The organism is Salmonella enterica subsp. diarizonae (assembly GCF_008692785.1).
Classification (GTDB): Bacteria; Pseudomonadota; Gammaproteobacteria; order Enterobacterales; family Enterobacteriaceae; genus Salmonella; species Salmonella diarizonae.
The window spans coordinates 1-86,900 of record NZ_VXJV01000015.1; the positions used below are offsets into that span (position 1 = coordinate 1).

Annotated in this window: 57 protein-coding genes, 1 rRNA gene and 3 pseudogenes; 19 read left to right on the plus strand and 42 right to left on the minus strand. The window is 50.7% G+C overall.

Annotated elements, in window-relative coordinates:
- The 6 genes from F4V72_RS24185 to ssb1 form a co-directional block, all read right to left on the minus strand.
- Positions 1 to 21,444 (minus strand): Ig-like domain-containing protein (locus F4V72_RS24185; RefSeq protein ID WP_349251680.1); only part of this gene is annotated, 21,444 nt, incomplete at its 3' end.
- A gap of 16 nt (positions 21,445 to 21,460) precedes the next feature.
- Complete coding sequence (locus tag F4V72_RS22320) at positions 21,461 to 22,738, minus strand: HlyD family type I secretion periplasmic adaptor subunit (RefSeq protein WP_024149523.1); 1,278 nt, start codon at positions 22,736 to 22,738, stop codon at positions 21,461 to 21,463.
- Complete coding sequence (locus F4V72_RS22325) at positions 22,735 to 24,054, minus strand: TolC family protein (RefSeq protein ID WP_023246300.1); 1,320 nt, start codon at positions 24,052 to 24,054, stop codon at positions 22,735 to 22,737. The genes F4V72_RS22320 and F4V72_RS22325 overlap by 4 nt, the downstream gene beginning before the upstream one ends.
- Complete coding sequence (locus tag F4V72_RS22330) at positions 24,044 to 25,435, minus strand: MotA/TolQ/ExbB proton channel family protein (protein ID WP_023246299.1); 1,392 nt, start codon at positions 25,433 to 25,435, stop codon at positions 24,044 to 24,046. Before F4V72_RS22330 ends, F4V72_RS22325 begins: the two co-directional genes overlap by 11 nt.
- The gene (locus F4V72_RS22335) at positions 25,432 to 26,079 is read right to left on the minus strand and encodes a hypothetical protein (RefSeq protein WP_023246298.1); all 648 of its coding nucleotides are present in this window, start codon (positions 26,077 to 26,079) and stop codon (positions 25,432 to 25,434) included. The genes F4V72_RS22330 and F4V72_RS22335 overlap by 4 nt, the downstream gene beginning before the upstream one ends.
- A gap of 1,501 nt (positions 26,080 to 27,580) precedes the next feature.
- The gene (ssb1, locus tag F4V72_RS22340) at positions 27,581 to 28,111 is read right to left on the minus strand and encodes a single-stranded DNA-binding protein SSB1 (RefSeq protein ID WP_023246297.1); all 531 of its coding nucleotides are present in this window, start codon (positions 28,109 to 28,111) and stop codon (positions 27,581 to 27,583) included.
- Between the two features lie 247 nt (positions 28,112 to 28,358).
- Between ssb1 and uvrA the strand changes: the two genes are divergently transcribed.
- From uvrA to F4V72_RS22355, 3 genes are all read left to right on the plus strand, one after another.
- Complete coding sequence (gene uvrA, locus F4V72_RS22345) at positions 28,359 to 31,184, plus strand: excinuclease ABC subunit UvrA (protein ID WP_000357725.1); 2,826 nt, start codon at positions 28,359 to 28,361, stop codon at positions 31,182 to 31,184.
- A 140-nt stretch (positions 31,185 to 31,324) separates the two neighbouring features.
- A complete protein-coding gene (locus tag F4V72_RS22350; protein ID WP_070804314.1) occupies positions 31,325 to 31,768 on the plus strand; it encodes a hypothetical protein in 444 nt (147 codons plus the stop codon).
- Complete coding sequence (locus F4V72_RS22355) at positions 31,755 to 32,093, plus strand: hypothetical protein (protein WP_053508380.1); 339 nt, start codon at positions 31,755 to 31,757, stop codon at positions 32,091 to 32,093. The genes F4V72_RS22350 and F4V72_RS22355 overlap by 14 nt, the downstream gene beginning before the upstream one ends.
- Here F4V72_RS22355 and F4V72_RS22360 read toward each other — a convergent pair whose 3' ends face one another.
- The 6 genes from F4V72_RS22360 to dnaB all read right to left on the minus strand — a co-directional run bounded on the left by F4V72_RS22360 (position 32,094) and on the right by dnaB (position 37,803).
- Positions 32,094 to 32,450, minus strand: a complete 357-nt coding sequence (locus tag F4V72_RS22360) for an MmcQ/YjbR family DNA-binding protein (RefSeq protein WP_000155666.1) — start codon at positions 32,448 to 32,450, stop codon at positions 32,094 to 32,096.
- A 2-nt stretch (positions 32,451 to 32,452) separates the two neighbouring features.
- Positions 32,453 to 32,869, minus strand: coding sequence for a secondary thiamine-phosphate synthase enzyme YjbQ (locus F4V72_RS22365; RefSeq protein ID WP_053508377.1), 417 nt, complete (start codon positions 32,867 to 32,869; stop codon positions 32,453 to 32,455).
- Between the two features lie 128 nt (positions 32,870 to 32,997).
- Complete coding sequence (gene aphA / locus F4V72_RS22370) at positions 32,998 to 33,711, minus strand: acid phosphatase AphA (RefSeq protein ID WP_053508376.1); 714 nt, start codon at positions 33,709 to 33,711, stop codon at positions 32,998 to 33,000.
- A gap of 186 nt (positions 33,712 to 33,897) precedes the next feature.
- Positions 33,898 to 35,091 (minus strand): aromatic amino acid transaminase, encoded by a 1,194-nt coding sequence (gene tyrB, locus F4V72_RS22375; protein WP_023246291.1) that lies wholly within the window; start codon positions 35,089 to 35,091, stop codon positions 33,898 to 33,900.
- 185 nt (positions 35,092 to 35,276) lie between these two features.
- On the minus strand, positions 35,277 to 36,356 hold the full coding sequence (gene alr / locus F4V72_RS22380) for an alanine racemase (RefSeq protein ID WP_085348031.1): 1,080 nt from the start codon (positions 36,354 to 36,356) through the stop codon (positions 35,277 to 35,279).
- Between the two features lie 31 nt (positions 36,357 to 36,387).
- Positions 36,388 to 37,803, minus strand: a complete 1,416-nt coding sequence (gene dnaB, locus F4V72_RS22385; RefSeq protein ID WP_000918353.1) for a replicative DNA helicase — start codon at positions 37,801 to 37,803, stop codon at positions 36,388 to 36,390.
- A gap of 64 nt (positions 37,804 to 37,867) precedes the next feature.
- Here dnaB and F4V72_RS22390 point away from each other — a divergent pair, with 64 nt between their 5' ends.
- Positions 37,868 to 38,851 carry a quinone oxidoreductase gene (locus F4V72_RS22390; protein ID WP_053508373.1) on the plus strand — a complete coding sequence of 328 codons (984 nt, stop codon included), beginning with the start codon at positions 37,868 to 37,870 and terminating at the stop codon, positions 38,849 to 38,851.
- A gap of 174 nt (positions 38,852 to 39,025) precedes the next feature.
- Here the strand turns inward: F4V72_RS22390 and pspG are convergent, their stop codons facing one another.
- Both pspG and dusA read right to left on the minus strand, forming a co-directional pair.
- Positions 39,026 to 39,268: an envelope stress response protein PspG gene (pspG, locus tag F4V72_RS22395; RefSeq protein ID WP_023246287.1), complete on the minus strand. Its 243-nt coding sequence runs from the start codon at positions 39,266 to 39,268 to the stop codon at positions 39,026 to 39,028.
- A 167-nt stretch (positions 39,269 to 39,435) separates the two neighbouring features.
- On the minus strand, positions 39,436 to 40,473 hold the full coding sequence (gene dusA / locus F4V72_RS22400) for a tRNA dihydrouridine(20/20a) synthase DusA (protein ID WP_136058559.1): 1,038 nt from the start codon (positions 40,471 to 40,473) through the stop codon (positions 39,436 to 39,438).
- A gap of 85 nt (positions 40,474 to 40,558) precedes the next feature.
- On the opposite strand from dusA, the pseudogene F4V72_RS24565 reads away from it, so the two are divergent.
- Positions 40,559 to 40,648, plus strand: a pseudogene (locus F4V72_RS24565) (integrase); the annotation flags it as partial.
- A gap of 207 nt (positions 40,649 to 40,855) precedes the next feature.
- Here F4V72_RS24565 and F4V72_RS22410 read toward each other — a convergent pair.
- Complete coding sequence (locus F4V72_RS22410) at positions 40,856 to 41,926, minus strand: zinc-dependent alcohol dehydrogenase family protein (RefSeq protein WP_136058560.1); 1,071 nt, start codon at positions 41,924 to 41,926, stop codon at positions 40,856 to 40,858.
- Between the two features lie 456 nt (positions 41,927 to 42,382).
- Positions 42,383 to 43,693 carry a conjugal transfer protein TraF gene (locus F4V72_RS22415; RefSeq protein ID WP_079836931.1) on the minus strand — a complete coding sequence of 437 codons (1,311 nt, stop codon included), beginning with the start codon at positions 43,691 to 43,693 and terminating at the stop codon, positions 42,383 to 42,385.
- 246 nt (positions 43,694 to 43,939) lie between these two features.
- On the opposite strand from F4V72_RS22415, the gene zur reads away from it, so the two are divergent.
- Positions 43,940 to 44,455: a zinc uptake transcriptional repressor Zur gene (gene zur / locus F4V72_RS22420; protein ID WP_023246283.1), complete on the plus strand. Its 516-nt coding sequence runs from the start codon at positions 43,940 to 43,942 to the stop codon at positions 44,453 to 44,455.
- Positions 44,456 to 44,553: 98 nt separating this feature from the next.
- On the opposite strand, the gene F4V72_RS22425 is transcribed toward zur, so the two are convergent.
- The 5 genes from F4V72_RS22425 to F4V72_RS22445 all read right to left on the minus strand — a co-directional run bounded on the left by F4V72_RS22425 (position 44,554) and on the right by F4V72_RS22445 (position 47,481).
- A complete protein-coding gene (locus F4V72_RS22425) occupies positions 44,554 to 44,763 on the minus strand; it encodes a CsbD family protein (RefSeq protein ID WP_001030592.1) in 210 nt (69 codons plus the stop codon).
- A gap of 21 nt (positions 44,764 to 44,784) precedes the next feature.
- Positions 44,785 to 44,898, minus strand: coding sequence for a hypothetical protein (locus F4V72_RS22430; protein ID WP_077918392.1), 114 nt, complete (start codon positions 44,896 to 44,898; stop codon positions 44,785 to 44,787).
- Positions 44,895 to 46,220: an MATE family efflux transporter DinF gene (gene dinF, locus F4V72_RS22435; protein WP_079796708.1), complete on the minus strand. Its 1,326-nt coding sequence runs from the start codon at positions 46,218 to 46,220 to the stop codon at positions 44,895 to 44,897. The genes F4V72_RS22430 and dinF overlap by 4 nt, the downstream gene beginning before the upstream one ends.
- A gap of 175 nt (positions 46,221 to 46,395) precedes the next feature.
- Entirely contained in the window at positions 46,396 to 47,004 is a 609-nt protein-coding gene (lexA, locus tag F4V72_RS22440) for a transcriptional repressor LexA (RefSeq protein ID WP_000646079.1), read from the minus strand.
- 108 nt (positions 47,005 to 47,112) lie between these two features.
- A complete protein-coding gene (locus F4V72_RS22445) occupies positions 47,113 to 47,481 on the minus strand; it encodes a diacylglycerol kinase (RefSeq protein WP_023246281.1) in 369 nt (122 codons plus the stop codon).
- A gap of 170 nt (positions 47,482 to 47,651) precedes the next feature.
- Here F4V72_RS22445 and plsB point away from each other — a divergent pair, with 170 nt between their 5' ends.
- On the plus strand, positions 47,652 to 50,072 hold the full coding sequence (plsB, locus tag F4V72_RS22450) for a glycerol-3-phosphate 1-O-acyltransferase PlsB (protein ID WP_023246280.1): 2,421 nt from the start codon (positions 47,652 to 47,654) through the stop codon (positions 50,070 to 50,072).
- Between the two features lie 110 nt (positions 50,073 to 50,182).
- Here plsB and ubiA read toward each other — a convergent pair whose 3' ends face one another.
- From ubiA to malK, 5 genes are all read right to left on the minus strand, one after another.
- Positions 50,183 to 51,055 (minus strand): 4-hydroxybenzoate octaprenyltransferase, encoded by an 873-nt coding sequence (gene ubiA / locus F4V72_RS22455; protein ID WP_000455245.1) that lies wholly within the window; start codon positions 51,053 to 51,055, stop codon positions 50,183 to 50,185.
- A gap of 13 nt (positions 51,056 to 51,068) precedes the next feature.
- The gene (ubiC, locus tag F4V72_RS22460; RefSeq protein ID WP_000019219.1) at positions 51,069 to 51,566 is read right to left on the minus strand and encodes a chorismate lyase; all 498 of its coding nucleotides are present in this window, start codon (positions 51,564 to 51,566) and stop codon (positions 51,069 to 51,071) included.
- Between the two features lie 180 nt (positions 51,567 to 51,746).
- Positions 51,747 to 52,664, minus strand: coding sequence for a maltose operon protein MalM (gene malM, locus F4V72_RS22465; RefSeq protein ID WP_000782497.1), 918 nt, complete (start codon positions 52,662 to 52,664; stop codon positions 51,747 to 51,749).
- A 163-nt stretch (positions 52,665 to 52,827) separates the two neighbouring features.
- A complete protein-coding gene (locus F4V72_RS22470) occupies positions 52,828 to 54,186 on the minus strand; it encodes a maltoporin (RefSeq protein WP_023246278.1) in 1,359 nt (452 codons plus the stop codon).
- 173 nt (positions 54,187 to 54,359) lie between these two features.
- Positions 54,360 to 55,469 (minus strand): maltose/maltodextrin ABC transporter ATP-binding protein MalK, encoded by a 1,110-nt coding sequence (gene malK, locus F4V72_RS22475; RefSeq protein WP_000179169.1) that lies wholly within the window; start codon positions 55,467 to 55,469, stop codon positions 54,360 to 54,362.
- 361 nt (positions 55,470 to 55,830) lie between these two features.
- On the opposite strand from malK, the gene malE reads away from it, so the two are divergent.
- The 4 genes from malE to xylE all read left to right on the plus strand — a co-directional run bounded on the left by malE (position 55,831) and on the right by xylE (position 61,475).
- On the plus strand, positions 55,831 to 57,021 hold the full coding sequence (malE, locus tag F4V72_RS22480) for a maltose/maltodextrin ABC transporter substrate-binding protein MalE (protein WP_053508361.1): 1,191 nt from the start codon (positions 55,831 to 55,833) through the stop codon (positions 57,019 to 57,021).
- Between the two features lie 186 nt (positions 57,022 to 57,207).
- Positions 57,208 to 58,752, plus strand: coding sequence for a maltose ABC transporter permease MalF (gene malF / locus F4V72_RS22485; RefSeq protein ID WP_023246276.1), 1,545 nt, complete (start codon positions 57,208 to 57,210; stop codon positions 58,750 to 58,752).
- Between the two features lie 14 nt (positions 58,753 to 58,766).
- Positions 58,767 to 59,657, plus strand: coding sequence for a maltose ABC transporter permease MalG (malG, locus tag F4V72_RS22490; protein WP_001252081.1), 891 nt, complete (start codon positions 58,767 to 58,769; stop codon positions 59,655 to 59,657).
- Positions 59,658 to 59,999: 342 nt separating this feature from the next.
- Positions 60,000 to 61,475, plus strand: a complete 1,476-nt coding sequence (gene xylE, locus F4V72_RS22495) for a D-xylose transporter XylE (protein WP_136058561.1) — start codon at positions 60,000 to 60,002, stop codon at positions 61,473 to 61,475.
- Between the two features lie 45 nt (positions 61,476 to 61,520).
- Here the strand turns inward: xylE and psiE are convergent, their stop codons facing one another.
- The 6 genes from psiE to pgi all read right to left on the minus strand — a co-directional run bounded on the left by psiE (position 61,521) and on the right by pgi (position 67,888).
- Positions 61,521 to 61,931: a phosphate-starvation-inducible protein PsiE gene (gene psiE, locus F4V72_RS22500; protein WP_023246274.1), complete on the minus strand. Its 411-nt coding sequence runs from the start codon at positions 61,929 to 61,931 to the stop codon at positions 61,521 to 61,523.
- A 141-nt stretch (positions 61,932 to 62,072) separates the two neighbouring features.
- Positions 62,073 to 64,169, minus strand: coding sequence for a YjbH domain-containing protein (locus F4V72_RS22505; protein ID WP_121768001.1), 2,097 nt, complete (start codon positions 64,167 to 64,169; stop codon positions 62,073 to 62,075).
- Positions 64,169 to 64,906 carry a capsule biosynthesis GfcC family protein gene (locus F4V72_RS22510; RefSeq protein ID WP_080071149.1) on the minus strand — a complete coding sequence of 246 codons (738 nt, stop codon included), beginning with the start codon at positions 64,904 to 64,906 and terminating at the stop codon, positions 64,169 to 64,171. The genes F4V72_RS22505 and F4V72_RS22510 overlap by 1 nt, the downstream gene beginning before the upstream one ends.
- Positions 64,903 to 65,541: a YjbF family lipoprotein gene (locus F4V72_RS22515; RefSeq protein ID WP_114049207.1), complete on the minus strand. Its 639-nt coding sequence runs from the start codon at positions 65,539 to 65,541 to the stop codon at positions 64,903 to 64,905. The genes F4V72_RS22510 and F4V72_RS22515 overlap by 4 nt, the downstream gene beginning before the upstream one ends.
- A 63-nt stretch (positions 65,542 to 65,604) precedes the next feature.
- Positions 65,605 to 65,847, minus strand: coding sequence for an exopolysaccharide production protein YjbE (gene yjbE / locus F4V72_RS22520; RefSeq protein ID WP_053529841.1), 243 nt, complete (start codon positions 65,845 to 65,847; stop codon positions 65,605 to 65,607).
- Between the two features lie 391 nt (positions 65,848 to 66,238).
- Entirely contained in the window at positions 66,239 to 67,888 is a 1,650-nt protein-coding gene (gene pgi / locus F4V72_RS22525; RefSeq protein WP_080071150.1) for a glucose-6-phosphate isomerase, read from the minus strand.
- A gap of 388 nt (positions 67,889 to 68,276) precedes the next feature.
- Here pgi and lysC point away from each other — a divergent pair, with 388 nt between their 5' ends.
- The 3 genes and pseudogenes from lysC to F4V72_RS22540 all read left to right on the plus strand — a co-directional run bounded on the left by lysC (position 68,277) and on the right by F4V72_RS22540 (position 70,397).
- Positions 68,277 to 69,626 (plus strand): lysine-sensitive aspartokinase 3, encoded by a 1,350-nt coding sequence (gene lysC, locus F4V72_RS22530; RefSeq protein WP_080071151.1) that lies wholly within the window; start codon positions 68,277 to 68,279, stop codon positions 69,624 to 69,626.
- Positions 69,627 to 69,743: 117 nt separating this feature from the next.
- Positions 69,744 to 69,987: pseudogene (locus F4V72_RS22535) on the plus strand (hypothetical protein); the annotation flags it as partial.
- Positions 69,988 to 70,124: 137 nt separating this feature from the next.
- Positions 70,125 to 70,397 (plus strand): DUF3811 domain-containing protein, encoded by a 273-nt coding sequence (locus F4V72_RS22540; RefSeq protein ID WP_001207628.1) that lies wholly within the window; start codon positions 70,125 to 70,127, stop codon positions 70,395 to 70,397.
- Here the strand turns inward: F4V72_RS22540 and rluF are convergent.
- From rluF to F4V72_RS22555, 3 genes and pseudogenes are all read right to left on the minus strand, one after another.
- Positions 70,394 to 71,263 carry a 23S rRNA pseudouridine(2604) synthase RluF gene (gene rluF, locus F4V72_RS22545; RefSeq protein WP_079836927.1) on the minus strand — a complete coding sequence of 290 codons (870 nt, stop codon included), beginning with the start codon at positions 71,261 to 71,263 and terminating at the stop codon, positions 70,394 to 70,396. The genes F4V72_RS22540 and rluF overlap by 4 nt on opposite strands.
- Positions 71,264 to 71,310: 47 nt before the next feature.
- The gene (locus F4V72_RS22550; protein WP_023246266.1) at positions 71,311 to 71,850 is read right to left on the minus strand and encodes a DUF2058 domain-containing protein; all 540 of its coding nucleotides are present in this window, start codon (positions 71,848 to 71,850) and stop codon (positions 71,311 to 71,313) included.
- A gap of 55 nt (positions 71,851 to 71,905) precedes the next feature.
- Positions 71,906 to 71,997: pseudogene (locus F4V72_RS22555) on the minus strand (hypothetical protein).
- A 71-nt stretch (positions 71,998 to 72,068) separates the two neighbouring features.
- On the opposite strand from F4V72_RS22555, the gene pepE reads away from it, so the two are divergent.
- On the plus strand, positions 72,069 to 72,758 hold the full coding sequence (gene pepE / locus F4V72_RS22560) for a dipeptidase PepE (RefSeq protein ID WP_136058563.1): 690 nt from the start codon (positions 72,069 to 72,071) through the stop codon (positions 72,756 to 72,758).
- Between the two features lie 89 nt (positions 72,759 to 72,847).
- Here the strand turns inward: pepE and F4V72_RS22565 are convergent, their stop codons facing one another.
- A complete protein-coding gene (locus F4V72_RS22565; protein ID WP_000956808.1) occupies positions 72,848 to 74,479 on the minus strand; it encodes a Na/Pi cotransporter family protein in 1,632 nt (543 codons plus the stop codon).
- A gap of 266 nt (positions 74,480 to 74,745) precedes the next feature.
- Positions 74,746 to 78,429, minus strand: a complete 3,684-nt coding sequence (gene metH / locus F4V72_RS22570) for a methionine synthase (RefSeq protein WP_136058564.1) — start codon at positions 78,427 to 78,429, stop codon at positions 74,746 to 74,748.
- Between the two features lie 48 nt (positions 78,430 to 78,477).
- On the opposite strand from metH, the gene F4V72_RS22575 reads away from it, so the two are divergent.
- Genes F4V72_RS22575 through F4V72_RS22585 form a run of 3 tightly spaced genes read left to right on the plus strand, consistent with a single transcriptional unit; the run spans position 78,478 to position 79,963 of the window.
- Positions 78,478 to 78,672, plus strand: coding sequence for a hypothetical protein (locus F4V72_RS22575; RefSeq protein WP_071790738.1), 195 nt, complete (start codon positions 78,478 to 78,480; stop codon positions 78,670 to 78,672).
- Positions 78,673 to 78,720: 48 nt separating this feature from the next.
- Positions 78,721 to 79,545, plus strand: coding sequence for a glyoxylate bypass operon transcriptional repressor IclR (gene iclR / locus F4V72_RS22580; RefSeq protein WP_053508341.1), 825 nt, complete (start codon positions 78,721 to 78,723; stop codon positions 79,543 to 79,545).
- 10 nt (positions 79,546 to 79,555) lie between these two features.
- Entirely contained in the window at positions 79,556 to 79,963 is a 408-nt protein-coding gene (locus tag F4V72_RS22585; protein WP_077918391.1) for an ASCH domain-containing protein, read from the plus strand.
- Here the strand turns inward: F4V72_RS22585 and aceK are convergent.
- The 4 genes from aceK to metA form a co-directional block, all read right to left on the minus strand.
- The gene (gene aceK, locus F4V72_RS22590) at positions 79,927 to 81,678 is read right to left on the minus strand and encodes a bifunctional isocitrate dehydrogenase kinase/phosphatase (protein ID WP_136058565.1); all 1,752 of its coding nucleotides are present in this window, start codon (positions 81,676 to 81,678) and stop codon (positions 79,927 to 79,929) included. The genes F4V72_RS22585 and aceK overlap by 37 nt on opposite strands.
- A 100-nt stretch (positions 81,679 to 81,778) precedes the next feature.
- A complete protein-coding gene (gene aceA, locus F4V72_RS22595; protein WP_000857887.1) occupies positions 81,779 to 83,083 on the minus strand; it encodes an isocitrate lyase in 1,305 nt (434 codons plus the stop codon).
- 31 nt (positions 83,084 to 83,114) lie between these two features.
- On the minus strand, positions 83,115 to 84,716 hold the full coding sequence (gene aceB / locus F4V72_RS22600) for a malate synthase A (protein WP_053529846.1): 1,602 nt from the start codon (positions 84,714 to 84,716) through the stop codon (positions 83,115 to 83,117).
- 268 nt (positions 84,717 to 84,984) lie between these two features.
- Positions 84,985 to 85,914 (minus strand): homoserine O-acetyltransferase MetA, encoded by a 930-nt coding sequence (gene metA, locus F4V72_RS22605; RefSeq protein WP_136058566.1) that lies wholly within the window; start codon positions 85,912 to 85,914, stop codon positions 84,985 to 84,987.
- Positions 85,915 to 86,070: 156 nt separating this feature from the next.
- Between metA and F4V72_RS22610 the strand changes: the two genes are divergently transcribed.
- A complete protein-coding gene (locus tag F4V72_RS22610) occupies positions 86,071 to 86,508 on the plus strand; it encodes an acetyltransferase (protein ID WP_070803075.1) in 438 nt (145 codons plus the stop codon).
- Positions 86,509 to 86,780: 272 nt separating this feature from the next.
- On the opposite strand, the gene rrf is transcribed toward F4V72_RS22610, so the two are convergent.
- Positions 86,781 to 86,896, minus strand: a 5S ribosomal RNA gene (gene rrf, locus F4V72_RS22615).
- Between the last annotated feature and the right edge of the window lie 4 nt (positions 86,897 to 86,900).

Sequence of the window (86,900 nt, forward strand, 5' to 3'; positions counted from 1 at the left end):
CGTCACCGTCAGCGATGATGACTGCTGCGTGTTCCCCGCACCGTCCACCACCGTCACACTCAGCGTGTAGCTACCATCACTCCAGGCTGCTGACGGACTGAAGCTCCAGCCATCATCCCCCTTCGTGGCCGGATAGGTGTCGGTGGTTCCGTTATGCGCCACGCTGACGGTCACTCCGGTCACATCCGCGTCAATATGCTGCAGAGTGAACTTCGGCTGGGTGTGATTTGTCACGTTATCGCTGCCTGACGCGCCGGTGTCCTCGCCTGCCGCCAGCGCGATCTCCGGCACCTTCAGCGTAGTGTCGATCGTGACAGTAATCGGTAACGAGTTTTTCTGATTACCCGCCGCGTCATTCGCAGTTACCGATATCGTATAGGTGCCATCAGCTAAAGCGGTATCTGGCGTAAAGAACCAGACGCCATCCGCTCTTTTTTCAGCATTATATGCCATCCCGTTAATATCTATTTGAACGTTAACGATATCACTTTCTAAATTTCCGATAATAAAGGTAGGTTGTTTATCATGCGTAATATTGTCATCTTTAGATCCACTGTTCGAATCTACCGCTAACGAAATAGTGGGTATCTCTTTTATTAAATCGACTGAGACAACATCACTGGTGTTACCAATTCGATCTGTACTCGATATAGTAAATTTCCCTTCTGATGGATAGGGAATAGCCATACTCCAGTTCCCGTTATCAGGAACGGTTAATGTATATATATTACCCTCGCTATCAGTTATCGTTAATTTTGATTTTGCTTCGCCCGTCCCTTTCATAATGACGAGATCATCGACAATGTCCGAATATGTTATAGCAGGTGCTACCGGTGCAGCGCGATCGATGAATATTTCACGGATCTCTTCCTTCCTGTTTCCAGCGTTGTCCTCAATACTCAAAGTGATATCGTATTTTCCTTCCGGAAGCTGATCGGTCGATAATGCCCATTGGCCATTAGCCGCAACGACTGTCGTTGCCAATGTGACACCTGCCAGCACTAGTGATACTGTCGCGCCAGCCTCCCCCAGACCTCTCATAGTGATAAGGGTATTATTACTCCACCAGTCATTTTGCGACGATGATTTATTGTCATCAAGTTCACTGGTAAAGTCCTCAATCATCGTATCCACCCAGATAGAATAACTTTTCTCGTTTACATTACCGCCACGGTCTGTAGATTTTATTTTTATCTCCAGAAGACCTTGAGAGAGATAAACAGAGTTGACTGGCATCTGCCACTCTCCTGTCTGACTAACCCAAACCTGGCCTACGTTTAGCCCATTGATAGTTAAATCCATTAAACTATCAGGCTCCGCACTTCCGCGAAAAATTATATTATGAGTAGTATCTGTTATATATATTTTACCATCACTGCCGGTCATCTCCGCTAGTGTATGTCCATCAATGGCCTCTATCACCACTGGAGTTTTATTCGATGTATCTATTGAAAAATCTAGTGTTTTAGATGTTGCAGTGTTACCTGCCTTATCGGTAATGACATAATAAATACTATGAGAACCGTCACCCAATGGAGCCACAGGTTGATAAACCTGGTTTCTGTCTGTCACAGTGACCGTATCGACTAGCTTACCATCAATGTAAATTTGGACACTCTGGTTAAACTCACCGTTGATACTAAACTGAGGTCTGGTTTGACTTGTTACGCCGTCGTTAATATACATACCATTATCAGATCCTGCTGTCAGCGTAGGAGGTTCAATGTATGTACTGGTATCTATCGTAACAATTAAGCGAGGTGATTCCGCCCTGTTACCAGCGGTATCTTCCGCAACAACACGAATGGAGTATTCACCATCTTTCAGAGAATTATCAAATTGATATGACCATCTTCCATCATCTTGAACGAGGATATTTGCCACAATTTTTTCATCAACATAAAAATGGATTGTAGCACCCGCTTCCGCAGTACCAACAAAGGATGGCGTATTATGATTAGTAATCAGATCGTCAACCAAACCTGAGTTACTCGAATCTTCAAGGGTTATTGTTGGAAATTCGGTTGATGAATCGACATCGACACTGAAATTTTTACTCGCCTGGGTGTTGCCAGCAATGTCAGTAATGCTGAAATGAATCTTAAACGTACCATCATCTTGCAGCAATATCGGAGCACGCCAGGAACCATCAGCCTCAACCATGACCACATTGACCAGCTTATTATCGACAAAGATGCTTACCTGAGCGCCTGCCTCACCTTGCCCAGCGACTGACAATGCCCGACTATTTGATATAGTCGGTAATGAACCTTCATCAATAGTAAACACAGCAATTTCAGAATCGATCGTCACTGTCGCAACAGCAGATTCAGTTCGGTTGCCGGCTATATCGGTAGCAACAAATTGCACATGATAGTTACCATCGGCGCTATTCGCTGGCATGGTATAACTAACATTACCTGCAGAATTAGCTTCTACCGTAGCTTGCAATACATCATTAATATAAACCTGTACTGTTGCTCCAGGTTCGGTCATTGCGACTAGCTCTGGCGATTTATCGTTGGTAATGAGATCATATTTATCACCACTATTACTATCTCGGCTTAAAGAAATAGCACTGATTTTGATCTGAGTGTCATATTCTACTAAAAGTTCTGTTTGTTGACTATTGCCCGCTTTATCTACTGACTCAACAACAAAGATATTATTACCGTTACTCAGATCTAACTCTGCACTCCAATGCCCATCATTTCCTACTTCAAAAGTAGTAACCACGACTCCTCCCTGAGTTTTAATAGTTAAGGTACTTCCTGCCTCCGCAGTACCATCTATATTTACATGTGATTTATTGGTGATCCAGTCTCCCAGTTTACCCGAATCATCAACTTCTCGCAGTGTAACTGTCAACGGAGCAATTACCGTATCTAACGTTATTTCTTGAGGACCAAACTCTTTAACATTTCCTGCAATGTCTTCAACTTTGAACGTTAATACGTAATTACCATCATTCCCTAAAGTAGGTAATATAACGCCCCAATGCCCGCCTGTAGTAGTATAAGCAGCAGCCTTTTCAACCCCATTAACAAAAACCGTAATTTTACTGTTTGGTTCGCTTGTGCCACTAATCTCCGGCGTTACAGTATTAATATATTTGTCTTCATGTATCCCAGATATATGCCATTCAAGGTCAGCGACCTGAGTATCAATAACGAGGCTAACGGCTGCTGAGCGAATTTCTTCATTGACGCGTGGATTTAATATACCAACTTCCACAACGTACGTCCCGTCAGGCTGTTCCTGCATCTGGAAGGCATATCGACCTGCGGTATCCGATGTTGCCTCGCCAACTTTCTTACCGTCGATATAAATGCTGACAATAGTATTGGGTAATGTGCTCCCAATAAGAGTCGGCGTTTTATCGTTAGTAATAAAATCCCCCAATGCCCCGCTATCACTATCATCACTTAGCTTAATCGTAGGAGGGGTTACATCAATAACAGGTATTACGACTGGAAAGTCGACTTGTGACGATTCATTACCCGCTTTATCTTTGGCAACGATACTAATGACATAAGAACCTGGTGTTAATATTGATGGGGGAGTCCAACTCCATTCGCCATTCGAATTCGCATTGGCTGAGCCGATAACTTTGCCATCCCACTGGATCATAATAGTTGAAAATGCTTCTGCGATACCCTTGAACTCAGGTCGCAGGCTGGTAGCTTCATGCATATCATCAATTGATGAATCCGTAAGCTGAATTGTTGGATCGGGCGTTACCGTATCGATAGTAAATCTATCTTGCGCCTCCGCCGTATTTCCTGCAACGTCTGTTGAGACAACTTTAATTGTGTAGATACCATCTGCCAGGGCATCTGGCGTCATACTCCAGTTACCATCAACACCAACCGTGACCAGTTTTTTCAGCACCTCATGACCTGATGTATCATCGATAATGGTAATAACAAGCTTTGCATCCGGTTCCGCAGTACCGCCGAATTTAGGACTTTTTCTGTTAGTGAGATTATCACTATTAGAACTTCCCGTATCTGATGTGGGATCCATTCGAACACTAACACTTGTTGCCGTATCAATGGTAAATGGTAGTTTCGTCTCGGATATATTACCTGCAAGATCTCTGAAGACGACAACCGCTTCGTAGACACCATCTTTTAGCGCCACAGGAACCTGGAATGTCCCGGTGTTACTGCCATCCAGAGTAATAGGATAAGAGACACCGTTAATTTTTATCGTAACAGTGTCAATATCGGTAGGAATATCACTAATAATGAAACGTGGTTTAGTGACATTGGTAATATTATCTACAGCGCTTTCACCGGAGTCATCGGCATCCAACAAATCGACATCAGGCACAGGTACAGTCGTATCTATAGTGAACGATATCTCCTGGTTAATAGTATTGCCAGCAATATCTTCAGCAGTGACCTCTAGTTTATAATGTCCATCAAGTAATGGTATTTCGGGAGTGTATATCCACTTATTACCCATCCCTTTGTTGAGAGTCGTGACGTTCCCATTTAACGTCACCGTTACAACCTGTAGCGATTCTCTGGCTGAGATTTCAAAACGCGGCGATGTAATATTGGTTATACGGTCTGCCGCGTCATTCCCTGTATCATCCAGCATGGTAATGTTAAGGCCATCAACATGTGTATCCACCGTAAATGCAAGACTGGAATTAGCCGTATTTCCTGCCCGATCCGTTGCCTGCACATGGAGTACATAATGACCTTCTAATAGAGCGCTACCCGCCGTAAAGTCCCACTGTCCGGCTGCATTCTTACTTGCCGGGCTCCAGTTAACACCGTCGAAAGAAACCAATACTTTGGTCACATCATCAGGTGTTACAATATTAAACGATGGACGAGCAACATTAGTGATTCTATCGCTATCATTAACACCACTATCGGTTGTTAATGAAACCCTGTCAATTTGTACCTGGGTATCTATTTCAACCTGCAGTTCAGCTGATGTTTTTGTATTACCCGCAATATCTGTCACTGTAACAGTAAGCGTATGATGACCATCTGTCAGCGGCTTATCTGGTGTAAATGTTAATTTAGCGCCATTATTTTCGATGATATAATCCCGACCATCAAGATGAATAACGATATGTGACACATCATTATCCACATTGCCAATAATAAATGTCGGCTTATTAATATTAGTAATATTGTCATTACTGTCATCGCCAGTATCCTGCGTAGGGTCAAGCACAATATTTGGCTCACGCAGCGTGGTATCAACCGTAAAATTAAGCGTTTGTTGTGCAACGTTACCGGCAACATCGACAACTTCCACTAATAGTGAATGTTGACCATCAGGTAATGCAGTTCCTACATTAAATTCCCAGTGTCCTTCAACACTCTGCGCTAAATCAATCCAATTACCCGTATTATCGATTTTAACGCGTACCTGTACAGTATCATTGGCAGCCACAATTTCAAACTGCGGCTTGTTTACGTTGGTTATATTATCTGAAGAGCTATCACCGCTATCTGTTAATAGCGTTACGCTATTAATTTCGGCTCTCGTATCTACCATTATAGATAACGGTTGAGATGTCGCTATATTCCCTGCTTTATCCTCAATAGTAACGCTCACATTATAAGAACCATCAGGAATCGCATTATCCGGTCTGAACTCCCATGTCCCCCCCACTTTAGTAGCGTTATAAGTATTGGTACCAATAGTTACCATTACCTTAATAACATCGGCATCAACATTGCCAATAACAAAAGTGGGCCGTGAAATATTCGTAATATGGTCGGAAGTATTCGCTCCAGTATCCTGTCCGGCCCCCAAAGCAATTGTCGGAATCTGTAAGTGAGTATCGATATTAAAGACTAAATCTTTGCTCGCAACGTTACCTGCTGTATCTGTAGCCTCGATACGAAGCGTATGTTGCCCATCAGTCAGATTATTTGTGCTTGCAAAAATCCACTGTCCATCCGCATTTCGCCGTATCGGAATCCAGGTTGTGCCGCCATCAAGAGTAGCGCGCATCTGGGCAACATCCGCAGGAACCTCAACTCTGAATGATGGTTTAGCGTTATTCGTTAATTGATCACCGAGAACGCCAGTGTCATTAAGCAACACGATATTGTTGATAGTGGTCGTAGTATCAATACGGACATCTAATTGCGCAGATTCTTTTACATTCCCCGCCCGATCTTCTACAACAACAGCTAATTGATATAAGCCATCCGCCCAACTCACAGAAGGACTGAAACTCCATTTACCATTGTTAAATACCGCCGCTTCCTCATGAGAGCTACCGTTATGAGTAACCCTGACCATAACGTGCAAGGCATCAGAATCAATATGGCTCAAGTCAAATACCGGATGATCGTGGTTAGTAAGCTGATCGCCAACCACGCCGCTGTCTTCGCCATTAGCCAACGCAATTACCGGGGTACTCAACGTACTATCTATCGTTACCGTTAAAGGAGCGGATGTCGTTTTGTTACCCGCCGTATCAGTTACCGTCACGGTCAATTTATAACTACCATCGTTTAATGCCGCGTCAGGTCGATAACGCCATCCATCAGCCGATTCGGTTAAAATAATGTTTTTAAATGTACCGTTATGCTCAATCTGTAATTCAACTCTTTGGACATCATTATCGATATGACCCAAAACAAAAACCGGCTGAGTTAAACTGGTCAGATTATCATTCTTACTTTGCCCGGTATCCTGATCTGGCGCTAATTCAATGGTTGGCGTTGACAGCGTGGTGTCGATGGTGAAGCCCAGCGTCCGCGTCGCCGTATTGCCCGCAATATCGGTCGCCTCCACCGTCAGCACGTGCGCGCCTTCGGTCACATCGGACGACCAGGCATAACTCCAGACGCCTGCCGATGCCTTCGTCGCATCCATCCACGTCTTACCCCCGTCCAGGCTCACCCGCACCCTGTTCACATCCTCCGGCACCGTCACCCGGAACTCCGGTCGCACATCGTTGGTCAGGTTATCTGCCGGCTCGCCGCTGTCATTCACCAGCTCAATACGGTCAATCGCCGTCTGTGTGTCCACCTTCACGTCCAGAGGCGCTGAATGACGGATATTGCCCGCTTCATCCTCCACCGTCACCTTCAGCGTGTAGCTCCCGTCCGTCCATGCCGCCGCCGGCGTGAAGATCCATCCGCCCGCGCCCTGTAACACGTCAAACGTCTCGGTCCTTCCTCCGTGCTCCACGCTCACTGTCACTCTCACCACATCGGCATCGATATCCTGCAGCGTGAACGACGGCTGCGCGCGGCTGGTCAGACCGTCTCCCGGCACGCCCGTGTCATCCGCGCTGTTCAGCGTGATGACCGGCTCCGACAGCCTCGTGTCAATCCTGAAGTCCAGGGTCTTCGTCGCCGTGTTGCCCGCCGCATCGGTCACCTCCACCGTCAGCACGTGCTTACCCTCGCCCACGTCTGACGGCCAGCTGTAGTTCCATTCCCCTTTCGTTGCTCCCGCCGTCGCGTTCACCCAGTCGCCGCTGCCGTCCAGGCTCAGGCGTACCACGGTCACATCCTCCGGCACCGTCACCCGGAACTGCGGGCGCATCTCGTTGGTCAGGTTGTCATCCGGGACGCCGTTGTCATTGACCAGCTCAATACGATTAATTGACGTATGTGTGTCCACCTTCACGTCCAGCGGCGTGGAATAACGGATATTTCCCGCATTGTCCTCCACTTTCACCGTCAGCGTGTAGCTCCCGTCCGTCCACGCGCTGTCCGGCGTAAAGTGCCACCGGCCACCGGTCTGGGTCAGCTCCACCTCCCGGCTGCTGCCGTCATGCGCGATCTGTACCGTCACCCGGTTCGCATCAGGATCGATATTTTCGATGGTAAAGCCCGGCGACCTGACGCTGGTGACGTTATCTCCCCTGTTGCCGCTGTCATCCGCGCTGTCCAGCGTGATGACCGGCACCGACAGGGTGGTGTCAATGGTAAACTCCAGCGTCCGCGTCGCCGTGTTGCCCGCCGCATCCGTCGCCTCCACCGTCAGCGTGTGTTTACCCTCGCCCACGTCGCCCGGCCAGTTGTATTCCCAGACCCCGGCGGCATTCTTCGTCGCGTTCACCCAGTTCGTATCGCCGTCCAGACTCAGACGAACCGTATTCACATCCCCCGGTGTCGTCACCCGGAACTCCGGGCGCATGGCGTTGGTCAGGTTATCGCCGGAAATTCCGTGGTCGTTCACCAGCTCGATGCCATCAATGGCCGTCTGCGTGTCCACCGTTACCGTCAGCGGCGCAGACTGGCGAATGTTCCCCGCCTCGTCTTCCACTTTTACCGTCAGCGTGTACTGACCGTCCGCCCAGTCGCCCGCCGGGGTGAAACTCCAGCGTCCGTTCGCACCCTGCGTCGCCTTCAGCACCTCCCTGGTGCTGCCATACTGAACTTCCACCGTGACATGACGCGCATCGTTATCAATGTTGTCCAGTAAGAACGTCGGCCTGTTCACCCGGGTCAGTTCATCCCCCCTGACGCCGCTGTCATCCGCGCTGTCCAGCGCAATGAGCGGTACTGACAGCGTGGTGTCGACGGTGAAGCTCATCGTCTCTTTTACCGTGTTGCCCGCCACATCGGTGGCCTCCACCGTCAGCGTGTGCGCCCCTTCGGTCACATCCGTCAGCCAGCTGTAGTCCCAGACGCCGGCGGAAGTTCTCTTCGCATCCACCCACGTCTTGCCACCGTCGATGCTCAGGCGTACCGCGTTCACATCATCCGGCACCGTCACCCGGAAGTGCGGGCGCACCGCATTGGTCAGGTTGTCGTCCGGAATGCCGGTGTCGTTAACCAGCGCAATACTGTTAATGGCTGTCTGCGTGTCCACCGTCACCGTCAGCGGGGCGGAATGGCTGACGTTCCCGGCTTTATCTTCCACCGTCACCGTCAGCGTGTAGCCGCCGTCACCCCACGGCGCTGTCGGCGTAAAGCTCCATCCGCTTGCGCCCTTAATCGCGTCAAATGTGCTTGTCACCCCTCCATGTTCCACGCTCACCATCACGGAGACAGCATCTACATCAATATGTTGTAGAATAAACTTAGGTTGGGTACGGTGGGTCAGCTCATCACCCTGAGTGCCGGTATCATCCTTACTATCTAACTCAATAGTCGGTATCGATAAGGTGGTATCGATAGTAAATTCCAGCATCTGCGTGATGGTGTTGCCCGCCTTGTCGGTCGCCTCCACCTGCAGCGTATATTTCCCATCCTTCACGTCATCTGGCCAGGTATAATCCCAGGTCCCTGCCGCGCCCTGCATTGCCTTAACCCATGTCGCGCCACCGTCGATGCTCAGGCGTACCGAATTCACATCTTCCGGCACCGTTACACGGAACTGCGGGTGGATGTCATTGGTCATATTATCGCCAACGACGCCGCTGTCATTAACCAGTTCGATCTTATTGATCGTGATGTCGGTATCGACTGTGACCGACAGTGGCGCAGAGTAGCGAATATTACCCGCCTCATCTTCCACTTTCACTGTCAGTGTATAGCGACCATCACCCCAGACGTTGTCCGGCGTGAAATGCCAGCGGCCATCCGTGCCTCGGGTTGCCGTCAATACCTCCTTGATGCTGCCATGCTGGATTTCTACCGTGACGAAGCGCGCATCTGAGTCAATATTGCCCAGTAAAAATGTCGGTTTATTAACGTTGGTCAGATCATCGCCTTTGGTTCCGCTGTCATCCGCGTTGTCCAGCGTGATGGTCGGGACCAACAGGGTGGTGTCAACGGTAAAGTCCAGCGTCCGTGTCGCCGTGTTGCCCGCCACGTCGGTGACTTTCACCGTCAGCGTGTGTACGCCGTCAGTGATGTCTGTTGTCCAGTTGTAATCCCAGACACCTGCCGACGTTTTATTCGCATCCACCCACGTCTTGCCGCCGTCAATGCTCAGACGTACCGCGTTCACATCTTCCGGCACCTCTATCCGGAACTCCGGACGCAGAGCGTTGGTCAGGTTGTCATCCGGCACGCCGGTATCATTGACCAGTACAATGTTGTTAATCTCCGTCTGCGTGTCGATGGTCACTGCCAGTGGCGCTGAGTGGCGGATATTCCCCGCGTCGTCTTCCACCGTCACTGTCAGCGTGTAGCGGCCATCCGTCCACGCACTGTCCGGCGTGAACGTCCATCCTCCTCCGTTTTTGGTCAGCGCCACCTCTTCACTTTTGCCATCATGCGTAACCGTCACCACCACCCGGCTCGCATCCGTATCAATGCCGTTGATAGTAAAACCAGGCGTTTTTTCGTTGGTGATATTGTCGCCAGCCACACCACTGTCATTCGCGGTATCCAGCGTGATGGTCGGTACCGACAGGGTCGTGTCAACGGTAAAGTTCAGCGTCCGCGTCGCCGTGTTCCCTGCGATATCGGTCGCTTCCACCGTCAGCGTGTGTACACCCTCAGTGATGTCTGTTGTCCAGCTATAATCCCAGACACCTGCCGACGTTTTCTTCGCATCCACCCACGTCTTGCCGCCGTCAATACTCAGGCGTACCGCATTCACATCTTCCGGCACCGTCACCCGGAACTCCGGACGCAGAGCGTTGGTCAGATTGTCATCCGGCATACCGGTATCATTGACCAGTACAAGGTTGTTAATCTCCGTCTGCGTGTCGATGGTCACTGCCAGTGGCGCGGACTGGCTGACGTTCCCGGCTCTGTCCTCAACTTTCACCGTCAGCGTGTAATTGCCATCCACCCAGTTACTGGCCGGCGTAAAGTGCCACTGCCCCCCGATCTGGGTCAGTTCCACCTCCTGGTTCGTGCCATTATGCGTAACCTGTACTGCCACCCGGATCGCATCCGCATCAATGCCGTTGATAGTAAAACCAGGTGTTTTTTCGTTGGTGATATTGTCGCCAGCCACACCACTGTCATTCGCGGTATCCAGCGTGATGGTCGGTACTGACAGGGTGGCGTCAACAATAAATTCAAGTGTCTGCGTCGCCTTATTGCCAGCAGCGTCGATCGCTTCCACCATCAGGGTATATTTACCGTCACCCACATCCGTGGGCCAGTTGTAATTCCAGATCCCTTTTACTGCACTCTGAGTAGCGTTACCCCATGTCGTGCCGCCATCGATGCTCAGGCGTACAACGTTGACATCTTCCGGCACTGTCACCCGGAAATGCGGATGAACATTGTTAGTCATCTTGTCACCGACAATACCGCTGTCATTGACCAGCACAATACTGCTAATAACAGTCTGTGTATCCACCGTTACCGTCAGCGGCGAGGATTGGCTCATATTTCCTGCCTTATCCTCAACTTTTACCGTCAGGGTGTAGTTGCCATCCGTCCAGTCACTGTCTGGTGTAAAGTGCCACCGACCGCTAACCTGGGTCAGCGCCAACTCCTTACTCTTACCGTTGTGTGTAACCACCACCATTACCTGACTCGCATCCGCGTCGATGCCGTTAATCGTAAAACCAGGCGTTTTTTCGTTGGTGATATTGTCGCCAGCCACACCACTGTCATCCACAGCATCCAGCGTGATGGTCGGCGTCGATAGTGTGGTGTCGATGATAAATTCAAGCATCTGCGTCGCTTTGTTTCCCGCGATATCGGTAGCTTCCACCGTCAGCGTATGCTTTCCTTCGGTTACATCGTCTGGCCAGATGTATTCCCAGTCCCCAGAGGCACTCTGAGTTGCATTGCCCCAGGTTTTACCGTCATTCAGGCTCAGACGGACAACATTAACATCCCCCGGCACCGTCACACGAAAATGCGGGCGAACCTCATTAGTCAGATTATCGCCAATAAAACTGCTATCATTGACCAAAACGATGCTGTCAATAGTGACGTGTGTATCCACATTCACCGTCAGCGGCGCTGAGTGGCTAACGTTTCCGGCCTTATCTGTCACCGTCACACTCAACGTATAAGCGCCATCCGTCCAGTCACTGGCCGGTGTAAAACGCCATCCGCCAGCTCCGTTGGTCGCTGCAAATGTGGTTGTCGTCCCACCATGATTCACACTTACCATTACTGAAGCAGCATCCGGGTCGACATCTTTCAGGATAAATGTCGGCTGAGAGCGATTAGTCAGGTTATCACCCTGTACGCCAGTATCATCCGGGCCATCCAGTTCAATGGTTGGCGTTGACAGCGTGGTGTCGATGGTGAAATCCAGCGTCCGCGTCGCCGTATTGCCCGCAATATCGGTCGCCTCCACCGTCAGCACGTGCGCGCCTTCGGTCACATCGGACGACCAGGTATAACTCCAGACGCCTGCCGATGCCTTCGTCGCATCCATCCACGTCTTACCCCCGTCCAGGCTCACCCGCACCCTGTTCACATCCTCCGGCACCGTCACCCGGAACTCCGGTCGCACATCGTTGGTCAGGTTATCTGCCGGCTCACCGCTGTCATTCACCAGCTCAATACGGTCAATCGCCGTCTGTGTGTCCACCTTCACGTCCAGAGGCGCTGAATGACGGATATTGCCCGCTTCGTCCTCCACCGTCACCTTCAGCGTGTAGCTCCCGTCCGTCCATGCCGCCGCCGGCGTGAAGATCCATCCGCCCGCGCCCTGTAACACGTCAAACGTCTCGGTCCTTCCTCCGTGCTCCACGCTCACTGTCACTCTCACCACATCGGCATCGATATCCTGCAGCGTGAACGACGGCTGCGCGCGGCTGGTCAGACCGTCTCCCGGCACGCCCGTGTCATCCGCGCTGTTCAGCGTGATGACCGGCTCCGACAGCCTCGTGTCAATCCTGAAGTCCAGGGTCTTCGTCGCCGTGTTGCCCGCCGCATCGGTCACCTCCACCGTCAGCACGTGCTTACCCTCGCCCACGTCTGACGGCCAGCTGTAGTTCCATTCCCCTTTCGTTGCTCCCGCCGTCGCGTTCACCCAGTCGCCGCTGCCGTCCAGGCTCAGGCGTACCACGGTCACATCCTCCGGCACCGTCACCCGGAACTGCGGGCGCATCTCGTTGGTCAGGTTGTCATCCGGGACGCCGTTGTCATTGACCAGCTCAATATGATTAATTGACGTATGTGTGTCCACCTTCACGTCCAGCGGCGTGGAATAACGGATATTTCCCGCATTGTCCTCCACTTTCACCGTCAGCGTGTAGCTCCCGTCCGTCCACGCGCTGTCCGGCGTAAAGTGCCACCGGCCACCGGTCTGGGTCAGCTCCACCTCCCGGCTGCTGCCGTCATGCGCGATCTGTACCGTCACCCGGTTCGCATCAGGATCGATATTTTCGATGGTAAAGCCCGGCGACCTGACGCTGGTGACGTTATCTCCCCTGTTGCCGCTGTCATCCGCACTGTCCAGCGTGATGACCGGCACCGACAGGGTGGTGTCAATGGTAAACTCCAGCGTCCGCGTCGCCGTGTTGCCCGCCGCATCCGTCGCCTCCACCGTCAGCGTGTGTTTACCCTCGCCCACGTCGCCCGGCCAGTTGTATTCCCAGACCCCGGCGGCATTCTTCGTCGCGTTCACCCAGTTCGTATCGCCGTCCAGACTCAGACGAACCGTATTCACATCCCCCGGTGTCGTCACCCGGAACTCCGGGCGCAGGGCGTTGGTCAGGTTATCGCCGGAAATTCCGTGGTCGTTCACCAGCTCGATGCCATCAATGGCCGTCTGCGTGTCCACCGTTACCGTCAGCGGCGCAGACTGGCGAATGTTCCCCGCCTCGTCTTCCACTTTTACCGTCAGCGTGTACTGACCGTCCGCCCAGTCGCCCGCCGGGGTGAAACTCCAGCGTCCGTTCGCACCCTGCGTCGCCTTCAGCACCTCCCTGGTGCTGCCATGCTGAACTTCCACCGTGACATGACGCGCATCGTTATCAATGTTGTCCAGTAAGAACGTCGGCCTGTTCACCCGGGTCAGTTCATCCCCCCTGACGCCGCTGTCATCCGCGCTGTCCAGCGCAATGAGCGGTACTGACAGCGTGGTGTCGACGGTGAAGCCCATCGTCTCTTTTACCGTGTTGCCCGCCACATCGGTGGCCTCCACCGTCAGCGTGTGCACCCCTTCGGTCACATCCGTCAGCCAGCTGTAGTCCCAGACGCCGGCAGAGGTTCTCTTCGCATCCACCCACGTCTTGCCGCCGTCGATACTCAGGCGTACCGCGTTCACATCATCCGGCACCGTCACCCGGAAGTGCGGGCGCACCGCATTGGTCAGGTTGTCGTCCGGAATGCCGGTGTCGTTAACCAGCGCAATACTGTTAATGGCTGTCTGCGTGTCCACCGTCACCGTCAGCGGGGCGGAATGGCTGACGTTCCCGGCTTTATCTTCCACCGTCACCGTCAGCGTGTAGCTGCCGTCACCCCACGGCGCTGTCGGCGTAAAGCTCCACTGCCCCCCGCTTTTGGTCAGCGCTACCTCTTCACTCTTGCCATCATGCGTTACTTGCACCACCACCCGGCTCGCATCGACATCAATATTACCGAGGATAAAGCCTGGCTTTTTCGCGTTGGTGAGATTATCGCCAGTAATACCACTGTCATCCTTATGGTCCAGTGCAATGGTCGGCGTTGTCAGCGTGGTATCAATGGTAAATTCCAGCATCCGCGTGATGGTGTTGCCTGCCTTGTCGGTCGCCTCCACCTGCAGGGTGTATTTCCCATCCTTCACGTCATCTGGCCAGGTATAATCCCAGATCCCTGCCGCGCCCTGCGTTGCCTTAACCCATGTCGCGCCACCGTCGATGCTCAGGCGTACCGAATTCACATCTTCCGGCACCGTTACACGGAACTGCGGGTGGATGTCATTGGTCATATTATCGCCAACGACGCCGCTGTCATTAATCAGCTCAACCTTACCAATTGAGATATGTGTATCCACTGTTACCGTCAGAGGGGTGGACTGACTTACGTTCCCGGCTTTATCCGTCACCGTCACACTCAGAGTGTAACTGCCGTCCGTCCAGTCGCGATCCGGCGTAAAACGCCACCCCCCAGCTTCCTGACTCGCATCAAATACACTTGTCGTACCATCATGCGTCACGCTTACCACAACGCTAGCGACGTCGGCATCAATATGTTGCAGGATAAAATTCGGCTGGGGACGGTTGGTCAGGTTATCACCCCGTTCACCGGTATCATCCGCGTTGTCCAGCGTGATGGTCGGGACCAACAGGGTGGTGTCAACGGTAAAGTCCAGCGTCCGCGTCGCCGTGTTCCCTGCGATATCGGTCGCTTCCACCGTCAGCGTGTATGTCCCTTCCGGCACATCAGTCAACCAACTGTAGTCCCAGACACCTGCCGCGCTCTTCGACGCATGCATCCACGTCTTGCCGCCGTCAATGCTCAGGCGTACCGCGTTCACATCTTCCGGCACCTCCACCCGGAAGTGCGGGCGCATTTCATTAGTCAGATTGTCGCCAGCAACACCGGAGTCATTCACCAGTTCAATACTATTAATGCCGGTCCGTGTGTCCACGGTTACCGCCAGTGGCGCTGAGTGGCGGATATTCCCCGCGTCGTCTTCCACCGTCACCGTCAGCGTGTAGCGGCCATCCGTCCACGCACTGTCCGGCGTGAACGTCCATCCTCCTCCGTTTTTGGTCAGCGCCACCTCTTCACTTTTGCCATCATGCGTAACCGTCACCACCACCCGGCTCGCATCCGTATCAATGCCGTTGATAGTAAAACCAGGCGTTTTTTCGTTGGTGATATTGTCGCCAGCCACACCACTGTCATTCGCGGTATCCAGCGTGATGGTCGGTACCGACAGGGTGGTGTCAACGGTAAAGTCCAGCGTCCGCGTCGCCGTGTTCCCTGCGATATCGGTCGCTTCCACCGTCAGCGTGTGTACGCCCTCAGTGATGTCTGTTGTCCAGCTATAATCCCAGACACCTGCCGACGTTTTCTTCGCATCCACCCACGTCTTGCCGCCGTCAATACTCAGGCGTACCGCATTCACATCTTCCGGCACCGTCACCCGGAACTCCGGACGCAGAGCGTTGGTCAGATTGTCATCCGGCATACCGGTATCATTGACCAGTACAATGTTGTTAATCTCCGTCTGCGTGTCGATGGTCACTGCCAGTGGCGCGGACTGGCTGACGTTCCCGGCTCTGTCCTCAACTTTCACCGTCAGCGTGTAATTGCCATCCACCCAGTTACTGGCCGGCGTAAAGTGCCACTGCCCCCCGATCTGGGTCAGTTCCACCTCCTGGTTCGTGCCATTATGCGTAACCTGTACTGCCACCCGGATCGCATCCGCATCAATGCCGTTGATAGTAAAACCAGGTGTTTTTTCGTTGGTGATATTGTCGCCAGCCACACCACTGTCATTCGCGGTATCCAGCGTGATGGTCGGTACCGACAGGGTGGTGTCAATGGTAAAACCGAGCGCCTGTGTCGCCTTGTTCCCAGCTATGTCGATAGCTTCCACGACAAGGGTATGTTTCCCCTCAGGTACCGCGTCCGGCCAGGTGTAATCCCAGATACCGGTAGAAGACGGTGTGGCGTTAATCCATGTCGTGCCGCCATCGATGCTCAGGCGTACAACGTTGACATCTTCCGGCACCGTCACACGGAAATGAGGATGTACCTCATTGGTTATATTATCGCTGGTGATACCGCTGTCATTGACCAGCACAATGCCGTCAATCGTGACCTGTGTATCCACTTTCACCGACAACGGTGCTGACTGGCGAGTATTCCCCGCCTCGTCGGTCACTTTTACCGTCAGGGTGTAATTGCCATCAGCCCACGCGCTGGTTGGTGTGAATACCCAGTTGCCGCTGGTCTGGGTCAGCTCCACCTCTTCACTCTTGCCATTGTGCGTGACCTGTACCACCACCCGGCTCGCATCGGCATCAATATTGCCGAGGGTAAAACCAGGCGTTTTTTCGTTGGTGATATTATCGCCAGCCACACCGCTGTCATTCGCGGTATCCAGCGTGATGGTTGGTACTGACAGTGTGGTGTCAACAGTAAAATCCAGCGTCCGTGTCGCCGTGTTTCCTGCAATATCGGTGGCTTCTACGATCAGCGTGTGTTTACCTTCGGGAACTTTCCCCAGCCATGTATAATCCCAACTCCCTTTTATTAAGCCTGGTGTGGCGTTAACCCACGTTTTACCGCCGTCGATACTCAGGCGTACCCTATCCACATCATCTGGTACCGTCACACGGAACTGCGGATGAATGTCGTTAGTCAGATTGTCGCCGACCATACCGGTGTCATTAATCAATTCGATATTGTCGATCGCAATTTGCGTATCCACTTTCACTGTTAACGGTGTGGACTGACGGATATTTCCCGCCTCATCTTCCACCGTCACTTGTAGCGTATAGCTGCCATCTGCCCAGTCGTGGTCTGGCGTAAATACCCAATTACCACCACTCTGCGTCAGCGCCACTACCTCGTTCTTGCCATTATGCGTGATTTGTAGCGCCACCCGAATCACATCGCCGTCAATATTGCTGAGGGTAAAGCCCGGCGTTTTGCTGTTAGTAATATTATCCCCGGTAACACCACTATCATCGGCGCTATCCAGAGCGATGGTCGGCACAGTCAACAAAGTGTCGATAGTAAAGTCGAGTGTCTGCGTTAACTTATTACCAGCAATATCGGTCGCTTCTACCGTCAGGATATGTGACCCTTCAGTTACATTCGTCGGCCAACTGTAATCCCAAATGCCTGCCGTATTTTTCGTCGCACTCCCCCATGTCTTGCCCCCGTCAATACTCAGACGTACCATATTTACGTCATTTGGCACTTCAACACGGAAGTGTGGACGCATATCGTTAGTTATATTGTCGTCAGCAATACCAGTGTCATTGATCAGTTCGATGCTATTAATCGCGATTTGCGTATCCACTTTCACTGTTAATGGTGTGGACTGGCGAATATTTCCCGCCTCATCTTCCACCGTCACTTGCAGTGTATAGCTGCCATCATCCCACGTGCTGGCAGGTGTAAATACCCAGTTACCGCCATCTTGAGTCAGTACAATCTGTTCATTCACGCCATTATGTGTCACCTGTACAACTACCCGGTGTGCATCAGAATCAATACCACTAATAATAAAGTCAGGCTTATTAATATTGGTAATATTATCATCCGCCACGCCAGTATCATCTTTTGCAATCAAAGAAATAACCGGAATGGAAAGTGTCGTATCTATAGTAAAATCAAATGTAGGACCAGTAACTTTATTGCCAGCGATATCTTCAGCTTTAACATATACCTGATGCAGGCCATCAATCAGATCTGAAGTAAAAGTATATGTCCATGTTCCATTAGATTGTTGGGTAGCAATACCTATCTGTGTATTAGAGATAGCATCCCATACCTGAACATTTCTAACATCTGAATCAATATTTCTAAGAATAAGAGTTGGTTTAGGTATATTCGTTAAATTATCATCTAAAATTCCGGACTCAGAATCAGGGCTTAGTGAAACTACCGGTATAGATATGGTAGTATCCACACTAAATAAAAAGGCGTCAGAATGTGCAATATTTCCAGCAATATCCTCTACTGTGGCGGTTATTTTATGATCACCATCAGCCAGACTTTGATCTGGTTTCAGAGTATAATCCCATACACCGTCTTTATTCGTCCTGACTTCAGCCACCAAAGCATTATCTATATATAATTTTACGATTGAATAAGGTGCAGCAGTCCCTGTCAGGGCAGGTCGTTTTTCATTAATGATATGATCTGTATTATCCAACCCTGTGTCATCGACTAACTCAATGGTTGGCTTTTGTGTATGCGTAAGGATTTGGAAGTTATAAATTGATGATGATGCTTTATTGCCAGCAATATCTTCCGCTTTTACCATCACTTCATGCATGCCATCAGGCAATATATTTGAAAATTGGAAGTTCCATACACCATCATCGCCAGCAATGGCCTCACCGCTTAAGATACCATCAACATAGATTGAGACTTTAGCATTAGGCTCTGCACTTCCGGTAAATAAAGGCGTATTAACTCTTGTAATCAGGTCTCCTTTAACCCCAGAGTCAGCACTATCATGCAACATAACAGCAGGGATTGGTGTAAAACTATCAATGGTAAGTTGATAATCAGCCGATGCAGTATTACCTAATGGGTCTACTGCCTCAACCGTCACTGTATAAACATCGTCAGACAAATTACGGGAAATATCAAAAGTCCAGTTCCCGTGTTCATCTGCTGTTGTCACTCCAATAGCTTTGCCATCAATAATAATATTTACGGTAGCAAATTTACCAGCAGTCCCGAGTAAAGTCAGAGCGTTATGCTTATTGGTAATCCAGTCCCCTTTCTCGCCAGAGTCATCAACCGCGTCAAGTTCGGCTTTTGGGATTACAACTTCAGTCTGGATAGTAAAAGAGTATTTAATTGCCGAGGATTTATTACCAGCTATGTCCTGAGAAACAATCTCAATGTCATATACCCCTTGCGGGAGTTTTTCATTAAATTGATAAATCCATGAGCCATTTGAGTCGACGTCAATGCTGGCATAAAATTTACCTTCTCGCAGAATTGATATTGTAGATTTAGGCTCTGCCGTACCGACCAATGCAGGTGTATCATCCCCTGATAAAATAATGCCGTTTGGTAATGTTACAAAATCATCCAGGGAAACTGTCGGGGCTGTCGGCGCTACTGTATCAATAACATAACTAAAATAAAAATCTTTCTGGTTACCCGCCACATCCTCAACAGTGAAAACCAGGTTGTTAACCCCTTCAGCGGAATCCGAAGTAAAAGCAAATTGCCACTCACCTTCAGCATTGGCTTTAAGAACAACTAATTCACCAGTTTCAGAGTTTTTAACATTTATCGTGGTATTTGGTTCACTTTTCCCGATAAAAGTAGGGCGGCTATTATTAGTGACATTATCGCCAACGATACCACTATCATCGGCAGGATCAAGCTCTGCACTAAAATAACTGATACGAGTATCAATGGTAAATGTAAGATCTGATGTTTCAGAGGTATGTCCGGCGATATCTGTAGCTGTCGCTGTTAAATGGTATTCGCCATCTTTCAGGGGCTCAGTAAGCGTATAACTCCACGAACCATCTTTAGCAGCAACAACATCCCCCAGGTGCTTAATTCCAATATAGATGGAAACCGTTGCCCCAGGCTCAGCCACACCTATAAATGTAGGTAATGTACTGTTAGTTATATTGTCATCTTTAACACCAGAATCACTATTAATATCCAGCTCAATTGTCGGCTTTTCCGGAGGAATGGTATCTATTGTAATTACATTTGAAATTTCACTTTGGTTGCCAGCCTTATCTACTGCAACAACCTTAATATTATTATCTCCTTCAATTAATTCTTTACCTTTAAATCCATAACTCCACTTACCATTTTTATCAACATCTACGCTAGTAATAAGTTTATCGTTAACGTAAATATTAACCTTTGCATTTTCTTCTGCGGTACCAATAATTGATGGTGTCAACGTAGCGGTTAAGCCTTGATGACCAGGAATACTGCTTTCTGGCGAAAGTTCAAAACTTGGTTTATCAATAACGGAGTCTATAGTAATGGCAAGCTTAGTGCTACCCATTGCGTTACTAGTTGTGGCTTCCGCTTCCAGATTGTATGTTCCATCGGCCAATTTCTCAGGAGCAGTAAAGGTAAAATTACCTAACTTATCGGCAACAACCTGACCGACAGAAATTCCGTTTATTTTAATAACCACTGTTGCATTTGGTGATGTGCTACCAATAAACTGTGGTTTAGTAAAATTAGTTATACTATCATCTTTGCTTCCACTATTGCTTTCTGCTGCAAGCTTAAAGGATATTTTTAGTTTCTCTTTAACAGGTTCAGCTTCAAATTGATTATCATAATTCTTACTACTATTACTTCTTCCACTGCCTGTATTTTTATTAAGAGGTTGAGGTGTTATTTTTTCGGCTTCATCCTGCTTAATATTTTGAGCTGCTTTGCTTAAAGTGTTTTGCTGTATGGCATTATCTTGTTGAGCCAAATTGTCTTTTGCTACATTATCTGACAAAAAATTCTGCAGCATTTCTTCTATTTGTTTTGAAGAATTTTGGATTTCGAAAGCTTCACTGATCGCTTTTTCTGCTGCTTCTTTAGCCTTTTCTGCTTCTTCCTTTGCTTTATCGGCCTCTTTTTTTGCGCCTTCAGCATCATCTAATTGCTTTTGTAGTTCTTCATCTTTCCTGGCATTTCTATTTTTACCGTTACCTTTCTTCTCCACCAGACCTGCATCAACTAAAGAACTATCAATTCGCTCAAGCTGAATATCTTTTAAATCCACACTCCCGATAACTTTGGAACCAGGGATACTCTTATCTTTAAACTTAATGATAAGATTGTTGCCTTTAATGCTTGAGTAAAGAGCTCCGTTGACAATGATGACTGAACCATGCGACGTGGTAATATTCATGTCCGGCCCAGCCAAAGAAACCTTAGCTCCTTTGGCATCTCCCAAAGAGGAAAGGTCAATCACAGAATTCTGATCAGCAAAAACTTTTTTTATATTCATGTTTTTCATAAACGTATCTTTATCTCTAAGAAAGATTTAATCTTTTAGTATTAACAGGTTCTGAAAAAGCTTTATCCACGCCTTTCATCAGTGGAGACAGGAGGTACTCCATAATGCTATGCTTTCCGGTAATTATACTGGCATCAACTGTCATGCCTGGTTTTAACCACCGCAAATCATCTTCATTTACGTCGAATGAAATAATTACCTTATAATATCGTTGAATAGTTCCTCCGGTGTTTTCTTCATAGGAGTCAGGGCTAATATTATCGATTGTCGCACTATATGACTTCATTTTTGGCTGGATAATTGATTGAACATCCAGTTTGACAGCTTCGTCTAAATATATTTGATCTCTGTACTTAGGTGGTATTTTTACGTCAGCCAACATAGTCTTCACCTTCGGTTTAATTTCAAAGAGTAAGTCAGCTGCCTGGATAACACCACCATGTGTAGTGGCACTTTTATTTATTTTATAAATAACCCCATCAACAGGTGAGTAAATATCCTCTTCATCTAATTGTTTTTCTATTACGTTTAGGGTTGAGTTAACGACTTCAAGCTCTTGCTGATTTTTAGATATGAGCTTAGATAATGAAAGCCTTAATTCATTATTCAGTGCCTTAATGTCATTACCAACCAACTCAATATCATCTTTTTTTAAAGTTATACTGCTCTCAATATCATTAATTTCAGATTTAACTTTAATATACACCTGTTTCTTATTTAGAAAATTAGTATACGGACTAATACCTTTTTTCACCAAAGGAGAGAGAATATTTATTTCTTCTGCGAGCAAAGCTAATTCTTTTTCTTTGGAATTTAATTTCTCCTGTAATCCATCAATCTCCGAATCAAGAGAATTTTTTTTTAATTCTTTAGTTCTTATCTGGCTATGAACCAGTTCAATATTAGCTTTTACCTCTTTGTTACTTAAAGAACTCACACCATCAAGTGAAATTAATCCATCTTCATTTCGTTTATCAAGAATGAATGATATTTCGTTTACATCTTTATCCAGATACCCCTTTTGAGTTTTATAACGTTGATATTCCTTTTGTAAATCAAGGTTAACTATCTTTGCAAGTAGCTCTCCTTTTTTTACAGTGTCTCCCTCTGTTACATAAATATCTTGTATCGTTCCACCTTTAGACAAAGATATTAGTTGAGCATTATCTTTGGTTGTAATAACACCCTGACCATGCACTACAGAATTTATCTTTACAAAATAGGTAAGAATGACAATCATAATTGTTAGCGTTATGATTATCATCATAAGACGATCACTCTGCTTCCTGTTCATTTTGTTATATTCAACTCACTAGCTGAATTTCCTTTCAGGTAATCAATTAAATGAAAAACTAAAGATAGTTGCTGTAGTTTCAGCATATATAAACTATATTTACTATCTACCATGCTTACATATGCCTGAAATGCTTCATTACGGCTAGAAATTAAATCAAGCAAACTTTTTTGTCCTAGCTGAAATTCTTGCTCATATAACCCAGTAAGTTGCAAAGCATTTTTATGAGAACGTTCAGCTACTAAATATGTTTCTTTTGCTGCACTGTACTTTGAAAGTTGGGAATCGATGTTATAACGCGTTTTCAGCAAAAAATCGTCAATTTGTAATTTTGCCTGAGAATAACTGGCTACCATTTTACTTTCTTGTGCTGAGTTTCTGAAGCCATTAAAAATATTTAAACTAACATTAACCCCTGTCTTAAATTCATTTTCGTAATCGCTTTTTTTGGCGCTGCCACTTGGATTATTCTGTACATAGCTAGACACTAAATCGACAGTTGGGAAATAGGAAGAGTTAGCAGCATTAATATCTTCTGAGGCCGCCTTGCGCGCGCTGACAAGCATTTTATAGTCATCATTGTACTTCATAACCATATTCATAAGCTTTTCAGGGCTATCCACAAAAATATATTTTTTAAATAAATCGAAATGTTCATCACTTTGGATTTGATCTGGCGATAACTGCATGCCAGTCATATTTTTCATCTTATACATTTCATCATCCAGCATTGATTGATACATAATACTTCTGGTATTCAATGCATCGATCGAAACCTGTACTTTTCTCAAGTCAGATTGCATAGCAACACCAGATGATACCAATAGCGAAAAGGTACCCAACATGTTTTTATAAAATTCTTTCTCTTTATTTATACCATCAATCATTTCACGATATTTACTGATATTATAATAAGTTGTTATAACCTCTTGAGCTACTGTGTTTTTTGTTTTTTCATAATCAATATCACTACTGTTTTTTTCATATTCAGATTTTCTGATATTTGCTCCTCTTACACCAAAATCAGTAATCCGATACGATAGTGAAATTTTATTTTCAATATTTCGTTCATCACCGGAAGACTCTTTTCTGTTATTATTAATACCAGACGATAGATCCAATGTAGGATAAAGCGAAGCCCTCGTAGCTTCTAAATCACTTTTTTTCTTTTCAGTTTCGTAATAGGAAATAGCAACAGATGGCTGATGTTTTAATGCAGCATCCACCAACTTACTTAATGGCAGTATTGCAAATTCACTAGCATGAGCACCTTGCATAATAAAAGCTGCCGTTAATAAAAAATGTTTAATCTTCATTTTTTACCTCATCATGTAATAAGCTCTGCTTTAATAATTTCTGATGCATCAACGTTATTTTTTCCATTAATGGGATATATGTTTCACGATAACTAACTATTTCAGCACCTATCATTTTTGTTCTATCAATAATTTTTTCATCTGCAGCAGATAAGTTGGATAACGCTGAATGAATATTATTACTATCCTCATCTATGGCAGCTTTCATCTCTGTGACAAGGTGAGTAACCTTTACGTTTTCGATAGCAATACTATCTATGGTTTTTCTTTGGGAAACAGATTCCTGATGACATCTATCAAGTGATGCAATTACTGTATCGTTCTTTTTATCTATAGAGTCTTGTGTATGGTTTAATTGAGCTAACATCACGTTATTTTCAGAAATTAAGGCATTACCTTTCGATAAATGTTCTGCCACATTATCCATGTTGTCAGAAATTTGGATGTAATGCTTATTACTAATATTTATATAATTATCAACCTGTTTAGAAAGCTGTTCTAATATCACAGTATTATCAGATAATTTATTCTGTAAGCTGGATAGGCCATCAGAAAAAACCGTCAGTTTTTTTTCTTCTGCTTGGGTGCGTGAAAGTTCAATGGATTTATAGTTGTCGAAAAACTCTCTAAATAGTTCCTTAAATTCGAAAAGTGTCTCTGATTCTATCCGTAAGCTTCGTTGTCGATTACTACTTGCCCGACTTCTTTTTACTTTTAATCTCTTAATTTCAGCAGAAATAAGAGCATAAGAACTACGAACAAAAACACTTTGGGATGTTAGAAGAATAGCACACACAACCCCATAGATAGATGAAACAAAAGCAGTATTCATTCCTTTCAATGGTTCAGAAAGCGATGCCACCATCGTAACAATCATATGTAAAGTATTACTGGAACTTTCTCCACCAACTCCTGATGGGGTGCTCAATAGATTGCCTATTGATCCAATAGTAATAGACAAGCCTGCAAATGTTCCTAATAAACCAATTAGAGTAGAGACATTACTACAACTCATAATAAATGATAATCGTTGATTACGAGCTGTCGACACACTATCATCTAACTCTATTAATAAATTGGAATCACACTTCATGAAATCATCAGCAAAAATGACCTGATTAAGACTGGAAAGTGTAGAGCTTTTTTTATTGGCATTATTGGTAGTTAAAATTTCTCTTGCATCGCAATTTTTAAATACGGTAAATAATGTGCATACAGATCCCATAATATAGATAGCGATAATAACACTGTTATAGATCGCAGATACCATGAAATTATCAAAAACGTAACCCCTAATCCCATCAAAAGACAAAGCAATAAAAGGAATTATTGCGATAAGGAAACAGGTAAAGAAATAGCGATACTTATTTATAGATTTCACTCTGACACCTTTTTATCGACAGTTGTAATAATGGCTTTGCCACCTACTCCTGAAGTTCCTGAATTAACACTCATATCAATATCTACCTCAGGGCAGATTATCTTAATTTCTTTCATTAAAATAATCCCTCGTTCGTAGCCCAAACGCAAAGAGTCCGAATAAGAAATATCCGACTGAGGAACAATCATTTCTATTAATAATTTATTATTTCCATGCTCTTTTAACCAAGCGGTTAATTTTTTTATATCCTCCTCTGAAAAGCTTCTTAACCTACCGTAATAGGTAATAATAAATTCCTTTTCTGTCGCGGTCATATCAACCCGTTGCCCATTAGCGATATCATAGATACCCTTTTCTTTCCCCGTTTTTTCAGTAGTGCCACTAAAGTTCCTTTCATCAATGGCTTTCGTTTTATCTATTTCATCTACTTTAGTAGATTCGTTTATAACTTCTTTTTCATCCTTAATTTCTTTAGCATTAGGATTGATATTTTCTGCATTACTTGTTTTATATACCTTAATTGAGTTATCGTACATAATAAGCATGTTGTTAAGTGCAAATACCAACATGAGAAATATGAATATACATAGCACTGTTGAAAATGTATCAACAAAACTAGGCCACGGATTACCTTCGTCTTCCATGTCAACTCCTGATATTACACAGCGGGTAAAAAGATATTTTAGGATATAGAGAAATAAAAGAGATTGAGACTTTGGGGGGATGGAACGCTACCGCCCTTGGCTTTCAGCTACCAATGTACTTTTAGACGTTATGATTTTCTGGCATTATTTGTCTTTATAAATATGGACATGATAATACCGTGTATGTATCAAAATTAAGGTGCGTTATTTTTTAACTAAATAACTTCACTTTTTCTTTGCTTATGCTGTTTTAGTTAAATAGTTTTCATCGAAAATTACCCTACCCACTCGACAAAAAATAGCTATTCCAGAATATAGATTTAAATTCTGTAAATAATATTATTAGCTAAATATTTAATATGGGAACGGTTTGCAAATCGCACCCCCATCAATATAAATCATATCGTATAGAAATAGGATCTCCTTATGTAAAATTAATGTTTCATTATTAAAGCATAAGAAAATAGGGACTTCAATATACGTAAAATTGCCAGTGCAAATCAGACCAGTGAGAGTAATAATTATTAACAATAAAAGAAAAGGCCAAAAACGGTCTTTTATTTATATAAAAATAGCCACAAACCACGATTTATGCTCCTTAACGTGGAGCATAACCATAAATAGGTATGCGATAATAGAAAGTCATTTACCCAAAAAGGATATTTATGTATCTATAACTTGTACGGTAAAAAAAATCTCACATATTAAAAACGTCTATTTTTTGCGAAAAAGTATTCATAAATTACATAATAATAACGTCGCTACACGAAACTATTCTGATTGTATTAAGATGATAAGAGCGCAAATCTATAGAAGGGGCATAAGTACTAAGTCTGAGGGGGTGCCAAATCTTCCAGGAAAAATTAGATCATTATGCAATGATGGCGGGTCATCGAGAGTGTTATGAAGGGGCGAGTAACTCACTTCCGGTACAGAAGTGTAACGGTATGCTCTGCCATCTCTCCATCCGAATATCATTCCTATATTTTCACCTCCTCCCTGTCATCTCATTTACTGACAAAACTACCTTATCCAGGAAAGAACTCAGTAAAGCATCAGTACGCCTTGTACTTAATATATTATCGCGTACAAAGGTAGCCGTAGTATCCATCTCTTACGGAGCACGAAAAATGGAGTAAAGCCAGCCGGTAATATTTTAATTGAATAATAAATCTGATTTTATCTTAATAATTTCAGATAGATAGATAAGTATGAATAATACTCAGTGATAATTTTTTACACCGGGAAAGAGAAGCAAAATGCGTCTTTTGAATTTATCGTTTGGAAACGTCAAACAGGAATTGACGATGGTACCTGTTCGATACATGAGAGGAGGGCTAGCACTCTTCGGATAGTGGTCGACGCACAGAAAAATCCATCTACAACTATCCTTTTTCTGACCAGTTGCCTTCCCGCCCAGAGATTCAAACCTAATTCTGAGCGAGAGGCAACCTGAGATTCTTTCAAAACATGAAAATAATGCTTTGATTTAAAAAGATAATCAGAATGGAATGTCGTCGTCAAAATCCATTGGCGGTTCGTTAGACGGCGCTGGCGCGGATTGCTGTGGACGCGACTGCGCGCCGCCGCTGAACTGGTTGCCGCCCTGCGGCTGCTGAGGTTGTTGCGGCTGGCCCCAACCGCTCTGCTGCTGACCGCCTGCCGGTGCGCCGCCGCCCTGGCGACCACCCAGCATCTGCATCACGCCGCCGATCTGCGGAACGTTAATTTCAGTCGTATAGCGTTCCTGACCACTCTGATCGGTCCATTTACGGGTACGCAGTTGACCTTCGATATACACCTGAGAACCTTTACGCAGATATTCGCCGGCCACTTCCGCCAGTTTGCCGAACATCACCACCCGGTGCCATTCCGTTTGCTCTTTCATTTCGCCGGTCTGCTTATCGCGCCAGGATTCAGAAGTAGCCAGCGTTAAGTTGGCGACAGCGCCGCCACTCGGCATATAGCGTACTTCCGGGTCCTGGCCCAGATTACCAACGAGAATCACCTTGTTTACGCCTCTGCTGGCCATGATTGAGTCTCCTGAATACGTTTCATAAATAGTGTAAACGCGTGAGTGTACCATTTCCACGTAGCATTTTAATAGCTGCGATGCAGGTTCCAGTTCACTCGCGCGAACCTCATATTGTTACATACTTTAGCTGAAGATGCATTCCAATACTGTATATTCAAACAGGTTAAATTGTGTCATAATTAGCCGTTTCTGCCGTTTGTCCTTCAAACAAACCAGGCATCCGAGTCTCTACCGGGAAAGGTGAATGGATAAGATCGAAGTTCGGGGCGCCCGCACCCATAATCTCAAAAATATTAACCTCGTCATCCCGCGCGACAAACTGATTGTCGTGACCGGGCTTTCGGGTTCAGGCAAATCCTCACTGGCTTTCGACACTCTGTATGCCGAAGGGCAGCGTCGTTACGTTGAATCGCTCTCCGCTTACGCGCGGCAGTTTTTGTCGCTTATGGAAAAACCGGATGTCGACCATATTGAGGGGCTGTCGCCTGCGATCTCAATTGAACAGAAATCGACATCTCACAACCCGCGCTCTACGGTGGGTACCATTACCGAGATCCACGACTACCTGCGCCTGCTGTTTGCCCGCGTGGGCGAGCCGCGTTGTCCGGATCATGACGTGCCGCTGGCGGCGCAAACCGTTAGCCAGATGGTCGATAACGTGCTGTCACAGCCGGAAGGCAAACGTCTGATGCTGCTGGCGCCGATTATTAAAGAGCGTAAAGGCGAACACACCAAAACGCTGGAAAATCTGGCAAGCCAGGGTTACATTCGCGCCCGTATTGACGGCGAAGTGTGCGATCTCTCCGATCCGCCGAAGCTGGAGCTGCAAAAGAAACACACCATTGAGGTGGTGATCGATCGCTTCAAAGTTCGTAACGATCTTTCCCAACGTTTGGCGGAGTCATTCGAAACGGCGCTGGAATTATCCGGCGGCACGGCGGTTGTTGCCGATATGGACGATGAGAAAGCGGAGGAGCTTCTGTTCTCCGCCAATTTTGCCTGTCCGATTTGCGGCTACAGTATGCGCGAACTGGAGCCGCGTCTGTTCTCGTTCAACAACCCGGCAGGCGCCTGCCCGACCTGTGACGGCCTCGGCGTTCAGCAATATTTCGATCCAGACCGCGTGATCCAGAATCCCGACCTGTCGCTGGCAGGCGGCGCGATTCGTGGTTGGGATCGTCGCAATTTTTACTACTTTCAGATGCTCAAGTCGCTGGCGGAGCACTATAAGTTCGATGTGGATGCGCCGTGGGCAAGCCTCAGCGCCAACGTACACAAAGTCGTGCTGTACGGTTCTGGCAAAGAGAACATCGAATTTAAATATATGAACGATCGCGGCGATACCTCCGTGCGCCGCCATCCATTCGAAGGCGTGCTGCATAATATGGAGCGCCGTTATAAAGAGACGGAATCCAGCGCGGTGCGCGAAGAGCTGGCGAAATTCATCAGTAATCGCCCCTGCGCCAGCTGTGAAGGAACGCGACTGAATCGCGAAGCGCGCCATGTATTTGTGGAAAATACGCCGCTGCCCGCTATTTCCGATATGAGCATCGGCCATGCGATGGATTTTTTCACTAATCTCAAGCTTTCCGGGCAACGGGCAAAAATCGCCGAAAAAGTGCTAAAAGAGATCGGCGATCGCCTCAAGTTTCTGGTAAACGTTGGTCTGAACTATCTCACGCTCTCCCGCTCGGCAGAGACGCTTTCCGGCGGCGAAGCCCAGCGTATTCGTCTGGCGAGCCAGATAGGCGCCGGGTTAGTCGGCGTGATGTATGTGCTGGATGAACCGTCCATCGGTCTGCACCAGCGCGATAATGAGCGGCTGCTGGGTACGCTGATTCATCTGCGCAATCTCGGCAATACCGTGATTGTGGTGGAACACGATGAAGACGCTATCCGCGCCGCCGACCATGTGATTGATATTGGCCCCGGCGCAGGCGTTCACGGCGGCGAGGTGGTGGCGGAAGGCCCGCTGGAAGCCATTATGGCGGTACCGGAATCGCTGACCGGCCAGTACATGAGCGGTAAACGCAAAATTGAAGTGCCGAAACAACGCGTGCCGGCAAATCCAGAAAAAGTGCTCAAACTCACCGGCGCGCGCGGCAACAACCTGAAAGATGTGACCCTTACGCTACCGGTAGGGCTGTTTACCTGTATCACTGGCGTCTCGGGTTCCGGTAAATCGACGCTGATTAACGACACACTGTTCCCCATCGCCCAGCGTCAGCTAAACGGGGCGACGATCGCGGAACCGGCACCGTATCGGGATATTCAGGGACTGGAGCATTTCGATAAAGTGATCGATATCGACCAGAGCCCGATCGGGCGCACCCCGCGTTCCAACCCGGCGACCTACACGGGCGTATTTACCCCGGTTCGCGAGCTGTTTGCTGGTGTGCCGGAGTCTCGCTCACGCGGCTATACCCCAGGACGATTCAGCTTCAACGTGCGCGGCGGTCGTTGCGAGGCGTGCCAGGGCGATGGCGTCATTAAAGTCGAAATGCACTTTCTGCCGGATATTTACGTGCCGTGCGACCAGTGCAAAGGCAAGCGCTATAACCGGGAAACGCTGGAGATTAAGTACAAAGGCAAGACCATCCATGAAGTGCTGGATATGACCATTGAAGAAGCGCGTGAGTTCTTTGATGCGGTTCCGGCGCTGGCGCGTAAGCTGCAAACACTAATGGACGTTGGCCTGACCTATATCCGTCTCGGCCAGTCGGCGACGACGCTTTCCGGCGGCGAGGCCCAGCGCGTGAAGCTGGCGCGCGAACTGTCGAAGCGCGGCACCGGGCAGACGCTGTATATTCTCGACGAGCCGACCACCGGCCTGCACTTTGCCGACATTCAGCAGTTGCTTGACGTTCTGCATCAGTTGCGCGATCAGGGCAACACCATCGTGGTGATCGAACACAACCTGGACGTCATTAAAACGGCTGACTGGATTGTCGACCTCGGCCCGGAAGGCGGCAGCGGCGGCGGCGAAATTCTCGTCTCCGGTACGCCGGAAACCGTGGCGGAGTGTGAGGCGTCGCATACCGCCCGCTTCCTTAAACCTATGCTCAAATAACCTCCACGCCGCTTTCCGAATAACCGGAAAGCGGCATCATTTGCCCCATTTCATCTCATTTTCCCTCATTGAGCATTTGTGATTTGCACGCCGCGTCGCTCAGGCATGTAATAGCGCAAACGGTCTGTTATGGAAACACCATGAAGTTACGCTACGCAATCACACTATTGCTGTGCCTTTTTTTATCCGCCTGTACGCTGCCTGACCGCTTTAGCGCCGTGGCTTTTCACCAATTGACGCTATTACAGGCGCACTCAACCCGCTTCCTGCAGGACGCGGCGCGAATATCGTGGCAAAAAGAGATACTACTCAAGGATGACCGCGATATCCGCCAGACATTTTTTCAGGCTGAGCGGGTCGCCCGTCAACGTGGGGATAAACGCCGGCTCGATAATCTGACTCTGCTGAAAAATCACTATTTGCGTCTCTATGCGCGGGTTATGCAACGTAAGCAACCACTTACTGACATTCAGGCAGAAAGATACCAACAGCAAAATAATCAGGTCTGGAAATTAGCCATACAGGGTGAGTGTCTGCGTTGGGGCGCTCGCTGCACTGAGGGAGATGAAAATGACGTCTATTAACGAAATGCGTAACCTGCTTACCGCCGACCGGGCCGAACATCCTATAGCATCCTCGGCGATTGCCGAATTTATCCAGACGTACAAGCAGGCAAGAGAAGACAGTGACGACGGTATCCGCGAGTCCGCCGCGTTTATCGCCCGCGCGCTTCAGGAACACGCTCGCGGCTGGCTGGACGACGACGATATTATCATTCTGCTGGAAGGACAGCGAGATCTCGCCCGGCTACGCGCTAATAATGCGCAAATCGCCCTCGGCAGCCGTATCCGCTCAACGGTCATCCGCCTCATTGATATCGCCCTGACGTCGTTAGTCGGCGCACTATAATCAGGACTGCGGCAGTTGTTTGCGTTTATCTTCCGACAACGCATTTACCGCCTGCTGATAAGAGGCATCGACCAGATAATAGAGTTGTGAATCCGGCAACGACCCGTCCAGATAGACCGTGCTCCAGTGCGCTTTATTAAGGTGCCGACTCGGTCGTACATCGCTGTGCTGCTGGCGTAACAACTCTGCCAGTTCCGGGCTGGTTTTAAGAGAGGCTGCCGGGCGCCCTTCAACTTCTTTCACCATCGCGAAAAGTACATCTTCCACTTTAATTTGCGTGGCTTTCCAGTCGCTGTGGACGCTCTGCTCTGCGCCAGGTTTTGCCATGCAGTATTGCAGTAATTCCGAAATGGTCATTATCATTCCCCTTGTAGTGTCGCGATGATTTTACGTGAACCGCCGTGAATACGGTGCTCTCCCAACCAGATACCTTGCCACGTTCCTAACTGTAAACGGCCCTGACGCACAGGCAGCAGCAACGATACGCCCAACACTGAGGACTTAATATGCGAAGGCATATCATCCGCCCCTTCGTAATCATGTTCATACGCAGCATTATCGGGAACGGTTTTCAGGAAATGGCGCTCCATATCAGCGCGCACGGTGGGATCGCAGTTTTCGTTTAATGTCAGCGAGGCCGAGGTGTGTAGCAACAACAGATGCAGCAAACCCGTTTCGACAGGCGGTAAGCCAGACAATTTATCGACAATTTCATCTGTTATCAGATGAAACCCGCGCGGCTTCTCGCTCAGTGTAATGGTGCGCTGATACCACATAGGCTGCTCCTTACTAAAAACAAACGTCTCCTGAATAGTGTGCAGCAAGTCCGGAAAAGGTAAAAGCTAGCGGGGCAAGTTTGTGCAAAAATCATGCAAAAAAGGAGAGCCTGTCGCTCTCCTGATTTTTAGTACTCCGAGTTGACAATGACTTCCTCGCCAAACGCTCCTGCCTGCGGCAGCGGTTTGTAGGTGGAGTTAGCAGCGCGCAGGATGCGAATACCGCGGATACCACAATCACGAGCCGCGGTAATATCGTTATCCGAATCGCCGTAGAAGATACGCATATTTTTCTCCTGTAGCCACTGGACTTTCGTATTTTGTCCCGGTTTATCGCCGGCGAAAATCACCGGATTCATATTCGCCGCCGGAATATGGAAGTTATCCGCCAGCGTTTTCGACACGGTTTCCGTTTTCGTCTGACTACGACCAGTGACAAAGTAAATACTGTCACCACGTCGAACATGCATATCAATGAGCTGCCGGGCCACTTCTTTTGGAATACTGAACTCATCCCAGCCGTTGTTCATTTTTTCCCAGAAGGCCGGATTTTTCAGATAATCTTCGCTGTCCGGGGAGTAAGTTTTCTTTCCACGCCAGAACCCGGGGCTGGAAAATAACACGGTATCGTCAATATCAAAGCCGACCGCCATCGGCGGGCGCCCGGTGAGACTGTTTTCAATCTGGGCAACAGAGACCCAATGAACGGGGACTTGTTCCGCGAGTTTTATAACGTTAGTGCCCGGATTGAGCGTCGAAGGAGAGGAAACCAATGCATTCGCGGAACTGTTTAGCGTAAATAATAAACAGACGGCACTCAGTGCCAGGGTCATCTTTTTCATATTTTTCCCTTAAAATTCAAAAAATTATAATTATTAAGCTGAGTCTTTGCTCAAAAAACTATCTGACCATAACGCCAGTAACGGTCGAAAGGAAGAATTATCTGCGGTTTTGTTAGGAAAAAAGAGAATGATCACAACAGCCATTGCCAGGCCGGAGAACGCTGTTAACGCCGTCCGGCCTGAAAATTACATGACAGCGGCAAACGCCTTCGCCACGCGTTGTACATTTGAAGAATTAAGCCCGGCGACGCACATGCGACCGCTGGCTATCAGGTAAACGCCAAACTCATCGCGCAACCGATCGACCTGCTCCGCGCTTAACCCGGTATAGCTGAACATACCGCGCTGCTGTAACAAGTAATCGAAATTGCGGTCAGGCATCTCCGCCTTCAGTACATTCACCAGCATCTGGCGCATTGACACAATGCGGGTACGCATCGCTTCGACTTCCGCCAGCCAACACGCTTTTAACGCCTCATCACCCAGGACCGTAGCGACCACCTGTGCGCCGAAATTCGGCGGACTGGAGTAAATTCGGCGCACAGTTGCTTTTAGCTGCCCCAGAACCCGCGCTGCGATTTCGGCATCTTCACACACCACGGACAGGCCACCAACGCGCTCGCCGTACAGCGAGAAAATCTTCGAAAAAGAGTTACTGACTAACGCAGGCAACCCGGCGCTGGCAATAGCGCGGATAGCGTAAGCATCCTCGTCCATGCCCAGGCCAAACCCCTGATAGGCAATATCAAGGAACGGAATCAGATCGCGCGCTTTCAATATCTCAATCACCGCATCCCATTGCGAAGGCGTTAAATCCGCCCCGGTCGGATTGTGACAACAGGGGTGCAGCAGCACGATACTGCGCGCTGGTAACGTATTCAGCGTGGCCAGCAAATCGTTAAAACGGATGCCGTTAGTCGCGTCGTCATACCAGGGGTAAGTACTTACTTCGAAGCCGGCCCCGGCAAATATCGCAATGTGGTTTTCCCAGGTGGGGTCGCTCACCCATACGCCAGCGTCAGGGAAATAACGTTTCAGGAAATCCGCGCCTACTTTCAGCGCGCCGGAACCGCCTAATGTCTGGATAGTGGCCACACGCTGTTGCTGAAGAACCGGGTGATCGGCGCCAAAGAGCAAAGGCGCGATAGTATGGCGATAAGTATTGAGTCCTTCCATCGGCAGGTACAGCGAGGCGCCATGCGGCTGCGCGTTAAGCCGGGCTTCAGCTTCGGCCACCGCCTTTAGCTGCGGGATAATCCCGCCTTCGTTATAATATAGGCCAATGCTCAGATTCACTTTGTCGTGACGGGAGTCGTCTTTAAAACGCTCCATCAGTGAAAGAATCGGATCGCCGGCATAGGCGTCAACTTTTTGAAACACGCGATGGTTCTCCAGGTTTACAGAGGGCAGGAAATAACACAATAAACCGGAAGGGCGAGAAGATCGAGAGGATGTTGCGGTGGATGCGAATATTGCCGGATGGTGGCGTGAACGTCTTAGCCGACCGACAGCCAATGCGCGATACAGGCCGGATAAACGCGAGCGCCATCCGGCACGCCGCGCATTTAATCAATATACTTCATGGCCACCCTTGAGGTCAGGCGCGTGATAAGTTCGTAAGCACTTACTTTTGTCATTTCAGCGATACGTTCAACCGGCAGACCTTCCCCCCATAAAACCACCGGATCGCCTGCTTTATCCTGCGCGTTTGGCCCCAAATCCACGCAAATCATATCCATCGCCACCCGTCCGACAATCGGGACTTCACGGCCGTTGACCAACACAGGCGTACCGGAAGGCGCCGCACGTGGGTAGCCATCGCCATAGCCCATCGCCACCACGCCCAGGCGCGTATCGCGCTCACTCACCCATGTCCCGCCGTAGCCCACCGGTTCGCCCGCTTTGTGGTCACGCGCCGCGATCAAACTGGAGGTTAAGGACATCACCGGCTGAAAACCAAAATCCGGCCCCCAGGGTTTGTGCTCCAGCGGCGATACGCCATACAAAATGATTCCCGGACGCGCCCAGTCAAAGTGAGACTGCGGCCACAGCAGAATACCGCCAGACGCGGCAATAGAGCGCTGACCGGGTTTGTCCTGACAGAAGGCGTTAAAAATGTCGAGCTGATGTTCGGTAGCGCCGCATTCCGGCTCATCTGCACGGGCAAAATGGCTGACGATATTCACCGGCTGGCGTACATTTTTACAATGCGTCAGACGCTGGTAGAACGCCTCCGCCTCTTCAGGACGCACACCGAGACGATGCATACCGGTATCCAGTTTCATCCAGACCGTCACTGGCTCCGCCAGCTCCACCGCCTCCAGAGCGGCAAGCTGCTCCTGATTATGGACGGCGGTATGCAGATGTTGCGCGGAAATGGTCGGCAGATCGGCGGCGTCGAAAAAACCCTCCAGCAGCAGGATAGGCTGCGTGATCCCGCCCGCTCGCAGACGTAGAGCCTCTTCAAGACGCGCCACGCCAAAAGCGTCAGCATCAGGGAGCGTTCGCGCGGTCTCCAGAAGACCGTGTCCATAAGCGTTCGCTTTCACCACCGCAACCAGCTTACTGGCAGGCGCCAGTTCACGCAGACGTTGCAGGTTGTGTCGCAGAGCGCGGCGGTTAATGACGACTGTTGCCGCTTGCATTTGAATTCCTTGTTAAAAGAATGACGGAGAGTTACTCATCATCGTATTGCGGTCCCGCATAGTTATCGAAGCGCGACCACTGACCGTTGAATGTCAGACGAACCGTACCGATAGGACCGTTACGTTGCTTACCAATAATAATTTCAGCAATGCCTTTTAAATCGCTGTTCTCGTGATAAACCTCATCACGGTAGATAAACATAATTAAGTCGGCATCCTGTTCAATAGAGCCGGATTCACGCAGGTCGGAGTTCACCGGACGTTTATCCGCGCGTTGTTCCAGAGAGCGGTTAAGCTGCGATAGCGCCACGACCGGCACCTGAAGTTCCTTCGCCAGCGCTTTCAACGAGCGAGAAATTTCGGCGATTTCCAGAGTACGGTTATCAGAAAGCGACGGCACGCGCATCAATTGCAGGTAGTCGATCATAATCAGACTTAACCCGCCATGTTCGCGGAAGATACGCCGCGCGCGCGAACGGACTTCTGTCGGCGTAAGACCCGAGGAGTCGTCAATATACATATTGCGTTTCTCCAGCAGAATGCCCATCGTGCCGGAGATTCGCGCCCAGTCTTCATCATCGAGTTGACCGGTACGAATACGTGTCTGATCGACGCGGGACAGCGAGGCCAGCATACGCATCATGATCTGTTCGCCGGGCATCTCCAGACTAAAGATCAGTACCGGTTTATCCTGCAACATCGCCGCATTTTCGCAAAGGTTCATCGCAAATGTGGTTTTACCCATTGAGGGACGCGCCGCGACGATGATCAAATCCGAACGCTGTAACCCTGCCGTCTTTTTATTGAGATCCTGATAGCCGGTATCCACGCCTGTAACGCCATCGTGCGGTTGCTGGAACAACTGCTCAATACGCGCCACGGTAGCGTCGAGAATTTGGTCGATGCTTTTCGGACCTTCGTCTTTGTTGGCGCGGTTTTCCGCGATCTGGAAAACGCGCGACTCCGCCAGATCCAGCAGTTCGTCGCTATTGCGCCCCTGTGGATCGTAACCGGCATCCGCAATTTCATGCGCCACCGCGATCATATCGCGGACCACGGCACGTTCGCGCACAATATCCGCATAAGCGCTGATATTCGCCGCGCTTGGCGTGTTTTTAGACAACTCCGCCAGATAGGCGAAGCCGCCGACGCTGTCCAGTTGGCCCTGCCGCTCCAGCGATTCCGCGAGCGTGATCAGGTCGATAGGACTGCCGCTTTCCTGCAAGCGCCCCATCTCCGTAAAGATATGGCGATGCGGACGGGTGTAAAAATCTTCCGCCACCACGCGCTCGGCCACATCGTCCCAGCGCTCGTTATCCAGCATTAAACCGCCCAACACCGACTGTTCCGCTTCAATCGAGTGCGGCGGCACTTTTATCCCGGCAACCTGCGGATCGCGGTCGCGGGCATCAGTCTGTGGTTTGTTGAAGGGTTTATTTCCTGCCATAGTGAATGGAGTTACCGAGATAGTGATTGGGTCGAAAGATTACCACATTTCTTTTGGAGGAAGCATGGCAACGCGTATTGAATTTCACAAGCATGGTGGTCCGGAAGTGCTTCAAGCCGTGGAGTTTACGCCAACGGAACCGGCGGAACACGAAATCCAGGTTGAGAACAAAGCTATTGGTATCAACTTCATCGACACCTATATCCGTAGCGGACTCTATCCGCCCCCGTCGTTGCCTGCGGGACTGGGAACCGAAGCCGCAGGAGTGGTCAGTAAAGTCGGCAACGGCGTGGAGCACATTCGCGTCGGCGATCGCGTCGTCTACGCGCAGTCAACGCTCGGCGCTTACAGTTCCGTCCATAACGTCCCCGCTGATAAAGCCGCGATTTTACCTGACGCAATTTCCTTCGAACAGGCGGCAGCCTCTTTTCTCAAGGGATTGACCGTTTTTTACCTGTTGCGCAAAACTTATGAAGTGAAACCCGACGAACCTTTCCTGTTTCATGCCGCTGCGGGCGGCGTCGGTCTGATCGCCTGCCAATGGGCAAAAGCGCTGGGCGCGAAGCTTATCGGTACCGTCGGTAGCGCGCAAAAAGCGCAGCGGGCGCTGGACGCTGGCGCCTGGCAGGTGATTAATTACCGTGAGGAGAGCATTGTAGAACGGGTAAAAGAGATCACCGGCGGCAAAAAAGTTCGCGTGGTCTATGACTCCGTGGGGAAAGATACCTGGGAAGCCTCGCTGGACTGCCTGCAACGTCGGGGACTGATGGTCAGTTTCGGCAATGCGTCCGGCCCCGTCACCGGCGTGAACTTAGGTATTCTGAATCAGAAAGGTTCCCTGTATGCCACACGTCCTTCACTACAGGGGTATATTACGACGCGTGAAGAACTGACCGAAGCCAGCAATGAATTGTTCTCATTGATTGCCAGCGGCGTGATTAAAGTCGATGTGGCTGAAAATCAACGTTATGCGTTAAAAGATGCCCGTCGCGCGCATGAAGTGCTGGAAAGTCGAGCCACACAGGGCTCAAGCCTGCTGATTCCGTAATAGCTCTGCAAAGAAATTGGGCTTCCACCTAGGAAGCCCTTTCTTTTTTTGCTCGGCCGTATGTAGGGTACAGCGCGATGAATTCGTTACCTGCGTAATCATGACAGATTTAATAATCGATTCCTATTTGCTTGTGAGGGCAAAGTTTCAGGTTGTGACGAACCGCTCAATACCTTAGTAAAACCGACGGTTATTGCGCTGATACTGTGGGATTTTTGGCCTTTTTACTGCTTTGATCACCCACACCACAGCTACCGCCAGCAGTAGCCACGGTAACAACTTGATCATCAAGGCGAACATCCCGCCCAGGAACATAACGGCAGTCGCCACGACCAGCGCGGCCAGAATGCCCAGCAAGGAGACGCCAGTCACCATTAGCATCAGAAAAAAGCCAAGCACAAAAAGTAGTTCCAGCATAGTCGCTCCCCATAAAGATGGAATTGCCCGGCGGCACGGCGCTTACCGGGTCTACTCAGGAAAATTAAAGCAAAAACCATGCCAATATTTATATTATTGATATATAAAGAAAACTCTCTGCAAATGGGTACAGATCGTGGTGAGATTGACTAATTTTTGGCGAACTTTTAACGCTTGTCTGCCACCAGTTTTAGCGCCTGTTCCAATACACCAACATCCGCGCCAGCTTTATGGGCGTTTTCGCTCAGGTAGCGACGCCATTGCCGCGCGCCTGGAATGCCCTGGAACAACCCCAGAATATGGCGAGTGATATGCCCCAGATACGTTCCCTGGCTCAATTCACGCTCAATATAGGGATATATAGCGCGAACCACCGCAACCGGGTCGGCATCAGTGGTATCGGCGCCAAAAATCTCCCGATCCACCGCGGTCAGTATACCCGGATTCTGGTAAGCTTCGCGGCCAACCATTACGCCATCCATATGGCGCAGGTGCTCCTTCGCCTCTTCCAGCGATTTGATGCCGCCGTTGATGGACATGGTCAAATGCGGAAAATCCCGCTTTAGCTGATATACACGCGGGTAATCCAGCGGCGGGATCTCACGATTTTCTTTCGGGCTTAAGCCAGAAAGCCAGGCTTTGCGCGCATGGATAATAAACATCTCGCATTCGCCCTGACCAGAAACCGTATCGATGAAATCACACAGAAAAGCATAACTGTCCTGATCGTCAATACCAATGCGGGTTTTCACCGTCACCGGAATCGAGACGACATCACGCATGGCTTTAACACAGTCTGCGACCAGTTGCGCATTGCCCATCAAACAGGCGCCAAACATACCATTTTGCACGCGATCGGAGGGGCACCCCACGTTGAGGTTAATTTCATCGTAGCCACGCGCTTCCGCCAGCTTTGCACAATGCGCAAGCTGAGCCGGATCGCTTCCACCAAGCTGTAAGGCGACCGGATGCTCTTCTTCGCTGTAAGCCAGATAGTCACCCTTACCGTGAATAATCGCGCCTGTGGTCACCATTTCGGTGTAGAGCAGCGTCTGGCGAGACAGTAAACGCAGGAAATAGCGGCAATGTCTGTCCGTCCAGTCGAGCATAGGAGCCACACTAAACCTGCCACTCCAGTGATTGTCAGTATTTTCAGATAGTGCGCTGGTTTGGCTGGTTTTTAGCATTTCAAGATTACCGTGCATTTTTTGACATTTACGTTTATTTCTCGTATCCGGTTTCTGCCCAAACGGTCATACGCATGGGAAACGGAAAGAGTGAGATACTGGAATGGCATACTATAACATAGAGAAACGACTGAAATCCGATGATGAGCCATGCTACCCCAGCACAGCGTTGCTCAAGGAGAAAAGCGTCATCATAACTGCTCACGATTTACCGCAAAAATATGCTGTTCAGCCCGGAGAATAACAGGCGTTTCGGGGTGAAAAAATCGTCACAGATATCCTTTCGGGTTAACTAACTGGAACCTACGGCTTTCCCGTTCTGCATCGAAATATCTCGAAGCCTCGTCACGTACCCTCTACCCCTTCCATTGGTATCACGAAGATTCCAGTAATATTTTGTTTAGAACTCAATGATTACCTTTATCGCTTTTTCATTAGCTGCATGTTTAAAAACATCATAGGCTTTCTCAATAGCGTTAAATTTAAAATGATGCGTTACCAGTTTTTCTGTCTGGAGCCTTCCTGAACAACAATTACTCATCAGTAAACCTATCGTATTGGTATTGACTAAACCCGTTGTGATCGTCATGTTTTTACTCCACAGTTTTTCTATAGAAAATTTAACAGGTTTTCCGTGAACACCAACATTAGCTAAATTGCCGCCTTCCTTAATAATACTTTGGCAAATATTCCAGGTTGGCTCAATACCTACAGCTTCAATGGCGCAGTCAACGCCACGCTGTTGGGTCAATGCCATAATATTATTAATAGCATCCTCCTTCTCTGGATTTATCGTATAATGAGCCCCCATTTCTTTAGCCATTGTTAAACGGTTATCATCTATATCTATCATTATTATATTAGAAGGAGAGTAAAGTTGTGAGGTTAACAGACAACTCATCCCTACAGGGCCAGCCCCAACTATAGCTACCGTATCGCCTGGTTTTATCTCTCCATTTAAAACGCCGATTTCATGCCCTGTTGGTAAGGCATCAGATAACAAAACACCGGTATCTTCATTAAGGTTTTCGGGCAATAAATATAATGAGTTATCTGCATAAGGGACACGGACATACTCCGCCTGCGTTCCATCAATCATATAACCCATGATCCACCCCCCTTCATTTTGACAGTGAGAATAAAGTTGTTTCTGGCAATTTTCACAAGAACCACACCGACTGATACAGGAAATAATAACTTTGTCTCCTTTTTTAAATTTTGTTACAGATGATCCGATCTCTTCTATAACACCCACACCCTCATGCCCCAGAATTCGACCATCAAACGTGCCGAACTTGTTCAGTGCGATCTCCTGAATCTCAGGGTTTTTTCCTTTAAGTATTCCAAGATCTGTCCCACAGATTGTGGTCTTAACCATCCGGATAATAACATCACCCGAATTAAGGAGCTGCGGCTTTTGACGCTCTTCAAAACGAATATCATGCTCGCCATAATAGACCATCGCTTTCATGGAAATACTCCTTTTGGTTGTTGCAAAATTGTACTGTAATGGTTAATTTATAAGACTTTTGTGGAAGCCCCCTAACTTTGAAAAAAATCTGTCGAAACTTATTCTATTTTTATAATCTGTTGATACTATGGGGAGTGTGGTTAGCGGGCATTTTTAAACGACAAGACAATCATTCAAGTAATGATAGCGTATAACTCATTAAATTATAAAGAATCCACTTCACCAGATAGCGCAACCTGAATGACAAAGAGATAATATTAACTATTCATTTGCTCATACTATGCAAGATGTGTTTCTTATTTTATAAGATAGAATTGTGCTGCATATTCGTCATGTTGAAGACAATAGTCCTTAATAGATACAGTAGCCACACGGCGAATAAAGATTATGCGGTGAAAAAAGCTCTGCTATGGCATAACGCTAAACCGGAGGCATTACACCTCCGGTGAAAACGCCTCAGAATGTCATCGTAAGCTGCACGCCCGCCCCCCAGGTTTCATCTTCGCCGTACAGCCCCATTAAATCGAGATGTACGCGGTTAAAGGGCGCAAAGCCAAGACCGCCAGTAACCACATTGCTATCATTATTTTTCACATCCGCACGATACCCTGCGCGCACTGCCAGCCATGATAACGGACGGACTTCAGCGCCAACGCCAACGTACTGTGAATTGTCTTCGCTCTTAAAGCCTTTCGTTTCCGTCAGATCGCCATCGGCGCTTACGGTCAGCAAATCGTTATGCCATGCGACGCCCGCAGTGACCAGGGGGCGGATTTGGTATGTATCTTTATAGTTGGTAGTTTCTCCCGTCATACCATTGGTAATATAAATATCTTTCGTATCGATATCGCGAGATACCAGATTTTGCCCGCTCAGCCCCAACGTCCAGTTTTCACCGACATCGGCAGCAAGCCCCGCATCAACGTTAAAGCCAGTATCGTCATTACGATAACGGCTGCTATTCCAGTCGCTACTGTCGTAGTTATAAATTGACATGGTGTAGTTATAGAGCCAGGTTTTTTGCAGTTTTGGCGTAACGCCAATGGAAACAGGCACGTCGCCCACCGCAAACTGCTTCGCCAGCGCAATACCGTAGTCAGACACAATCGCTACCCGCCCCGACGCGGTAGAGTTTAAATGCTTTGTAATTTCATCAGACCCCAGCAGGGCAGCGCGTCCTGCTTCACGAAGCGCGATACTTTCATCATGCTGGATATCGCGCAGGTACTGAATATCGTTCTGATCAATGGACGAACTCACGCGCCCATGCGCATAACCTTTGGCGATAAACGCCACGGAAAGCGTTTGTCCTGGAATACTTACCGCCAACCCGGCGCCGGCATTGGCACGGGCGGTTTTTCCGTTGAGATATTCCAGCTCATCGGCCAAATCGCGCGCGGCCCCCTGAAATTGATTCAGCACGCCGCGCGGATTGAGCAGAATTTGCCCCAGCGTAAGATTATCGACGACCTCATCGTAGTAATCCACTTTATCGCTGATATCATCAATTTCATCCTGGAGATTGTCTTTATCGGTAATCTGGACGCCGATTGCAGGAAGGACAACAGTGATATTGTCTTCCGGTTTGGCTTTTGCCAGTAATGCCGGGTTTAACAGTACTCCGCTGCCATAATTCGCGGACGCTACGCCCGTCCCGCCCATTGCGTCATTACGCGCTTCTGTCCAGGTATTGGCGGCGCTCGCCTGCTTTGCCATACAAAGCGAGACCGCGATAGCAATTAGTGAAAGTTTGACGTCTTTGTTCACAGTTAGCCCATTTTATTATCAGGTGAAGTAATCTCTCCGCCACGTCTTGCAGGGCAGAGGCGAACTATTGCTGTGAAATAGTGATATTAAAGCCTGTTGTTATAATATCGGCCCTCATTATGTATAGATGAGAATACTGATCCGGAAAAGCTTAGCAGGCGATATATTGTTGCGGGGTAATTTCAGAGTTTTAAGCAGCTCGTGGTAAAGTAGCAGATTAGACTTTCATGCCATTCGAGGTGCTACATGGAAAAGACCACAACGCAAGAGTTACTGGCGCAAGCTGAAAAACTCTGTGCGCAGCGCAACGTGCGCCTGACGCCTCAGCGCCTCGAAGTGCTGCGCCTGATGAGCCAACAGCAGGGCGCGATCAGCGCATACGATCTGCTCGATTTGCTGCGCGAAACGGAACCACAGGCCAAACCGCCCACCATCTACCGCGCGTTGGATTTTTTGCTTGAACAGGGGTTTGTCCATAAAGTGGAATCCACCAATAGTTACGTGGTTTGCCACCTGTTCGATCAGCCAACGCACAGCTCGGCCATGTTTATCTGCGATCGTTGCGGCGTGGTGAAGGAAGAGTGTGCAGAGGGCGTGGAAGACATCATGCATACGCTGGCGGCTAAAATGGGATTTGCGCTACGACATAACGTTATCGAGGCGCACGGCCTGTGCCCCGAGTGCGTAGAAGTGGAAGCGTGCCGCCATCCGGGTGAGTGCAGTCACGACCACTCGGTGCTGGTGAAGAAAAAACCGCGCTAGCCAAAACGGGAAACGGGCGACAATAGAGAGGGTGCCGCCCGCATTCATAAGCAAACAGTGGGAAGCACATCCATGTACTCCTGGTAGGGGAAAACGTATTACCAGCGATAGTTGTTACGGGTTTCCCAGTCAACAACCTCTTTTTCCGCCTGATCTTTCTGGTAACCGTAACGCTCCTGGATTTTACCTACCAGCTGATCGCGTTTACCTTCGATAACGGTCATATCGTCATCGGTCAGTTTGCCCCATTGTTCTTTCATTTTACCTTTAAACTGTTTCCAGTTACCGCCGGCTTCGTCTTTATTCATCATCTTGTCCTCATCATTCGGTTAGGAATAGCAAGTGTTATTCGCCCAAATGCACTGCAATTTCTGCTGGACGTGATAGTAATTGTAGGCAGGAATTCGGACTTCGGTTTTATATTCAGAATTTTTAACCGTCACGATCTGGCAAACCATGTACCCTCGCGCCAGTGACGACGCCAGATAAGGGCCAACGACAGACCGCGAAGCGCCAGAAACACGGTTAATGCCAGCCATAAACCATGATTTCCTAATACCGGCAGGGCGAAGAGCGTTAGCGCAAATCCTCCCGCAGCGACCGCCATGCTATTGCGCATTTCGGCGGCGCGCGTCGCGCCAATAAACATGCCGTCAAGCAGATAGCACCATACGCCCACCAGCGGTAATACCACCTGCCAGAGAAGATACCGATCCGCCAGTAGCTGTATTTGCGGCAATGAGGTCAGTAACGCGACAATATGTTCGCCTGCCAGGGCATAGACTGTGGAAAACAACAAGGCCACAATTCCTGACTGGCGACACGCCGCTCGCCAGACATCCAGTAGCTTGCTACCGTCACGCGCGCCGTAAGCCTGACCGGAGTGCGCTTCTACCGCATAAGCAAAGCCGTCCAGCGCATAGGCCGTAAAGGTGAGTAATGTCATCAGTACTGCATTTACTGCGATAATATCGCTGCCCAGCCGCGCGCCTGACACCGTGATTGCGCCAAAACAAAGCTGAAGGAGCAATGAGCGCAGCATGATATCGCGATTGAGCGCCAAAAGACGGCGCACGTTGCCGCGCCAGGCCTGTTTTAGCATATCCAGCGACACGCCGCGGAGATGGAGAACTTTACGCACCATCATGAAGCCGATCAGTAACGTGGCATATTCTGCGATGACCGTCGCCAGGGCGGCGCCCTGCACGCTCATATGAAGCCCCATCACCAGCCACAGGTCGAGCGTGATGTTGAGGATATTGCCCACGACCAACAAGATAACGGGTGCCCGCGCATACTGGACGCCTAACAGCCAACCGAGCAGCACCAGATTCGCCAGTGACGCGGGAGCGCTTAGCCAACGAATTTCAAGGAATTGTCTCGCCTGTACCAGGACAGCGTCGTTCCCGCCGACAATATGTAAAGCCAGCTCGATAAGCGGCGTGCGAAATAGCACAATCATCACGCCAGCGCCCAGCGCCAGTAACAACGGCTGAATGAGCGCCCGGGCTAACGCCAGTGGATTTTTGGCGCCAAATGCCTGCGCCGTTAGCCCGGTAGTACTCATACGTAGAAATAGCAGCAGCATGAAAAGAAAGCTGGTGGCAGTCGCGCCCACCGCCACACCGCCCAGGTAAACCGGGCTGTCCAGATGACCAATCACCGCCGTATCGACCAGTCCCAGTAAGGGAACGGTGATGTTAGAGAAAATCATCGGCAACGCAAGACGCCAGAGAGCTTTATCAGAAGAGGTAAAAAACGGCATGGAGAAAAGCCTGACAAGGAGTTAAACGAAACGTGCGCATTGCCGGATGGCAGCGTAACACCTTATCCGGCCTACAAATTAATCATTTCAGCAACTGCATTCCCGTAGGCCTGATAAGCACAGCGCCATCAGGCTACAAGATTGCCGGATGGCGGCGTACAAGGAGATTAAGAGATTACAACCATTCCCCGTTGCGAATAACACCTACCGCCAGCCCTTCAATCGTAAAGCTTTGCTCGCGCAGATCCACCACTATCGGTGTAAACTCGCTGTTTTCCGGCAGCAGCTCCACTTTATTGCCCTGCTTTTTCAGGCGTTTTACTGTCACTTCATCGTCAATGCGAGCGACAACCACCTGGCCATTGCGCACGTCCTGCGTTTTATGTACCGCCAGCAAATCCCCATCCATAATACCGATGTCTTTCATCGACATACCGCTCACGCGCAGCAGGAAATCGGCGCTGGGTTTGAATAAAGAAGGATCGACCTGATAATGGCCTTCAATATGCTGCTGCGCCAGAAGCGGCTCGCCCGCCGCGACACGCCCGACAAGCGGTAATCCGTCCTCTTCTTCCTGTAACAGACGGATGCCTCGCGATGCGCCGGAAACGATTTCAAGCACCCCTTTGCGCGCCAGCGCTTTAAGGTGTTCTTCCGCAGCGTTTGGGGAACGGAACCCCAAACGCTGCGCGATTTCCGCACGCGTCGGTGGCATACCTGTCTGGCTGATGTGATCCCGAATGAGATCAAACACCTCTTGTTGCCTGGCCGTTAACGCTTTCATTCCGCCCCCTGGGTGTATATACAGTCATGCTGTGAGTATATACAGTTAAAGGTGATTTTGGAACCACAAACGGCGCAAAAAACAAGAGATTTATAAAATTTGGAACCTTTATCGAAAATGTGACCATAACAGGATGCCCCAGGTCATCAGGGCAACGAAAATAGACAGCAGTACCGCAGCCGATCCCATATCTTTCGCGCGGCCGGAAAGCTCATGGTATTCAGAACCAATGCGATCAACGACCGCTTCAATAGCGCTGTTGAGGATTTCAACAATCATGATAAGTAAAACGGAACCTATCAATAACACACGGGTAATCGCATCCACATCCAGCCAGCAGGCGATGACGACGCCCAGCAATACCGCGAGGCTTTCCTGGCGAAACGCAGCTTCGTGAGTCCATGCGGCGCGAAATCCTTTCCAGGAATACCCTGCCGCTTTGATAATTCTGGTAAATCCAGTGGTATTATTGGCCATCAAAAGAACCTTTTTACATTATTAACGTCAATGACATTATACGGTTGCCCCGCACGATTTGGACTACCGTAACGCAGCGCGAAGTATGACGGGATACAACAGAAATTCGCTAAACTTTCTGATATCCTTGCAGCGCATTTGCATTATTAACCAGAGGCTTTACATCGTTTATGTCCGGCTGGCCACGAATTTACTACAAATTACTGAATTTACCATTAAGCATACTGGTAAAAAGCAAGTCTATTCCGGCGGAACCCGCTCAGGAATTGGGACTCGATACTTCTCGTCCCATTATGTATGTCTTGCCATACAACTCAAAAGCGGACTTACTGACGCTGCGCGCTCAATGTCTGGCGCACGATCTCCCGGATCCGCTGGAGCCGCTGGAGATCGACGGCGCGCTGTTGCCGCGCTATGTATTTATTCACGGCGGCCCGCGCGTCTTTACGTATTACACGCCAAAAGAAGAGTCGGTGAAACTTTTTCACGATTATCTCGATCTGCATCGTAGTAATCCGGCTTTGGACGTGCAGATGGTGCCCGTTTCCGTGATGTTTGGCCGCGCGCCGGGTCGTGAAAAGGGAGAAGAGAACCCGCCTCTACGTATGCTGAACGGCGTACAGAAATTTTTTGCCATCTCCTGGCTGGGTCGCGATAGCTTTGTCCGATTCTCGCCGTCCGTCTCATTACGTCGCATGGCTGATGAACACGGCACCGATAAAATCATCGCACAGAAACTGGCGCGCGTGGCGCGTATGCACTTTGCTCGCCAGCGCCTGGCGGCTGTTGGCCCACGCCTGCCCGCCCGTCAGGATCTATTTAACAAACTGCTGGCCTCGAAAGCTATCGCCCGCGCGGTAGAAGACGAAGCGCGCAGTAAGAAAATCTCTCATGAAAAAGCGCAGCAAAACGCCATTGCGCTGATGGAAGAGATCGCGGCGAACTTCTCTTACGAGATGATTCGTTTGACCGACAGGATTTTGGGGTTTACCTGGAACCGGCTTTACCAGGGGATTAACGTGCATAACGCCGAGCGCGTACGCCAACTGGCGCACGACGGGCATGAAATCGTCTATGTGCCCTGTCACCGCAGCCATATGGACTATTTGCTCCTTTCTTATGTGCTGTACCATCAGGGACTGGTTCCGCCGCATATTGCCGCCGGTATCAACCTTAACTTCTGGCCCGCTGGCCCGATTTTCCGCCGTCTGGGCGCGTTCTTTATTCGTCGCACCTTTAAGGGGAATAAACTCTATTCCACCGTCTTTCGCGAATATCTGGGCGAGCTGTTCAGCCGCGGCTACTCCGTAGAATATTTTGTCGAAGGAGGACGTTCGCGTACCGGACGTTTGTTAGATCCGAAAACCGGCACACTGTCGATGACTATCCAGGCGATGCTGCGCGGCGGTACCCGTCCAATTACGTTAGTGCCTATTTACATCGGCTATGAGCACGTCATGGAAGTGGGAACCTATGCTAAAGAACTGCGCGGCGCGACAAAAGAGAAAGAGAGTCTGCCGCAGATGCTGCGCGGTCTGAGCAAGCTGCGCAATCTGGGTCAGGGCTACGTTAACTTTGGCGAACCGATGCCGCTTATGACGTACCTGAATCAGCATGTGCCGGAGTGGCGCGAATCTATCGACCCTATAGAGGCAATACGCCCGGCCTGGCTGACGCCGACGGTAAATAGTATCGCCGCCGATCTGATGGTGCGTATTAACAACGCTGGCGCGGCAAACGCGATGAACCTGTGTTGTACCGCGCTGTTGGCGTCGCGTCAGCGCTCGCTCACCCGCGAGCAGCTTACCGAGCAGCTCGATTGTTATCTCGATCTGATGCGCAATGTCCCTTATTCTACGGACTCAACCGTTCCTGCCGCCAGCGCTGACGAGCTCATCGCTCACGCGCTGCAGATGAATAAGTTTGAGGTCGAGAAAGACACCATTGGCGATATCATCATCCTGCCGCGCGAGCAGGCAGTGTTGATGACCTACTATCGCAACAACATCGCGCATATGTTGATTATGCCTTCGCTGATGGCGGCGATTATCACCCAGCATCGCCGCATTTCGCGTGATGCGTTGCAGCAGCATGTTGAAGCGCTCTATCCGATGTTAAAAGCGGAGCTGTTCCTGCGCTGGGAGCGCGAGGAGTTAGCTGCGGTGATTGACGCACTGGCCAGTGAAATGCAGCGTCAGGGGCTGATTACCGTGCAGGACGACGAACTGCATATCAACCCGGCGCATTCCCGTACGCTGCAACTGCTGGCGGCGGGCGCGCGCGAAACGCTACAGCGTTATGCCATTACGTTCTGGCTGTTGAGCGCCAATCCGTCCATCAACCGCAGTACGCTGGAGAAAGAAAGCCGTACCGTGGCGCAACGTCTGTCTGTCCTGCACGGTATTAACGCGCCGGAGTTTTTCGACAAGGCGGTGTTCAGTTCATTAGTGCTAACGCTACGGGATGAGGGCTATATCAGTGATACCGGCGATGCCGAACCAGCAGAAACGATGAAGATATATCAGATGCTTGCCGATCTGATTACCTCTGATGTCCGTCTGACGATTGAAAGCGCGACGCAGGGCGAGTAAGCCAGCGCCTGAAATGCCCGATGACGCAAGCTTATCGGGCGACTGATATGACGTATTGAAAATTTTGGGTTTGCAGGCCGGGTAAGGCGTAGCCGCCGCCCGGCATGACATCAGAAGTGCCAGTAACTCATCGCCAGCCCTAAAAATAGCACCAGGCCAACGTAGTTATTGTTCATAAAGGCTTTAAAGCAGGCTTCGCGCTCACGGTTCGCAATCAGTTTTTGCTGGTATACAAACAGCGCGCCCGCCACCAGTACAGACCAGTAATATCCCCATCCCAGACCATTCAACCAGCCGATCAGCGCCATTAACGCCATTACGCCAAGCTGCAGAATTCCGATAATCAATTTGTCATAACGACCAAACAGAATCGCGGTCGATTTAATGCCTATCTTGATATCGTCATCTCTGTCGACCATCGCATATTGCGTATCGTAAGCCACCGCCCAGAGAATATTGGCGAGGAACATCAGCCAGCAGCTCAACGGCAGGGATTCGCTCACCGCGGCGAACGCCATGGGAATTGACCAGCCGAAAGCGGCTCCCAGCACTACCTGCGGCAGGTGGGTGTAGCGTTTCATAAAGGGATAAACCCAGGCCAACGCCAGCGCCGCCACGGAAAGCAGAATCGTCATGGCGTTCAGCGTCAGCACCAGCAGAAACGCCAGCAACACCAGTACCACAAACAGGTTGCGCGCTTCTTTCTCTGTCACGGCGCCGCTGGGTAAAGGCCGGTTTACAGTACGTTTTACATGTCCGTCAAATTTACGATCGGCATAATCATTCACCACGCAGCCTGCCGCGCGCATTAACCACACGCCGGCGACAAAAACCGCCAAAATCCACAGCTGAGGCATACCCGGCGTCGCCACCCATAACGCCCAAAGCGTCGGCCAGAGCAGCAGCAACGCGCCAATAGGCTTATCTGTACGCATCAAGCGGTGAAACGCCAGCAGCTTACTCTGCGTCAGGCTCCACTCCATCTTTATCTTCCTCTCAGTACAGCGGCGATGCAGGTAAAAAAAGCTCGGTAAGCAACAGCGGTTTTCCGCTCAACCGCAGGCGAGAGCGGCGCCCCCACAGCGTTGCATCGCGTCCAATTTCAATAAAATCGCGGGTCAGTGTCGATGATGTAAATAGATAACGTCCAAGCGGGGTTTTACCCAGATGTTGTAAGACCTGTTCAGGTCCGCACAGCGTGGATTCCGGTACGACGGTACGTCCGGCAAGCCAGGGCTCGCCGTCAGCGCAAAGAAGTATCTCACGTAGCCAGTAGCGGGATTCGGATGGCAGTAAACCTGACGCTTCCTCGACCTCACTTTGGCCGACAAACGCTTCCCGAATCAGCGTCACGCTTACTCGCTTTCCCTGCTGCTCAAAACGTTTGGTCATAGAATCTTCCAGCAATAGCCAGTCCAGCAAATGGGGCTCAAGCGCAGGAATCGCATCAAAATAGCGCAGCGCACGCAGTTGCGTTAACGCAGGGTGTGACATGCCTTACTCTCCGATTCATAACCTAAAGTCATTGTATCTCAGAAAAGGCATTACGGGGGGCGTAATCACAATTAAGTGATCTGTTGCGCAACAAAAAAATAACAATTCGCATAAAATGATAAAAAAAGGTGCGCCAGGAGACGCACCAGTTGCTGCAAAATCAGCACTGTGGGGAAACGATTACCCCTTGCCTTTTACACTGCTGATAAAGGTGGAACGGGCAGATGTCGATCCCAGACGTTCGGCCTCATCAAGCAGTTTCAGCGCTTTATCGACATCGCCTTTCGCTACGGCATCCTTAATCGCTTTATTAAAATAGCTTTCCGTATCGTTCAACATCGGTTCGCTTTTCTTCGGCGCGACTGGCGCTGGCGCAGCGACCGGCGCGGCGGTATTGCCTACCGTTACCGGCCCGGTACCGGACGAGCCAAACAACGGCCCGACCAATACGCTGGAGCTGCTGTTGGTTTTCACCTTCAGTTTCACTACGCCGTCAGTGGTATGGCGCGCAACCGGATCGGGAATATCCGGGATAGAGTTGCCGACGCCTTTGGCATAGGCTTTTGCCGGATCGAGCAGCGTGGTGGTTTGCTGAAGATCTTTTTCGGTCGTAAACACCAGAACATAGAGTTTCTGCTGCCCGAGCGCGGGGGTCAGGCGCATCACGCCTTCCAGCCGGTCTGCGCTCATGACACCCGGCTGCTGATAAGTAAAGTAACTGCTGGGGAAGAACGCCGAAGGCGTCATATTTTGGTCAAGAATCAACACGTTTGGTGCAAAAACGCTGGCTTGCTTATTGACCTCGCTGGTCAGAGTTAATGTCAGCTCGCCGATATTCGCCGGAACGCTATAAGCGGCGACCGGGCCGGTAATGCCGGCAACGTCAAGGCGCTGGCCGCCAGTCGCCAGTTGGGTAGACTGCGTTTTTGACTGGTCTACAGGCGTCCAGGTTAATTGCTGTAGCGCAGCAGCAGGAATAGCGGGCGCGGCGCTGGTATTTTGCGGTACATAGTTCACTTCCGCCAGGCTGATACCCGGTACGCTGGCGAACAGCCCTGCGGTTAAACAGAGGGCGACGAGACTTTTCTTCATTTTCATTATTATCACCTCAATAAGGCGGGTTCAGCGGTAGCCAGGCAATAGCGCGCCAACCCAAACATATCGCCGAATGGCGGCTGGCGCCTTATCCGGCTTACAGGCATCATCAGACCTGATGTTTCAGAGGGGCTTACGCCCCTCGTTACGTCAGATGACCGTCGTATTACCACCAGATTTCCATCTGGGCGCCGAAGGTCCACTCATCGCTATCGCCACGGCTGTTGGTGGAAATGCCGGAGTTAGTCGCTGCGGCATAACGGGAAATGTTATCGCCGTCTTTGATGTAGCCCCACTTCTCATCCCATTTCGCGTAGGTGGCGAAAATACGGATAGCCGGACGCGACCAGATGCTATCGCCCGCCTGCCACTGTTGCGCCAGAGTGATTTTATATTGATTGTTACGATCGCCGGTCTGCTGAGATTTCACGTTGTCGTAGCCAACTTCCAGCAGGGTACTCATGATTGGCGTCCACTTGTACATTGGACGTACGCCCACGGTCCACCACTCGGTACCCAGGTTATTATCCCAATCAATATTCTGGTACATACCGACGTACATCAGATCCCATTTGTCACCAAGCGAGATGGCGCCATGATCCAAAATACGCCACATATCGCCATTATTATTGATGACCTTATTGGCGTAATTAATTTTGGTTCCATCAGGTAATACTTCGGTGAAAGATGAAGAACCGTCAGAACCGCGCGCCTGGCCTTTACCCTGCGTGGTCATGGCATCGGTGGCATATTGCACGACAAACTTGTTATAGCCTTTCAACATGCTTTGCGTATGTTCGGCGGTGAACATCCAGCCGTCTTTCGATGCCCCATCCGCCAGCTTATAACCATCGGTCGTATTGGCGCGACCGTAATCAACGCCCAGCTCCAGTACGCCGTCCGGGTTCGTTTGCAGACCAGCCAGACGTACGTCAAATACGTCGTTAGCGGTATCTTTCACTTCATCATAAATATTCTGGCTGCTGAAGGTATAAGAACCACCCGCTTCAGTAGACCGGGTCGCCGCCAGTGAAAGCTTACCGAAGCCCAGATCGATATTTTCGATACCCGCGCCAGGACCCGAAATATCCCAGTAGTAGAAGTCGATCATGTGTACGTCATGACGCTGATAGAAGCGCTTACCGGCCCAGATAGTGGAACCCGGCAGCCATTCAATCAGGTTTTTACCCTGCACGTTCGCTTCGCGGAAGGCGGGATCGGTGCTTTCCCAGTCATTCTGCTGGTTAACCGAATAGGCGACGTTGGTGTCGAAATAGAAGCTCTTATCGCCCTCTTTCCACACTTCCTGACCCAGTTTCAGTTCCGCATAGGTTTCACATTCGTTACCGAGACGGTATTTACTTTGAGCGCCCGTTGCCTGAAAACATTGTTGTTCGCCGCCGCTTCCCGTCCAGCCGATACCGGAACGGGCGTAACCGTGGAAATCGACAGCCATTGCCTGAGCGGACATGACGCCCGCGGCGACAGCAACCGCCAGAGGAAGTTTGCGCAGAGTAATCATCATTCTATCTCCTGAGATCATTGCTTTTCTTTAAACGCGTCCCCCTTCGGTCTGCCTCTTTGTTGGCTGCGTTCCTTCACCCCGGTCACATACTATGTGTACGTTCCCGGGGATTCATTCACTTGCCGCCTCGATGCAGACTCGAATGACTTTGCGTTTCGTTTTTTATGGAGGCCTTAAACACCCGGCTCTTGATGCAGACGACGACATGCGCTGCCATCTTCACGGAACAGATGACAGCGCTCTGGCGGCAGGCCGATAGCGAATGTGGCGCCCTCTTCTACCAACACCACGTCATTCTGGCGATAAACCAGGTTTTGACGGATGGCGGGGATCTGGATATGAATTTGTGTTTCGTGCCCCAACTGCTCGACCACCTGGACTTCGCCTTCCAGGGTGACATCGGCGATATCGCTCGGCAGCAGGTGTTCCGGCCGAATGCCTAAAGACATATTGGCCCCGACCTGCACGCCGCGACTTTCGACCGGCAGCCAGATTTGCTGGCGATTCGGCAGTTCAACCTGGACTTGTTCAATCGCGGTGGCGGTCACTTTCACCGGCAGGAAGTTCATCTTCGGCGAACCGATAAAGCCCGCAACAAAGCGATCCGCCGGATAGTGGTATAACTCCAACGGCTTACCGACCTGCGCGACGCGACCGGCGTCCAGCACCACGATTTTGTCTGCCAGCGTCATCGCCTCGACCTGATCGTGGGTGACATAAATCATCGTGCGGCCCAGACGTTTATGCAGGCGAGAAATTTCAATGCGCATCTGCACGCGCAGCGCGGCGTCCAGGTTAGAGAGCGGTTCATCCAGCAAAAACACGCGCGGCTCCGCCACCAGCGTGCGGCCAATCGCCACGCGCTGACGCTGACCGCCGGAAAGCGCTTTTGGCTTACGTTCCAGCAGATGCGCCAGTTGCAACACTTCCGCCACCTGGTTGACGCGTTGATTCATCACCTCTTTTTTGGCGCCCGCCAGCTTGAGGCCGAAAGACATGTTTTCTGCAACGGAGAGATGGGGATAGAGCGCATAAGACTGGAACACCATGCCCACACCGCGCTCGGCAGGCGGAATATCATTCATACGGGTTTCCCCGATAAACAGATCTCCGCGAGTAATGGTTTCAAGGCCAGCGATCATACGCAGTAAGGTCGATTTACCACAGCCTGACGGTCCCACAAACACCACGAATTCCCCGTCATGGATATCGAGGTTAATATCTTTCGATACCACCACGTCACCCCAGGCTTTCGTTACATTTCGTAGCTGTACGCTCGCCATGCCCTTCTCCCTTCGTTACAACCTGTCATTGACAGCAACATTCATGATGGCCTGACTATGCGCGATCCCTGGCTGGGATAAATCCTCCACCCCCCGGCTTTTTTATGGGGGAGGAGGCGGGAGGATGAGGACACAGCGCCTGAGACCACGGACGTGGACAGAAAAGGAATTTCGTGATGCCGCCCGCAAAAATCGGCGTGTTTTTATGTGCGCCAGCACGCATTACTCACATTTATGTAACACAGATCACATAAAGCAGGGGTGGGGCGTAGGGGCGGGGAGGATGGAAAGAGGTTGTCGTATAAAGAAACTAGAGACCGTTAAACCACCTCTGTGTAAATCACCAAAAAGGATGGGAGATATGAAGATTAAAACTGGCGTAGGCATCCTCGCATTATCCGCACTCACAACGATGATGATTTCCGCCCCGGCTCTCGCCAAAATTGAAGAAGGTAAACTGGTTATCTGGATAAACGGCGACAAAGGCTATAACGGCCTGGCCGACGTAGGTAAGAAATTCGAGCAAGATACCGGCATTAAAGTGACCGTTGAGCACCCGGATAAGCTGGAAGAAAAGTTCCCGCAGGTGGCAGCGACCGGCGACGGCCCGGATATCATCTTCTGGGCGCACGATCGCTTTGGCGGCTATGCGCAATCGGGTCTGCTGGCGGAGATTACCCCGGATAAAGCGTTCCAGGACAAACTCTATCCGTTCACCTGGGATGCGGTACGTTACAACGGTAAGCTGATTGCCTACCCCATCGCCGTTGAAGCCCTCTCCCTGATTTACAACAAAGACCTCGTCCCGAACCCGCCGAAAACCTGGGAAGAGATCCCGGCGCTGGATAAGAAACTAAAAGCGAAAGGGAAATCGGCGATAATGTTTAATCTGCAAGAACCGTATTTCACCTGGCCTTTGATCGCCGCTGACGGCGGTTACGCATTCAAATTTGAAAACGGCAAGTATGACGTGAAAGACGTTGGCGTCGACAACGCCGGCGCGAAAGCGGGTCTGACTTTCCTGATCGATATGATCAAGAACAAAAATATGAGCGCCGATACCGATTACTCCATCGCTGAAGCGGCCTTCAATAAAGGCGAAACGGCAATGACCATCAACGGCCCGTGGGCATGGTCAAACATCGACAAGAGCAAAGTAAACTACGGCGTCACCCTGCTGCCGACCTTCAAAGGTAAACCCTCGAAACCGTTCGTGGGCGTGCTGAGCGCCGGGATTAACGCTGCCAGCCCGAATAAAGAACTGGCGAAAGAGTTCCTCGAAAACTACCTGCTGACCGATCAGGGTCTGGAGGCGGTGAACAAAGATAAACCGCTGGGCGCCGTGGCGCTGAAATCTTTCCAGGAGCAGTTAGCGAAAGACCCGCGTATCGCCGCCACCATGGATAACGCCCAGAAAGGCGAGATCATGCCGAATATTCCGCAGATGTCCGCCTTCTGGTATGCGGTACGTACGGCTGTGATCAACGCCGCCAGCGGCCGTCAAACCGTGGATGCCGCGCTGAAAGACGCACAAGGTCGTATCACCAAGTAATACGGTTTCCCTTATTTTTTAGGGAATCAGGTTTATTGAATACGTTGTTACGCGAAATCATTCGCGCTACATCGAGGCGGCAAGGAGGCAAATCCCCAGGAGCTTACATAAGTAAGTGACTGGGGTGAGCTTCCGCAGCCAACAAAGAGGTAGTGCGAAGGATAAAGCGTAAAGAGGAAGATCCCCATGGATGTCATTAAAAAGAAACACTGGTGGCAAAGCGACCCGCTTAAATGGTCAGTAATTGGTCTGCTGGGCCTGCTGGTGGGTTACCTTGTAGTTTTAATGTACGTACAAGGGGAGTATCTGTTCGCCATCATGACGCTGATTTTAAGCTCTGCTGGCCTGTATATTTTCGCAAATCGTAAAACCTACGCCTGGCGCTACGTTTACCCTGGCCTCGCCGGAATGGGGCTGTTTGTGCTATTCCCGCTGGTTTGCACCATCGCCATCGCCTTTACTAACTACAGCAGCACCAACCAACTCACCTTTGAACGCGCCCAGCAAGTGCTGATGGACCGTTCTTATCAGGCGGGAAAAACCTATAACTTTGGTCTTTACCCGGCCGGCGACGAGTGGCAACTGGCCCTCACCGACGGGGAAACGGGCAAAAATTACCTGTCTGATGCGTTTTCCTTCGGCGACGAACAAAAACTACAGCTAAAAGAGACCGATGCCCTGCCGGGCGGCGAACGCGCTAATCTACGAATAATCACCCAGAACCGTCTGGCGCTGAACCAGATAACCGCCGTCCTGCCGGATGAAAGTAAAGTGATTATGAGTTCGCTACGTCAGTTTTCCGGTACCCGTCCGCTTTACACACTGGCTGATGACGGCCTGCTTACCAATAACCAGAGCGGCGTAAAATACCGGCCAAATAACAATAGCGGTTATTATCAGTCGATCAACGCCGACGGAAGCTGGGGTGATGAAAAACTCAGTCCCGGTTATACCGTTACTATCGGCGCGAAAAACTTTACGCGCGTCTTTACCGACGAAGGGATCCAGAAGCCTTTTTTCGCTATCTTCGTCTGGACCGTGGTCTTTTCGGTCCTCACTGTGGCGTTAACCGTGGCGGTTGGGATGGTATTGGCCTGCCTCGTACAGTGGGAGGCGCTGAAAGGTAAAGCTATCTACCGCGTCCTACTGATTCTGCCCTACGCCGTACCGTCGTTTATCTCAATTCTGATTTTCAAAGGGTTATTCAACCAAAGCTTTGGCGAAATCAATATGATGCTGAGCGCGCTGTTCGGCATTAAACCTGCCTGGTTCAGCGACCCCAACACCGCGCGAGCAATGGTGATTATCGTGAATACCTGGCTGGGCTATCCATACATGATGATTCTGTGCATGGGGTTGCTAAAGGCGATTCCGGACGACCTGTACGAAGCCTCCGCAATGGACGGCGCCGGTCCGTTTCAGAATTTCTTTAAAATCACCTTACCGCTGCTGATTAAGCCGCTGACGCCGCTGATGATCGCCAGCTTCGCCTTTAACTTTAATAACTTTGTGCTGATTCAGCTATTGACCAACGGCGGGCCAGACCGTCTCGGCACCACTACGCCAGCCGGTTATACCGATCTGCTCGTCAGCTACACCTACCGTATCGCCTTTGAAGGCGGCGGCGGTCAGGACTTCGGACTGGCGGCGGCAATTGCCACGCTGATCTTCCTGTTGGTAGGCGCGTTGGCAATAGTGAACCTGAAAGCCACGCGTATGAAGTTTGATTAAGGGAGATAATAACAATGGCTATGGTCCAACCCAAATCTCAAAAATTACGTCTCTTCATCACGCACCTGGGACTGCTGATTTTTATCGCGGCGATCATGTTCCCGCTGCTGATGGTCATTGCTATCTCGCTACGTGAAGGGAACTTCGCCACCGGGAGCCTGATCCCGGATAAAATCTCCTGGGAACACTGGCGGCTGGCGCTGGGTTTCAGCGTGGAACATGCGGATGGCCGGGTAACGCCGCCTCCCTTCCCGGTATTGTTGTGGCTGTGGAACTCGGTGAAAATCGCCGGTATTACCGCCATCGGCATCGTGGCGCTCTCCACCACCTGCGCCTACGCTTTCGCACGAATGCGTTTTCCAGGTAAAGCAACACTGCTTAAAGGGATGCTGATTTTCCAGATGTTTCCAGCGGTATTGTCTCTGGTGGCGCTGTATGCGTTATTTGACCGACTGGGACAATACATTCCATTTATCGGTCTGAATACGCATGGCGGCGTGATCTTCGCCTATCTTGGCGGCATCGCGCTGCATGTCTGGACGATTAAAGGCTACTTCGAAACTATCGATAGCTCGCTGGAAGAGGCCGCAGCACTGGATGGCGCAACCCCGTGGCAGGCATTCCGTCTGGTGCTACTGCCGCTTTCCGTACCGATTCTGGCGGTGGTGTTTATTCTGTCGTTCATCGCGGCGATTACCGAAGTCCCGGTCGCCTCGTTGTTACTACGCGATGTGGACAGCTATACGCTGGCCGTTGGTATGCAGCAATATCTTAACCCGCAAAACTACCTGTGGGGCGACTTTGCCGCTGCCGCCGTACTTTCCGCTATTCCTATCACCCTGGTGTTCCTGTTGGCGCAGCGCTGGCTGGTCAACGGCCTGACGGCAGGGGGTGTAAAAGGCTAATCTTTGTTATACCTGCCCGGCAACGGGCAATGCCACTGCCCTCAACTTATGTTATCCCCACTAATGGTCGTATTTTAGCGCTCTTCGGAGCGCTTTTTTTATACGTTATGGATAGCGGCTGATTTTATGTTATTTGATAATGCCGTTATGATTATTTTCTTTTGTGCTTCTTATCACGGAAAATATACCATCCAATTCTTTTTCGACACATTAAACAGAATTAAGATCACAGAAAAGATATAACGTAATGGTAATGTAAAAAATGATAATTGTCTTCCCTGCCCGTTAAAACCACCATCATCCACACTGACAAAATGGCTGCATCATCTAAGGCAGGTCTGGATGAATACCCAATATAATTCCCGCTATATTTTTTCGATTACCTTAGTCGCAACATTAGGAGGGTTATTATTCGGCTATGATACCGCTGTTATTTCCGGTACCGTCGAGTCATTAAACACTGTTTTTGTCGCGCCGCAGCAGTTAAGCGAATCCGCCGCCAACTCACTGCTAGGCTTTTGCGTTGCCAGCGCGCTGATTGGCTGTATCATCGGCGGCGCGATTGGCGGCTACTGTAGTAACCGTTTTGGTCGTCGAGATTCTTTAAAAATCGCCGCCCTGTTATTTTTTATTTCCGGCGTAGGTTCCGCCTGGCCGGAGTTAGGATTTACCACCATTAACCCTGATAACGCCGTACCAGTTTATTTGGCTGGATACGTCCCCGAATTTGTCATTTATCGCATTATAGGCGGGATTGGCGTCGGCTTAGCTTCAATGCTATCACCCATGTATATTGCCGAACTGGCCCCTGCCCATATTCGTGGAAAACTGGTCTCATTTAACCAGTTCGCCATTATTTTTGGACAACTGCTGGTTTACTGTGTGAACTATTTTATTGCCAAATCCGGCGACGCCATCTGGCTGAATTCGAACGGCTGGCGATATATGTTTGCCTCAGAATGTATTCCGGCGCTGCTCTTTTTACTGTTGCTGTATACCGTACCGGAAAGCCCGCGTTGGTTGATGGCGCGCGGCAGAAATGAACAAGCAGAAGGCATCTTGCGCAAAATTATGGGGGCTTCACTGGCAAGCCAGGCGATGCAGGAAATCACTCATTCGCTGGAGAATGGTCGCAAAACAGGCGGACGCCTGCTGATGTTTGGCGCAGGCGTGATTGCGATTGGCGTCATGCTGTCCGTCTTCCAGCAATTTGTTGGCATCAACGTGGTGCTGTATTACGCACCGGAGGTCTTTAAAACTCTGGGCGCCAGTACCGATGTCGCGCTGTTACAGACGATTATTGTCGGCGTCATTAACCTGAACTTTACCGTTCTGGCCATCATGACGGTAGATAAATTTGGCCGCAAGCCGCTGCAAATTATCGGCGCGTTGGGTATGGCTTTAGGGATGTTTAGTCTCGGCACCGCCTTTTACACTCAGGCACCGGGCATCGTGGCGCTATTATCAATGCTGTTCTACGTCGCCGCATTCGCGATGTCCTGGGGACCGGTCTGCTGGGTATTGCTGGCGGAAATCTTCCCCAACGCCATTCGCGGCAAAGCGCTCGCCATTGCTGTCGCCGCGCAGTGGTTGGCGAACTACTTTGTCTCCTGGACCTTCCCAATGATGGATAAAAACTCATGGCTGGTCGCCCATTTCCACAACGGTTTCTCCTACTGGATCTACGGTGTGATGGGCGTTCTGGCGGCGCTATTCATGTGGAAGTTTGTACCGGAAACCAAAGGCAAAACGCTGGAAGAACTTGAGGAGTTATGGACGCCAGCAGAAGAGAAAACGCCGAAAACCGCCATACAATAAGCTGATTTATCGCCACGCCGTACGTCCGTTACGGTGTGGCGACGCCTATTCTCGCCGTAGTCGGTTCGAATTACATAACCACAACGTGATAACCAACAGTAGGATCGCCGCCGAATAGAGTAATACATCCATCGGCGTTTTATGATCGACAATGATCAGGCGCACAATTGCCGTGATCCCAATATACACGAAATAGCGCAAAGGAAAGTGAAAGCCAGACTTAAAGTACTTCACAATCAGCGCAATAAATTCGAAATAAAGAAAGTAGATCACCAGTCCTTCCACCAGTTCATATTTACTGGCTTGCTCAGGCACGAATAATGCGTCCGCCAGATGCACCGTCTCTTTACCGAGAAAAACGACCAGGATCAGGCCAAGGGTAAGCAGCCCCAAATTTAGTACGTTTTGTAAAATCGTGGCGATGAGCTCAAGATGTGAGCGAGATAATGACATCATAACAGCCCCTCTTTCTCTGTGGCGAGGTTTCTGTATAACGCACAAATGTGACGAACATCTATATTTTTTATTTATGTTTATATTTTGTTCAATAAGATGATTTGCCGGATAGCGCCGTGAACGCCTTATCCGGCTTGAGTATTAACGGAAATTTACGCTCCTGTCGCTGGTCATATCATACAGGCCAAACTTACGGCCAAGCTGTTGACCACCATCACGCGTCAGCGGTGTCCAGCCAATTGCCGCACGACTTCGGGTTGGGCCGGACGAGAAGAGATCCAGCGGCACGGAAACATATACGCCTTTGGTAAAATCCCCTTCCCCATATTCATCCGGCGACGCGTCGGTAATCGTCGCGTAACCGCCGACAACGACGCCGCTATCGAAGCGTTTGGCGATTTCCAGCGTACCGCCTTTATCGCCCGCCAGATACTGACCAACGCTGGCTTTCACCAGCACATCCTGGGCGAACGACGGCGTCCAGTATGCGGTCAAATGTCCGGTCTTCACGCTGTAATCGGTAAACTTCATCATATCCTGCGCGCTACGCCAGTCACGCTGTTTCACATAGTTGGCATCCAGACCAAACGCCCAATTGCTGTCCACCGGGCGATACAGTACTTCCGCCCCGGCACCGCCAAACATAGTCTCCAGATAACCGCCGTAGACCTGCCCATAGAAACCATTGCCAAAATACTGGAAGTAGTTGGCCTGTAGGTTATTCACATAGACATCATTCTGCACATACTCACGGACATGCGTACGCACCCGCGGCAGATGCGAATCCTTCGGCGGATTGGTGTAGTTAAATTTGTCGTAGTTGTTGGCGATATTGGCAAACACGCTGCCCGTGGTGAGCAGATGATCCGTGACCCACAGATCCGCAGTTCCCATTACGCCCAACTGATACATATAGAAGTTTTCCGGGCCGCCTACCGACTGGTTCAGCACGGGATCGAGATGAAAATCAACGCGCGACTTGTCGATATACCAACCCTGTTCAGTACTCTCTGGCACGATCGACTCCACGCGTTTTTGCGCCAGCGAGGTTTCATGTCCCAGCGGTTCACCTTCCAGATGGCGTTTCAGGCTGGCGACATCGGTTTCAGTGGTGACCTGCGGCAGATTAAGGCGGTTTTCCGTCACGCGGATCGTGCGAATCCCCTCCGGCAGATCGTTCATGACGATCCGGTTAGCGCGCACGATCCCTTCACGGGAGTCGCGGTACTTCACCTGTTCACCGGTAACGTACAGCGTATCGCCTTTGACCTGAATTTTCGGGTCCGCCAGACCGGCATTATATTTCAATAACGTTAATTGATTAGCCACTACCGAATGTTGCAGGATGGCATCCTGCGGCTGTGGTCGGTATTGCGGGCGTGAATTGTCATGATACGCGGGACGTAAATCGTTGAAATTGGTGCGCAACGTGACGCCAAACATGAAGGTGTTGCCGCGCTCGTAGCTGAGGTTAACGTCGGCCCAATCGGTGACGCGGTAAATGGCGCCGACGTTAAACTTGCTCTTCTGCGCCAGTTTACCCGCAAAATCCTGCTGATAGTTATTGCCTTCATACTCCAGCTTCAGGCGTAGCGGTTGCCACGGGGTCTGGTATTCCACGCCGCCAAACAGCGAAGCCGGGCCGTGAAACATATCGCTACCGTCGACAGAACCTGCCTCTTTGTAGCTGTTATCACGCGAACAGAATTTGTCACTATACGAACAGAAAGGATTAGACACATTGCCGCTGGTGCCAAGATAGCCCCAGCCGAGACCTAATGAAAAATCAAACGGCCCCCAGGCCTTACTCGCGACAATATATTCCGCATCAAACAGCCCTGTCCCGCCGATATCGCGTGCGCCAACCGCCACCTGCGGCATCCAGTAACTCTCTTCCCACAACCGCAGTTTCACATCAAACGCTTTATCTTTGTATGTCTGGTCGCCGGAGAATGATTCCACGCTGCTGTACTTTTTCGTACGAACATCGGTATAGCGCAACGTGGTTTCCAGCCATGGGAAAAGCTGAACCGAAGCCGAGTAGTAGCGGTACTGATCGTTATCGCGATAGTTCAGGCTCATCTCCCCTTCACGCGCCATACGCGCTGTCGGCGTTTGCAGCAGGCCCACGCCGCCAAAGTCAGATTGTGAAGGGCCAACAGGGGCTGGATATGTTTCGGCATGGCAGGCCGCGCTAATACCCAGCGCCAGCACGCTGAGCAGATGTGTTTTTTTCATTATTCCGGTATCCGCTGCGTCAGGGTATGAAGAATGTTGGCATTCATCACCTCCGGTGTGCCGCGCCAAAGGGAATCAGCAAAACCGACAAAAATGATGCTGCCGGGCATCGGCTCGATATGACGCTTATTCCAGTAAGCCACCGGCGCTTTTTGGCTGCGTCCATCAGGGTAAACCACCCAGGCATAGCTACGATCCGCGCCGCTGAGTAAGCGTTGATCCTCGAGATAACTGGCGACGTCCCGCCCAGGGACGAACGGCTGGCTGCCCGGCTGGCTAATCAAGCCAAAGAGCGTCACCTGCGTGGGTTGCGGTCCGACCCAGAGCGTGTAGTTACCTTGCAGCGGCGGGTTACCACGTTCGCTCACGCGAACCACGTCAGGATCAAGATTCACTAATTGTCTGCCCGTTACCTTCACCGCCTGAATCTGCTGACGCAACGTGTTTATCGCAGCCGCAGCATCGCCGTCCTCCTCAGCGCTGAGCGCCGTCAGTCGCCCGAGGAGTTCCTGTTGCTGCTGACGCGCCGTCACGGTCGCCTGTTCTTCGCCTATCACCGCCGCAGGCCACCAGCTCGTTGCCAGGCGCGGCTGTCCGACTAAATCAAGCAGACGCTCAGCGTCTGTCAGCGTTTTAGGCTCACTATTACCTTTGGTAAAAACCGTAACAGTGCCGCTGGCAAAGGCGGATGACGCGACAAAGGCCAGCACCAGCGCGCTTATCGTCCTTTTCATCATGATTTTGCCGCCTTAATCAGCGTGGTTTTCACCGGAAAGTAATTCGCGCCCAGATACTGTTCCGCCTGGCGAATTTGGCCTTCGCTATCAACCCAGTAGCGATTACGCCAGCGCGTTTGAGCGGTCGTCACTTCTTCATCCAACACCCGCACGGCGGTTTCCTCACTGCCGACGCTAACACTATCAGTCCCTTGCCATGTAAAAACGGAACGGGCGGTGGCGTAACGCACCTGGCGATGTTCGGTCCAGCCCAGGGTGCGAGTCCAGGTCGCGCCATCGATAATCTGTCCTGGTTTCGCCAACGGGTCAGCCGCCAGATTATTCACATAGATCAGGTTGTCGCCGCCGAGCAGAGTTTTGACCAGACGGCCATGCTGCGTCACGATCGTCGCGCCATCCTGTGTCACCCATTTCTGCTGCCCGTTTTCCGAGAAAGCGAGCACCACAAACAGTTGAGGACCGCCGTTAAGCTGCATGTACTGGCTGGCATAAGGCATGTTTTGAATATCGTCATCCGTTAACTGTACGCCTGGCGTACCGAACAAACTGTCCCACAGTGAATTGCCCAGGCCTTTAGTGGTGGCCGAACACGCCTGTAATAGCAGGCAAATCAGGATAAGTGCGGGTCGCTTCACGACGCTTCTCCAGAGGGGCAAAATAACCACACCGGAGTGTGGTTATGGTTAAACGTACCGATACTACTGGGTACTGGTGGTCGTGGTGGTCGTGGTCCCGGTATTGGAACCATCACCACCGCCGGTTGCCGCTAACGCGACGCCCACCGCCGAACTTACGGTGCTAACGCTGGTGGCGGAAGAACTTCCCGCCGATACCGACGTCGCTGCCGACCCTGCCGCTTCACCCACCTGAACGGGGGCCGCCGAGACAGATGTCACCGTAAGCGCGGTTATGGCAAAAATGCCATACAGTACTTTTTTCATCATAATTTCCCTTCATTGAATGAATGGAGATTTACCCAAAAGAATTTCGGGCGCTACCGAGTATACACAACCAAAGCAGGCGGATTATGTCCGGGAGAAATAAAGTCGATGTTTTAGGATAATTAAACTTTAAAGAAACAATACACACCTTATTTAATTAACAAACAAATAAAATCAATCAGTTAAAATTATATAAAAAGAAGGCGACATCCGTATAATCTGAAAATAACGCAGAGTGATTTTCTGGTTATTGGTTATTTTAGGATTAAGCTCAATATAAAATTATAGGGGAAAAGACGGACAAGCGGAATTATCTTATAAAAAAAGCCGATGTGAATATCGGCTTTTTTATTATCTTATTCTCTTTTTACCGGATGGCGGCGAAGCGCCATCAGGCACGCCAGGCTTTATAACGGTTAATCAGACCGTTGGTAGAGCTATCATGGGACGAAATAGCTTTATCATCGCCCAGCTCCGGCAGAATACGGTTAGCCAACTGTTTACCCAACTCAACGCCCCACTGGTCGAAAGTAAAGATGTTCAGGATGGCGCCCTGAGTAAAGATTTTATGCTCATACAGCGCAATCAGCGCGCCCAGGCTGAACGGCGTAATTTCGCGCAGCAGGATAGAGTTGGTCGGGCGGTTGCCTTCAAACACTTTGAATGGCACAACGTGTTCAAGCTGCGCCGGATCTTTACCCTGATCGCGATATTCCTGCTCAACCACCTCGCGGGATTTACCAAACGCCAGCGCTTCGGTTTGCGCAAAGAAGTTAGACAGCAGCTTCTGATGATGATCGGATAGCGGGTTATGGGTGATAGCCGGGGCGATAAAATCACACGGCACCATTTTAGTACCCTGGTGAATCAGTTGATAAAACGCGTGCTGACCGTTGGTGCCTGGTTCGCCCCAGATAATTGGGCCTGTCTGGTAATCCACGGCGTTGCCGTTACGGTCCACGTATTTACCGTTGGATTCCATGTTGCCCTGCTGGAAGTAGGCGGCGAAACGGTGCATGTACTGGTCGTACGGCAGAATGGCTTCGGTTTCCGCGCCGAAGAAATTGTTGTACCAGATGCCAATCAACGCCAACAGAACGGGCAGGTTTTTCTCCGCCGGAGTGGTGGAGAAATGCTTGTCCATTGCATGCGCGCCGGAAAGCAGCTCGACAAAGTTGTCGAAACCGACGGACAGAATAATGGACAGACCGATGGCAGACCACAGCGAGTAACGACCGCCGACCCAGTCCCAGAACTCGAACATATTGGCCGTGTCGATACCAAATTCGCCGACCGCTTTGGCGTTGGTGGAGAGCGCAGCAAAGTGTTTCGCCACGTGTTTTTCATCGCCTGCGGTTTTCAGGAACCAGTCGCGCGCGCTGTGGGCGTTGGTCATGGTTTCCTGCGTGGTGAAGGTTTTCGACGCCACCAGGAACAGAGTCGTTTCCGGGTTCACTTTTTTCAGCACTTCAGCGATGTGGGTACCATCAACGTTAGAGACGAAGTGCATATTCAGGTGATTTTTATACGGACGCAGCGCTTCGGTCACCATGAACGGGCCGAGGTCGGAACCGCCGATACCAATGTTCACCACGTCGGTGATGGCCTTACCAGTGTAGCCTTTCCACTGACCGGAGATAATCGCTTCCGAGAAGGTTTTCATCTTCTCAAGCACGGCGTTCACTTCCGGCATCACATCTTTGCCGTCCACGATGATCGGCGTATTGCTACGGTTACGCAGCGCCACGTGCAGCACGGCGCGGTCTTCGGTGCGGTTGATCTTCTCGCCGGAGAACATAGATTTAATCGCGCCAGCCAGATCGGTCTCTTTCGCCAGATCCTGTAATTTTGCCAGCGTCTCTTCGGTGATGCGGTTTTTGGAGAAATCCACCAGCATCAGATCGTCAAAAGTCGCGGAAAACTTAGCGAAACGGTCGCTATCTTTCGCGAAAAGCTCAGCGATCATAACGTCTTTCATTTCGTCGTAGTGTTTCTGGAGCGCCTGCCAGGCAGAAGTCTGCGTTGGATTGATATTTTTCATTAGCAATACTCTTCTGATTTGAGAATTGTGACTGGAGTCGATTGTAACGCCAGTCACAGAAAAGTGTGATTGTTTTAGTGCCGTTGCCCCAGGCACTGTCGAATGAGGATAAAAAGTATATACCCTAAATAATTCGAGGTGCAGAAAGGCGGCAAGTGAGTGAGTCTCCGGGCGCACAGATAAGCCAACATACCTACAGACGGGTATCGTGGTTATAAGCGCTGTTACTGAGCCTAAACTCAGCATAAAAAATCCGCATAATCCCAACGTTGACAGTCCAGGCCACAACTTTTATTTATAAATACGTTACTTGCATTTGCGCCTGCACCGGTTTCTGTTCTGCCCTTGTGCCATGGTCGCGTTTTTCATTTCCTGACACGAGGTTGATATGACAGAGATCGTTGTTTCCAAATTTGGCGGTACCAGCGTCGCCGATTTTGCCGCCATGAACCGTAGCGCGGATATCGTACTTGCCGACGCCAATGTTCGTTTAGTCGTGCTTTCCGCTTCTGCCGGCATCACTAACCTGCTGGTAGCGCTGGCCGAAGGGATGGAGCCCGGCGAACGTTTCGCCACGCTCGACGCCATCCGTAAAATCCAGTTCGATATCCTTGAGCGTCTGCGTCATCCAAATGTCATTCGCGAAGAGATTGAACGCCTACTGGAAAATATCACTATTCTGGCGGAGGCGGCATCGCTGGCGACATCGGCGGCCCTGACCGATGAACTGGTCAGCCACGGCGAGCTGATGTCTACCCTGCTATTTGTTGAGATCCTGCGTGAACGCGATGTGCAGGCCCACTGGTTCGACGTGCGCAAAGTGATGCGTACCAGCGCTCGCTTTGGCCGTGCGGAACCGGACGTCACAGCGCTTGCGGAACTGGCCGCGCAGCAGTTGCTCCCGCGCCTGAGCGAAACGTTGGTCATTACTCAGGGCTTTATCGGCAGTGAAAGCAAAGGCCGCACCACGACGTTAGGACGCGGCGGCAGCGACTATACGGCAGCATTGCTGGCTGAAGCGCTCCATGCCGCGCGGGTTGATATCTGGACAGATGTGCCCGGTATTTACACCACCGACCCGCGCGTAGTGCCTGTCGCGCAGCGAATTGATGAAATCGACTTTGAAGAAGCGGCGGAGATGGCAACCTTCGGCGCAAAAGTGCTGCATCCAGCCACCTTGCTCCCGGCCGTGCGCAGCGATATCCCGGTCTTCGTTGGCTCCAGTAAAGATCCGCAAGCGGGCGGTACGCTGGTGTGCAATAAAACCCAAAACCCGCCGCTGTTCCGTGCGCTGGCGCTGCGCCGCAATCAAACGCTATTGACTCTGCACAGCCTGAATATGCTGCATTCGCGAGGTTTCCTGGCCGAAGTGTTCGGCATTCTGGCGCGGCATAATATTTCGGTGGATCTGATTACCACTTCGGAGGTGAGCATCGCGCTAACGCTGGATACTACCGGCTCCACCTCCACGGGCGATACGTTACTGACACAATCCTTATTGATGGAGCTTTCCGCACTGTGTCGGGTAGAAGTCGAAGAAGGACTGGCGCTGGTCGCGCTGATTGGCAACAACCTGTCAAAAGCTTGCGGCGTTGGTAAAGAGGTGTTCGGCGTCCTGGAACCGTTCAACATTCGCATGATTTGTTACGGCGCCTCCAGCCACAATCTGTGCTTCCTCGTGCCGGGAGACGATGCCGAGCAGGTGGTACAGAAGCTACATCATAACTTATTTGAATAATCGCCCTGACACGACAGCGGGTGAGCGCTATCAGACAATACGCTGCCGGATGGCGATGTAAGCGCCTTATCCGGCCTGTCATGTGCCCATAGTGGATCATGAGCATAACTTATTTGAATAATCTTCCTTCACGCGATAAACCATAACATTGCGTATTACACACTATCCACCTTTACCCCCCTGTTGGTCCGTGGGTCGCGACACTATTGATGTTGTTATGTTCGGTATGAGCGTCCATCTTAACGTTGACGGCTTTAAACGCGTGCTCTCCCGCCCAGCCCCGGTCGCCGCAGGGATATTCCTGCACTATCTGGTGATGTTGCTCGCGGCATGGCTGCTGGCATTGCTGTTCAGGATGCCTGATTGTTGAAAAATCGGGCGAAACGGCAAAGGAAAATTAAAATATTGCCGGGTGGCGCAAGCTTACCCGGCCTACACGCTATCCGCCCGTTCCGTATTGCCGTAGACTAAATGCATCGGCTAACTGAGGGCACCCGTATGGCACTCCCCCGCATTACCCAAAAAGAGATGACCGAGCGCGAACAACGCGAACTGAAAACGTTGCTGGACCGCGCCCGTATTGCGCACGGTCGTCCGCTGACCAATTCTGAGACCAACAGCGTAAAAAAGGAGTACATCGATAAGCTGATGGCGCTGCGTGAGGCTGAAGCGAAAAAAGCCCGCCAGTTGAAGAAAAAGCAGGCGTATAAACCCGATACGGAAGCGTCATTCTCCTGGTCGGCAAATACGCCGACGCGCGGCAGACGTTAACGTCCTTTCTTCTTTCTTCCCGGCGAGGTAAAGCGTTTACCGCTCGATGCCGGGCGCGCTTTATCATTGCTTTTTTCGATCGCAACGACCGGACGCTTAATGCCCGCAGTTTTCGGCTTCGCTTTGGTTTTTGTTTTGGCTTCGGAAGAAGAACGCTCAATCAATTTAAACAGATCGATCAGCTCATCGTCCGTCAGATCGCGCCACTCGCCCAGCGGAATCCCGCTCAGGCTGACGTTCATAATGCGCGTACGCTCCAGCTTCTTCACTTCATAACCAAAGTGTTCACACATACGACGGATCTGACGATTTAGCCCCTGCACCAGGATGATGCGAAAGACAAACGGCGCCTCTTTTTTCACCTTACATTTTTTGGTGACAGTACCAATAATCGGTACACCCGCGCCCATACCACGAATAAACTCGTCGGTAACGGGTTTATCCACCGTCACCAGATACTCTTTTTCATGATCGTTACCGGCACGCAGAATCTTATTGACCAGATCGCCGTGGTTAGTCAGAAATATCAGCCCCTGCGAATCCTTATCCAGACGGCCAATCGGGAAGATACGTTTGCTGTGGTTCACAAAATCGACGATGTTGTCGCGCTCGCCGTCTTCAGTGGTACTGACAATGCCAACCGGTTTATTCAGCGCAATCAGCACTAAATCATCCGCTTCTCGCGGCTCAATCAACCGACCATTTACTTTAACAACATCCCCAGCGACCACCTGATCGCCAATAGCGGCGCGTTTGCCGTTGATAAAAACGTTGCCCTGTTCGATAAAGCGGTCCGCCTCGCGACGTGAACAGATGCCGCTTTCACTGATATATTTATTAAGTCGGGTAGATGTGTCGGTCAGCATATTTACTCTCTGAGAAATTTTTTCTACATAAACATTGGTAATGTGACTTACCACATCAAATCGTCGGGAACTTTAAAATCGGCATACGGATCATCTTCGTCCTGCTCTTCCTGACTCAGCGCACTGTTTACGACAATACTGTCCGCATCTCGTTGTGCAATTTTATCGGCGACGCTCGCGGGAATAATCGCATATTCACATTCCCCGCTATTCTCGATAACCAGACGCGCAATCGCGAGACGACCATTAATCAGTTGCGTCTGGGTGAGCTTATCCACGTCTATTTTTTTGATGACGTTATTATCTGTGAAGTTAAAACCAATATCGCCTTTAGATACATTGATTCTATTCATTTCAATGAGTTGCTTAACCTGAGCTTTAAACTCTTTCGCTAAAACCGCTTGTTTTTGCTGATCACTGAGTTGTTTATCACGCTCAAGTTGCGCCTTTTTATTTTCTTCCACCGCCTCTCTGGCCTCACGAGCCTGAACGCGTGATTTTTTAGCCGTGCGTTGGACTTTGGCCATTTTTTTACTGGTCACTAATCCCGCTTGTAACAGTTGCTCTTGTAAGGTCAGTTTTGCCATTTTCGTCTCTAAACTCGTTAAATAATTTTGCGGATTATACCTGTAATTTTTCAGGCTATACCAGATGACAGATCTGGCCTGGTTTCACTTTTAGCGTCCCTGCGCTTCGCATGCTTTGCCCGTAACACGCGCAACATCATGAGCCATGTCAGTAAGGCAATAAATGGATAATGGTAGCATTATTGCGTTTTGACATTTCCTGATGATGTGGAGAAGTAATGGAACTGCTTTTATTAAGTAACTCGACGCTGCCGGGTAAAGCCTGGCTGGAACACGCTCTGCCGCTGATAGCGAATCAGTTGAACGGTCGACGCTCAGCCGTGTTTATTCCGTTTGCCGGGGTCACGCAAACATGGGATGAGTACACGGATAAAACCGCAGAGGTGCTTGCGCCATTAGGCATAAACGTCACAGGGATTCATCGTGTCGCCGATCCGCTTGCGGCGATTGAGAAAGCGGAAATCATTATTGTCGGCGGCGGAAATACCTTCCAGCTACTGAAAGAATCGCGTGAACGCGGGCTGCTGGCGCCGGTGGCGGACAGGGTAAAACGCGGTGCGCTGTATATCGGCTGGAGCGCGGGCGCCAATTTTGCCTGCCCGACTATCCGCACGACTAACGATATGCCGATCGTCGATCCAAACGGTTTCGACGCGCTGGATCTGTTCCCGCTGCAAATTAATCCTCACTTCACTAACGCCTTGCCGGAAGGCCATAAGGGCGAGACCCGCGAGCAGCGTATTCGTGAACTGCTGGTGGTCGCGCCGGAACTGACAGTGATTGGTTTGCCGGAAGGTAACTGGATTCAGGTGAGCAACGGCCAGGCGGTTCTCGGCGGCCCGAATACCACCTGGGTGTTTAAAGCGGGCGAAGAGGCAGTGGCGCTGGAGGCGGGTCATCGCTTTTAATCCCTGGCCACATTGAATGCCGGATGGCGGGCCTACACGCATGTTCTCCGTAGACCAGAAGACGTTTACGCCGCCATCCGGCATTTCACTTAATAATCGCCCCGTTCCTCGTCCTGATCCGGCTGTTCCAGTACGCTATAGGCGACCGAACAGAACAGTGAGTTAAGACGCTTCATATCGCCCAGAAGCCCTAAATGGAGCGAGCTGGTTTCAATGCTTTGCACGTTCTGCTGGTGCAGGCGGTCGACATGCGCATGTGAGTATCGGCGATTAAGTATACGGAAGCGATGTTTACTGCGGCGCAACCGACGGGCGCTGGTGACATCGCCGGAGAAAAAGACCGACATCGCCAGTTGCAGATTACTGAGCAGTTGATCGTAAAGCGCATCCAGTTCTTTCAATCCTTCTTCTGAAAATGCCCGACGCGCCGCCAGCGACTTGTCGGCAATCTCACTGCCCATTCGCTCGATAATATCCGACGCCTGTTCGAGGTTCAGGGCCATCTCGATAATCTCCGCCCACCGGCGGGACTCCTCCGCCGCCAGCTCGTCTTTCGGCATTCGCGCCAGATAAAGCTTAATCGCGGTGTAGAGCACGTTAACGTCATCCGCCAGCTTGCGCAGCGCTTTCTCTTCACGCGGCTCGCCGTGCATGACCTTTTTTAGCCCTTCCATCATCTGTTCCATCGCATCGCCAATGCGCAACACCTCACGGGCAGCATTAGCCAGCGCCAACGTTGGCGTATCCAGCGCGCTGACATCCAGATGTTTCGGCTTCAGATGGGTATCCAGTTCAGGCTCATCACGAATAATCCGTTTACAAAAACGCGCCATCAGCTCGGCAAATGGAACCATCGCCAGGCAGCGCACCAGGTTATAGAAAACGTGGAAATAGATCACCAGCTCTGATTTCGGTAGCGGCAGCTCATCCATCAGATTCGCTAGCGGATGGACAAACGGTAGGATGACCAGGCTGCCGATCAATTTGAACAATAGGCTGCCGAGCGCCACGCGACGCGCGGCAGCATTGGCGGCGCTGTTATTAAGCATCGCCAGCAGCCCCGATCCCAGGTTGGCACCGATAACCAGACACAACGCGACCGGGAACGATATAATCCCCGCTGCCGTCAGGGTTGCCGTCAGCAACACCGCCGCCAGGCTGGAATAACTGATAATGGCGAACATCGCGCCAATCAGCGCATCCAGCATAATGTCGCCCGTCAGCGACGCGAAAATTACCTGCACGCCATTAGCTTGAGTGATCGGCGTCACCGCCTGCACAATCAGCTCCAGCGCCAGTAGAATCAGGCCAAGCCCGATACCGACGCGACCAAGCTGTCCGGCGCGGGACTGCTTACGTCCCAAAAAGAAGATCACGCCAATAAAAATTAGTAGCGGCGATAGCCACGACAAATCAAAGGTGAGAATACGCGCCATTAGCGCAGTACCCACATCGGCGCCCAACACAATCACCAGCGCTGGCGTCAGGGCGACAAGATCCTGGGCGACAAACGACGTTACCAATAAGGTGGTGGCGTTACTGCTTTGTACCAGCGCGGTAACACCGATACCCGCACAAAAGGCGAGCGGTTTCTTTTCCACACTGCGGCTGAGAACAGTGCGCAGACGCGCGCCAAACACGCGCATTACGCCAGTACGAACGATATGTGTTCCCCACACCAACAGCGCAACGGCAGAAAGTAGATGGAGCAAAGTTAACACGGCGTCAGGTTCTCCTTATCGTTATACGTTTTCCTGAAGCTCACTTGCGATAAATTGCCTGATGGCGCACAGCGTTAAGGCCTACTTGCATTGCCCGTCACCGGGCTTACTATGCGCAATACCATAAGCTGGATAAGGCGTTTACGCCGCCATCCGGCAAATTCAGCGTAGAGCCTTCCTTCAGTATAAGGGTTTAATTGTAAGAAAGAGACAGGACGCTCAACGAACGTCCTGTGAGTTGTAAGGAAAAGTGACGATTTTATGAATCAGTCCGCATCGTAGCCCAGGTTCGGCGCTAGCCACCGCTCAACGTCCTCAACGCTCATTCCTTTACGGAAAGCATAATCTGTCACCTGATCGCGTTGGATCTGCGCCACTGCGAAGTATTTGCTCTCAGGATGGCTGAAGTACCAGCCGGAGACCGACGCGCCAGGCCACATGGCGAAAGATTCGGTGAGCTTCATCCCGGTGTGTTTTTCGACATCCAGTAGCTGCCAGATAGTGCCTTTTTCGGTATGTTCCGGGCAGGCAGGATAACCCGGCGCCGGGCGAATCCCCTGGTAGTTTTCGCGGATCAGCTCTTCATTACTGAGGCTCTCTCCTGGTGCATAACCCCAGTAAACCTTACGCACGCGCTCATGTAGATACTCGGCAAACGCTTCCGCCAGACGGTCGGCAATCGCTTTCACCATGATCTTGTTATAGTCGTCGTGTTGCGCCTCGTAAGCATCAGCCAGGGCGTCTTCTTCAAGACCGCCAGTGACTGCAAACGCGCCGATGTAGTCTGCTTTTCCACTCAGTTTCGGCGCGACAAAATCCGCCAGACAGTAGTTGGCAAAACCCACTTTCTCGGTCTGCTGGCGCAGGTGGTGGCTGACCGTCAGCACATGAGTACGGGTTTCGTCGCGATAAATTTCGATGTCATCGCCGACGCGGTTCGCCGGAAACAGCCCAACCACGCCACGCGGATTCAACAGTTTCTCCGCGCTCAGTTTATCCAGCATGTCATTGGCGTCTTTAAACAGCCGTTTGGCCTCCTCGCCCACCACCTCATCTTCCAGAATGCGCGGGTATTTGCCTGCCAGCGACCAGGTCATAAAGAACGGCGTCCAGTCAATGTAGTTGCGCAGGGTTTCGATGCTTGCTTCCACCTCCTGCACGCCCAGACGGTGAGCTACCGGCGGGGTGTAGCGTTCCCAATCGAATGCCAGATCGTTATCGCGCGCCGCTTCCAGCGTGACCGGCGGCGTGCGCGGTTTTTTGCGGGCGTGCTGAATACGCACCGTTTCATACTCTTTGCGGGTACGGGCGACAAAATCATCGCGCTGGGTGTCGGAGAGTAGCGCCGCCACCACGCCCACGGTACGCGAAGCATTCTGCACGTAAACCGTCGGACCGCTGTAGTTCTGCTCGATTTTTACCGCCGTATGCGCTTTCGAAGTGGTCGCGCCGCCGATCAGTAGTGGAATCGTGAAGCCCTGACGCTCCATCTCTTTCGCCACGTTAACCATCTCGTCCAGCGACGGGGTAATCAGCCCGGAGAGGCCGATCAGGTCCGCGTTCACTTCACGGGCGGTTTTAAGGATTTTATCCGCTGGCACCATCACGCCAAGATCGATAATTTCGTAGTTGTTGCATTGCAGCACCACGCCGACGATATTTTTACCAATGTCGTGAACATCGCCCTTCACGGTGGCAATCACCATCTTGCCGTTGCTGGAACCTTTCTCTTTGCTGGCTTCGATAAACGGCTCCAGGTAAGCCACCGCTTGTTTCATCACGCGGGCGGATTTCACCACCTGCGGCAGGAACATTTTCCCTTCGCCAAACAGGTCGCCGACCACATTCATGCCGTCCATCAGCGGCCCTTCTATCACCTCAATCGGGCGTGCGGCCTGCTGGCGGGCTTCTTCGGTATCCTGCTCGATAAACTCGGTAATGCCTTTCACCAGCGAATATTCGAGGCGTTTTTTGACATCCCAGGAGCGCCATTCCGCTTGCTGGGAATTGGCGGCCTCGTCGGTTTTACTACCGCGATATTTCTCCGCCAGATCCAGCAAACGCTCGGTGCCGTCATCGCGACGGTTAAGAATGACATCTTCAACTGCATCGCGCAGTTCGGCAGGCAGGTCGTCATAAATCGCCAGTTGCCCGGCGTTGACGATGCCCATATCCATGCCATTACGGATGGCGTAGTAGAGGAATACAGCGTGAATCGCCTCGCGCACCGGATCGTTGCCGCGGAATGAGAACGAAACGTTAGAGACACCGCCGGAGATCAGCGCGTGCGGCAGTTCACGTTTAATATCTTCACAAGCGCCGATAAAGTCCTGCGCGTAGTTGTTGTGCTCGTCGATACCGGTCGCTACGGCGAAGATGTTTGGATCGAAAATAATGTCTTCCGGCGGGAAACCGACCTCTTTGGTCAGAATATTGTAGGCACGGCGGCAAATTTCGATTTTACGCTCGCGGGTGTCGGCCTGTCCCTGTTCGTCAAAGGCCATGACCACCACTGCCGCGCCGTAGCGACGCAGCAGCTTCGCGTGATGGATAAAAGTTTCCACCCCCTCTTTCATCGAGATGGAATTAACGATGCCTTTACCCTGGATGCACTTCAGCCCTTTTTCGATAACCTCCCATTTGGAGGAGTCGATCATGATTGGCACACGGGCAATGTCCGGCTCACCGGCAATCAGACTGAGGAAACGTACCATCGCCGCTTCGGCATCAAGCATCCCCTCATCCATGTTGATATCAATAATCTGCGCGCCGCTTTCTACCTGCTGACGGGCAACATCCAGCGCTTCACTGTATTTCTCTTCTTTGATCAGGCGTTTAAATTTCGCCGAACCGGTGACGTTGGTACGTTCGCCGACGTTGACGAACAGGCTGTCATCGCCAATATTTAGCGGCTCCAGGCCAGAGAGACGGCAGGCGACCGGGATTTCCGGCAGCTTACGCGGCGGCAAGTGTTCTACTGCGCGGCTCATCGCCGCAATATGTTCCGGCGTGGTACCGCAGCAGCCGCCAACGATATTCAGGAAGCCCGCTTGCGCCCATTCGCGAATGTGCTTCGCCATCGTATCGGCGTCCAGATCGTATTCGCCAAAGGCGTTTGGCAGGCCAGCGTTCGGGTGCGCGGTAACGTAGCATTCGGCAATGCGCGACAGCTCCTGGACGTACTGGCGCAGTTCATCCGGCCCCAGAGCGCAGTTAAGGCCAAAGGTGAGCGCCTCGGCATGGCGCAGCGAGTTATAGAACGCTTCGGTAGTCTGGCCGGAAAGCGTGCGCCCGGAAGCGTCGGTGATGGTGCCGGAAATCATGATCGGCAAGTCTACGCCCAACGCCTCAAACTCCTCTTTCACCGCGAAGACCGCCGCTTTCGCATTCAGGGTGTCAAAAACGGTCTCAATCAGAATCAGGTCTGCGCCACCTTCCACCAGCGCTTTGGTGGATTCACGGTAGGCCGCCACCAGTTGATCGAAGGTGATATTACGAAACGCCGGGTCGTTGACGTCCGGTGAAATGGAGGCCGTGCGGTTAGTTGGACCAAGCACGCCCGCAACAAAGCGCGGTTTTTCTGGTGTTCGCGCGGACCATTCATCGGCGCAGGCGCGCGCCAGTTTGGCCGCCGCATAGTTAATTTCCGCCGACAGGGATTCCATCCGGTAATCCGCCATCGCAATGGTTGTCGAGTTAAAGGTGTTGGTTTCGATGATATCCGCGCCAGCCTCAAAGTAGGCGTTGTGGATAGCGGCGATCACCTCCGGCTTGCTGAGTACCAGCAGGTCGTTGTTGCCTTTCAGGTCGCAGGACCAGTCAGCAAAGCGCTCCCCGCGGAAATCTTCTTCATGTAGACGATAACTCTGGATCATAGTGCCCATACCGCCGTCCAGCACCAGAATACGTTCATTTAACTGCGCACGCAGTTGTTCAACTTTGCTGCTCACACTCGCTCCCGACAACACTCCACGTAACGAGTCATACTGGCACAAAGCATGCTGGCGGAAAAGAGAACAACGGGCAACATGAGACATGTTCAGCTTGCTGACGCTATTGGTTCTGTTTTGCCGGATGGCGGCGCAAGCACCTTATTCGGCCTACGATCCCTGGTAGGCCTGATAAACGAAGCGCCATCAGGCAGCTTGTTGTCGGTCACTCATCCGATCAGTTCAGGAACTCTTGCATTATAATTAAATAAAACGAAAATGATTTCCACGATACAGAAAAAGGAGTCTGCCATGGTTGCCCCTGTTCCCGCGAAACGCGGGAGAAAACCTACCGCTACCACTGCACCCGTAACCGGGCAGGTTCAGTCTTTAACCCGCGGTCTTAAGCTGCTGGAGTGGATTGCGGAGTCCAACGGTAGCGTCGCGCTGACCGAACTGGCGCAGCAGGCGGGTTTACCTAATTCCACCACTCACCGTCTACTCACCACCATGCAACAGCAGGGGTTTGTCCGCCAGGTCGGTGAGCTGGGCCACTGGGCCGTAGGCGCACACGCGTTTATCGTCGGCAGCAGCTTTTTGCAGAGCCGTAATCTGCTGGCGATTGTCCATCCGATTTTGCGCAAGCTGATGGAGGACTCCGGCGAAACGGTAAACCTTGCCGTACTCGACCAGAGCGACCATCAGGCCATTATTATCGACCAGGTGCAGTGCACGCAATTGATGCGCATGTCCGCTCCTATTGGCGGTAAACTGCCGATGCATGCGTCCGGGGCGGGCAAGGCGTTTTTATCGCAACTCAGTGAGGAGCAGGTTACAAGTCTGCTGCACCGCAAGGGGTTGCACGCTTATACCCATGCGACGCTGGTGTCGCCGATCCATCTGAAAGATGACCTCGCCCAGACACGCAAGCGCGGCTACTCCTTTGACGATGAAGAACATGCGCTCGGTCTGCGCTGCGTGGCCTCGTGTATTTATGACGAGCACCGCGAACCGTTTGCGGCCCTCTCTATTTCCGGCCCCTGCTCACGCATTACCGACGATCGCGTCACCGAACTTGGCGCCATGGTGATTAAAGCGGCAAAAGAAGTGACGCTGGCGTATGGTGGAGTTCGCTGAAATGAGCAGCCTGAAATTATACTGGCAGGAGAAGTACCCACAGGCCTTCTGTTGGTCTTTCGGTGATTCGCCGACGCTGGCCGACGAGCTGGCGGCGCTGGTGGTCGCCGGTAAAAAGCGTGGCACCTGTAGCTCGCTGGTTAGCTATCAGAAAGAGCAGCCCCCTGTCACGCCCGGGGCATATCACATTGTGCTCAACGGCACAGGCGACGCCGTGTGCGTCATACGCACGCTGACGCTCAGGCTGATCCGTTTTAACGAGATGAGCGCCGATCTCGCCGCACTGGAAGGCGAAGGCGATCTTAGCCTGGCGTACTGGCAAACGGCACACCGGGCCTTTTTTGAGCGCGAGGGTAATTGGTCCCCGGAGATGGAACTGGTTTACGAAGAGTTTGCCGTACTCGAGATCGCGCCGTAGCGTACGCCAAAGCGCTGGCGACGACGATAGGCATACACATCTTCTATATGCCCTTCTTTAATACGCGTCTGTAGCGCGCGCCAGTAATCGGCGCGAAACAGGTCGGCATGCATCTCTTCAAACAATGGCCCGATACGCGGATCGGCGCATAGCCAGTGACGAAACTCCTCCGGGAAAACGTCACCCGGCGAGACGCTATACCAGGGTTCGCTGGCCAGTTCGTCTTCCGGATAACGCGCTGGCGGAATATCGCGGAAATTCACTTCCGTCATGTAGCAAATTTCATCGTAGTCGTAGAACACCACGCGACCATGACGGGTAACGCCAAAGTTTTTAAACAACATATCGCCGGGGAAAATATTAGCGGCGGCAAGCTGGCGAATCGCATTACCATATTCTTCTATCGCATCGCGCAACTGCTGGCCTTCTACCTGTTCCAGCCAGATATTGAGCGGCACCATGCGACGTTCAATATAGAGATGGCGAATGACGATCTGTTCCCCAAGATCGGTAATCTTCTCTGGCGCTTCTTGCCGTAACAGCGCCATCAGCGCCGGATCGATTTGCCGTTTATCCAGCACGAAATTCTCAAACTCCTGGGTATCCGCCATACGACCGACGCGATCATGCTCTTTTACCAGTTGATAACAGGCACGCACATGGGCGGCAGACATCTCTTTCTGCGGGGCGAATTTGTCTTTAATGATTTTAAATACCCGGTCGAAACCTGGCAGAGTAAACACCAACATCACCATGCCGCGGATGCCAGGCGCCTCAATGAATTTCTCATCGCTTTCAGCCAGATAACACAAATATTCGCGGTAGCTTTCGGTTTTCGCATGTTTCTGGCAGCCAATCGCCATATACAGCTCGGCGGTGGTTTTGCCCGGCAGGATTTCACGCAACCACTCAACCAGCGCGGCAGGCAGCGGCGCATACACCATAAAATAAGAGCGGGCAAAACCAAACACAATGCTCGCTTCTGCCGTAGTGGTCAGGCAGGTATCGACAAACAGTTCGCCCTCATCAGTGCGATGAATCGGCAATAAAAACGGCAGCATACCGTCAGGTGTGGTTAATTTACCTACCAGCCAGGCCGCTTTATTACGGTAAAACAACTCGTTCGCCACCTGGACATGGCAGCGAGGTAGCGCGTCCTCGCCCAATGTTTCAGTCAGGTGCGCGATGATATAGCGGATATCCCGGCTTTTATTCTGCCAGGGCAGACGCAGCGGTAAATCACTGAGTATCCGCATCAACAGCGACTCCCAACCGTGATCGGGAAAGAAGTCTTTGGCCAGCGGACGCGGGATAGTACGGAAGCGGCGCTCCGGTTGTGAACTGAAAATAAACAACCGCTCGGGTGTTAACGAGCGGTGGTCAAATAACCGGCAATAAACGGAGTTGAAAAAGCTCTCCGCAATCTCGAAGCGCGGGTAATCCGGCAACAGCCGGGTGTAATGCTCTTTAACGCGTAAAAGGAAATCCGCGTCGGTACTTTTGCCATCGGTAATACAACGCAGTTGCTCCACCACCAGACCCACATGATGATCATAGAGATGGATACGGCTTTTCATCGCCTGTTGGACGGCCTGCCAGTCGGCCTGTTCAAAACGCTGCTGCGCGCCGGAAGTCACTTCCAGAAATCGACCATACTGCGCGTCAAAGCCTTGCAGGATGGTTTGAGCAATCAGTAATTCCAGGCAACGCGGCATTTTTTCCCCCATCCGGCACCACGTCATGCCGGATGGCGCGTTTGCTTATCCGGCCTACGATATCTGTAGGCCCGGTAAGCGCTGCGCCACCGGGCATCAATCAAAACTGCGATTCTTCCGTCGATCCTGTTAACGCGGTAACGGATGACGCGCCGCCCTGGATAATGGTGGTGACTTTGTCGAAGTAACCTGTACCCACTTCCTGCTGGTGGGAAACAAAGGTGTAGCCGTCTTTCGCCGCGGCGAACTCGGGTTGTTGAACCTTCTCAACATAGTGTTTCATACCCTCGCCCTGAGCGTATGCATGCGCCAGGTCGAACATGTTGAACCACATGCTGTGGATGCCCGCCAGGGTAATAAACTGGTATTTGTAACCCATGTCCGACAACTGCTGCTGGAAGCTGGCAATGGTCTTGTCGTCCAGATTTTTCTGCCAGTTGAAGGACGGCGAACAGTTATAGGCCAGCAGTTTTCCCGGATACTTCGCGTGGATAGCATCGGCAAAACGACGCGCCAGTTCGAGATCCGGCGTAGAGGTCTCGCACCACACCAGATCGGCATACGGGGCATACGCCAGACCGCGGCTGATCGCCTGCTCAATGCCCGCATGGGTGCGGTAGAAACCTTCGCTGGTGCGTTCACCGGTAATAAAACCGCTGTCATAGGGATCGCAGTCGGAGGTGATCAGATCTGCCGCATCCGCATCGGTACGCGCAATCACCAGCGTCGGGACGCCCATCACATCAGCGGCCAGACGCGCAGCAACCAGTTTCTGAATCGCCTCCTGCGTGGGGACCAGCACCTTGCCGCCCATATGCCCGCACTTTTTCACCGACGCCAACTGATCTTCGAAGTGTACCGCCGCTGCACCGGCTTCAATCATCGATTTCATCAGTTCGAAGGCATTCAGAACGCCGCCAAAACCGGCTTCCGCATCAGCAACGATCGGCAGGAAGTAATCCACATAGCGCGGATCGTTGGGTTCAATACCGGATGCCCACTGGATCTGATCCGCACGACGGAAAGTGTTGTTGATCCGATCCACCACCGCCGGAACAGAGTTTGCCGGATACAACGATTGATCCGGGTACATGCTGGATGCAAGGTTGGCATCCGCCGCGACCTGCCAGCCGGAGAGATAGACCGCCTCAATACCGGCTTTCGCCTGTTGCAACGCCTGACCGCCGGTCAGCGCGCCAAGACTGTTGATATAGCCTTTTTTCGCTTCTCCGTGCAACAGCCGCCACATTTTCGCGGCGCCGAGCTGTGCCAGCGTGCATTCAGGGTTAACCGATCCGCGTAATTTCACCACCTCCTCCGCACTGTACGGGCGGGTGATGCCTTCCCAGCGCGGTTGTGTCCACTCTTTCTGTAATTCTTCGATTTGTTGAGTACGGGTTTTCATGTGCAGATGCTCCATATTGTTATGTGGTGAATTAAGCCAGTAAGCGATAGCCCGGCAGGGTGAGGAAGTCGATTAAGTCATCTGAGGTGGTGATTTGCTCCATCAGACGTGCGGCATCGTCGAAACGCCCGCTGCTGTAGCGGTGCTCGCCCAGTTCGTCCTGGATTACCCGCATCTCTTCCGCCAACATTTCGCGGAAAAGCGCTTTCGTTACGGGTTTTCCATTGCTCAGTGTTTTCTCATGGTGAATCCACTGCCAGATAGAGGTTCGTGAGATTTCCGCCGTCGCGGCATCCTCCATCAGACCGTAAATCGGTACACAGCCATTGCCGGAGATCCACGCTTCAATGTACTGCACTGCCACGCGAATATTGGCGCGCATTCCCGCTTCTGTACGTTCGCCTTCACACGGCTCCAGTAACTGCTCAGCGGTAATCGGCGCATCTTCATCACGAGTAATGAACAACTGATTTTTGTGCTCGCCCAGTACCTCGTTAAAGACTGCCATTGCGGTATCCGCCAACCCGGGATGCGCAATCCACGTGCCGTCGTGGCCGTTGTTAGCTTCCAGCGCTTTATCCGCTTTCACTTTGGCAAGGACCTGATTGTTGCGTTCAACATCTTTACTCGGGATAAACGCCGCCATACCGCCCATCGCGAACGCGCCGCGCTTGTGACAGGTTTTGATCAGCAGGCGCGAGTAGGCACTCAGAAACGGTTTGTCCATCGTTACCACCTGCCTGTCCGGCAGGACGCGATCCGGGTGATTTTTCAACGTCTTGATATAGCTGAAAATATAATCCCAGCGACCACAGTTGAGGCCGACGATATGATCACGCAGCGCATGAAGAATCTCATCCATCTGGAAAACAGCAGGCAGGGTTTCAATCAACAGGGTCGCTTTGATCGTACCGCGCGGCAGGTTGAAGCGGTCTTCGGCGTAGCTGAAGACTTCGCTCCACCAGGCAGCCTCCTGCCAGGCTTGCGTTTTCGGCAGGTAAAAATACGGGCCGCTACCTTTAGCGAGCAGCGCTTTGTAGTTGTGGAAAAAATACAGAGCAAAATCAAACAGGCTCCCGGGAATTGCTTCACCCCGCCAGGTAACATGCTTTTCTGGCAGATGCAGACCGCGTACACGACAAATCAATACGGCCGGATCGGGCTTGAGCTGATAGATTTTTCCGGCTTCGTTGGTATAGCTAATGGTGCCGTTCACCGCATCACGCAGGTTGATTTGACCATCAATAACTTTATTCCAGTCCGGCGCCAGCGAGTCTTCAAAATCCGCCATAAACACTTTCACATTTGCGTTCAGGGCATTAATTACCATTTTACGTTCAACCGGCCCGGTAATTTCCACCCGGCGATCCTGTAAATCCTCAGGAATACCACGAATCTGCCAATTACTTTTTCTAATGGAAGTGGTTTCCGAAATAAAATCAGGCAACTTACCGTTATCAATATCCTGCTGTTGCTGGATACGTGCAGCCAGGAGTTTATTGCGTTTTGGCGTAAAACGTGTGACTAATTCCGTCAAAAACTCGACTGCCTCAGCGGTCAGGACTTGCTTTTCCAGCTCGCCTTGCGGCCTGGTAAAAGTTAATTCATCAGTTGTGGTTGCCTGTGGATTCATCATGCTGCTCCTCGTCGTTGATCCAGATACATCCCCAATGCGAACGAAGGATCATTGTGCGCTTTTCGTTCAACACAACTAAGACTACTCAATTAAAATTCAAAATCAAAAACAATTTCCATTTTTAATGGAAATTAAATTTAACCTATTGATAAAAAAGGATATAAAGTTTAATCAGAAGGTGAAGGTGATTTCACAAATGAAAAAAACACCCAAAGGTGCCTGATTCATTATGCTGAAACGCTTTAGGATCGTCAGGAGCAGAAGATTAATCCAGGGTTGGATTCATGTGACGCAGATCATATGGCGTAATCTGGTAGACATAATAGTTGAGCCAGTTAGTAAAGAGTAAATTACCGTGGCTGCGCCAGGTTGCGCGCGGTATGTTTTGCGGATCGTTTTTCGGGAAATAGTTGTACGGAATATCCGGATTTAACCCAGCCTCAACGTCACGAAAATATTCACTCGCTAACGTATGAGCGTCATATTCAGGATGGCCGGTGACAAACGCAATACGTTTATCTTTGCTGGCAAACAGGTACGCATCCCCCTCTTCTGTTTCGGCCAGAATGTCAAGATCCGTATAATCTCGTATCAGCGCCGCCGGGAAATCGGCATAACGTGAGTGTGGCGCAAGAAACGAATCATCAAAACCACGCGTCAACAGAGCATGAGGATGAAGGATGTGATGTTCATAGACGCCGGAAAGTTTATCTGTACGGGTCTGCTTAGGGATACCATAAAGAATATTGAGCGCGGCCTGAACGGCCCAACAGACAAATAGCGTCGAAGTGACGTGATCTTTCGCCCATTCCAGCACCTGCCTAATCTGCGGCCAATAAGCCACGTCATTAAACTCCACCAGACCCAGCGGCGCTCCGGTCACGATAAGCCCATCAAAGTTCTGATCGCAGATATCCTCGAAGTTACAGTAAAAGTTGTTCAGATGCTCGGCTGGCGTGTTTCTCGACTCGCGAGCATCTATCCGCAGCAGTTGAATATCGACCTGCAATGGCGAGTTCGACAGCAGGCGCAGAAACTGGTTTTCCGCTTCAATCTTCTTCGGCATCAGGTTAAGGATAAGTACCTTTAGCGGGCGAATTTCCTGTCCTGATGCGCGAGAAGTCGTCATGACGAAGACATTTTCCTCACGTAAAAAATTGACGGCGGGCAGCTCGTCCAGCACACGAATCGGCATAACCTGATAACCTCACGACACACGTTTAAACGTTTAGACATCCAGATAGCTGAAGATACGCAGAAATCAGGCGAATGTCGAGTCTGCAAGTTCAAGGTGAGAAAGTTTCACGACAGCATTTGCATTAGAATAGAAGTAAGCAAAAAAGGAGTGAAGATGATTATTAACATTCGCCGTTCAAGGCATGGGGAAGGGGAAAAATTGATTGCGATCTGGCGTCGCTCAGTCGATGCCACGCACGATTTTCTGTCAGACGCTTATCGGACCGAACTGGAAGAACTGGTGAGCGATTTTCTGCCAGAAGCGCCACTATGGGTTGCCGTGACCGATCAGGACGAGCCGGTAGGATTTATGCTGCTTACCGGTGAACATATGGATGCGCTGTTTATCGATCCGGACGTGCGTGGTCAGGGTATCGGTAAGAGGTTGGTTGAACATGCGTTAACCCTGGCGCCAGGGTTGACAACCAATGTTAACGAGCAGAATACACAAGCTGTTGGATTTTATAAGAAAATGGGATTTAAGGTGACGGGACGTTCGGAGATGGACGATCTTGGGAAACCGTATCCATTGTTGAATCTGGCATATGGCTAATGGAATCGCAGGCCGGATAAGGCGGAGCCGCCATCCGGCAGTGCATACCCGGCCACAGACGCAAAAAAGCCCATCCGTCAGGATGGGCTTCTTCACTATTCGATGCCTGGCAGTTTATGGCGGGCGTCCTGCCCGCCACCCTCCGGGCCGTTGCTGCGCAACGTTCAAATCCGCTCCCGGCGGATTTGTCCTCCTCAGGAGAGCGCTCACCGACAGACTACAGATAAAACAGAAGGCCCTGTCTTGCGACAGGGCCCTTCGTTTTATTTGATGCCTGGCAGTTCCCTACTCTCGCATGGGGAGACCCCACACTACCATCGGCGCTACGGCGTTTCACTTCTGAGTTCGGCATGGGGTCAGGTGGGACCACCGCGCTACGGCCGCCAGGCAAA

Bases quoted from the DNA above. Each gene is read 5' to 3' on its own strand.
- F4V72_RS22320 (WP_024149523.1), bottom strand. From the start codon at position 22,738: ATGAACAGGAAGCAGAGTGATCGTCTTATGATGATAATCATAACGCTA.
- F4V72_RS22325 (WP_023246300.1), bottom strand. From the start codon at position 24,054: ATGAAGATTAAACATTTTTTATTAACGGCAGCTTTTATTATGCAAGGT.
- F4V72_RS22335 (WP_023246298.1), bottom strand. From the start codon at position 26,079: ATGGAAGACGAAGGTAATCCGTGGCCTAGTTTTGTTGATACATTTTCA.
- ssb1 (WP_023246297.1), bottom strand. From the start codon at position 28,111: ATGGCCAGCAGAGGCGTAAACAAGGTGATTCTCGTTGGTAATCTGGGC.
- uvrA (WP_000357725.1), top strand. From the start codon at position 28,359: ATGGATAAGATCGAAGTTCGGGGCGCCCGCACCCATAATCTCAAAAAT.
- F4V72_RS22350 (WP_070804314.1), top strand. From the start codon at position 31,325: ATGAAGTTACGCTACGCAATCACACTATTGCTGTGCCTTTTTTTATCC.
- F4V72_RS22355 (WP_053508380.1), top strand. From the start codon at position 31,755: ATGACGTCTATTAACGAAATGCGTAACCTGCTTACCGCCGACCGGGCC.
- F4V72_RS22360 (WP_000155666.1), bottom strand. From the start codon at position 32,450: ATGACCATTTCGGAATTACTGCAATACTGCATGGCAAAACCTGGCGCA.
- F4V72_RS22365 (WP_053508377.1), bottom strand. From the start codon at position 32,869: ATGTGGTATCAGCGCACCATTACACTGAGCGAGAAGCCGCGCGGGTTT.
- aphA (WP_053508376.1), bottom strand. From the start codon at position 33,711: ATGAAAAAGATGACCCTGGCACTGAGTGCCGTCTGTTTATTATTTACG.
- alr (WP_085348031.1), bottom strand. From the start codon at position 36,356: ATGCAAGCGGCAACAGTCGTCATTAACCGCCGCGCTCTGCGACACAAC.
- dnaB (WP_000918353.1), bottom strand. From the start codon at position 37,803: ATGGCAGGAAATAAACCCTTCAACAAACCACAGACTGATGCCCGCGAC.
- F4V72_RS22390 (WP_053508373.1), top strand. From the start codon at position 37,868: ATGGCAACGCGTATTGAATTTCACAAGCATGGTGGTCCGGAAGTGCTT.
- pspG (WP_023246287.1), bottom strand. From the start codon at position 39,268: ATGCTGGAACTACTTTTTGTGCTTGGCTTTTTTCTGATGCTAATGGTG.
- dusA (WP_136058559.1), bottom strand. From the start codon at position 40,473: ATGCACGGTAATCTTGAAATGCTAAAAACCAGCCAAACCAGCGCACTA.
- F4V72_RS22410 (WP_136058560.1), bottom strand. From the start codon at position 41,926: ATGAAAGCGATGGTCTATTATGGCGAGCATGATATTCGTTTTGAAGAG.
- zur (WP_023246283.1), top strand. From the start codon at position 43,940: ATGGAAAAGACCACAACGCAAGAGTTACTGGCGCAAGCTGAAAAACTC.
- F4V72_RS22425 (WP_001030592.1), bottom strand. From the start codon at position 44,763: ATGAATAAAGACGAAGCCGGCGGTAACTGGAAACAGTTTAAAGGTAAA.
- dinF (WP_079796708.1), bottom strand. From the start codon at position 46,220: ATGCCGTTTTTTACCTCTTCTGATAAAGCTCTCTGGCGTCTTGCGTTG.
- lexA (WP_000646079.1), bottom strand. From the start codon at position 47,004: ATGAAAGCGTTAACGGCCAGGCAACAAGAGGTGTTTGATCTCATTCGG.
- F4V72_RS22445 (WP_023246281.1), bottom strand. From the start codon at position 47,481: ATGGCCAATAATACCACTGGATTTACCAGAATTATCAAAGCGGCAGGG.
- plsB (WP_023246280.1), top strand. From the start codon at position 47,652: ATGTCCGGCTGGCCACGAATTTACTACAAATTACTGAATTTACCATTA.
- ubiA (WP_000455245.1), bottom strand. From the start codon at position 51,055: ATGGAGTGGAGCCTGACGCAGAGTAAGCTGCTGGCGTTTCACCGCTTG.
- ubiC (WP_000019219.1), bottom strand. From the start codon at position 51,566: ATGTCACACCCTGCGTTAACGCAACTGCGTGCGCTGCGCTATTTTGAT.
- malM (WP_000782497.1), bottom strand. From the start codon at position 52,664: ATGAAAATGAAGAAAAGTCTCGTCGCCCTCTGTTTAACCGCAGGGCTG.
- F4V72_RS22470 (WP_023246278.1), bottom strand. From the start codon at position 54,186: ATGATGATTACTCTGCGCAAACTTCCTCTGGCGGTTGCTGTCGCCGCG.
- malK (WP_000179169.1), bottom strand. From the start codon at position 55,469: ATGGCGAGCGTACAGCTACGAAATGTAACGAAAGCCTGGGGTGACGTG.
- malE (WP_053508361.1), top strand. From the start codon at position 55,831: ATGAAGATTAAAACTGGCGTAGGCATCCTCGCATTATCCGCACTCACA.
- malF (WP_023246276.1), top strand. From the start codon at position 57,208: ATGGATGTCATTAAAAAGAAACACTGGTGGCAAAGCGACCCGCTTAAA.
- malG (WP_001252081.1), top strand. From the start codon at position 58,767: ATGGCTATGGTCCAACCCAAATCTCAAAAATTACGTCTCTTCATCACG.
- xylE (WP_136058561.1), top strand. From the start codon at position 60,000: ATGAATACCCAATATAATTCCCGCTATATTTTTTCGATTACCTTAGTC.
- psiE (WP_023246274.1), bottom strand. From the start codon at position 61,931: ATGATGTCATTATCTCGCTCACATCTTGAGCTCATCGCCACGATTTTA.
- F4V72_RS22505 (WP_121768001.1), bottom strand. From the start codon at position 64,169: ATGAAAAAAACACATCTGCTCAGCGTGCTGGCGCTGGGTATTAGCGCG.
- F4V72_RS22510 (WP_080071149.1), bottom strand. From the start codon at position 64,906: ATGATGAAAAGGACGATAAGCGCGCTGGTGCTGGCCTTTGTCGCGTCA.
- yjbE (WP_053529841.1), bottom strand. From the start codon at position 65,847: ATGAAAAAAGTACTGTATGGCATTTTTGCCATAACCGCGCTTACGGTG.
- pgi (WP_080071150.1), bottom strand. From the start codon at position 67,888: ATGAAAAATATCAATCCAACGCAGACTTCTGCCTGGCAGGCGCTCCAG.
- lysC (WP_080071151.1), top strand. From the start codon at position 68,277: ATGACAGAGATCGTTGTTTCCAAATTTGGCGGTACCAGCGTCGCCGAT.
- F4V72_RS22540 (WP_001207628.1), top strand. From the start codon at position 70,125: ATGGCACTCCCCCGCATTACCCAAAAAGAGATGACCGAGCGCGAACAA.
- rluF (WP_079836927.1), bottom strand. From the start codon at position 71,263: ATGCTGACCGACACATCTACCCGACTTAATAAATATATCAGTGAAAGC.
- F4V72_RS22550 (WP_023246266.1), bottom strand. From the start codon at position 71,850: ATGGCAAAACTGACCTTACAAGAGCAACTGTTACAAGCGGGATTAGTG.
- pepE (WP_136058563.1), top strand. From the start codon at position 72,069: ATGGAACTGCTTTTATTAAGTAACTCGACGCTGCCGGGTAAAGCCTGG.
- F4V72_RS22575 (WP_071790738.1), top strand. From the start codon at position 78,478: ATGCTGGCGGAAAAGAGAACAACGGGCAACATGAGACATGTTCAGCTT.
- iclR (WP_053508341.1), top strand. From the start codon at position 78,721: ATGGTTGCCCCTGTTCCCGCGAAACGCGGGAGAAAACCTACCGCTACC.
- aceK (WP_136058565.1), bottom strand. From the start codon at position 81,678: ATGCCGCGTTGCCTGGAATTACTGATTGCTCAAACCATCCTGCAAGGC.
- aceA (WP_000857887.1), bottom strand. From the start codon at position 83,083: ATGAAAACCCGTACTCAACAAATCGAAGAATTACAGAAAGAGTGGACA.
- aceB (WP_053529846.1), bottom strand. From the start codon at position 84,716: ATGAATCCACAGGCAACCACAACTGATGAATTAACTTTTACCAGGCCG.
- metA (WP_136058566.1), bottom strand. From the start codon at position 85,914: ATGCCGATTCGTGTGCTGGACGAGCTGCCCGCCGTCAATTTTTTACGT.
- F4V72_RS22610 (WP_070803075.1), top strand. From the start codon at position 86,071: ATGATTATTAACATTCGCCGTTCAAGGCATGGGGAAGGGGAAAAATTG.